Origin of the sequence: Lacimicrobium sp. SS2-24 (assembly GCF_002201535.1) — a bacterium.
Lineage (GTDB): Bacteria > Pseudomonadota > Gammaproteobacteria > Enterobacterales > Alteromonadaceae > Lacimicrobium.
On sequence record NZ_NIWW01000003.1, the window covers coordinates 57,672 to 173,014 of the forward strand.

102 protein-coding genes and 1 other RNA gene (2 of these 103 cut by a window edge) are annotated in these 115,343 nt (G+C 51.3%); 55 read left to right on the top strand and 48 right to left on the bottom strand.

Features of this window, described 5'->3' with window-relative positions; all coding sequences use genetic code 11:
* From CCY32_RS06325 to CCY32_RS06340, 4 genes are all read right to left on the bottom strand, one after another.
* Positions 1–786: the 5' portion of a MotA/TolQ/ExbB proton channel family protein gene (locus tag CCY32_RS06325; protein WP_088329767.1), read on the bottom strand. The gene continues 576 nt to the left of window position 1, outside the view; only the first 786 of its 1,362 coding nucleotides appear in the window; its start codon is at positions 784–786; its stop codon lies off the left edge, out of view.
* Between the two features lie 12 nt (positions 787–798).
* A complete protein-coding gene (locus CCY32_RS06330) occupies positions 799–1,566 on the bottom strand; it encodes a DUF3450 domain-containing protein (protein WP_088330123.1) in 768 nt (255 codons plus the stop codon).
* Positions 1,567–1,767: 201 nt separating this feature from the next.
* The gene (locus tag CCY32_RS06335) at positions 1,768–4,407 is read right to left on the bottom strand and encodes a TonB-dependent receptor (RefSeq protein WP_088329768.1); all 2,640 of its coding nucleotides are present in this window, start codon (positions 4,405–4,407) and stop codon (positions 1,768–1,770) included.
* A gap of 140 nt (positions 4,408–4,547) precedes the next feature.
* A complete protein-coding gene (locus CCY32_RS06340) occupies positions 4,548–7,292 on the bottom strand; it encodes a hypothetical protein (RefSeq protein ID WP_088329769.1) in 2,745 nt (914 codons plus the stop codon).
* A gap of 206 nt (positions 7,293–7,498) precedes the next feature.
* Between CCY32_RS06340 and CCY32_RS06345 the strand changes: the two genes are divergently transcribed.
* Together CCY32_RS06345 and CCY32_RS06350 are read left to right on the top strand one after the other, a co-directional pair.
* Complete coding sequence (locus CCY32_RS06345; RefSeq protein WP_088329770.1) at positions 7,499–9,124, top strand: diacylglycerol kinase family protein; 1,626 nt, start codon at positions 7,499–7,501, stop codon at positions 9,122–9,124.
* Positions 9,125–9,245: 121 nt separating this feature from the next.
* On the top strand, positions 9,246–9,491 hold the full coding sequence (locus CCY32_RS06350) for a YdcH family protein (protein WP_088329771.1): 246 nt from the start codon (positions 9,246–9,248) through the stop codon (positions 9,489–9,491).
* Positions 9,492–9,584: 93 nt separating this feature from the next.
* Here CCY32_RS06350 and CCY32_RS06355 read toward each other — a convergent pair whose 3' ends face one another.
* Positions 9,585–10,001, bottom strand: a complete 417-nt coding sequence (locus CCY32_RS06355; protein WP_088329772.1) for a hypothetical protein — start codon at positions 9,999–10,001, stop codon at positions 9,585–9,587.
* Positions 10,001–10,222: an EF-hand domain-containing protein gene (locus tag CCY32_RS06360; protein ID WP_088330124.1), complete on the bottom strand. Its 222-nt coding sequence runs from the start codon at positions 10,220–10,222 to the stop codon at positions 10,001–10,003. The genes CCY32_RS06355 and CCY32_RS06360 overlap by 1 nt, the downstream gene beginning before the upstream one ends.
* 316 nt (positions 10,223–10,538) lie before the next feature.
* On the opposite strand from CCY32_RS06360, the gene CCY32_RS06365 reads away from it, so the two are divergent.
* From CCY32_RS06365 to CCY32_RS06385, 5 genes are all read left to right on the top strand, one after another.
* On the top strand, positions 10,539–10,901 hold the full coding sequence (locus CCY32_RS06365) for a metalloregulator ArsR/SmtB family transcription factor (RefSeq protein WP_088329773.1): 363 nt from the start codon (positions 10,539–10,541) through the stop codon (positions 10,899–10,901).
* Positions 10,898–11,377, top strand: a complete 480-nt coding sequence (locus CCY32_RS06370) for an arsenate reductase ArsC (protein ID WP_088329774.1) — start codon at positions 10,898–10,900, stop codon at positions 11,375–11,377. The genes CCY32_RS06365 and CCY32_RS06370 overlap by 4 nt, the downstream gene beginning before the upstream one ends.
* Entirely contained in the window at positions 11,377–12,096 is a 720-nt protein-coding gene (gene arsH / locus CCY32_RS06375; protein ID WP_088329775.1) for an arsenical resistance protein ArsH, read from the top strand. The genes CCY32_RS06370 and arsH overlap by 1 nt, the downstream gene beginning before the upstream one ends.
* A gap of 160 nt (positions 12,097–12,256) precedes the next feature.
* Complete coding sequence (gene arsB / locus CCY32_RS06380) at positions 12,257–13,273, top strand: ACR3 family arsenite efflux transporter (RefSeq protein ID WP_088329776.1); 1,017 nt, start codon at positions 12,257–12,259, stop codon at positions 13,271–13,273.
* A gap of 17 nt (positions 13,274–13,290) precedes the next feature.
* Positions 13,291–13,785 carry an arsinothricin resistance N-acetyltransferase ArsN1 family A gene (locus tag CCY32_RS06385; RefSeq protein ID WP_088329777.1) on the top strand — a complete coding sequence of 165 codons (495 nt, stop codon included), beginning with the start codon at positions 13,291–13,293 and terminating at the stop codon, positions 13,783–13,785.
* Positions 13,786–13,868: 83 nt separating this feature from the next.
* Here CCY32_RS06385 and CCY32_RS06390 read toward each other — a convergent pair whose 3' ends face one another.
* The 8 genes from CCY32_RS06390 to CCY32_RS06425 form a co-directional block, all read right to left on the bottom strand.
* The gene (locus CCY32_RS06390) at positions 13,869–14,243 is read right to left on the bottom strand and encodes a hypothetical protein (RefSeq protein ID WP_088329778.1); all 375 of its coding nucleotides are present in this window, start codon (positions 14,241–14,243) and stop codon (positions 13,869–13,871) included.
* 50 nt (positions 14,244–14,293) lie between these two features.
* Positions 14,294–17,401 (bottom strand): efflux RND transporter permease subunit, encoded by a 3,108-nt coding sequence (locus tag CCY32_RS06395; protein ID WP_088329779.1) that lies wholly within the window; start codon positions 17,399–17,401, stop codon positions 14,294–14,296.
* Between the two features lie 8 nt (positions 17,402–17,409).
* Positions 17,410–18,525 (bottom strand): efflux RND transporter periplasmic adaptor subunit, encoded by a 1,116-nt coding sequence (locus tag CCY32_RS06400; RefSeq protein WP_088329780.1) that lies wholly within the window; start codon positions 18,523–18,525, stop codon positions 17,410–17,412.
* On the bottom strand, positions 18,522–19,079 hold the full coding sequence (locus CCY32_RS06405; protein ID WP_141096185.1) for a hypothetical protein: 558 nt from the start codon (positions 19,077–19,079) through the stop codon (positions 18,522–18,524). The genes CCY32_RS06400 and CCY32_RS06405 overlap by 4 nt, the downstream gene beginning before the upstream one ends.
* Before the next feature lie 191 nt (positions 19,080–19,270).
* Positions 19,271–19,630 (bottom strand): hypothetical protein, encoded by a 360-nt coding sequence (locus tag CCY32_RS06410; RefSeq protein WP_088329782.1) that lies wholly within the window; start codon positions 19,628–19,630, stop codon positions 19,271–19,273.
* A gap of 286 nt (positions 19,631–19,916) precedes the next feature.
* The gene (locus tag CCY32_RS06415) at positions 19,917–21,542 is read right to left on the bottom strand and encodes a methyl-accepting chemotaxis protein (RefSeq protein WP_088329783.1); all 1,626 of its coding nucleotides are present in this window, start codon (positions 21,540–21,542) and stop codon (positions 19,917–19,919) included.
* 162 nt (positions 21,543–21,704) lie between these two features.
* On the bottom strand, positions 21,705–22,568 hold the full coding sequence (locus CCY32_RS06420; RefSeq protein ID WP_088329784.1) for a universal stress protein: 864 nt from the start codon (positions 22,566–22,568) through the stop codon (positions 21,705–21,707).
* On the bottom strand, positions 22,568–24,061 hold the full coding sequence (locus CCY32_RS06425) for a SulP family inorganic anion transporter (protein ID WP_088329785.1): 1,494 nt from the start codon (positions 24,059–24,061) through the stop codon (positions 22,568–22,570). The genes CCY32_RS06420 and CCY32_RS06425 overlap by 1 nt, the downstream gene beginning before the upstream one ends.
* A gap of 305 nt (positions 24,062–24,366) precedes the next feature.
* On the opposite strand from CCY32_RS06425, the gene CCY32_RS06430 reads away from it, so the two are divergent.
* The 6 genes from CCY32_RS06430 (at position 24,367) to nhaD (ending at position 30,405) form a co-directional block, all read left to right on the top strand.
* Entirely contained in the window at positions 24,367–25,569 is a 1,203-nt protein-coding gene (locus CCY32_RS06430) for an MFS transporter (protein WP_088329786.1), read from the top strand.
* A gap of 115 nt (positions 25,570–25,684) precedes the next feature.
* Positions 25,685–26,803 carry an S-(hydroxymethyl)glutathione dehydrogenase/class III alcohol dehydrogenase gene (locus CCY32_RS06435; protein WP_088329787.1) on the top strand — a complete coding sequence of 373 codons (1,119 nt, stop codon included), beginning with the start codon at positions 25,685–25,687 and terminating at the stop codon, positions 26,801–26,803.
* 122 nt (positions 26,804–26,925) lie between these two features.
* Positions 26,926–27,777: an S-formylglutathione hydrolase gene (gene fghA, locus CCY32_RS06440; protein WP_088329788.1), complete on the top strand. Its 852-nt coding sequence runs from the start codon at positions 26,926–26,928 to the stop codon at positions 27,775–27,777.
* A 2-nt stretch (positions 27,778–27,779) separates the two neighbouring features.
* Complete coding sequence (locus CCY32_RS06445; protein ID WP_088329789.1) at positions 27,780–28,391, top strand: YigZ family protein; 612 nt, start codon at positions 27,780–27,782, stop codon at positions 28,389–28,391.
* Between the two features lie 64 nt (positions 28,392–28,455).
* Entirely contained in the window at positions 28,456–28,698 is a 243-nt protein-coding gene (locus CCY32_RS06450) for a hypothetical protein (RefSeq protein WP_088329790.1), read from the top strand.
* 273 nt (positions 28,699–28,971) lie between these two features.
* Positions 28,972–30,405, top strand: coding sequence for a sodium:proton antiporter NhaD (gene nhaD / locus CCY32_RS06455; RefSeq protein ID WP_210401694.1), 1,434 nt, complete (start codon positions 28,972–28,974; stop codon positions 30,403–30,405).
* 77 nt (positions 30,406–30,482) lie between these two features.
* On the opposite strand, the gene CCY32_RS06460 is transcribed toward nhaD, so the two are convergent.
* The 5 genes from CCY32_RS06460 to CCY32_RS06480 all read right to left on the bottom strand — a co-directional run bounded on the left by CCY32_RS06460 (position 30,483) and on the right by CCY32_RS06480 (position 35,987).
* Positions 30,483–31,667, bottom strand: coding sequence for a hypothetical protein (locus CCY32_RS06460; RefSeq protein ID WP_246840546.1), 1,185 nt, complete (start codon positions 31,665–31,667; stop codon positions 30,483–30,485).
* A 25-nt stretch (positions 31,668–31,692) separates the two neighbouring features.
* Positions 31,693–32,493: an outer membrane lipoprotein-sorting protein gene (locus tag CCY32_RS06465; protein WP_210401695.1), complete on the bottom strand. Its 801-nt coding sequence runs from the start codon at positions 32,491–32,493 to the stop codon at positions 31,693–31,695.
* Positions 32,490–34,790 (bottom strand): MMPL family transporter, encoded by a 2,301-nt coding sequence (locus CCY32_RS06470; protein ID WP_088329792.1) that lies wholly within the window; start codon positions 34,788–34,790, stop codon positions 32,490–32,492. The genes CCY32_RS06465 and CCY32_RS06470 overlap by 4 nt, the downstream gene beginning before the upstream one ends.
* Complete coding sequence (locus tag CCY32_RS06475) at positions 34,787–35,527, bottom strand: TetR/AcrR family transcriptional regulator (protein WP_168171442.1); 741 nt, start codon at positions 35,525–35,527, stop codon at positions 34,787–34,789. The genes CCY32_RS06470 and CCY32_RS06475 overlap by 4 nt, the downstream gene beginning before the upstream one ends.
* 124 nt (positions 35,528–35,651) lie before the next feature.
* Positions 35,652–35,987, bottom strand: coding sequence for a multidrug efflux SMR transporter (locus CCY32_RS06480; RefSeq protein WP_088329794.1), 336 nt, complete (start codon positions 35,985–35,987; stop codon positions 35,652–35,654).
* A 101-nt stretch (positions 35,988–36,088) separates the two neighbouring features.
* Between CCY32_RS06480 and CCY32_RS06485 the strand changes: the two genes are divergently transcribed.
* From CCY32_RS06485 to CCY32_RS06520, 8 genes are all read left to right on the top strand, one after another.
* Positions 36,089–36,670, top strand: coding sequence for a thymidine kinase (locus CCY32_RS06485; RefSeq protein ID WP_088329795.1), 582 nt, complete (start codon positions 36,089–36,091; stop codon positions 36,668–36,670).
* Positions 36,671–36,745: 75 nt separating this feature from the next.
* Positions 36,746–37,129: a hypothetical protein gene (locus tag CCY32_RS06490; RefSeq protein WP_088329796.1), complete on the top strand. Its 384-nt coding sequence runs from the start codon at positions 36,746–36,748 to the stop codon at positions 37,127–37,129.
* 86 nt (positions 37,130–37,215) lie between these two features.
* Positions 37,216–38,709, top strand: coding sequence for a dGTPase (gene dgt / locus CCY32_RS06495; RefSeq protein WP_088329797.1), 1,494 nt, complete (start codon positions 37,216–37,218; stop codon positions 38,707–38,709).
* 243 nt (positions 38,710–38,952) lie between these two features.
* Positions 38,953–39,780: a class I SAM-dependent methyltransferase gene (locus tag CCY32_RS06500; protein ID WP_088329798.1), complete on the top strand. Its 828-nt coding sequence runs from the start codon at positions 38,953–38,955 to the stop codon at positions 39,778–39,780.
* 509 nt (positions 39,781–40,289) lie between these two features.
* On the top strand, positions 40,290–41,564 hold the full coding sequence (locus CCY32_RS06505; RefSeq protein ID WP_088329799.1) for an efflux RND transporter periplasmic adaptor subunit: 1,275 nt from the start codon (positions 40,290–40,292) through the stop codon (positions 41,562–41,564).
* Positions 41,565–41,574: 10 nt separating this feature from the next.
* Positions 41,575–42,285, top strand: coding sequence for an ABC transporter ATP-binding protein (locus CCY32_RS06510; RefSeq protein WP_088329800.1), 711 nt, complete (start codon positions 41,575–41,577; stop codon positions 42,283–42,285).
* A 2-nt stretch (positions 42,286–42,287) separates the two neighbouring features.
* Entirely contained in the window at positions 42,288–43,601 is a 1,314-nt protein-coding gene (locus CCY32_RS06515) for an ABC transporter permease (RefSeq protein WP_088329801.1), read from the top strand.
* An 8-nt stretch (positions 43,602–43,609) separates the two neighbouring features.
* Complete coding sequence (locus CCY32_RS06520; protein ID WP_088329802.1) at positions 43,610–44,827, top strand: FtsX-like permease family protein; 1,218 nt, start codon at positions 43,610–43,612, stop codon at positions 44,825–44,827.
* A gap of 87 nt (positions 44,828–44,914) precedes the next feature.
* On the opposite strand, the gene CCY32_RS06525 is transcribed toward CCY32_RS06520, so the two are convergent.
* The 3 genes from CCY32_RS06525 to CCY32_RS06535 are packed head-to-tail and all read right to left on the bottom strand — an operon-like array spanning position 44,915 to position 50,432.
* Positions 44,915–46,159 (bottom strand): hypothetical protein, encoded by a 1,245-nt coding sequence (locus CCY32_RS06525; protein ID WP_088329803.1) that lies wholly within the window; start codon positions 46,157–46,159, stop codon positions 44,915–44,917.
* The gene (locus CCY32_RS06530) at positions 46,156–46,779 is read right to left on the bottom strand and encodes a hypothetical protein (RefSeq protein WP_088329804.1); all 624 of its coding nucleotides are present in this window, start codon (positions 46,777–46,779) and stop codon (positions 46,156–46,158) included. The genes CCY32_RS06525 and CCY32_RS06530 overlap by 4 nt, the downstream gene beginning before the upstream one ends.
* A complete protein-coding gene (locus CCY32_RS06535) occupies positions 46,776–50,432 on the bottom strand; it encodes an ATP-binding protein (protein WP_088329805.1) in 3,657 nt (1,218 codons plus the stop codon). The genes CCY32_RS06530 and CCY32_RS06535 overlap by 4 nt, the downstream gene beginning before the upstream one ends.
* 233 nt (positions 50,433–50,665) lie before the next feature.
* Between CCY32_RS06535 and CCY32_RS06540 the strand changes: the two genes are divergently transcribed.
* Complete coding sequence (locus CCY32_RS06540) at positions 50,666–51,511, top strand: HDOD domain-containing protein (RefSeq protein ID WP_246840547.1); 846 nt, start codon at positions 50,666–50,668, stop codon at positions 51,509–51,511.
* Here the strand turns inward: CCY32_RS06540 and CCY32_RS06545 are convergent.
* On the bottom strand, positions 51,494–52,285 hold the full coding sequence (locus tag CCY32_RS06545; protein ID WP_168171443.1) for an ABC transporter substrate-binding protein: 792 nt from the start codon (positions 52,283–52,285) through the stop codon (positions 51,494–51,496). The two genes, CCY32_RS06540 and CCY32_RS06545, sit on opposite strands and share 18 nt — an antisense overlap.
* A gap of 313 nt (positions 52,286–52,598) precedes the next feature.
* On the opposite strand from CCY32_RS06545, the gene cyoE reads away from it, so the two are divergent.
* The 3 genes from cyoE (at position 52,599) to CCY32_RS06560 (ending at position 55,211) form a co-directional block, all read left to right on the top strand.
* Positions 52,599–53,525, top strand: a complete 927-nt coding sequence (cyoE, locus tag CCY32_RS06550) for a heme o synthase (protein WP_246840548.1) — start codon at positions 52,599–52,601, stop codon at positions 53,523–53,525.
* A gap of 179 nt (positions 53,526–53,704) precedes the next feature.
* A complete protein-coding gene (locus CCY32_RS06555; RefSeq protein WP_088329808.1) occupies positions 53,705–54,262 on the top strand; it encodes an NAD/FAD-utilizing enzyme in 558 nt (185 codons plus the stop codon).
* Between the two features lie 322 nt (positions 54,263–54,584).
* Positions 54,585–55,211 carry an EF-hand domain-containing protein gene (locus tag CCY32_RS06560; RefSeq protein WP_088329809.1) on the top strand — a complete coding sequence of 209 codons (627 nt, stop codon included), beginning with the start codon at positions 54,585–54,587 and terminating at the stop codon, positions 55,209–55,211.
* A 61-nt stretch (positions 55,212–55,272) separates the two neighbouring features.
* Here CCY32_RS06560 and acnA read toward each other — a convergent pair whose 3' ends face one another.
* Complete coding sequence (gene acnA, locus CCY32_RS06565) at positions 55,273–57,993, bottom strand: aconitate hydratase AcnA (RefSeq protein WP_088329810.1); 2,721 nt, start codon at positions 57,991–57,993, stop codon at positions 55,273–55,275.
* Positions 57,994–58,172: 179 nt separating this feature from the next.
* Here acnA and CCY32_RS06570 point away from each other — a divergent pair, with 179 nt between their 5' ends.
* The gene (locus CCY32_RS06570) at positions 58,173–59,534 is read left to right on the top strand and encodes a class II fumarate hydratase (RefSeq protein ID WP_088329811.1); all 1,362 of its coding nucleotides are present in this window, start codon (positions 58,173–58,175) and stop codon (positions 59,532–59,534) included.
* A gap of 27 nt (positions 59,535–59,561) precedes the next feature.
* Here the strand turns inward: CCY32_RS06570 and CCY32_RS06575 are convergent, their stop codons facing one another.
* The 4 genes from CCY32_RS06575 to phoB are packed head-to-tail and all read right to left on the bottom strand — an operon-like array spanning position 59,562 to position 63,315.
* Positions 59,562–60,371, bottom strand: a complete 810-nt coding sequence (locus CCY32_RS06575; RefSeq protein WP_088329812.1) for a 2OG-Fe(II) oxygenase — start codon at positions 60,369–60,371, stop codon at positions 59,562–59,564.
* 3 nt (positions 60,372–60,374) lie between these two features.
* On the bottom strand, positions 60,375–61,310 hold the full coding sequence (locus CCY32_RS06580) for a phosphate ABC transporter substrate-binding protein (protein WP_088329813.1): 936 nt from the start codon (positions 61,308–61,310) through the stop codon (positions 60,375–60,377).
* A complete protein-coding gene (gene phoR, locus CCY32_RS06585; protein ID WP_088329814.1) occupies positions 61,297–62,616 on the bottom strand; it encodes a phosphate regulon sensor histidine kinase PhoR in 1,320 nt (439 codons plus the stop codon). Before phoR ends, CCY32_RS06580 begins: the two co-directional genes overlap by 14 nt.
* Positions 62,617–62,625: 9 nt before the next feature.
* The gene (gene phoB, locus CCY32_RS06590; RefSeq protein WP_088329815.1) at positions 62,626–63,315 is read right to left on the bottom strand and encodes a phosphate regulon transcriptional regulator PhoB; all 690 of its coding nucleotides are present in this window, start codon (positions 63,313–63,315) and stop codon (positions 62,626–62,628) included.
* A gap of 438 nt (positions 63,316–63,753) precedes the next feature.
* On the opposite strand from phoB, the gene CCY32_RS06595 reads away from it, so the two are divergent.
* Both CCY32_RS06595 and rdgC read left to right on the top strand, forming a co-directional pair.
* The gene (locus CCY32_RS06595) at positions 63,754–65,487 is read left to right on the top strand and encodes a HAMP domain-containing sensor histidine kinase (RefSeq protein WP_088329816.1); all 1,734 of its coding nucleotides are present in this window, start codon (positions 63,754–63,756) and stop codon (positions 65,485–65,487) included.
* Between the two features lie 102 nt (positions 65,488–65,589).
* Complete coding sequence (gene rdgC, locus CCY32_RS06600) at positions 65,590–66,492, top strand: recombination-associated protein RdgC (protein WP_088329817.1); 903 nt, start codon at positions 65,590–65,592, stop codon at positions 66,490–66,492.
* 87 nt (positions 66,493–66,579) lie between these two features.
* On the opposite strand, the gene CCY32_RS06605 is transcribed toward rdgC, so the two are convergent.
* Positions 66,580–67,416, bottom strand: coding sequence for an HDOD domain-containing protein (locus CCY32_RS06605; protein WP_088329818.1), 837 nt, complete (start codon positions 67,414–67,416; stop codon positions 66,580–66,582).
* Between the two features lie 290 nt (positions 67,417–67,706).
* On the opposite strand from CCY32_RS06605, the gene CCY32_RS06610 reads away from it, so the two are divergent.
* Positions 67,707–69,383: a Zn-dependent hydrolase gene (locus tag CCY32_RS06610; RefSeq protein WP_088329819.1), complete on the top strand. Its 1,677-nt coding sequence runs from the start codon at positions 67,707–67,709 to the stop codon at positions 69,381–69,383.
* A 67-nt stretch (positions 69,384–69,450) separates the two neighbouring features.
* Here the strand turns inward: CCY32_RS06610 and CCY32_RS06615 are convergent, their stop codons facing one another.
* The 4 genes from CCY32_RS06615 to folB are packed head-to-tail and all read right to left on the bottom strand — an operon-like array spanning position 69,451 to position 71,521.
* Positions 69,451–69,816: a histidine triad nucleotide-binding protein gene (locus CCY32_RS06615; RefSeq protein WP_088329820.1), complete on the bottom strand. Its 366-nt coding sequence runs from the start codon at positions 69,814–69,816 to the stop codon at positions 69,451–69,453.
* Positions 69,817–69,876: 60 nt separating this feature from the next.
* Positions 69,877–70,677, bottom strand: coding sequence for an undecaprenyl-diphosphate phosphatase (locus CCY32_RS06620; protein ID WP_088329821.1), 801 nt, complete (start codon positions 70,675–70,677; stop codon positions 69,877–69,879).
* Positions 70,674–71,168, bottom strand: coding sequence for a 2-amino-4-hydroxy-6-hydroxymethyldihydropteridine diphosphokinase (gene folK, locus CCY32_RS06625; RefSeq protein WP_088329822.1), 495 nt, complete (start codon positions 71,166–71,168; stop codon positions 70,674–70,676). The genes CCY32_RS06620 and folK overlap by 4 nt, the downstream gene beginning before the upstream one ends.
* Entirely contained in the window at positions 71,168–71,521 is a 354-nt protein-coding gene (gene folB, locus CCY32_RS06630; protein ID WP_088329823.1) for a dihydroneopterin aldolase, read from the bottom strand. Before folB ends, folK begins: the two co-directional genes overlap by 1 nt.
* Positions 71,522–71,729: 208 nt before the next feature.
* On the opposite strand from folB, the gene plsY reads away from it, so the two are divergent.
* Entirely contained in the window at positions 71,730–72,332 is a 603-nt protein-coding gene (gene plsY, locus CCY32_RS06635; RefSeq protein ID WP_088329824.1) for a glycerol-3-phosphate 1-O-acyltransferase PlsY, read from the top strand.
* A 241-nt stretch (positions 72,333–72,573) separates the two neighbouring features.
* Here the strand turns inward: plsY and tsaD are convergent, their stop codons facing one another.
* Positions 72,574–73,587 carry a tRNA (adenosine(37)-N6)-threonylcarbamoyltransferase complex transferase subunit TsaD gene (tsaD, locus tag CCY32_RS06640; protein WP_088329825.1) on the bottom strand — a complete coding sequence of 338 codons (1,014 nt, stop codon included), beginning with the start codon at positions 73,585–73,587 and terminating at the stop codon, positions 72,574–72,576.
* A gap of 189 nt (positions 73,588–73,776) precedes the next feature.
* On the opposite strand from tsaD, the gene rpsU reads away from it, so the two are divergent.
* The 11 genes from rpsU to CCY32_RS06695 all read left to right on the top strand — a co-directional run bounded on the left by rpsU (position 73,777) and on the right by CCY32_RS06695 (position 86,460).
* Complete coding sequence (gene rpsU / locus CCY32_RS06645) at positions 73,777–73,992, top strand: 30S ribosomal protein S21 (protein ID WP_062481949.1); 216 nt, start codon at positions 73,777–73,779, stop codon at positions 73,990–73,992.
* Positions 73,993–74,115: 123 nt separating this feature from the next.
* Positions 74,116–74,559 (top strand): GatB/YqeY domain-containing protein, encoded by a 444-nt coding sequence (locus CCY32_RS06650; protein WP_088329826.1) that lies wholly within the window; start codon positions 74,116–74,118, stop codon positions 74,557–74,559.
* A 93-nt stretch (positions 74,560–74,652) separates the two neighbouring features.
* A complete protein-coding gene (gene dnaG / locus CCY32_RS06655; protein WP_088329827.1) occupies positions 74,653–76,419 on the top strand; it encodes a DNA primase in 1,767 nt (588 codons plus the stop codon).
* 141 nt (positions 76,420–76,560) lie between these two features.
* A complete protein-coding gene (rpoD, locus tag CCY32_RS06660; protein WP_088329828.1) occupies positions 76,561–78,390 on the top strand; it encodes an RNA polymerase sigma factor RpoD in 1,830 nt (609 codons plus the stop codon).
* Between the two features lie 57 nt (positions 78,391–78,447).
* A complete protein-coding gene (locus CCY32_RS06665) occupies positions 78,448–79,077 on the top strand; it encodes a 5-formyltetrahydrofolate cyclo-ligase (protein WP_088329829.1) in 630 nt (209 codons plus the stop codon).
* Entirely contained in the window at positions 79,064–79,720 is a 657-nt protein-coding gene (rpiA, locus tag CCY32_RS06670; RefSeq protein ID WP_088329830.1) for a ribose-5-phosphate isomerase RpiA, read from the top strand. The genes CCY32_RS06665 and rpiA overlap by 14 nt, the downstream gene beginning before the upstream one ends.
* A 179-nt stretch (positions 79,721–79,899) precedes the next feature.
* On the top strand, positions 79,900–81,129 hold the full coding sequence (gene serA / locus CCY32_RS06675; protein WP_088329831.1) for a phosphoglycerate dehydrogenase: 1,230 nt from the start codon (positions 79,900–79,902) through the stop codon (positions 81,127–81,129).
* Between the two features lie 83 nt (positions 81,130–81,212).
* On the top strand, positions 81,213–81,857 hold the full coding sequence (locus CCY32_RS06680; RefSeq protein WP_246840549.1) for a methylamine utilization protein: 645 nt from the start codon (positions 81,213–81,215) through the stop codon (positions 81,855–81,857).
* 84 nt (positions 81,858–81,941) lie between these two features.
* Complete coding sequence (locus CCY32_RS06685) at positions 81,942–84,275, top strand: EAL domain-containing protein (RefSeq protein WP_246840550.1); 2,334 nt, start codon at positions 81,942–81,944, stop codon at positions 84,273–84,275.
* Positions 84,272–85,474: a hypothetical protein gene (locus tag CCY32_RS06690; protein WP_088329832.1), complete on the top strand. Its 1,203-nt coding sequence runs from the start codon at positions 84,272–84,274 to the stop codon at positions 85,472–85,474. The genes CCY32_RS06685 and CCY32_RS06690 overlap by 4 nt, the downstream gene beginning before the upstream one ends.
* A 125-nt stretch (positions 85,475–85,599) precedes the next feature.
* On the top strand, positions 85,600–86,460 hold the full coding sequence (locus CCY32_RS06695) for a hypothetical protein (RefSeq protein WP_088329833.1): 861 nt from the start codon (positions 85,600–85,602) through the stop codon (positions 86,458–86,460).
* Here CCY32_RS06695 and CCY32_RS06700 read toward each other — a convergent pair.
* The 12 genes from CCY32_RS06700 to CCY32_RS06755 form a co-directional block, all read right to left on the bottom strand.
* On the bottom strand, positions 86,411–86,932 hold the full coding sequence (locus CCY32_RS06700) for a YgjV family protein (RefSeq protein ID WP_088329834.1): 522 nt from the start codon (positions 86,930–86,932) through the stop codon (positions 86,411–86,413). The two genes, CCY32_RS06695 and CCY32_RS06700, sit on opposite strands and share 50 nt — an antisense overlap.
* A 9-nt stretch (positions 86,933–86,941) precedes the next feature.
* The gene (locus CCY32_RS06705; protein ID WP_088329835.1) at positions 86,942–87,319 is read right to left on the bottom strand and encodes a hypothetical protein; all 378 of its coding nucleotides are present in this window, start codon (positions 87,317–87,319) and stop codon (positions 86,942–86,944) included.
* A 116-nt stretch (positions 87,320–87,435) separates the two neighbouring features.
* Positions 87,436–88,167, bottom strand: a complete 732-nt coding sequence (locus CCY32_RS06710; protein WP_141096186.1) for a methyltransferase — start codon at positions 88,165–88,167, stop codon at positions 87,436–87,438.
* Positions 88,160–88,801, bottom strand: coding sequence for an NAD-dependent epimerase/dehydratase family protein (locus CCY32_RS06715; protein ID WP_088329837.1), 642 nt, complete (start codon positions 88,799–88,801; stop codon positions 88,160–88,162). Before CCY32_RS06715 ends, CCY32_RS06710 begins: the two co-directional genes overlap by 8 nt.
* Positions 88,791–90,323, bottom strand: a complete 1,533-nt coding sequence (locus tag CCY32_RS06720) for a bifunctional diguanylate cyclase/phosphodiesterase (protein ID WP_088329838.1) — start codon at positions 90,321–90,323, stop codon at positions 88,791–88,793. Before CCY32_RS06720 ends, CCY32_RS06715 begins: the two co-directional genes overlap by 11 nt.
* 164 nt (positions 90,324–90,487) lie before the next feature.
* Positions 90,488–93,373: an EAL domain-containing protein gene (locus CCY32_RS06725; RefSeq protein ID WP_088329839.1), complete on the bottom strand. Its 2,886-nt coding sequence runs from the start codon at positions 93,371–93,373 to the stop codon at positions 90,488–90,490.
* 121 nt (positions 93,374–93,494) lie between these two features.
* Positions 93,495–94,391: an aldo/keto reductase gene (locus tag CCY32_RS06730; protein WP_088329840.1), complete on the bottom strand. Its 897-nt coding sequence runs from the start codon at positions 94,389–94,391 to the stop codon at positions 93,495–93,497.
* A gap of 14 nt (positions 94,392–94,405) precedes the next feature.
* The gene (locus CCY32_RS06735) at positions 94,406–95,731 is read right to left on the bottom strand and encodes a Na+/H+ antiporter NhaC family protein (protein ID WP_088330130.1); all 1,326 of its coding nucleotides are present in this window, start codon (positions 95,729–95,731) and stop codon (positions 94,406–94,408) included.
* Positions 95,732–95,947: 216 nt separating this feature from the next.
* The gene (locus tag CCY32_RS06740) at positions 95,948–97,123 is read right to left on the bottom strand and encodes an FAD-dependent monooxygenase (protein ID WP_088329841.1); all 1,176 of its coding nucleotides are present in this window, start codon (positions 97,121–97,123) and stop codon (positions 95,948–95,950) included.
* Positions 97,110–98,306 carry a 2-octaprenyl-6-methoxyphenyl hydroxylase gene (gene ubiH / locus CCY32_RS06745; RefSeq protein WP_088329842.1) on the bottom strand — a complete coding sequence of 399 codons (1,197 nt, stop codon included), beginning with the start codon at positions 98,304–98,306 and terminating at the stop codon, positions 97,110–97,112. Before ubiH ends, CCY32_RS06740 begins: the two co-directional genes overlap by 14 nt.
* 5 nt (positions 98,307–98,311) lie before the next feature.
* The gene (gene pepP / locus CCY32_RS06750; protein WP_246840551.1) at positions 98,312–99,628 is read right to left on the bottom strand and encodes a Xaa-Pro aminopeptidase; all 1,317 of its coding nucleotides are present in this window, start codon (positions 99,626–99,628) and stop codon (positions 98,312–98,314) included.
* Between the two features lies 1 nt (position 99,629).
* On the bottom strand, positions 99,630–100,199 hold the full coding sequence (locus CCY32_RS06755; protein ID WP_088329843.1) for a UPF0149 family protein: 570 nt from the start codon (positions 100,197–100,199) through the stop codon (positions 99,630–99,632).
* 287 nt (positions 100,200–100,486) lie between these two features.
* Here CCY32_RS06755 and ssrS point away from each other — a divergent pair.
* Positions 100,487–100,670: non-coding RNA, 6S RNA (ssrS, locus tag CCY32_RS06765), on the top strand.
* A gap of 49 nt (positions 100,671–100,719) precedes the next feature.
* Here the strand turns inward: ssrS and CCY32_RS06770 are convergent.
* Positions 100,720–101,835 carry a helix-turn-helix domain-containing protein gene (locus CCY32_RS06770; protein WP_088329845.1) on the bottom strand — a complete coding sequence of 372 codons (1,116 nt, stop codon included), beginning with the start codon at positions 101,833–101,835 and terminating at the stop codon, positions 100,720–100,722.
* Between the two features lie 49 nt (positions 101,836–101,884).
* Positions 101,885–103,384, bottom strand: coding sequence for a CYTH domain-containing protein (locus CCY32_RS06775; RefSeq protein ID WP_088329846.1), 1,500 nt, complete (start codon positions 103,382–103,384; stop codon positions 101,885–101,887).
* Between the two features lie 181 nt (positions 103,385–103,565).
* Between CCY32_RS06775 and CCY32_RS06780 the strand changes: the two genes are divergently transcribed.
* The 13 genes from CCY32_RS06780 to rpoS form a co-directional block, all read left to right on the top strand.
* Positions 103,566–104,174, top strand: a complete 609-nt coding sequence (locus tag CCY32_RS06780; RefSeq protein ID WP_168171444.1) for a TIGR04211 family SH3 domain-containing protein — start codon at positions 103,566–103,568, stop codon at positions 104,172–104,174.
* A gap of 319 nt (positions 104,175–104,493) precedes the next feature.
* On the top strand, positions 104,494–107,658 hold the full coding sequence (gene putA / locus CCY32_RS06785; RefSeq protein ID WP_088329848.1) for a bifunctional proline dehydrogenase/L-glutamate gamma-semialdehyde dehydrogenase PutA: 3,165 nt from the start codon (positions 104,494–104,496) through the stop codon (positions 107,656–107,658).
* Positions 107,659–107,810: 152 nt separating this feature from the next.
* The gene (locus CCY32_RS06790; protein ID WP_088329849.1) at positions 107,811–108,788 is read left to right on the top strand and encodes a calcium/sodium antiporter; all 978 of its coding nucleotides are present in this window, start codon (positions 107,811–107,813) and stop codon (positions 108,786–108,788) included.
* Between the two features lie 10 nt (positions 108,789–108,798).
* Positions 108,799–109,752 (top strand): magnesium/cobalt transporter CorA, encoded by a 954-nt coding sequence (gene corA, locus CCY32_RS06795; protein ID WP_088329850.1) that lies wholly within the window; start codon positions 108,799–108,801, stop codon positions 109,750–109,752.
* Positions 109,753–109,848: 96 nt separating this feature from the next.
* Positions 109,849–110,133, top strand: coding sequence for a cell division protein FtsB (gene ftsB, locus CCY32_RS06800; RefSeq protein ID WP_088329851.1), 285 nt, complete (start codon positions 109,849–109,851; stop codon positions 110,131–110,133).
* Between the two features lies 1 nt (position 110,134).
* The gene (gene ispD / locus CCY32_RS06805) at positions 110,135–110,842 is read left to right on the top strand and encodes a 2-C-methyl-D-erythritol 4-phosphate cytidylyltransferase (protein ID WP_088329852.1); all 708 of its coding nucleotides are present in this window, start codon (positions 110,135–110,137) and stop codon (positions 110,840–110,842) included.
* Positions 110,839–111,321: a 2-C-methyl-D-erythritol 2,4-cyclodiphosphate synthase gene (gene ispF, locus CCY32_RS06810; protein WP_088329853.1), complete on the top strand. Its 483-nt coding sequence runs from the start codon at positions 110,839–110,841 to the stop codon at positions 111,319–111,321. Before ispD ends, ispF begins: the two co-directional genes overlap by 4 nt.
* A gap of 6 nt (positions 111,322–111,327) precedes the next feature.
* Positions 111,328–112,380: a tRNA pseudouridine(13) synthase TruD gene (locus CCY32_RS06815; protein ID WP_088330132.1), complete on the top strand. Its 1,053-nt coding sequence runs from the start codon at positions 111,328–111,330 to the stop codon at positions 112,378–112,380.
* Positions 112,358–113,104, top strand: a complete 747-nt coding sequence (surE, locus tag CCY32_RS06820) for a 5'/3'-nucleotidase SurE (protein WP_088329854.1) — start codon at positions 112,358–112,360, stop codon at positions 113,102–113,104. Before CCY32_RS06815 ends, surE begins: the two co-directional genes overlap by 23 nt.
* A 26-nt stretch (positions 113,105–113,130) precedes the next feature.
* Positions 113,131–113,781: a protein-L-isoaspartate(D-aspartate) O-methyltransferase gene (locus tag CCY32_RS06825; protein ID WP_088329855.1), complete on the top strand. Its 651-nt coding sequence runs from the start codon at positions 113,131–113,133 to the stop codon at positions 113,779–113,781.
* A complete protein-coding gene (locus CCY32_RS06830; protein ID WP_088329856.1) occupies positions 113,778–114,356 on the top strand; it encodes a YqaA family protein in 579 nt (192 codons plus the stop codon). The genes CCY32_RS06825 and CCY32_RS06830 overlap by 4 nt, the downstream gene beginning before the upstream one ends.
* A gap of 83 nt (positions 114,357–114,439) precedes the next feature.
* Positions 114,440–115,171: a peptidoglycan DD-metalloendopeptidase family protein gene (locus CCY32_RS06835; RefSeq protein WP_348638937.1), complete on the top strand. Its 732-nt coding sequence runs from the start codon at positions 114,440–114,442 to the stop codon at positions 115,169–115,171.
* A 66-nt stretch (positions 115,172–115,237) separates the two neighbouring features.
* Positions 115,238–115,343: the 5' portion of an RNA polymerase sigma factor RpoS gene (gene rpoS / locus CCY32_RS06840; RefSeq protein WP_088329858.1), read on the top strand. It continues 869 nt past the right edge of the window; only the first 106 of its 975 coding nucleotides appear in the window; it begins with the start codon at positions 115,238–115,240; the stop codon falls past the right edge of the window.

Consider the following 115,343-nt stretch of genomic DNA (forward strand, 5'->3'; position numbering starts at 1 on the left):
CAGGAGTCCCAGAATGGAACCACCCGTGGGATCCAGACCAAACTGCACCAACTCACCGTTTGACTCCTGCAACGCCTGCGCACTGTCGCCATAACGACCCGCCGGTTGGCGAACCAGTTCAGCCACTGTGCCGGTGCTGGGATTCATGTCCAGATATTTGCCATCAGATACCAGTGCAAAGGACCCGACACGCACAATTTCTTTGTTAACTTTTTCACCGCCGGCTTCAACCACATCGGTCATGAACTTGGTCACTTTGCCGGATTCGGTCATTTCCCGCTGAACCTCAAACCAGACCCTTTCGATCTCATCGATTGACGCCAGTTTGGAACTCTTGCCCATTGACTGGGCCAGCTCATCAAGGAAGGCGGCGCGGCCAGGAATCTGGGCAGAAATCACTGAGTTCTGGAACTTCCCACGGGTATCGCCTGCAACCTGCTGAAGCACGCCAAACAGCTCCTTGAGTGAGCCGAGACGCTGGGTCAACGCTTCATCCATATCGGCCAGCTTGTATTCGTTCTCCTGAAACTGGCGCTCCAGTTCCTCACTGGTCTGCAATGCCTGGTCACGGCGCTGGGCCGCTTCTTCTAGCATACGATCCTGCTCAGACACCTTGGCGGCAAATTCCTGCTCACGACGCTGATTATCTTTGTTCTGAACGATTTGCCCTTGTTCAAGTTGCTTGAGCAACTGATCCAGATCCAGGGCTTTGTCTGTGTCCTGGGCGAAGACGCCAGTCGCAACGAAAGAGGCGACCAACGTAAAAGTCTTTAATATGGATTTCATTAATCTTCTCTCTTAGTCAGTCAGAGCCACAGGCATCATTAACAAATCAGGCGCCAGTTGTTTTTTCGCCATACGCAGGCCTTTGGTCACCTGCGTGCGATATTCTGAGGGTAACGCCTCCCACTGACGGGTTTGTTTATTCCATACCCCCTGCTTGCTGGCATCGCGGGTTTGATAAACCAGTGCCGTGCGACCAATACGCAGGAAGTCCACATCCCGCTCCTGACCGTCAACCGTATGGATTCCGCTGTATGCTTCAATGGTGCGGCCGTAATCCATTTCCACCTGGTAGGCTTCCATTACGCGGCGAAACTTTTCAGACGGCGCAACATCGGCACGATCCATCAGGTTGCGCAGATCCGCCAAACGGTTAGCACGTTCTTCTGGCAAAAATGGCATATCCAGTTCAATAAACTGACCCAGTCCCTCGATCATGCGCATCATCAAAGGCGTTATCTGACGCTCAATCACACTGACTTCGTCGATTGAGGCATTCAGGTCAGCCATTTCCTGTTCCTGATTGGCGATCTGTTTGCGCAATTGACGGTTGTAGACATTGAGGCCCTCAATTTCTTTATTGAGCACCTTAAATTGTTGCAACTTGCTGTCTATCTGGTCCGTCATCTTGTTGATTTTTTGCTGTGACTGAGCCGCCGATTCATTAATCTTTGCCGCTTCTTCAACCACAGGTTCAAGATATTCGTCCTCTTGTGCCAACACCGGGTTAGCAAACAGATAAAGGGCGCATAGCGCCACTGGAAGTCGTGTCAAAAGCCTCATACTGTCCCCAAAGTCAAAAATGATCAGCGCAATACTGATCTTGGAATTCGCGCACAGCATAGGGGTTATCTGTGACAGTTTTATTACGCTTTGATGACGGGCGGATTAAAGGTCAGGCGACAGGAAGGGTTCACAGGCTGGCGTCATGCAGCCAGCCTGTAAACAGGGGGGCACAGAGCCCCCGGCATTGACGATGAGGTCTTAGAACTCTCTTTTATAAGACAGGCTAAATTCAATTCCCCGGGATTCTGAACGAATGAGATTGTCAGAAAAGGTAATCTCCTTTTTCTCGTCCAACAGGTTTTTGACTTTAAAGCTTACCGTCGAGTTAAAGTCCGGGTAATAGGTATAAACCACATCCAATGAGTGGAACGGCTGTTCGTAGGAATCATCCCGGCCTTCGATACCCGGAATAATGATGCGCTCACCGAACACGTTATATACCAAAGAGCCGGAGTGCAGACCATTGGGTGAATCAAAACCCAGTTGCAGGTTGAGCACGTACTCTGAATGCCCGGTCAAACGACGCTGGGTATTGGTGATCGCTGCGGACACGCCGGTCTGGTCAACGATCGCCTGGGTATCCAGCTGAATCTCTGAATCACTCAGGGTCAGGTTACCCGCGGTATAAAAGCTGCGTCCCCAGTCACCGAGAAAATCCAGTCCTTTGAGGAATTCCAGTTCCACACCATACACCTCACCGGTTTCAGCGTTAGCGATGCGTACCAGCGGCGGACCATCCTGCGCCGGTGACTGAACTGTCTCAATGGGGTTTTCCATGTCTTTGTAGAACAATGCCACCGACAGGTTGTCACCATTATCCATATACCATTCCCAACGCAGGTCATAATTGGTAATGTCGGTGGTTTCCAGTCCGGGGGTGCCCCCCACCGGGAACAGCGTTAGCGGATCCAGGTAAGTGGTCGGTGCCAGTTCACGCAAATCAGGACGCACCACGGTTTCACCATAGCTGAAACGTAGCTGCATCTCGTCATCCATAATGTAGGTCAGAGCCAGTGCCGGGTACAGATTGTCTTCCTGAAAGGCAAGGCTGGCGAGATCTTCTGCCGTGGCACCGGTCGGTAAATCAATGGTGCCATCGGCCGGATCAAGAGGTACTACCGCCTGCCGGAAGTCTTCCCAGCGCAATCCACCGCTGACCCGCCATTTATTGTTGTAGAACAGGTCGGCTTCAAAATAGTAGGCATCCACCTTTTGCGCCGACACATAATCATCACCGGCGATGGTCGTATCACGCAGGATGTTGGCTCTGAGCGGTGCATTGAGGATCACCTCATCGTTGAGAATATCGGCAAAGCGATAACCACTGAGCAGACTTGAATCGAGCAATGCACGGGCGTTGACATCGAAACGTCGGTTAGAGGCATCACGGGTCTTCTCAACAAAATCGGCACCGGCTTTAAGGGTAATATCCCATTTCTCCAGCATAATTGGCAGGTTCAGGTTCCAGCCGAAGTTTTCTACCTTGTCATCCAGATCCTGGAAGCTGTATCGAGACGCCGTAGTGGCATTCGTCAGCATGCTTTCGTTAACACGATCAAACACATCGTCTTCATTGGTGTCGGAGAGGATAAAACGGGTCTGAACGTTACCTGGTGCATAGCGACTTGAACGGGAATCAGAATATTTCCAGTCAAAGCCCAGGAAGTTCCAGTCAACAAAGGTGTGCATTCCCTTGATCTGATTGGCCACCATGCGGCGCTCTTCGTAGGTCACATCATATTCGCGAATGCGCTGATCCGAACCGAAATTGATGTTGTTGTTATTACCCAGTTTTTCGCGTAGTTCATCGTTGGTGTCATTCAGAATCACCGTTGTCAGATCAACACGATGGTTGCGATTATAATCGAGTCCCAGCGCCAGCATACCTGACCATTTCACATTGTGCTGCGTGGCTTCCACATCATCCCAGCCACGTACCAGGGTGGCCGTACCGTCCTGGTTCTGGCGATAATCTTCACCTAAAAACTGTTCGCTGACTTGCCACTCATTGTCATAACCAACGGTGCCCAGGAAGCCAACGCGAAAATCATCAATGTCGGTGCTGTCACCAAAAGCAATGTTGAAACCATAATCCGGATCAACCGACTTCAGCTCAGGATCGTAGTCGCGGTTCAGATCCAGTGCCAGCTGACGGTTAGCTGCCTCACTGACATCATTCAGAGAGGTTCTGCTATCCCACAGCGCCTGGATTGAGGCCGGGGCTGCGCGGGTGCCATCATCTTTTCCTTTCCAGCTGCTGCCACCATCGTACTGCCAGGCATCATCAAAGTTGTCTGTATTGCCACCGACACTGATGCTGGCATTGAAAACCGTGTCCGTTGGAATACTCTTGAGGCGGATATCCACACTGCCACCGCCGAAGGCCGCAGGCATGGAAGGCGAAAAGGATTTTTGTACTGACAGACTCTCAATGATATCGGCCGGAAACAAATCCAGTGGAATAACGGTACGGGTCGGATCAGGACTTGGCACCGACGCGCCATTGAGCAGGGTGCTGGAATAGCGCTCACCTAAGCCACGTACGTAGATGAACTTACCATCCACCAGTGTCAGGCCGGTAATACGGCGCAAGGCACCCGCCGCATCGCTATCACCCGTGCGGGCAATCTGCTCTGCTCCCATAATGTCTGCCACAAAAGCCTGATCTTTACGCTCTTGCATCACCGCAGTGGCGCTGCCCTTAAGGCGTGTGCCCGTGGCCACCACCTCTTCAATCATTTGATCTTCTTCACTTTGAGCCAGCACAGGTTGACTGGTCAGGGCAGCCAATATTGCCGTACTCAGGCTGGCTAAAGGAAATCGTATCCCACGCTTCATATGTATAACCTCTTGTGCATTTGGACTTAAGGCGGCCCGCAGCCGCCTTCATTCACATGACTTAACTTGTAGGTCGGAATGCAATCCGACAAAGATGCCAGCAATGGCACTAAGGCCGGGCGCACGCCCGACCTGCAGAGTTACAGACCTACAGTCCAGCCCGCCGTCCAGTCATTGCCTTCTTCTACCGCACCGATAAAGTCAACATTATCGAAGAAGGTGTCACCACTGAAATCTTCCGTGGAGCTGTCAATAATGGTGTAGATACCATTGAGCACGGCAGCACGGTCAGCCGCTACCTGATTGCCATCCTGAGCAAGGAACCAGTCTTCAAGGTTGACGTCACTTTCACCAAACTTGAAGTTTTCTTCGTTTTCACAGGCCATGGTGCTGTGTGTCATAACCGTACCGTCATTCAGGTTTGCCTGTGTTACCGGCTCCGATTCAAACTCCAGACATTCACCCATACCGGCAGGACCCGTCACGATGATGTTGTGCAACTTCGGCATTGCACCTTCGCGGAAGTAGATACCTTCTGAAGCGTTGGTACCGGCGAAGTTATTCCCAATGATGGTCATATTGGCAATGGTCGGGCTGGTTGTGGGTTCAATACCCGGATTAGAACCGTCGTTATCACACTCAATACCGCGGTTGGCATCAGAGTCATCGTCAGCGTGCTTCACCAGCACGTACTGCATTTTACCGTTCCAGCCATTGTCGCAATCGACGCTGTCGTCCTGAATGCCAGTCAGCGCCACATACTTGAAGTTAACGCTACCACCAAACATCTCGATACCATCGTCGGCATTCTTATGCACCTGCAGATACTCAACCGTTGTACCTGAGCCAACACCACCGAAAGTGATACCATTGAGTTCATTATCCGGTGCAATTTCGAAACCGGCATGCATCACACGCACATAGCGCAAGGTACCTGAATTGTCCGCGCTGTCAGTGCCACCGAATACGGCACCCGCTTCAATCCCCTCTACCTGCAAGGCACAATCTGAACCATCGTCAGGACACTTGTTAGACGGGGCATTGCCCAGAATCACAAAACCACCCCACTGGCCGGCAAAGGTTGCTTCGCCCAGCACATCTTCACGCGACGTCAACGTGATGGGTTCTTCTGCGGTGCCTTCGGCCATGATTTGTGAACCGCGGCTAACTACGAGTACATCGGCACCTTCGCGGCCAAACAGGGTCACACCAGGCTCAATCGTCAATGTTGCGGAGTCCACGTTGTCGCCACCCACAAACACCTGACCACTTAAGGCATACAGATTGCCGGCGGTGAGGGTCATATCTGAGGTGATGCGGCCAGAAAGCTGGCAGGTGGTCGTCGAACCATCAATTGAGGTGATGGCTTCAGTACCACTTGGACATCCAGCCACGGGCGCATCAGTTTCTCCAGCGCGGGCCACTTCACCGCCACCGAAGCCAAATGCCCAGCCCTGTCGCCAGTCGTCTTCGCCCACGGCACCGATAAAGTCAACCGACTCGAAGAAGCTGCCATCCACTGTATTGGCTACATCCTGACCCGCTCCGAGCAGCGGTGAACCCGCCATGGGTTTGCCGTCACTATCCAGCATCACGGAGGTGCTGATGAAGTTACCGTCCTGATCCAGGAACCACTGTTCAATATCCACATCCGTGGCACCAAACTTGAAGTTTTCATCGTTGGTACAGGCCATGGCAGAGTTTTGCATGGTGATGTTGCCATTGCCCAGATTCGCCTGAGTGACCGGCTCGCCTTCAACCTCAAGACACTCACCCATTTCTGAAGGCCCAGTGATGACCATGTTATAGATGTTCATGCCCACACCTTCGCGCAGGTACACCCCTTCAGAGGCATTGGTCCCGGCAAAGTTGTTACCAATGATGGTCATATTGGCAATGGTTGGCTTGGTCATGGGCTCTATACCAGGGTTAGAGCCGTCATTGTCACACTCGATACCGCGGTTGGCATCGCCGCCGTTCTTGTCGTGGGCGACATAAACAAACTGCATACGACCGCGCCAGCCGTTATCACAGTCCACACTGTCATCCTGAATACCGGTAAGAACAACGTTTTTAAAATCAACGGTGCCACCAAACATCTCGATGCCGTCATCGGCATTAGAATCTATTTGCAGATACTCAACGGTCGTGCCACGACCAACACCACCAAAGGTAATGCCGTTGAGTTCGTTATCCGGCGCAATCTCGAAACCCGCATTTTTGACCACCACGTAACGCAGCGTACCGGAGTTATCATCTTCATCGGTTCCGCCAAACACAGCGCCGGCCTCAATCCCTTCTACCTGCAAAGCACAGTCAGAACCATCCGATGGGCATTTGTTAGATGGTGCGTTACCCAGGATCACGAATCCGCCCCACTGACCCGCACGCGTCTCCTCACCGGTCACATCCTGCAAAGAGGTCATGATAATGGGTGCATCAGCGGTACCGTCGGCTTCGACTTGCGATCCTCGGCTTACCACCAGGACATCGGCGCCGGTACGACCAAATACCACTGTACCTGGCTCAATGGTCAGAGTAGCGGAATCGGTATTGTCACCGCCCACAAACACCTGCCCATCCAGCGCATACATGACGCGCTCAGAATCAGAAGAAGCCACCAGCGTGGTATCTTCAGTAATACGGCCACTCAACACCTGTACGGTGACATTCTCATCCAAAGCATCTGAAGCCGCCTGAGACAAGGTCGCGCTGAATTCTCCAGGCAGGTCAGTGGGCTCTGGCGCAGGTGCCGGGCTTGGCGCTGGTGCCGGAGCCGGAGCGGGTGTTTCAGTATTGGTATTAATATTAATGTCACCACCGCAGCCGGCCAGGGCTACCGCCATGGCAACAGCAGATGCTTTAAATAACGTGTTGAGTTGCATTGCGCTCTCCAAATCGGATTTTTAGTTACTGGATTTCTACACGGCGGCTAGGTTAACCAAGGTGGGTGACAGTTTTGTTACAGCATTGCGGTGTCACTAAAGTTTCATATAAACAAAAGTTTGCTTTATAAAGTGGCCTTGCGCAGACTGGTATCTGGGAGTTACCCCTGAACCTTTCCAACTAAGATAAGGAGTCAGCAGCAACCATGACCATTGGCAGCTTATATCTTTTCGGTGCCCTGCTGTTTGCCGCGGGCGCCTGGTATTCTCCGCAGTTTTATATGCAGTTGCCGTTGTACTGGACCAGCTTGTCGTTGTTTGCCGTAAGCCTGGCTTATTACAGCAGCAGTCCAAAGCTGTTCAGGAAAAAGGAAGACGGGCGCATTCCTTATTACATTCGTTGGATGTTTGTGCCTTTTTTGCTCGGTGCACAGGTCTACAATGCCTGGGCCCGCAGGCGGGATAAGGTTCCGGCGATTCAGCAGATTGAAGAAAATCTCTATCTGGCCTGTCGCTTATTTCCCTCCGACGTGGAATACCTGAAAAAGCAGAATATCCGCGCGGTTCTGGACGTTACCGCCGAATTTGATGGCCTCGACTGGACCTTGCTGGGTGAAGACATCGACTATCTGAACATACCGGTACTCGATCACCGCTCTCCCACCCTGGCTCAACTGCAAAAAGCCCTTAACTGGATTGACAATCAACAACAGAGCGAGCGCAACGTGCTCGTGCACTGTGCCATGGGACGAGGACGCTCGGTGTTGGTAGTGGCAGCTCACTTGTTGGCACATAATCAAAGCGGCTCCGTTAAGGCCGTACTTAAACAGATCAAGTCCATTAGGCAGACGGCCAACCTGAATCGCCATCAGTTCAGCAGACTCATGAAACTACACAAAGCCGGTCAACTGCAACAGCAACACCGTGCCTGGATTGTCGCCAATCCTGTCGCCGGAGGGGGCAAGTGGAAAACCTACCAGCGTGAACTTATTAATCGCCTCAGTCAGCATTACCAGTTAACCATTAAAACCACCACAAAAGAGGTCGGGGCAAAAGCCTTAGCCGAACAAGCCGTAGCAGAAAAACCGGAACTGGTGGTGGCCTGTGGTGGCGATGGCACTGTGACCGAGGTGGCGTCAGCTCTGGTGAATACCGATATTGCCCTGGGAATTATTCCTATGGGCACCGCCAATGCTCTGTCCCAGGCGTTATGCGGCGGATTAAGTAAGATACTGCCGATGGATATTGCCTGCCGGGCCATTACTGAAGGCAGGACGATCAAAATGGACAGTGCAAAGTGCAATGGCAAACTGATGTTACTGCTGGCCGGCGTTGGCTTCGAGGAAGAGATGATCTCTGCCGCCGACCGCGACAAGAAAAACGATTCAGGGCAAATGGCTTATCTGCGTGGATTGTGGCAAGCCATAGACCAGAACAAGGTGTATACGCTGGATGTACAATTTGATGATCAGCCAACCCAGCGCATCCAGACCCAGTCACTGGTGGTGGCGAATGCCGCGCCGCTGACAACACTGCTGGCTCAGGGAGAGGGTCAACCCGATGTCACCGATGGCAATCTGGATGTGACCTGGCTGGTGAATCAGGATGGCGTTGAGTCACACTGGGTAAGCCTCGCGGAACTGGCGTTTTCCGGCCTTTTTGAAGATAACCCCGCCGGCCAGATCAAGCATCAGCAGGCCAAAAGGGTGAGGATTAGTGGGGATAAACTGGAAAAGTACGTTATCGACGGCGAGGTCTTTTCAGATTTGCCTCTGGATATCCGCATTCATCCGGCCTCGTTGCATGTTCGCGTGCCCGATATTTCATCATAAATCATGGAACCTGTGCGCTGACATCTTGTCCCAGAAACTGAGTGCGGGGAAGGAAAAATCGCTGCACTGAGACTACGCTTAATGACTGTCTATACCATTGCGTAACAAACGGAGGAAAACGATGCCACTCGAAAAACATCCACTTCAAAACGAATTTCCGCAACACCAATCACGTATTCAACAGCTTCACGCCAATGACAGCAATTTTGCAAGATTGTCCGACAAGTACCATCAACTGGATAAAGAAATTTTTGAGATTGAACAACAAAATCTTATCAATGATGAAGACCATCTCGAGCAATTAAAGCTAAAACGCCTGCAACTCAAAGATCAGCTCTACCATATGCTGGATCAACACTCCGCCTGAATAGCCTAACCGGCGTGACGCCCCTGAGTGAAACACCCGTTAAATCACTCAATAAAAAACAGGCTGACCACTGGTCAGCCTGTTTTTTTTCACTTAGCCTGAGGCCTTTGCATCCTGCATCAACACCACCGTGGTCACATGCGCGATGCGACAGTCAGTGGGTGTCGGCGGCTCACTGCGATCACTGACCAACTGAATCACCGATGGACGAACGCCCAGGGCCACCAACTGACCCTTGACCGCATGCGCTCTTTCTTCCAGCAGTTCATCAGACTCTCTGGCCAGCTTACCTGCCTGGCTGTAAAGCAGAACCCGCAAGGTCTGCGGACGCTTGATCAGCTTGGCTTGCTGCATCAGCTTGCGCAGTTCGCGGAAGGTGATGCGACTCGAGTACGGCGGAAAGTGCAATAGCAGTTCGCTCAGCTGCCGCCGTTCAATACGAATACTCTGCAACGTGGCTCTGCTTTGCGGGGCAGACACTGAGTCACAGCGAAGCTCCAATACTGACATTATTGATTCAGATAGGCGGCAAACTCGGTTCTGGAAAGCTGGCCATCGCCATTGCTGTCATATTTTTCAAAGGCAGCGGACAAGGCGGTTTCAGTCGCTACTTCCGCGGGGCTCAGTGCACCATTGCCGTCCTTATCTAAGGCGTCAAATATCTTGTTCCCATCAGCCAGCGCCAGAGCGGCAGGAAATAACAGGGTAATCAGGGTTATGGCTTTCATCATGTTCTCCTTAATGACGTGAGTTGCACACAAACAACCTTGTGTCTGCGCTTCCCTGCGACGTTATCAATAACAATGCCAAAATTATTATTCCCTTTATTTTCAATGCTTTACTTTTGTTTATCCGGATTTTAACCATGCCACCAGGACTTTCCTGTCGCCCCACCCCGACACTCTCGCCGACCATATTTAAAACGTATTTAAAATCATATAGTTAACCTGTTGTCAGACGCAGACAGTCGGGGGGGGGACTCGATTTACTTTGACATATGCTTTTTCATATATATGATATTTCGCATGTAACTAATCGGGTCATTTTATGAGTCCACTGCAGTTGTTTAAATGTCTGGCCGAAGACACCCGGCTGAAAATATTGTTACTGCTCTCAGAGCATGGCGAGCTGTGTGTGTGTGAATTGACCTGTGTGCTGGAACTGAGTCAGCCCAAAGTGTCCCGTCACCTGGCTGAGTTGCGCAAATGCGCGCTGCTGGCCGATGAACGCCGGGGCAAGTGGGTCTATTATCGTCTCAATGACACACTGGCCGACTGGGCAAGAGAGCTGCTTGCGCTGACCGCCGCCAGGAACCCAGACCTGTTAGCACCCCTTTATCAAAACCTGCAACGGATGCACGACAAGCCACAGTCCCTGTGCTCACAACCTGCTTCGGAGGAATCATCATGAGCGCCCTTAAAGTGCTGTATATATGCACCCATAACCGATGCCGTAGCATTTTATCTGAAGCGATAACCAACCACCTCAGTAAGGGCCGTATTCAGGCAAAAAGTGCCGGCAGTCAGCCCTGTGGCGAGGTGCACCCTCTTTCACTGCATTATTTGCAGGAACAGGGCATTAGCGTCGAGGGACTGCAATCTCAGTCCTGGAATGATTTTGAAGACTTTGCCCCGGACCTGGTGGTAACAGTGTGTGACTCAGCAGCCGGGGAAACCTGCCCGCTATGGTTTGGCAATACACTGAAAATGCACTGGGGGCTGGCCGACCCGTCCAAACTGAATGGCTCGGAACAGGAAAAAGCCGAAGCCTTCAGACACACCATCAAGGAGATTGCGCAGCGTGTTGAGCAGATGCTCAGTCTCGATCTTGAACATATGAATTCACTTCAGCTGCAAGCTGCACTGCAACAATTAGGAGCCCGTTAATGACGATACTGGATACCAGTCTGCCCAATATTGTTGAGGAGCAATTCAGACGCCCTGCGCCGCAGGACATGACCGCGAGCGTGTCGACCCACAAACCCAAAATACTGTTGCTATACGGGTCACTGCGAGAGCGCTCATACAGCCGACTGGTGATCGAAGAATGCGCTCGCCTGCTGGATGTAATGGGCGCCGAAACCCGTATCTTTGATCCATCCGGTCTGCCTCTGCCCGATGATGAACCCGATACCCACCCTAAAGTTCAGGAGCTACGGGAACTGGCTATCTGGTCAGAGGGCCAGGTCTGGTGCTCTCCTGAACGTCATGGTTCGATGACAGGTATCATGAAAGCACAGATTGACTGGATCCCACTCTCAGCCGGTGCAGTGCGACCGACTCAGGGCAAAACCCTGGCAGTTATGCAGGTATGCGGTGGATCTCAATCTTTCAATGCCGTGAACCAGCTTCGCGTTCTTGGCCGCTGGATGCGCATGATCACCATCCCAAACCAGTCTTCGGTAGCGAAAGCCTTTCTGGAATTTGAAGAGGACGGGCGCATGAAACCCTCGGGCTATTACAATCGTATCGTCGATGTCATGGAAGAACTGATGAAGTTCACCCTATTAACCCGTGATAATGCAGGGTATCTGACTGACCGCTATTCTGAGCGGGTGGAAAGTGCCGAACAACTGATGCAGCGGGTTAACCAGCGCTCGTCGTGATGAGTAAGGGGGTAGGTGTTAGGGGTGAAGAGAGCTACATCTTTCTCGTCCTCTCATTCCGTGATGTTAGTCAGAATTTATAATGATTCCCCTACGGATTTGGCTAAGCTGCTGAAACAGATAGCTGAAAACTTAAAACGATCAACAAGGTAAAACGAAAATGGGACTATTTGAACGCTATCTTTCGCTGTGGGTGGCTCTGTGTATTGCCGCCGGTGTGGTTTTGGGAAACCTGATCCCTGGTGTCTTTGCGCAGATTGCCGCGCTGGAATATGCCCATGTCAATCTGGTGGTGGCGGTGCTTATCTGGCTGATGATCTACCCCATTATGATTCAGGTGGATTTCAGTGCCATTAAAGACGTCGGCAAAAAGCCCAAGGGGCTGGTGCTCACACTGATCATCAACTGGCTGATTAAACCTTTTACCATGGCGCTGTTGGGCTGGTTGTTCTTTAAAGGCCTGTTTGCTGACTTTGTCGATCCCCAGTCAGCCTCTGAATATATCGCCGGCATGATCCTGTTGGGCGTTGCCCCCTGTACTGCCATGGTCTTTATCTGGAGCCAACTCACCAAAGGCGATGCCAATTACACCCTGGTACAGGTCTCCGTCAATGATGTCATTATGATCTTTGCCTTTGCCCCAATCAGTGCCTTCTTGCTGGGGATCAGCGACATTCAGGTGCCCTGGGAGACCTTGCTGCTGTCCGTGGTGCTGTATGTGGTCTTGCCGTTGGTGGCGGGTGCCATCACCCGCAAAAAACTGGACCGTGGTGAGGATCACAGTCGTATTGATCGTTTCGTTAACCGTTTGAAACCCTGGTCCATTATTGGTCTGCTCGCTACAGTGGTTTTACTGTTCGGCTTTCAGGCCGAAACCATTATCAGCAAACCTTTGATTATTGTGCTGATTGCCATCCCACTGCTTGTTCAGACCTATGGTATTTTTGCCATTGCCTATTTCGCGGCGAAAAAGTTAAAACTCCCTCATAATGTGGCCGCGCCCGCTTGCATGATTGGCACGTCTAACTTTTTTGAACTGGCCGTGGCCGTTGCCATTTCCCTGTTTGGCTTACATTCCGGTGCCGCTTTGGCCACGGTGGTGGGCGTATTGGTGGAAGTGCCGGTTATGCTCTCGCTGGTGTGGTTCGCCAACCGCACCCGTCACTGGTTTGCATAGTCAGATAAGGTTTTATTGTGCAGATTCGCTACGCAAAAAAGTCGGATATCCCGGCGATTCGCGACATCTACAACGCCGGTATCGCCTCAGGCACCGGCACCTTTGAAACGCGCCCCAGAAAAAATAAAGAGATTTCAGCCTGGCTCAAGGTTGATAACCTCTATCCCTTGCTGGTGGCAGAACACAACGCTCAGGTGCTCGGTTTTGCCCGCTTGTTTGAGTACCGGCCCCGCCCATGCTATGCGGGCATAGCAGAGTTTTCCATTTATTTAGACGACACCGCCCAAGGCAAGGGAACAGGAACTCAGCTGCTAAGCGAGTTGCTATCAACTGCAACCATCTGGGGTTTTCATAAAGTGGTTTCGCGTATCTTTACCTTTAATCACGCCAGTCGTGCGCTGTGCAAAAAACTCGGTTTTCGTGAAGTGGGCATATACGAGAAACACGGTCAGATTGATGGCAAGTGGCTGGATGTGGTGATTGTTGAGTACCTTACGGGCATCAACTCATAACCCCTTTCCAGTTAACCATCTGCGCGCTTTTCCCCCGCCTGAGAGTACTTTGCGACTTACCGCTTCAGGCGGGTGGTGAACGCTTAAAAAGTATATCGGACGGTAACCGGATGGTGATCACCAGACTTCACCTTCACCAGCACCTTGGCACCATCGGGAATGTTAATATCGGCGCACATCTTATTCTCGCCGGCGGGGTGTAACACCGCATCCGCTTTGCTGCCTTTATCCAGAACCATAATGGTTCCGCTCATCACTTTAGTCTGATATGGCTCACCATGATCGCTGATGTAGAGGGCCACAGCCTGTTTCTCTCTGACCAGCTCAAATACCAGCTCGTGCTCGAGCTGAACCACGCCACCATGTTGAGGCTCAGGGCTACCATGGCCCAGCGCCGGAGGGATTAACAGTAACGACGCAGCGCATAATAAGCCTGAAACTAACGACAAATTCTTCATTTTTTCTCCAGTCTATGTGGGCACACTTGTACAGGGCGTTGCCATTGGCCCTAAACCATGTCTTGTTCCTTACGCCTTTGCCAGTTGCGGGTCGGGCGTTCCCCGAACAATCGATACAATAGTGGGGTCAGCATAATATCCAGTAAAGTTGAACTCAGCAGACCGGCAAAAATGACAATAGCCACCGGGTGCAAAATTTCCTTCCCGGGCTCATCTGCTGCGGCCAGAATAGGAATCAGTGCAAAAGCCGTGACCATCGATGTCATCATCACAGGAGAAAGACGCTCCTGAGCACCGCGCACAATCAGATGTGTGTTGAATTGCTCGCCTTCAAAGCGAATCAGGTTCAGATAATGACTGATCTTGAGTATGCCATTTCTCGACGCTATTCCCGTCAAAGTGATGAAGCCTACCACCGATGCCACCGATAAGGGCGTTCCGGTCAGCCACATTGCGGCCACAGCCCCCACCAAAGCCATGGGCAGGCTGCACATGATAATGCTGGCAAAAACAACAGATTGGTAGCGCAGATACAACACCAGATAGATCATTAGAAAGGAAATCAGTGACAGGATGACGAGCAACCGCATCGCCTGCTCCTGAGCAAGAAACTGTCCTTCGATGCTGATAAAGCTCTCAGCCGGCAACTGCACCTCATTCACTTGCTGCCTGACCTGCTCCAATAACTGCTCAACATCGACGTTTTCACTGTTGGCAAATAACACCAGTCGACGACGCCCGTTTTCACGCAGAATTTGATTGGGCCCATCAGTCAGCTCAATATCAGCGATGGCAGAAACCGGAATGGCTCCGGCAGGAGAGTCAATTAAGGTTGATGCCAGGGCCTCGGGGGTGCGATTGGCATCATTTAAACGCAATACCAGTGCGTGACGTTTAATTCCGTCGATCACATCTTCGATATGCTCCCCCTCTGTCAGCATCGACAGTCGCCTTAATGCTTCTCCCGGTGTCAGTCCGTATTGACTGAGCTGATTGTGGCGCAAGCGCACACTTATCTGTGGAATCAGAACCTGCTGCTCGACGTTAATATCAACCAGGCCAGGAATGCCCGCGATCCTGTCTCTTAGCTCCTGTGCACTGGCGCGCAGCGCATCCAAATTCTCACCAAAGATCTTAATCACGAGCTGCGCACGCACACCGGATAGAAGATGATCCAGCCGATGTGAAATCGGTTGGCCAATGGTCACCTGTGCTGGCAACACACTGAGCTTTTCACGGATCTCTTGCATGATGGTTTCTCGGGAGCGCTCTGACTCCTCCAGGTCTACATCAATCTCGGATGCATGCACGCCCTGCGCATGCTCATCCAGTTCCGCGCGACCCGTTCGTCGCCCCACGCCAGTGACTTCGGGTACACTTAACAACAAAGACTCTGCCAACTGTCCCATCCGGTTTGATTCCTCAAGGGACGTGCCCGGCTTGTACAGCACGCCTAATACCAGTGAACCCTCATTGAAAGAAGGCAGGAAGGCTTTGGGGAAAAACGCCACCGAAGAAGCACTTATCAATGCGATGATTGCGGCACTGCCAAGCAGTGGCCGGGCTCTGGGCAGCGCCCATTGCAGCCATGCTGCCTGCCACTTTTTCAACAGGCTCACCGCTTTGCTGTCACCCTTATGCAGCGTTTTCATACCGGGCAAAAGGTAGTAACAGAGTACCGGTGTCACTGTCATCGAGACGACCAGTGAGGCCAGAATTGCCACAATGTAAGCCACACCCAGAGGCGTGAACAGGCGCCCTTCAATTCCCGGTAACGCAAACAGAGGTAAAAACACCAGCACCACAATGGTGGTGGCATAAACGATCCCCGAACGCACCTCCACACTGGCATGCCAGACCACGTCAAAAACTGAGCGGGGCTTGGCGGCTTTTGCATTTTGCTTGAGTCGGCGCAAAATGTTTTCCACATCCACAACGGAATCGTCAACCAGTTCGCCAATGGCAATGGCCAGTCCCCCCAAGGTCATCACATTAATCGACTGCCCCAACCATTTGAAGATCAGTACCGTCATCGTCAGCGAGAGCGGAATGGCTAACAGTGAGATGAGTGTTGTTCTGCCAGACAAGAGGAAGGCAAATAGCACAATCACGACCAGAATCGCACCATCCCGAAGGGCCTGAGTCACGTTATTCACCGATGCGGTAATAAAGTCCGCCTGGCGAAAAAGTACTTGTGGTTGCGCTATGCCTGGCGGCAGTCCCCCTTCGAGTTCGGCAAGGGCAGATTCGATGTCCTCTGTCAGGGCTACCGTATCCGTGCCGGGTTGCTTCTGGACATTGATAACGACCGCCGGCTGGCCATTAAAACCGCCATCGCCGCGCTTTTCTGCGGCCGAATAGCTCACCCCTGCTACCTGCTCCAGTCGAATTGCAAAGCCATCGCGCCAGTCAATGGCCAGCTGTCTGAGATCATTAAGATCCAGGGTTCTGCCCTGATGACGAATCAGGTATTCGCGCTGATTCAAATCAATAAATCCGCCGCCTCTGTTACCGGCAAAATCGCGCAGGGCCTCTCTGATCTGGGGCAAGGTAATGCCCAATGCCCGCATCCTGACACTATTGGGAGCCACACGGTATTGTCTGACTTCTCCGCCAATCGGAATAACCTGTGAGACGCCGGGGATCGATAGTAGTCTGGGGCGCAATACGAAGTCGGCATATTCCCTGGCCTGCATAGGATCACCGGAGGCCTCATCGGCAAGGGGCAGAGCGATAAGCATAATTTCACCCATAATCGATGACACTGGCCCCATAACCGGAGACAAGTCCCCCGGCAATTGCTCTGCTGCCAGACCGAGGCGCTCGGAGACCAGTTGGCGATTGCGGTAAATATCTGTATCCCAGGCAAACTCAACATAGATGATCGATAGTCCAACACCAGAGGTTGAGCGAATACGGGTGACACCGCTGACACCGTTTAGCATGTTCTCCAGAGGATAGGTAACCAGCTGCTCTACCTCTTCGGGGGCCATGCCTCCTGCCTCAGTCAGTATGGTGATCACGGGTTTGTTCAGATCGGGAAACACATCTACCGATAAAGAACGTCCCTGCCAGAATCCGTACAATACGACGACCATGGCAACCACCAGGACTAATATGCGGTTCTTCAGACTGGTTTTGACCAATGCATTGAACATAAGCGCTCCTAGCGAACCTGGTTAAGTAAAGACGTCCCGTCTACCACCACCCGGTTATCGATACCGAGGCCTCGGGTTATCACCACTTTGGCATCGCCAATAGACTGATACTCAACCACCTGAGGCATAAAACGCCGTGCTGATACCTTTATCCATACCACATCCAGGTTATTCGCATTTCTGACCACGGCTTCGGCAGGCAATACAATGCCTTCCAGTTCCTCGCTACTCTCTGCGAGCACTGTTACCGGCAGATCTATTGGCAAGGGCGACGCAGTTGTTTCACCGGTGGTGGCTAATTCAAAATGCAGTTGTAACATTCCGGCTGTCAGCTTTGGAGAATTGCCAATAAAATCGAGGCGACTGCCAGGGAAGCCTTCTAGGGTTGCTGTTTTAAACCTTTCTGGTAGCCGGGTATTGTCACTTAACGCATAGATCATGCGCTGCTGTGGCTGAACAATTTCAAACAGGGTGGTTCCTGCCTCCACCCACATGCCATTACTTACCTGATGATTGATCAGTATCCCTGATATCGGTGCGGTCAGCGGCTGCGGTTTTTCCAGTCCCTGCGACAGCTGTATTTCTCTGTCTACCAGACTCCTAAGCTGAGTCTGTAACTGTTCAAGCGTCTGTCTGGAGGCCAGTTCCCCCAACTCTTCAAGCCTTGCCACATCGCGACGGGTTTGCTCTATCTGGTTACGAAGGCTAAGCAGTTCGCCGGTCTGGCTGGCCAGCTCATAGGCACTGTCCTGATAGCTGATCATGGCAAGTACCTCACCGGCCGAAACCTCAGTACCACTTAATGGGATGCCCGCTTTAGGTGCCTTTACTCGTCCGTCTGTACCAGGCTGAACCAGTGAGTGATATCGCGGATTGGCCCTGACTACTGCGGGCAATCTGATACGTTTATTCACAACAGAGTCAGTAACCAGTTGAGTGCGAATACCCAGTTTAGCCTGGTCCGGCATGGGTATGAGTACAGAACCGTCTGCTTGTCTGCCCATGGCAGAAACCTTTGCGCTGCCATCATCAGTGATATGCTGACCATCAGGACCATGCGCCCCGGGTGCTGCAGCAACCGCCCCCATATATGCCGAAAAAATCAAAGCGAGTAAGGATCTCATTGCCGGCTCCCCCTGCGCTTTCCCATCAAAAAACCACCCAGGAATGTGATGGCAACCAACAGCACTAACCAGATGAACCGGGAATAGTCATGGTCGTGCTCCTCATTGTGGTTATGCTGTGCATCATCAGCAGCATGGGGCTGTGGTGTCATCAGGGTGGCACTGAGCAGGTCCCCCGTCTGCGCAGTTAAAATGGTCAGGATCAGTGTGTGCTCGCCGGGCTGATGCAATGTCTTTAATAGTGTCTCATCATCAATCCGATAAGCCTGAGTGTCAGCATCATAGGTGGCCATTAAGGCGCGCCCCTGGCTCTCTACTTCGATACTCGCCCCGGCAACAGCAACATTGGTCGCATAGTCATGCAAATAGATTAGCAAGTGCTCACTTCTTAACTGCCCCCCAACCTCAAAAGTTTCGGTGAGCGCCTCAAAGGACGGATGAATTTCGCCACTAGGGCCTGTCTCAGCCTGTATATGTTGGCCATCGGGCCCATGGGCTCCTGGCGCCGCACTTACCGACACCGCAAAAATCAGCAACACACTTGCTATTAGCACAAGGCGACTTAGCAATATGATGAACGGAGGCTTGCTCCCCCCGACTAAAGAAAGTTTTGATAGAACCACTTTGATAACCTGAAAAACATTTTAAAAAAACATCGGACGCCGTGGCAAAAAGTGTCCACAGCCAGGCACGGTTTGTATAAAACCGTACTGAAAAAAATCAGGATAAGGCAAAAATGCCTGAGTCAGGCGCGAGGTGGAGGAAAAAGATGTCGGAGGAAGGGAGACTCCCACAAGACCTTATCGGCCATGACCCGTGCACTTGCACAAGGCGCTTCAAAGAAGGTCGGCAACATCATTAAAATGCCGGTCACACTGGAGTCATGCTGCGGATTACTGTGCTCGTAAGCTTCATCAGAGTAACTGATGGAAACACTTTCCGTCTCTGACGTTTCATGTGTGTGAGACTGCCCGAGATGATGCAACCACTGATGGATCTGGTCACTAACGTGCTCATGAGACTGACTGTCAGGCAGCAGTGCCACCGACTGTAAGCCCATTAAACACACCAGCAGAAGCGCAAACCCTTTGTGTAACATCAGCATATCTTGTTGGTTACCTGAAGCAGAGCCTAACACTGTGCCTCAGGCGTAGCAAAAAATAGTCTCACTGCCCCTGATGATTAACACAACAACAGTAACCTGTTTTCATAAACTCATCTCACTGATATTCACTTCTCATCAGGCCGGTCAGGCCCTGTATAAGAAAATCGGCTTTCATGATTTGTAGGGATGCATGAGAAGCATCGCAAGATTGACGGCACGTGGCTGGATATCGTGATTGTAGAATATCTCACCGACCGCCAGGATGACGGTCGGCAGAAAAGCAATATTACACTCTGAACGTCGCGACCTGGCGGTGCAGCTTTTCGGCCAGCTCTGCCAGCTCACTGCTTGCCTCGGCGTTTTGCTGAGAACTCTCTGTCACCATACTGATACTGCTGCTGAATTCATTAATATTGGCACTGATCTCATTGGCCACAGTGGTCTGCTCTTCTGTTGCGGTAGAGACCTGCACATTCATATCGGAAATTTCCGAGATGGCGCTCATGATGTCTTCCAGCACGGCGGAAGACTCAGAGGCATGGCCGACACTATCTTCGGCTCTTTGCTGCGCGGTTCCCATACTTTCTACCGCTTCTTTAGCCGCCACCTGAAGCTTGCTGATCATGTCGCTGATGGATTCAGTGGCTTTTTGCGTGTTGTGTGCCAGCTGTCTGACCTCATCAGCGACCACCGCAAAGCCACGACCCGAGTCACCGGCTCTGGCCGCTTCAATGGCTGCATTGAGCGCCAGTAGATTGGTTTGCTCGGCCACATTCTGAATCATCTGTACCACCTGATTAATCTCGTTAGCCTGATTATGCAGTTGCTGGATCACCCCGCTGCTGTTATCAACGACTTCAGATAAGGCATTAATAGACTGGATATTTTGTTTTACCTTGTTCTGGCCAAGTTGTGCTTGTTCATCGGCGCTGTTGGCTTTTTGTGACGTGATCAGTGCATTTTGCGCCACTTCCTGTATTGCCGCGCTCATCTGAGTCACCGCAGTGGCTATCTGTGTGGTCTGATGCTCCTGCTCTGTCGCCGTCGTCGCCACCTGGCTACTGATATTGTGCATTTGTTCTGCTGCCGCCGAGAGCGTGGTGGAGGCCTGGGCGACGTCTGTTACTAGGGTATGCAAACGCTCCACCATTTTATTGAAGCCGCTGGCCGTCTCAGCAATTTCATCTTTTCCTGTGACCCTGGCGCGCATGGTCAGATTAGCTGTATCACCAATATCAATAATGGTATTGCGCAAACTGGACAGAGGGCCCTGAATAGAGCGATAGATCCAGATAGCGACCCAGGTCATCAACCCCAATACCACCAAAATCATGACAATGAAAAAGGTACGGGTAGACTGATATTCCTCTTCTGATTGCTGCAGAAATTTGGCGGCTTCAGATTGCTGAAGGTTTATGAGTTTATGATAACTGCTGCTCAGAGGGTCAAATACCTCATACAGTTCCCTGACAAATTGCTGATGTTCCATACTCATCAGGGCGTTAGCAGCGAGCATTTGCCGGTAGCGCTGGATCTGCCCTTTCACCGGTTTAAGATGACGCTCAGCCTCATCCACCAGACGTTCTTCTTCACTTGTCAGTTTGGTGGTCAGGTAGGCTCTCCATTCCTGGTCAGCGGTTTGTTCTGCCTGTTGCATGCGTCGTTTCAGATCATCGGCACCGATAATACCCGCGCGGTACTTGTGCAGAATATCCACAATTTCTACCGCATAGTTATCCGATACCACTTTAATCTGCCGCAACGGCACGACCCGATCATGATAAAGACTGCCGATTCCCTGATTTAGTGTACTGAGAACCGATAACGCGAAGAGTGCAGCAATAACTAGAAAAGCAATCGGAAGCGCAGCCAGAATGGCCAGTCTAAGACGTACAGACAGTTGATTTAACATGATTTTTTCTCTGCTCAGGGGAAGGTCCCTGAACAAAGCATAATCCAACTTTGCAACAATTCGACTTAAAATGTTAATTATTTGATCATTATCTACGCCGGAGCATACCCGCCCAAAAAAATGCCGGGAAACCCCGGCACATCTATCTCATCCTTGCGCAGCCTAGCGCAATAGCAACAGCGGGATCTTCGAGTGATTAAGCATTTTCAGGGTAAAGCTGCCCAGCAGCATTTCCCTCAAGCGGCCATGCCCGAAGGAGCCCATGACGATCATCTGAATGTCATGCTCCTGCTGATAATTCAGCAACTGCTTTTCCGCATCCCCATGCAGTTTCGCGGTGACCACATCCAGACCCGCCTTATTCAGACGAGCCTCTGCATCAGCCAGTAATTTGTCCGCCTTGGTATCATCTTTAGTGACATGAACCAGGTGACATTGCATGCCCTCATACAAGGGACTGGTGACCAGATAATTCAGTGCTTTTTCCGCCGCTTCGCTGCCGTCATAGGCCAGCATAATATGCTGAGGCTCAGCAAAATCCTGATTCACAATGAGAATGGGTTTGTGCAGCGCACGAAGAATACTTTCGATATGAAAACCCAATCCCTCATCAGACTGATGTTCTTCACCACGCACCCCCAGCACCAGTACGCGGATGTATTCTTCCATCTCCACCAATGTCTCTGTCAGGCTGCCATGGCGCTGACACAACTGCGCGTTATCAATGCCGGCGGCTTTGACTCTGTCATTGGCCGCTTCGAGCATATGCTTCCCCTGTTCGAGCAGGATTTTACTGCGCTTGGCTTCCAGTTCGGTGAGTTCTTCGAGTAGGTGCTCCCGGCTGCCGAGCCCAATACTACCGGTTAAATCGGCTGCTGCGGGCGGCTCACGATGCTCCAGGTTATGCAATAGTTTGAGTGGCACGTCCACCCGTTTGGCAATCCAGGCGGCATAGTCGGCGACAGCAGCGCTGATGGGTGAACCGTCAATCCCTGCCAGGACCAGCGCTTTGTTACTCTGGCTCATTAGTGCCCTCCCAATACTTTTTCAATTTCTTCTGGCTTATCGTGTACACCGAAACGATCAAGAATGGTTTCACTGGCTTCATTCAGCCCCACCAACTCAACCTCAGCGCCTTCGCGACGGAACTTGATCACCACTTTGTCCAGGGCCTCTACGGCTGACACATCCCAGAAATGAGCGCGATCAAGGTCAATAATGACCTTTTCCACCACCTCTTTAAAGTCAAAACTGGTGGCAAACTTATCCGCAGAATTAAAAAACACCTGACCGATCACTTTATAGGTGCGGGTACTGGTGGCTTCATCCAGTGATGAGCTCACATACATAAAGTGGCTGACTTTATTGGCAAAAAACACTGACGCAAACAACACACCCACCAACACACCATATGCCAGATTATGGGTGGCGACCGTCACAATCACCGTGGCCAGCATACCAATATTGTACGAAAGAGGATGGGACTTGAGGTTACGGATGGAATCCCAGCTAAAGGTACCGATCGAGACCATGATCATTACCGCCACCAGCGCGGCCATGGGGATAACTTTGATCCAGTCTGAAATAAATACCACCATGATTAGCAGAAAGGTTCCCGCAACCAGCGTTGACAAGCGGCCACGGCCACCGGATTTGACGTTAATGATAGACTGACCAATCATGGCGCAGCCTGCCATCCCTCCGAGTAAGCCCGCACCGACATTAGCGATCCCCTGACCTTTACACTCACGATTTTTATCACTGTCTGTATCGGTCAGATCGTCCACAATGGTGGCGGTCATCAGCGACTCGAGTAAGCCCACTACGGCAAGCGCAGCAGAATAAGGAAAGATAATCGCCAGGGTTTCAAAATTCAGTGGTACGTCAGGCCACAGGAATACCGGTAAGGTATCCGGTAACTCACCCATATCACCGACAGTACGAATATCCAGTCCCATGACCACGGCAACAATGGTCATACTGACAATACAGACCAGTGGCGAAGGCAGTACCTTGCCGATTACGGGAACATAGGGAAACAGATAGATAATCCCAAGGCCCGCTGCCGTCATCGCATACACATGCCAGGTTACGTTTGTCAGTTCAGGCAACTGCGCCATAAAAATCAGAATTGCCAACGCGTTGACAAAGCCCGTCACCACCGAGCGCGACACAAAGGACATCAGACTACCGAGCTTCAGATAACCGGCTAAGATCTGCAGCACACCAGTCAGTAAGGTTGCAGCCAGCAGGTACTCCAATCCGTGCTCCTTAACCAATGTCACCATCAGCAAGGCCATGGCACCGGTGGCAGCGCTGATCATGCCCGGACGCCCTCCCACAAACGCAATGACCACAGCAATACAAAAGGACGCGTACAAGCCCACTTTGGGGTCCACCCCGGCAATGATGGAAAAGGCGATGGCCTCCGGAATAAGAGCCAGGGCAACAACAATACCGGCAAGCAGGTCACCGCGGATGTTGCCCAGCCAGTCCTGTTTGGTAGAGTGCAATAACATAGTCAATCCTGATGTTTTGAAAAAATGGATGGTCATGCTGACCGCTTAAAGCATAGCCTGTATCTGCTGGCAGGATGCCACCATGGTCAGCAGCAGGGTCATGATAGGAGGTTGCAGAGCGGCCTGACCGTCTTACTGTAGCCGACTTCAGCGAGCGCGGGATGATACGCAAGGCTGAGTAAAAATTCAACAAAGATGACCGGGTAAGACAAAAATCCCTATACTTTACAAATAATTAACAGCGCTAAACTGAAATGATAGGTTAAAATCAGAGCAGCAAATACGCTATCGCATCACGGAGAATCATGACAGCCTACTGGCAATTTATACGGCGGCACTGGCCACTCCTGGGATTTGGCTTCTTCACCATATTCTGGGGTAATCTGGGGCAGTCTTTCTTTATCAGTTTTTATGGTGCCAGCATCCAACAGACGCTGGATATCAGTGCCGGTGACTATGGCCTGATCTATGCGCTGGCCACCCTCACATCAGGTCTCATGCTGATGGCACTGGGCGGAAAAGTCGACAGGTATCCACTGAAAACCTTCAGCAGCGCCGTCGCGTTGGGGCTGATGTTCGCCTGTACCGTGATGTGGTTTGCCGATAGTGTTATTTGGCTGTGGCTGGGTTTCTTTTTGCTGCGCCTGTGTGGTCAGGGATTACTCCCGCATATCGGTCAGACCACCATGGCACGCAGTTTTGACAAAGACAGAGGCAAAGCCATCAGCTTATCTGCCTGTGGTGTGCCCTTGGGTGAGGCGCTGTTACCTATGCTGGCCGTGGCATTGATCGCCGGGGCGGGCTGGCAACAAAGCTGGCTATGGCTGGGTCTGAGTATTCCCCTGCTCTACATTCCCTTTAGCCGCTATTTACTCAACAAGGCAGCATTATCGCCGCCAGACGTGCAGATGAATCAGTCGGGTGGAACCCATTACAGCCGTCGTCATGTCCTTAAGGATGTGCGTTTCTGGCTGGTATTACCGGCGATGCTGGCAGGGCCTTTCCTGGTGACAGCCATTTTTATTCAACAGAATTATGTGCTCGAACAACGGGGCTGGACCACCGCATTGCTGGCCACCAGCTTTTTGATTTACGGGGTGTTGCACTGGGCTGGCTCCATCTGGTCAGGAATATTAGTGGATCGTTTCCGGGCAAGGAATCTGGTGCCCTTTATTTCGCTGCCCATGCTGGTTGCCATGTTGTTGCTGACCTTTGCGCATGGCAGTTGGTTGGCCCCGATTTTCATGGCTATTCTGGGACTGTCTATCGGGGTCACCGGACCGGTATTTAACGCATTGTGGGCCGAAGTTTACGGAACCACTCACCTTGGCGCCATTCGTGCACTCGCCACCTCATTGATGATCCTGTCTACCGCCAGTTCACCCTGGTTATTTGGCCTGCTCATCGACAGTCAGGTCACTGCCACAACCTTGTTTGGCGGATGCAGTCTGGGCGTTGCCTTTGCCATGCTGGGTACGCTGCTGGCGTATGGAAAAAAGCAAGGGTAGTCACAGGACTTACGAATAGAAGACAGCTTGCATAGATTTGGGACAGAGTATGATCCAAATTGCTGGTGAGTTGTTAGACTAACAGTCAATTTCAAACATCACGCCGGAGCCCGTTATGCAAAATATCAAGACCCGCGCAGCCGTTGCCTGGGAAGCAGGCAAGCCATTGTCCATTGAAGAAGTCGAGCTGATGCCCCCGCAAAAAGGGGAAGTATTGGTACGTATCGTTGCCACCGGCGTCTGCCACACCGATGCTTACACCCTCAGCGGCGATGATCCTGAAGGCATCTTCCCGGCCATATTAGGTCATGAAGGCGCCGGCATTGTGGAAGCTGTAGGCGACGGCGTAAAGGATATTCAGGTAGGGGATCATGTGATCCCCTTGTACACACCCGAATGCGGGGAGTGTAAATTCTGCAAATCGGGTAAAACCAATCTGTGTCAGGCCATTCGCACCACTCAGGGCCAGGGTCTGATGCCCGATGGTACTACTCGATTCAGTAAAGACGGCCAACCTATTTACCACTACATGGGCACCTCCACCTTTGCCGAACATACCGTGGTGCCGGAAATCGCCCTGGCAAAAATTCCCAAAGATGCCCCGCTTGAAAAAGTCTGTTTGCTCGGTTGTGGTGTCACCACAGGCATGGGGGCGGTAACCAACGCGGCCAAAGTACAAAAAGGCGATACCGTTGCGGTGTTCGGGCTCGGCGGAATTGGCTTATCTGTGGTGATTGGTGCACGTATGGCAGGAGCCGGTCGCATTATCGCCATCGATATTAATGAAGACAAATTCGACATCGCCCGCCAGTTGGGCGCCACAGATACGGTTAATCCCAAGGATTTTGATAAATCCATTCAGGAGGTCATCGTTGAGATGACCGAAGGTGGCGTGGACTTTTCCTTTGAATGTATTGGTAATGTCAATGTGATGCGCTCAGCGCTCGAGTGTTGCCACAAAGGCTGGGGCGAATCGGTCATCATCGGTGTGGCCGGTGCTGGCCAGGAAATCTCTACCCGCCCCTTCCAGCTGGTGACGGGACGGGTATGGCGTGGCACAGCCTTCGGTGGTGTCAAAGGCCGCAGTCAGTTGCCTGACTATGTGCAGCGTTACATGAACGGTGAATTTGAGCTGGATACCTTCATTACTCACACCATGGGGCTTGAGGACATCAACAAGGCCTTTGACCTGATGCATGAAGGTAAGTCAATTCGCAGTGTCATTCATTATTGATGAGTGAGGTGAGAGGAGTGAGAGGGACCTGGATTGCCGCCAACGACATGCGGCAATGTCGGTATTTTTCATCCCCGAATGCTGTTGTCAGGCATCCAGTGACTTTTTAATCAGGTAATTTTATGACACAACTAACTGAAGTTTCGGCCATTCGGTGCTTCGATGGCTGGCAAAAGCGTTTTGAGCACCACTCCAAGGTGCTCGACTGCAAGATGCACTTTTCGGTGTTTTTGCCCCCTCAGGCCTATCAGGATACGCCACTGCCGGTATTCTACTGGCTCTCAGGGCTTACTTGCAGCGATGAAAACTTCTCTGCCAAGTCCGGGGCGCAGCGTGTTGCCGCTGAGCTCGGCATCATACTGGTGATTCCCGACACCAGCCCCCGCGGTGACGGTGTGCCGGATGCCGAAGATGGTGCCTATGATTTGGGATTGGGTGCCGGGTTTTATGTCAATGCCACACAAGCCCCCTGGCAGGGACATTATCAGATGTATGACTATATTGCTGACGAGCTGCCGTCACTGATTACATCGCTCTTTCATGTCGGTCGCTGGGCCATTAGTGGTCACTCTATGGGCGGCCATGGGGCGTTGATGATGGCTCTGCGCAACCCCTCTCGTTATACCTCGGTGTCGGCCTTCGCACCGATTGTTAACCCCATGGCCTGCCCCTGGGGACAAAAAGCGTTCACTGCATATCTGGGTGAGGACAAGACAGCGTGGCAGGCCTATGACGCATGCTATTTATTGCAACAGCAAGACACAAGCAGCCTTCCACCACTTAAAATCGATCAGGGGCTGGCCGATAACTTCCTGGACAAGGAAAAGCTCACTCGTCCGTTTGAAGCCGTTTGCACTGAAATGAAAGTGAACGCAGATATTGGCTATCACGCAGGCTATGACCACAGTTATTACTTTATTGCCAGCTTTATCGAACAGCATCTTCGCTTTCACGCCCGCTATCTGAAGGGCTGACGGTGTCCTCACCCCCTTATTCAGTGCCTGTTGATGAGGCAGAATTTGCGCTTGAGATTAAACGCAGCCGTTTTATCTGTTACGCAGCGCGTGCCAACGGCCGCGGGGAGGCCGAGGATTTCATCCGCACGATTCGCAGTCGCCATCCACAGGCCCGGCATGTTTGCTGGGCCTATATTGCCGGAGCTCCGGATACCACTATCATGTCCATGAGTGACGATGGAGAACCCAGTGGCACTGCGGGAATGCCCATGCTTAAAGTACTGCAGTATTCCGGTTTGGGCGAAGTGGTGGTGGCTGTGGTGCGTTATTTTGGCGGCACGAAACTGGGTACCGGCGGCTTGCAACGGGCCTATTCTGATGCGGTATCAGGCGCTTTAGAGATATTGGCGACACGCCCCTTTGTGGCACGAAAATCATTGCAGCTTACCTTTGACTATGCGCTGGAGTCTCAGATTCGCCATGTACTCAGCCAATATGATGTCGAGGCCAGCACTCCCCATTATCAACAGCAAGTCAGTTTGCAACTGGCCGTGGCTGAGCAAGACCATGACGCCCTATGCCGTGAGCTGACGGATATCTGTGCCGGAGATATTGTAATAGCCCCTCTGTGAGAAACCCGTGAAAGCGTCCGCAGACAAAGATACAATTTCCTTTTAATCAAACAAGGATAGGCTTATGAGACTATTGTGCTGCGCTGTATGTATTTTGCTTTTTGGCTGCGCCTCTCAGGAACAACTCGCTGAATATGAACAAGGCATGCGCGATGATGTGCATTGCCCCGGTGAAGCTGAACAGAGCTACCGCGCCACGCTGTACAGCTCCGAAGATAAGGAGAAGATGGGTAAGATCCAGGTCTCCACACATTGTCAGCCGGTAGAAACCAGTACGGAATTTGAACGGGAAAACAGGCGACAATAAGCGAAATAGTTTGCATGGTGCTGACATCAACATAACAACGACGCCTTTGGAGGCAGGTTCAAATAAGAAGTGGTAGATTTGACTATCAGACTAAAGTCCTGATTGCTTCACCTACCGTGATTGCATATACTTCGCCGCCATTAAGGCGCGGTCTCTTACCCCAATAAAAAGAATGAGACACTCCCCAAGCGCCCATCAACGACAGTCATAGATTTTTGAGCAGGCGCAATGCCTGCTCAACACTGTTTTTTTAACTACTTGGGACACCTGAAAATGAACGCTCAAAAGAGCTTGCTACTCTTGCTTTTGCTGGCCTTATTCAGCCCGGCCACCCTCGCCGCCAATGGTGCACTTGATATCACCCTGACCACCACCAGTCTGGCGTGTATCGTGATTTTCGCACTGGCCTATGTGCTGGTTATGCTGGAAGAAAAAATCCATCTGCGAAAATCCAAACCCGTATTGGTGGCCGCCGGTATTATCTGGACACTGATCGCCTGGCAATACACCGCAGCGGGGATGCCGGAGCAAAGTACGGATGCCTTCCGTCACGCACTGCTCGAATTCGCCGAACTGATGCTGTTCCTGCTGGTGGCGATGACCTATATCAATGCACTGGAAGAGCGGCGTCTGTTTGATGGCCTGCGCGCCTGGATGGTCAAAAAGGGTTTCAGTTACAAGCAGTTGTTCTGGATCAGTGGCATTCTCGCGTTCTGCATTTCTCCCATTGCCGACAACCTGACTACTGCCTTACTGCTGTGTGCCGTAGTCATGAAAGTGGCCGATGGGGATAAAAAATTTATTGCCATGAGCTGTGTCAACATCGTGGTCGCAGCCAATGCCGGCGGTGCCTTCAGCCCATTCGGTGATATCACCACGCTGATGGTATGGCAGGCCAATGTGGTGGAATTTACTGAATTCTTCGCGCTGTTCTTACCGGCTCTTATCAGTTATCTGGTGCCAGCCTTAGCTATGTCCCTGCTGATCGAAGATCGTAAACCCGCTAACATCAGCGAAGAAGTGGAACTTAAACGCGGTGCCTTGCGTATTCTGACCCTGTTTTTATTGACCATTGCCACCGCGGTAGTACTCAAAACCACCCTGCACCTGCCGCCCGTTCTGGGCATGATGATGGGCCTGGGGTATCTGCAGTTTTTTGGCTACTTCCTGCGTGTTACGCTGCCTGGCTCTCTGGCCCGCAAGCGGGCTATGGCAGAACGTGCCGGCGATCAGGAAAAGCTGGCGAGACTGGGCTCAGTGGTTCCGTTTGATGTATTCAGCCGGGTCGCGCGCGCCGAATGGGATACGCTGTTGTTCTTCTACGGCGTGGTCATGTGCGTGGGAGGACTGGGTTTTATCGGCTACCTGTCGATTTTGTCTGACTTTCTTTACCAGGGCTGGAATCCGACTGTTGCGAATATTGTGCTTGGATTGTTCTCAGCGGTGGTCGACAACATTCCGGTAATGTATGCGGTGCTCACCATGATGCCGGAAATGTCTCATGGTCAGTGGCTGTTAATCACCCTCACTGCCGGTATCGGCGGCAGCTTGTTGTCTATCGGCTCAGCGGCAGGCGTCGCACTCATGGGACAAGCTCGGGGCTACTATACCTTTGCCAGTCACCTCAAGTGGGCCCCCATTATTCTGGTGGGTTACGCTGCAGGCGTGGTTGTCCATTTGTACCTCAACACCCGCTTTTTTGCCTGATCCAAAAACTAAAAAAGCCCGGTCTTCACCGGGCTTTTTACTGATAACTGAAGGCTGATAGCTGACCACTTGAGGTTTTAGAAATAATACTCCAGGCTAAACTGGATATAATCGTCACGTCTTAGCAGGTATGTCGGCTCAGTCTGTGTATCGGAACTGAAAAACCACCCGTCGAGTCGCCACTTCCAGTTGTTATTAATGCGACTGGAGGCCTCCACATAGCCTGAACGACTGCTGCTGTCATCCAAATCTTGAATGTAGGCAATCAGCACTTCAGTACCGTCGATATCATTAAAAACAATTCGACTCCCCAGCATCAGGTCATTCTGGCCTAAACTCGTGGCCTGTTCCCCGCGTTCGTCATACTGGTATTCCATCAGCCAGCCAATATCATAATGGCTGTTAAGCACACCCACCGAGGTGTGTTCAAATCCGGCAGTCAGGGCATAAAAGTCCTCCTGACTGGTTTTACGATGAATGGCTTCGAGTTTATACAGGGTGCCCCCGACAATGGCGAGCATATCCAGCCCGGTCTGCTGCATCTGCTCATAGTAAGGTCTGAGGCTCAGCCCCTCCTCAGTAGTTTGAGGGATAAAACCGGGTTCACGATTAGTGCCATCAAAATACGACAGACCAATTTCAACATCGCCGAAATACTGAAAATATCGCACCGCCCAGTCGAGATTTTTCTCCTCATCCTCTGATTCATACAACGGGTTATCGGTATCCACCACCAGAGGACTGCGGAAGCGTCCCTCCACACCGGTAAAGGTCCGTTCCCGAAAATAGGGTAAAGCGAAGGCACTGAGGGTGCCCCAGTCTTTAATCAAAGAAAACTGCACCATGGGCTGACCCAGTTTGTCTTCTCCGTCAATGGCCTCGACAAAGTCGGTCTGGTTTATCACATCCACCAGATGCTGTGACTCGGTTTGTCCCCAGAATACTTTACTGATCCCGGCTCGCATCTCCCATTCATCACCAATCTGCATCCATACCAGCTCACGCAGATCCCAGTGGGTACGCTCATCATCGCGGCTGTCGTAACGGACAAAAGGTTTGATATTGATACTGCCGGTGCCCTGATTCCAGCTGTAATACAACTCAGGTTCAATGAACACGGAGATATCACTGTTGTGTTGCTGCTCATACAGCGCATCCTGAAAATAAAAGCGCTGCTCAATGGCCGCTTTCAGGTAAGTCTGGGTATCCGCCAGCGTGCTCAGACTGGTGAGCAGAGACAGGGCTAGAAATGATTTTTTCACGCTGCTTAAATCCTCTTTTAAAATCTTAGCGTGCACGCTTTAGCATGGCCTGATTAAAGTCGCCTTCGTCGAGCCCGGTACGGAATGTCAGTTCATGGGTGATCAGATCCGTACTCTTGCCATTCTGGTTGTTTACCATTGACAGTTTCATCGGCCGCCAGTACTTGTCCAGGTATTGCTGATAATCATGCATGGTCAGGGTTTTAAGCAGGCTGCCTTTGCGGTCATAGTACTCAACCTTGTGCGCACGATAGTGCTCTTTATCGATCCATACCACCATCTTGGTATAACCGGAATGCTCATAGGCCGGAGTTTGTTCCACAACAAAAGCATCCATCCCATTAATCTTCTCATCTCGCAGGTATTTATACGCATACTTTGCGACTTCAAAGGAACTGAGATCCTCAAAAGCAAACTCACTGCCCATAAAAGGGCCGGATTTATTGCGTGAGGAAATACGCTTAACCCGTTTCAGTGCGGGCAGATACATCCATTGATCATCCGGCTCAATGGCATGGGAGTAATTCAAGAAGGCAGTGCCTTTGACATCGGCGGGCTGATCGAAAATGGTCAGTCCCTTGTCGCCGTCATCCTGCATTTCTAACGACTTCATGCGCATTTTGCGTTCGATCTGTTGGCCACTGGCCGTGCGCAGGATCATGCTGGCATCTGCCTGCGAGTCTCCCCAGCCACGGTCCCGGGCTTTACGCTCCTCGGCTATTTCCAGTCCTTTTTGCTCCGAGCTTTGTACTTGTGCCGGTGTGGCCAGCAGTACGGCCGTGATTATCAGCACGGCTACATGGCTGATGGATACTTTACTCATCATTCCCTCACTCCTTCGTTTGATTGTTGCTTATCAAATACCATTAAAAACGCGGGCAGGAACAAAAAGTCCACCGCTAACGCCATCAAAATAATGATGCCGGTCAGTAATCCCATATCGGCATTCAGTGCAAAAGATGAAAGCGACAGTACACTGAAGCCGATTACCAGCACCAGAGTGGTTACCCACAGAGCCCGTCCGACACTGGCAAAGGCATATCGCACACCTTCCTCGGCCGTTTTGCCTTCGCCCCGGGCAAGACGATATTTGCTCAGGAAATGCACCGTATCATCAACAATGATCCCCAGTGCCATACTCAATACCACGGACAGACCCAGATTAATATTGCCCGACAACAGTCCCCAGATGCCAAAGCCTATTCCCGCAGGTAATAAGTTAGGTATCAGACTGATGACACCCATTCTCCAGGAGCGCAGGGCAAACACCAGCAACCCGGAGATCAACACCAGCGCCAGTAAGGTGCCCTTAAGCATGCTATCCATATTGAGTTCGCCAATATGGGCAAACATCAATGCCGGACTGGCTGCGGTCACCGTCAGTGCTGGTGCCCGCTCAGCCATCCATTGAGTGGCACGCTGTTCAAAAGCGGTAAATTCCTTACTGCCCAGGTTTTCCATGGTTGCCATGATTCGGGTCGCCGATTTATCCAGGTTGACCTGATTATTCAGATCCAGTCCGTAAGGCAGAGACATCTCATACAATAGCAGATACTGGGCGGCCAGTTGCTGACTGTCAGGTAAACGATAGTATTGCTGGTCGTCGCCGTGCATATTTTTATTCAGGCGCTTAAAGGTATCTGCAATCGTGTTGACATGGTCCACTTCAGGCTGCTCGCGAAGCCACTGGCTAAAGTCCTCTACCGCCTGCAATACCTGTGGATCATTGAGTGCCGACGGCTCCCCAGTGAAAAGCGCAAAGTCTACCGTGGACATGCCGCTAAGATGCTGCTCCTGGAAATCCGCAGACTGGCGAAATGCGGTACTGTGATCAAAGTACTCCACCGCGACATCATTGACCCTGTTGTGAAAACTGGCCGCCACTGCTATTGCGGCAATCACGAAAGTCACCGGCAACAAACGGCGGTGATGACGGATGACCCACTCTCCGAACACCTCAATTCCTCTGCCTTTATGCTCTTGCTGGCGAGTGACTCGCATCGGCAGCACCATCAGCAGCGCCGGCAATAAGGTCACTGAGAAAACAAAAGCGAGCATCACCCCTAGTGCAGAAACATTACCTAAATCGGCCAGAATCGGCACATTGGAAAAATTCATGGTCAGAAAACCAATGGCCGTGGTAGCACTGGTAATAAAAATCGGCATCAGATTGATGTCCATCGAGTAGTGCAACGCCTCGGCTTTATTTTTGCCCTGGCGCAGCGCAAACAGCATGGATGAAATGACGTGCACACAATCGGCCACGGCCAGTGTCATGATCAGCGTGGGAGCATTGACCGTAGCCGTGGATAAAAAGATCCCAGACCATCCCGTCAGTCCCATCGTTGCAACGATGGTCGTTACGATCACCAATAGAGTGGCCAGTGTGCCGGTAAACGAGCGCAACAAGAACCACAGCACGGCAAGAATTGCCAGTAGCATCAGTGGCACCAGGGTCTCGGCGTCTTTTTGCGCTTCAACGGCAAACGCTTCATTCATGTAAACGATACCGGTGTGATAAAACTGATGGCCGGGATACTGCTGCTGATATGACTCACTCAGGGCCCTGACCCAATCCGCCACTTCTTTCACTGCCGCTGTTTTGTCCTTTTCCGGCATATTCACGGTGATATTGATGACACTTGCTTTGCCATCAGGGGCGATGATTTTGTTGACCAGGTTTGGCTCCTGCAATGACACCTGCTCAATCTTATCGATGGCGTCGCTGTCCAGGTTGTCAGGATCGAGGATCAGGTCTTCTACGATCAGATCGTCCCCTTCGGCCCAGGTGTGCTGAAAGTTCGCCAGTGAGTCAACCCGCGTAGAATAAGGGGTCTGCCAGGCTTCATCGGTCAGTTCGTAGATTAACCTAAGGGTTTGCGGGTTAAATACACTGCCCTGCGGAGGCGAGATGATAATGGTGGCACTTTCGTTTTTACTGAACTCCTCCTGCATTTTTTCAAAATCGAGCAGCTGGGGATTGTCAGGCTGAAAATAGACCTTGTAGTCACCACGAAAATAGAGATTTTTAGCGCCAATGCCAGCGCCGGCGATAAACAATATGCCCACCAGCAAGACCCACCAGGGTCGATGCAGAATATTCCTGAGCCACAATGATTTCATTCTCCATTCCTTTTTATCAATGCCACTTCTTCGGCAAATATTTCATCTGCAACACGTTGCCAGCTCTGAGCATAGTCATGTTCATGGCTTAGCGGCGAAAATTTCATTCCGTCAAGCAACAGGTTGGTATTCAGTAACAGGGTTTGATCAGCACTCAATGGTTTTAGCATGTGTGCTTCACTGGCAGCGTTGAACAGCGCGTTGGTACCAAACATCAGTGCCCAGATGGCAAAGGTGAATTCCCCGGCGCTGTGTCCGCGGCCATCGGTCAGTTCGCCGTTGAGCACGGCCTGCTCAAACACCGCATCAGCGACTGCAGAGAGTGCTTGTTCAAGCTCCTGTTGTTGCTCAAGTCGCACCGGGCTGGCTTTTTCCAGTACCGCTGGTGTTTTCGCGCTGAGCACGCAATAAAACTGGGTCGGATTAAGCAGCGCATGCAACCGATAGGCAAAACATAATGCCAGCAGCTTCTCACGACTGTTGCCGTTGAATTGCAGTGCCCGCTCAAATAATTGCAGTTCTACCTGCATGCTGCGGGTGCAGATGGCACAGAGCAAATCTTCTTTGCTGCTAAAATGGTTGTAGACCGTCCCTTTTGAATAGTCGCAGGCCGCTACCAGCTTATCCATCGTCAGCGCCGCAAACCCCAACGTATCCATCAGTTCTTCCGCAAGATACAGCAGTTCCTGCTCACGCTCTTCAAACGCGAGTTGGCGCTTCTTTTTGTACCCCTGCAAGATGCAGCTGCTCTCTTTTTTACGGTTACAGGAAAACTTTAAATTCATAATTTGACGATTCGTCACTTATTGACGGATCGTCATAATAGTTAAAAATAACAGCAATGCAAGAATGATTTTGAGATTACAATGGCGATACGGTATGTGAAAACAGTTTCATCACCGCCACACCGGCAATAATCAGGCTAATGCCAATGATGGCTGGCCAGTCGAGTTTTTGTCCGAAAACCAGCCAGCCGGCCAGGGAAATCAGCACAATACCAACCCCTGACCAAATGGCGTAAACGATACCGACGGGAATGACCTTCAGCGTTAACGACAAACAATAAAAAGACACAGCAAAACCCACAATTACAACGACTGAAGGCACCAGGCGGGTAAAACCGTCGCTGGCTTTGAGCGATGACGTTGCAATGACCTCAGTCAGGATCGCAATCGTCAGCAGTAACCATTTGTTCATCTTAAACTCCTTATACAGGGGGCCGGATAATACAGGCTTCTCATCTCGGCTTATGAACGGCACAATAGACGCCTTTTAGTGCGCCACTCTCCGGAATCAGTATGGCCCAATTGTACTTCTATTACTCAGCCATGAATGCGGGTAAATCCACGTCGTTGCTGCAATCAGCCTATAACTACCGCGAACAGGGTATGCATGCGGTGCTGTTTACCGCCGCTCTGGATAACCGCTTTGGGCAGGGCAAGGTCGCTTCACGCATTGGGCTGGAGTCTGAGGCATTGCTGTATGATCAGCAGACCCATCTGCTGCAGCAAATTCATGGTCTGCATAAAAAGCAGGCCATTGATTGCGTCTTCGTCGACGAAGCCCAGTTTCTGACTAAAAAACAGGTACGACAGCTGACCTTTGTGGTGGACCAGTTGGACATACCGGTACTCGCCTATGGTCTGCGTACGGACTTTGCGGGTGAGACCTTCGAAGGCAGCCATTATCTGCTTGCCTGGGCCGATAAACTGGTGGAACTGAAAACCGTCTGTCACTGCGGCCGTAAGGCCAACTTTGTGGTACGCATGGACGAATTCGGGCAAGCCGTGAAACAAGGCGCGCAGGTGGATGTGGGCGGCAATGATAAATACGTTTCGGTGTGCCGCAATCACTTCCGCCAGCTTATCTGGGAAGACTAACGATGGCATCGGTGTAGTTGAATGCCAGCCAATGTGGCTTTAAGATAGGTGAAATATTCATCGCGGCGCCCATATATGGACCAGTCAGTCTATCGAGAGTTTTTGCAACAACTGCCTATCCCCTCGTTATTGGGTGAACCGGCAGAGGATAGCGTGAATCACAAGGTGGTCTTTGTAAATCAGGCGTTTACCGATGAGTTCGGTTTTACCCTATCGCAAATACCTGACAAAGATCATTGGTGGCAACTGGCGTATCCGGATCCCACTTACCGGGCTGTGGTGGCCAGTCAATGGGAACTGGAGTGGGAGCTGGCCAAAGAAAAATCCCTCGAACAAATCAGTATGGAAGCCTGCGTGACCAACAACGCTGGTGAGGAATTTCGCTATCGGGTCGTCAGTTCTGTTAACCACAGTGCTGAGCAGGATACCTATCAGGTTTTCTTTGTTCGCCTTGAGTAGCCATCTCAGTCACCCGGCCTGCCCTTGTCGCTGGCTTCATATCCGCCACCTAACTCATCACCATGCCCATATCAGGAACAGATACCATGTCGATTAATTTTCGCCAGCGAATCAGCCTGGCCAGACCTTATGGCGGAGGCCCCTTTGACGATGTGCGCAAGCTGGAACGGGCACTGGAAAGTGATCGCGGTCGCATTATCAATTCCGCGGCTATCCGTCGCCTGCAACAAAAGACCCAGGTTTTTCCCTTGGAGCGCAACGCTGCGGTGCGCAGCCGCCTGACCCATTCTCTGGAAGTACAACAAACAGGGCGTTTTATCGTTCGCACCCTGTTTGACAAGTTGGCAGACAAGGCCTCAGAGGTCGGGCTGGATGGCCTGGAAAGAGCCATCGAATCGCTGGTAGAAATGGCCTGCCTGATGCACGATATTGGTAACCCGCCCTTTGGTCACTTTGGTGAGGCCGCCATTACCAAATGGTTTCACCAGCATGTCGCCAGCTTACCCTTTTTTAGCGCACCTGAGGCCTCTTCACAGCCACTGGCAGAAAAGCTAATGAGAGATCTGAGTCAGTTCGAGGGCAATGCCCAGGCCATTCGTTTAATCCATTCATTGCTCGGGCTGAACCTTACCTATGTGCAAAGCGCCTGCATTGTTAAGTACACCCGGCCGGCCCATCAGCCCAAACCTGCTAAGGGCACCCCGCTGGACTACCTGCAGAAAAAGCCAGGATACTACCTCACCGAAGCCGATTTTGTGCAGTCGCTTTACCAGCAGTTGGGAATGGAGACAGGCAGGCGCTTTCCACTGACTTACCTGATGGAAGCGGCCGATGATATTTCCTATTGCCTGGCGGATATTGAGGATGGTGTTGAAAAGGGGCTGCTAAGCTACCAGCGTCTGGCTGACCTACTCATCACCACGTTTGACGACAACAGCGGCAAAGCTGACATTCCCTATTTTGCCACTGAGGGCAAATCGCCAAAAAGTTTCCGCCAGGTGATGGATTATGTGCTCAAGCGTGCCAATAACGAACCCATCAACAAGGCCCATGAGTTTTTTGTCTGGCTGAGGGTAAACCTGATTCACCCTCTGGTTCATCATGCTGCCGACGCCTTCATTGAGAACATGCAAGACATCTATGAGGGCCGTCTCAACCGTGCCTTACTGGAAGATGATTCACTCTGCCACCATCTTATCGACACCTTCAAGCAGGTCGCCGTCAAATATATTTTCAGTGTAGAAGAGGTGCAAACGCTGGAGTTGCAGGGTTACAGAATCATTTCCGAGCTGCTCAATCAGTATCGCCCCCTGCTGGAGCTCAGCGCCGAGGATTTCAATCAGGTTATCAGCGGCGGCCATCGCGACCTGCTGATTGAATCGAGGCTGGCAAAACGTTTACCCAACAAACATGTCAGTGCCTATCGCCACGCGCTAAGCACAATGCCACAGACAGAAGCAGACAAGCAGATACTCTGGGAGGGTTATTACCGGTGTCGCCTGTTACAGGATATGGTTTCGGGGATGACCGATCAGTTCGCGCTGGACGAGTACCGCATGTTACTGGCCCTTGCAACCTGATGGCAGATGTAGTTTATCCCGCGCCTTCCCCGGTTGGACGAAAAACCTCACCTGAGACGGTCAGCGTGATAATAATAGGATCCAATTACTTGGTGCACTCGTAAAGCTATGCGAGTAAAAGAAAAAGGCGGACTGTTCTTCAACCCCTGCAGTACAAGAGAAGACAACCGACAACCATCGTGCTGGCAAGGGTTAAATCCCCCTGCGAAAAACAACAACACAAACAGTTCAAAGGAGAACACTATGCAGAAACTGAAAGCCCTTTGCGGCTTAGGTGCCACTATCCTGATCAGCGTATCACCACTGACACAGGCCAACGAACTTCAGCAAGCGGTCATGAGTGAACACCGTACTCCAATCTATCAGGCCCGTGATGAATATCGTAATCCTCAGCAGACCCTGCGCTTTTTTGACGTTCAACCTGATATGACAGTGGTGGAAATTTCACCCGGTGGTGGCTGGTACACAGAAATCCTCGCTCCTTATTTAAAAGACAACGGCAAACTCATCGCTGCCCACTTCGATCCGAATTCGGACGTGGATTACTATCAGCGTTCATACAAAAACTTTATGCAAAAAATCGCAGACAATCAGGACGTGTATGGCAAGGTTGAAGTCAGTGTCTTTCAACCGCCGGAAAAACTGGATTTCGCCCCGCCAGGCAGTGCTGACAGAGTGCTGACTTTTCGCAATGTGCATAACTGGTATATGCGCGGACAGGGTGAAGAGAACCTCAACAAGGTTTTTAGCGCTTTCTATGACGCACTCAAACCCGGCGGCGTTCTCGGCGTCGTTGAACACAGATTGCCTGCAGACCGTCCCGCTGAAGACATGGAAAAAAGCGGATATATGCATGAAAAAGTGGTCATTAATGCCGCCTTGCATGCAGGGTTCAAGCTAGCAGGCTCTTCCGACATCAATGCTAATAGCCGCGATACGGCCAATCATCCTAAAGGCGTGTGGACGCTACCACCGCGTCTGGCGCTTGAGGATGAAAAACGTGCGCATTATCTGGCTATCGGTGAAAGTGACCGCATGACACTGAAATTTGTTAAACCAGCAGAAAAGTAAGTCTCTGTTAACACCTATCGCGGCCGCCCACTGGGCGGCCTTTTTTATTTCTTAACCAAAGAGGGTTGATTCGACACGCCCCCACAGATGGTCCCCTTTTATAGCGTGCTCAGACTCTTGCTGACTATCGACGCTGCTCTGAGACTTATCTGCGCACTTACCACCGAGTTCCCCAACGCATTGCCAAAGGCATCGTACCTATACCGATATTCTTTAGTTAACATAAGATTATTTAAAATCAATAGGTTATAAGTCCATTTATGTTTCGTGCATTATCGGAAAGCATTGTTAGATGATGCATCATAAGCCAATGTACTGCCCGACTCCATAACCGGTGATTCCGCCTCGCGGGGCTTGCGATCAAAAACATAACTCGCTTCAAACACGCTACCAGACTAGCCTTTTTCTGTCCCCTGATTGCTCGTAAATGTAAGTAAATGTGATCGATCTAAACCTTTTCTGTCTTTGCTGCGACTTAACCCCTAATCCGAGTTAACGTTGAGAAAAAGATGAAAATTGCTGACACCAGTGGGCAGGATGAAGTTCTGAGCACCCCTTCCAAACGCCCGCTGCATCTATGGATTGGACTGGGCAGTATCGCCCTGATCGCCCTGTTATTGTTGATCATCCCGAAAGTACAAAGTTATAGCAGCACGGATATCAGCATCCCTGCCAAACGTTTACGGCTGGCTACGGTAAGCCGGGGCGATCTGACCCGGGATCTGTCTGTACAGGGGCGCATTGTTGCGGCCGTCAGCCCTACCCTTTACAGCCCCTCAGAGGGCACTGTCAGCCTTAGTATTGATGCAGGCGATGAAGTAAAACAAGGCCAGGTACTGGCGCAGATAGACAGTCCGGAGCTGAGCAATCAACTCAAACAGCAGGAATCCAGTCTTGCCAGCCAGAAAATTGATTTAGATCGCCAGCGCATCGAAGCCAAGAAACAACAACTGACCAACCAGAAAACGGTCGACATGGCGAAGGTGGCGCTGACCGCCGCCGACCGTGAGAAACGCCGTGCCGATAAAGCCTACAGCACCAACAGCATCAGCCAGCTTGATTATGAGAAAGCCCAGGACGACCTCGAAAATGCCCGCCTGATTTACCAGCATGCCCTTCAGGAGGCCGAACTGGACAAAGAACGCCTGAACTTTGAACTTCGCACGCAGGAGCTGTTGCTGGCACGCCAGTCTCTGCTGGTAGAGGACCTTCAACGTCAGGTGAGTGAACTCACTGTTCGCTCTCCCGTGGACGGTATCGTCGGCAACCTGGCGGTGGCAGAAAAAAATCAGGTCAGCCGCTATCAACCTTTGCTGAGTGTGGTGGATCTAAGCCAGTTTGAACTGGAAGTGGCCATTCCTGAGAGTTACGCCGACGATCTGAGTATCGGTATGGAAGCTCAGGTAACCCTCAATAACCAGACCCACATTGCCACGCTGGTGACCATCTCACCGGAGATTGAAAACAATCAGGTAACCGGCAGAGTGCGTTTTGCCGGTGAAATGCCTCAGGGGCTTCGCCAGAACCAGCGACTTACCACCCGTCTTTTGATGGAGCAAAAAGAAGATGTGTTGCTGGTGCAACGGGGGCAATTTCTGGAAACCGGCAGTGGCCGAATTGCCTATCGGGTAGACGGAGACATTGCCAGCAAAAAAAGCATACAAACCGGCGCCCGCAGCCTCAATGCGGTGGAGATCCTCAGCGGTCTTGAGCCCGGCGATACCATCATCATCTCAGGTACCGATCAGTTCCGCGGTGCTGACACCGTGTTGATCACTCAATAAGGAATGTCCAATGTTAAAAATGCAACGAATCAGTAAAGTCTTCCGCACCGATTTGGTGGCCACCCACGCGCTGCGAGATTTCAGCCTGGAGGTGGCAGAAGGCGAGTTTATTTCCGTGACCGGCCCTTCCGGCTCGGGCAAAACTACCTTTTTAAATATCGCCGGATTGCTGGAAAGCTTCGATCAGGGCCAGTATTTTCTCGACAATGAGGACATCAGTAACCTCTCGGATAACGCCCGCAGCCGCTTACGCAATGAGAAGATTGGGTTTATTTTTCAAAGCTTTAACCTGATCCCGGATCTTAATTTGTTTGATAATGTGGATGTCCCCCTGCGCTATCGCAAATTGCCATCGGCAGAACGCAAACGGCGCATCGAAAAAAGCCTGGAGACCGTGGGCCTGGCCAGTCGTTACAAACACCTGCCCTCTCAGTTATCGGGCGGACAACAACAACGGGTCGCCATTGCCAGAGCGCTTGCCGGTGAGCCTCGCTTCTTATTAGCCGACGAACCCACAGGTAACCTCGACTCGGCTATGGCGGCCAGTGTTCTGGAACTGCTCAAAGACATCAATAACGCAGGGACCACCATTATCATGGTGACCCATGATCCGGTGCTTGCCGAACAAACGGACCGACAAATTTATGTCCGCGATGGTCAGATTAGCAATATTGCCAGTACGGCGCAGATAGCCACACCCCGACTTGCCAGTGGAGCCTGATCATGATCTCTTACTACCTGAAACTGGGTCTGCTGAGCCTGAAACGCAATCCCATGCTCAGCGCCCTGATGATCCTGGCCATAGGGCTGGGTGTTGGCGCCTGTATGACAGTGATTACCGTCAACTATCTGATGTCAGCGGATCCTATCCCACATAAAAGTGAACAGCTTTTTTATGTACAACTGGATAGCTGGGACCCTCACGCTACCCGCGATGAGCGCAATCTTCCACCGGATCAACTGACCTGGACCGACGCCACCAACCTGATGGCTGCGGGCAAAGCGAAACGTCAATCCGCCATGGCCAGCTCCGGTGCCGTGGTGGAGCCACAAGGCGCAGAGGCCAAACCCTTTAACGCCTCGATTCGTCTTGCCTATACCGACTTTTTCCCCATGTTTGATGTGCCCTTTCTATATGGCAGTCCATGGAGCGCCGAAGATGATCGTAATGAACGCCAGGTGGTAGTGCTGAGCAAAGCCATGAATGACAAAATCTTCGGTGGCATCAATTCTGTTGGCGAAAGCCTGCGTATTGCCGGCACCCTGTTTACCGTGGTTGGCGTGCTGGATAGCTGGCAGCCCGTACCAAGGTTTTATGATCTCACCACCGGGGCCTTTAATACCACCGAAGACCTGTTTATGCCCCTGAGCCTGAAGATGCCACTGGAACTGGACTCCAGTGGCAATGTGAACTGCTGGAAGGAGCCCGAACAACCGGGATTTAAAGGCTTCCTGTTATCAGAGTGTGTGAATTTTCAAATGTGGGTAGAGCTGGACAATGAGCAGGCCAAAGCCGACTATCTGGCGTTTTTGGACAATTATGCCAACGCGCAAAAAGAACTGGGGCGCTTTCCCCGGCCTCTGAATAACCGCTTGTCCGATGTGATGACCTGGCTGGAAATAGAGGAAGTGGTGGCCGATGATGCCCGCATCATGCTGTGGCTGAGCTTTATGTTTCTGGCCGTTTGTCTGCTCAATACCATCGCCCTGCTGCTGGCAAAATTCAGCGCAAAGGCACCCGAGATTGGTCTGCGACGGGCCATTGGTGCGTCGCGCCGGGACATTTTTGTTCAACATCTGCTGGAAGCCGGCAGTATCGGCATCTTAGGTGGCGTGCTCGGTTTAGGCTTAGCGCTGCTGGGACTGCAGGGCATCGGTGCGCTGTACGGCGAATTTGCCGAAAACCTCACCAGTCTGGATGTACCGCTGGTCTTACTGGCTCTGGCACTGGCACTTCTGGCCAGCATTCTGGCAGGCCTCTATCCCACCTGGCGTGCCTGTCAGGTGAATCCCTCACAACAACTTAAGAGCCAGTAGGAGGCCCTATGCGAGATCTTGGCCCTATTTTACGCGCCATGTTGCGCAACAAAACCGGTGCACTGCTGATCGCCATTCAGATTGCGGTCACCATGACCATCATTGTCAATGCCGTATTTATTATTCAGCAACGGATTGAACTGATGGCCCGGGCGTCCGGCGTAGACGAAGCCAACACCTTTTATCTGTCTTCGGTAGGGTTTGCCGATGATTTTAATGCTAAAACCACGGTGCTGGAGGATCTGGCAGCGTTGCGGTCTTTGCCCGGTGTGGTGGATGCCATTCAGACCAATGCCGTACCCATGAGCGGAAGCGGCTGGTCAATGGGTTTGCAAACCGAACCGGGTGAAGAGTTTGATGGCACCGGCGTGGCCGTGTATATGATTGATGACCATGGCCTTAACACACTGGATCTGGAACTGGTGGCAGGCCGAAACTTCACCCCGCAGGACATTCTGTGGCGTGAGCCGGCGGCCAGAAACTGGCCTGATATTGTTATTGTTACTCAGGCGGTGGCAGAAGCCTTGTTTCCGGATACGCCCGTAGCCGATGTGGTGGGTAAGACCGTTTACATTAACGATGACGAATCCATTAATATTGTTGGCATAGTGGACAAATTACAGGCCCCCTGGGTGGGATGGGGTGCGGTGGAACGCGCCATGCTGTCTCCGGAGCGCACGCTGTTCAACTCGGCGCAATATCTGATCCGCACGCAACCTGGTCAGCGCGATATCCTCATGCCGCAGATCGAAGAGATGCTCGCCAGCAGCAACAAAGGACGAATCATCAACAACCTGAATACCATTGAGGATACCCGTGAGCGCAGCTATCGCCGTCACAGTGCCATGATCACTATCCTTATCACGGTGATGGTCACTCTGACTCTGGTTACTGCAGCCGGTATCGTCGGTTTGTCGAGCTTTACGGTGAATAAACGGCGCAAGCAAATTGGAACCCGCCGGGCTTTGGGGGCGACAAGAGGAGATATACTGCGCTACTTTATGCTCGAAAACCTGCTTATCAGTTCAGTGGGTATCACCCTGGGTCTGATACTGACGATCGGCCTGAATATGGTGCTGGTGAACCGCTTCGAAATGGAGCGACTGGATTGGTTCTACCTGCCATTGGGAATGGCTGCACTGTGGCTACTCGGCCAGCTTGCGGTACTTGGCCCAGCCAGCCGCGCCGCGGCAATTCCTCCAGCCGTGGCCACGCGAACGGTATAAGCTGTATAGGAGTTCAGAGTGGGGGCAAAGCGCCCCACTCTTGAATGTTTTATTGCCTCGCTGCGCTTTACTCAATTTCAGGCACGTTTAGCCTGTGGCCTGAAACTCACCGAAAAAACGCAGCCCTAGGTGCACATCTTCGATAATCTGAACCTGATTAAAACGGCTGGCCGGGCGGGTGACTTTTTCCAGCTTAAAGCTCTTTTTCGCGCCGCTGGCCATGCCTTCATATTCGGCAATCACCTGAAAAAGCCAGATTTCCGGATCCCACTCCAGCTCGTTGCGCTGCAAATACTCCAGCGCACTGATGGCATTGCCACTGTCGATGACGGCAATAAAACAGTTCTCCACATCTTCCACCAGCTTTTTCTGTATGGTCTGTGTCACCTGCTGCGTGACCACCGCAAAGGGTTCAGCGATTTCCGTTTGCACCGGTTGTTGTTCCGGTCTGGGGATAGCACGGGCCAGTTGTGACAAGGTATCCCGATCGCCGGCGCGATCCAGGGCAATAGCGGCACAAGCCGACAGGCCTCTGGCCTGATTGACCACCGCAGGCACTTTGGTGCGATTGGGGTAATCGCCAATCTGGAAACCCGGGTGCTGGCGCAAAAAAGCGCTCATCCGGCTCACCAGCAACGCCCGTTCCTGCTGCTGACGGAAGCGCGCCATCAGCAGTACCAGACGCTTCTGCACTTCCAATAAGGATCCTGAATGCTCTGAGATGCGAGCCTGCAACTGACTGACCAAGAGCTTTCGCAGACTGCCATCACTGCCAGCCAGTGCAATCAGCTCATCGAAATCCAACAGGCCAAAACCATCCAGCAACCGACGCAGTTGCTTTTGTGCCAGCTCAATTTCACGAATTTTGTCATCCAGACTGGCGACAAAGCCAAATTCCGTGTTCAGCCGGTGCCACAGACTTTCTATGGCATCGCCAAACTGGCCACTCATGTCATGCACGCGCTCGGTCAGAAGCTGCATATGGTGCTCTGCGGCGGCGTAATCCCCCTTGGCTCTGGCGGCCTGCAATGACTGAACTCGGGTATGGATCTGATCCAGATGTTCGGCCACATCCGCATTGATCTGACGCTTGCGCTCATCCTGAGTGAGGCTGGCTATCAGCTCGCCCATTACCGGGCGCAGACTCAACGGCGCCTGTTCGTCGGGCCGCCACAGAATGCGCGCATCGATGAGTTTATTCAGCGCATTTTCCGACAGTGCCGTTTCATCAATATGTCCCTTCAGATAGCCTTGCATCAATGCGTCAGCGTGCTTACCAATCAGGGCCAGACGTTCACGGCCCAACTGAAAAAGGCTGCCTGGCTGACTCAAAACATGTCTCCCTGTTGGGCGTGGCCTTCTTCCAGCGGCAGGTTTTCTTCGTCTTTGATAAAGCGCACCAGCTCAATCAGGTGCTCAATCTTGCCGGTAACAATGTAAAATTGCCGATCACGATGTGGCTGATGCAGATAACCCAGCTCACGGATGCGTTTGAACACCTGCTTGATCTGCATATCCAGTTGCTCACTGGTGGACTTAAACACTTTATCCGCGGCCAGCAGGGCAAGACGCTGGCGCAATGACTGGTTATCCTCCACCTTCATGGAAAATTCCTGCAACTTGATGGTATCGCCGACTGTCAGCGCACCATCCCGGCCCAATGCCTCCTGTACCAGCTGCATCCATTCAAGCATCGGCAGCAGTGACTGAATGGTCTGATTAAACTGCTGACTGAGTTGCTGCCGCGCTGGCTCTGACAAATCATGGTACGCGAGGAAAAACACACTGCCATCTTCACTGTGGGTAATGCGCCGGTTCAACGGGCGTAAGAAATGATTAAGATCCTCTCGCAACGATTCGCTTTGCAGTTTATGAAAGCTGTGCTCGTCACTGACTGCACAAATAAACGCCCCTTCCAGCAAACGTTCTAACAGGGGTCCGTGCTCAATCATAGCGCTTCCTCCATCTTGCTGCCCGCCTTCAGACGCTCGGCAATACGGCTGAGTCTGGGTTCAATTTTCTGCAATTCCTGACGTTGTTTATCTATCAGATAGCGGTGCTTAAACAGTAGCAACACTTCGGATTCAGGGTTAGGAAAGGCACCGAGAATATCGATGTGATTGGCCTCACAGGCCTCAAACAACTTTTCGACATTGTGATAGGCCAGGGTGCCGATTTCATCAATTGGCCAGTGAATACGGATCGCTGCCTGGTTGCGCAGAAGACGCGTAAAGGCCAGCAAAAATTTGCACAAAATCAGATAGGCCATACCATGACTGGACGACTCCAGCAGCTGCCTGTCGTTCTTAATGACCAGGTCCGAACCCCCCTCATTGAGGTGTAATTCCAGCCTGAGCAGGGATTCGATATTGTAACTGGCGTCATTAGGCAACACTTCCACCACATCAGCCAGACTTTCAAGATAATCCGATTGAGGCATATCATCGCCTGAATCGCGCCAGTTCTGATACGCCTGAGCAAAACGTTTCAGTGGCTGCCAGAAGTTCAGTTCGTCGACGGTAGAGAGAATCTTCACCTCAGAACGGGCAATACCATCCAGACTCAGATCATCGGCCACCTCCTCGGTGAGACGACGGCTCTGACTGGCGATTTTACGGTTGATATCGCTGAACACGGTAAAGAAACGATTGAGATCGCCGCCAATGGTTTCCCCCTGTTCGATGATCTGACGAGCACGAGAGTCGAGAATGCTTAACAGGCGCTCCAGAATAGGCAGTTTCTCGCGGCTATCCTGATGCTCATCCAGTGCAGCAAAGCTTTGTTCCATGACATCCAGAAAATCCTTACCGGCATCCTTGCCCAGTACCGCCTCAAATTCATTTAGCAATTCCTTAAACTGACGCTCTATGCGACTGCGGCTTTCCAGGCCTTCGTTAGCGCGTGCGATACGCTCCTGTTGATCGCCCAGACTGCCGGTGGGCGGGTCAGCGGCAAAATCAAATTGCAGGGACGAGAGCTGGCGAATCAGCGGTTCAATCTCAGTTAACAGGCCAGAACACTGATGAAGCTGCTGCTCCGTGCTGTGCTGTTGTTGCAACAGCGCCGCTCTGTCACTCTGGTATTGCTGTTTAAGGTTGTCTCGCTGCTGTTGCAGGCTCTGCAATGACGCCTTCAGCTGAGTTTCCTGCTCCAAAAGCTCGGGCCGGCGTTCACTCCAGTCGATACGCATAAACTCGTTGTATTCACGTAATTCATCCCGACGGGAACTGACACGGTGGATCCGCGCCTTAAGCTCATCGATATCCTGTTTCAGTTTTTGTAGTTGCGCGGGATCAATGTCCTTACTCGCCAGTTCCTGATTAAAGCGCTCTTCCAGCTGCTTGATTTGAGCACGGTTCTGCTCACGACGCTTATCGACCTGACTTTCCAGCTCCTGAGCCTGCTCATCGAGTACTGACAGTTCTTCCTGCCAGCCGCTGCGAAACTCCAGCAGCTGATCCTCAAAATCCTGGCGTAATTGCTCCAGTGCGTCATCCCGCTGCTGGCGCTTGTCATCATATTGCTGCTGCAACTTATCCAGACTCAGCTGTGCCTGTTTGCGCCGTTCATCAAGCAGGGTTTTATGTTGTTGTAACAGGCGCTGGCGGGCATCACTGGCGTAATGCACTTCCTGCTCAGCCTGCCCGAAAGCCTGTTGTGCCTTGCTCAGTTGTTCTCGCAATTGCTCTGCATGCTGATGACAGTGCTGCAGTCGGGCTTCGTCCTGCTGTTGCCGCTCACGAGCCTGCTCCAGTTGTTTTTGTGCCTGCTCAAAACGGTGTTGCAGGGCGACTTCGTCTTCGGCGTATTCCGGTGGGTCAATTTGACTCAGATCCAGGCTGATGCCTAACACGCCATGCGCTGGCTCACACACTTCAGGGGAAAGGTCCTTGCGCTCCAGCAAGGGCGCGTGGATCACTTTGCCTATCTTCTGCTCCCAACCTGGCTGATGATCCCGTAAAAAAGCCCGTAAACTCCCTTGTTCCGGACTCAGTTGCTGCTCGAGTTGTTGCAGCTTTTCTGCCGCCTGACGGCACAGACGACGGCTGTCGTGAAGTTGATTGTCCGCCTCCTGGGTTTGCTCCCTGGCTTGTTGATACTGACGCTCGCAGGCACTGCGCTGCTCTGCACTTTGCTGCCAGTTGCGCTGCGCCAGTTCAAGGCGTTTTTCTGCCAGTTGCTGATTCTCCTGCTCTGCATCACTGAGCATGGGCTGTTGCACCTGCATCTGCTGAGCAACAATCTCCTGTTGCAACGCCGACAAGGTGTGCTCAAATTCATGGCGTTGCTGCTCTCTGCGCGTCTCATACTGGTGACGTAACTTGCCTTCTTTGTCCTGATGGGCCTGACGCGCTTTATTCTTATCGTCCTCTATTTCTCTGATGCGGCTCTGATTCTTGTGGCGCACTCTTTCCAGTGATTCGAACAGCTTATTCTTCTGCTGTTCAAGCTGCGCCTGCATATCCTTGTGCTGGTCGATGAGCAGCTGATGATGCTCCTGCTGTTGTTCCAGTTCTTCTCGCCACAGCGGCAGCACTTGTGTGTCTTTTTGCAACTGATCCATATCTGAATCCAGATAGCCGTCGTAGCGCGCCTGAATATAATCCAGTTGTTTAGCACTGGCTTTTCGTTCAGCATCGGTTTCACTGATGGAACTGTTCAGTGTCGATTCCTGCTGTTCGAACTGCTCTTTACATGTCGCCAGCTGACGTTTGAGGCGCTGAAGGGCTTCACCGTTGTCGGCCTTATCGCGTTTGAGTCTGGTGTAATCTTCATCCAGCTCAGGTTTTAATTGCTGTAACTGCGCTTCTACCTGATTCAGCTTATCGGCCTGCGCCCGAATCCGGGCAAAGGCTTTGTGCAAGTCTGTCAGACGCATGGTCTGGCGCATTTGCGTGATCCATTCCCGTGCCTTGGTGTTTCTCACTGTGGTACTTGGCTGCACCAGGCCGTCTTCTTCAAAAATCGCCGCCAGCATAGTGCGCAAGGTGTCCATTTTGCCCTCTTTGGCATGCACGGCACTGACCAGTTTTTCCATGTGGCGAATGCGGTGACTCGGACTCACCAGACTATAGCGGGCCGCCAGCTGACGCAGACGGGTATTATCCCGTCCACTGGCTCTGCCAATAGCGGCATCATTCTGAATAACGCTGCGATATTCACTGGTGGAATGCAATTTACTCGAATAGTCCACTCCCAATTGCTTCAGCTGCCTCAACCACTGCTCCGGCAGCATAGGCTGGACCTGCTTGTCATCCACTTCCACCAGCACCTGCTCAGGGTCAAACGGGGCTTCAACAAAGCGATACTGAACCGAGTCGGCGTCTTTGCGTGTCAGTACCGCCTGACACACCTGGCCATCTTCACGCTGATACTCGTAAATCAGATAACTGTTATTGGCGGGCAGGTAGAACTCACTAAACTTTTTGCGGGTACGGGGCACCACCTTTCCCGGCAATTCACCGTAAAAAACCGGTACCAGTCGTTGCAAGGTGGTTTTACCTGATGCGTTGGTGCCGCACACATTGGTATGACCATCCAGTTTCAGCTCCACCACGCCGGGCAGATGGGAGTGAATGAGTACAATGCGCAGTAATCCTGACATAGACATCCTGTTTATTGTTATGCTTCTGTGCCAATGGGGCTTATTTTACTGACTATCCATCCTCTTTGGTACGTCTGTTCATGCTTAATTGGCGGTTTTTATAAGTTTGCCAGGCGGATTCTGTGAGAGGATCATCATTGGTTACAAAACAAAGGCATAAAACAGAAACTCGTGTACAAAAGCGCGAATCTTCTTCTATGCTGAAAGGAACTCGGAACAGGTACAGAATGACAATGCAAGTGACAGATTATGCCATGGCCATCACCAACTCCTTTGCCCTGCCGGACGCCTGCACGCGGATCAAGGAGTTGCTGGATGATGGCCAGTCCTCTGCGGAAGACATCGCCAATATCGTTGCCCTTGATCCGTCCCTGAGTTCAAAGCTGTTACAGTTGGCCAACAGTGCCTTGTATAATTTCCCCTCTGAGATCAGCACCATCAGCCGCGCGGTGAACGTCATAGGCGGCAAATCCTTATATAACCTGGTGGTTACCGAAACCGCCAGTAGCGCGTTCAAGGCGTTTGAAAACAATGCCATCGACCTGGAGCGGTTTTGGCAGCAGAGTGTCTATGCGGGTCTGATTGCCAGACAACTGGCCCATGAAGTCGGTATGCGCGATGTCGAGCGCTTTTTCCTGCTAGGGTTGTTACACAATTTCGGTGAACTGGCGGTGGCTCACCGAGCACCCGATTCCGCCGCAGAATGTCAGGCCTTTGCTGAAACCCAACTACCCTGGGAGCAACAAAAGCGGGTGTTGGGTTTTACTTACGCCGACTGCAGTGCCGAAATCCTGATGCTGTGGAACCTGCCGTCCAACCTGTTTACCCCCATCGCCAATCAGCACAACAAAAATTTAGCGTTGAAACAGACCGACACCGGCTTGCTCTACGTCGCTGTAAGGTTAGCCCTGGTGATTGTTCATAAAGACAGGTTTGCCGCAGAGAGGCTCGTCAGTGAGGATATCCAGAAAAGTCTCGGTATCACCGAAGTGGAAATTAAGCAGGCAATTAAATTCGCACGCATCGAAGCCTATAAGATTCTGGTGCTGATGAACCCCGATCTATTTCTCATTCCCTGAATTAACCGGTTTATAATAGCGCTCGACGAGCGTCTGATACTTGCCGCTTTGATGCAGCTGCTGAAGTGTCTCACGCATTCCCTCAACAATAGAGGCAGGGATGTCACGATTCAGAGCAAGGTAATTCCCGCCAACATTATGAAGCGCGATGACCGGCTCCACATCACCAACGGCTGAGCCCGTGCGCTCAATCCACACGGGCATGACGATCTCTGAGCCGACAATCAGATCTATTTTGCCTTTAACAAATAATTCCATGGCATCAAATTTTGATGCGAAACCCACCAGATTCTGGTCATAGCTAAAGCCTCTGTCTATAAGATGCCGCTCATAGACATCGCCTCTGCCTATAGCAATGGTATAAGCCTTGGCATCCTCCAAGCTGCTAATACGAATGTCAGGGCGGGAGGCCAGTCGATAGAGATAACTCTGGGCAGATTTAAGTGGCCCTACCCAATGAAAATGCTGTTCCCGTTCAGGTGTACGGGATACCGAAACCAAACCACCAAGGCTGTCCTTTGAGGCCAGGGCATAAGCTCTTAACCAGGGGTATAACTCAAAATCACAATGCAAGCCGCTGCGCAGACACAGTTGCTCAACAATCTTGACATTAACCCCGACAACGCGCCCATCCTGAGCATAATTGTAGGGCGGGAAATGCTCTGTATAGATGGTCAGCCTGCCTGGCACAGCACTCACAGGCAGGGCCCAAAACAGTAACAACAAAACCGCACTCGCAGCACCACTCAGAATTGACGGATACTTCAGTTTCAAGGCTTTCACTCCTGTACATCAAACCCGCCGCGCCACCGACTGAGTCATTTTTTCTGGTTGCCAGCCAGCGTTGAATTTGAGTGGTTATCCGCGGCCTAGATAAAACCTGTCTCAGCCCCTGACATCTTTGCACTCCCTGAGGAGTTACAGCATCTATGCTATCGCCTGTACCTGCATTTTATTTTTTATCTAAAGCTTGTTAAGCCGCGCAAACTAACACATTTATACGGGCTTTAAACCCCATTTAGACCATAGTCATACTGCAAAAGATAGCAAACAGAATTCTTCACAGCTGCCTATACTGTTAGCAACCATGACCTTTATCAGTGTGTCTATGTACCAGAGCCAGGGTATCCACGAAGATAACGCGACAGATGTTGTCGAGCTTTGCAGACTGTACCTACAGCTGGGCAAAGTCCGCTTGTCGATGATGGTGACCTTTACCGCCTTGGTAGGTTATTTACTTAACCCACAAAGCCAGCTGATAGCCTCTGATATCTTGCTGCTACTCACAGGTACATTACTACTGGCAATGGGAGCTAATGGATTAAATCAGTGGTGGGAACGCTCGCGGGATGCCCGCATGCTCAGAACCCGCCACCGTCCATTGCCCACTGGCAAGCTTAGCGCGCTCCATGCCCTGGCGGTATGCCTGATTTGGACGATCACCGGCATGGCACTGCTATTACAGCTCAACCTGCTCACGGCAATGCTGGCGGCCTTTGTCTGGTTTAGTTATTTGTTTTTGTATACGCCCTTAAAAACGCGCTCTGCTTTGGCAGTCCTGGCAGGCGCTATTACCGGCGCGCTGCCGCCCATGATGGGATGGACCGCAGCATCAGCGCAACTGGGCATTCAGGCATGGGCTCTGGGCTGCATCCTGTATATCTGGCAAATCCCCCACTTTATGGCCCTTGCAGCACTTTATCAGCAGGATTATGAACGCGGAGGCTACCGGATGCTTCCCGACGATCCGGCAAACGATCAGGCTACACGCAGCATCATTCTGGTCTTTGTCATTGCCCTCTTGGTCATCAGTCTGTTAGCGCCAGTATTGGGATTAGGAGGGGTAGTCTTTTTCTTCAGCGCATTAATCGGCGGCAGTGGGCTGTTGATGCAGGCTGTTCGGATGCAACGGCAATTCAGCAGACCCCGGGCCCGTAGTCTTTTTATCGCGACGATTGTATATCTGCCACTGATCATGATCGCCCTGCTGGCTGATTTGTTAATAAAAGGTTAATCCGATCACTCATCCGGCGCGTACAGGGTAAGTGATTGCAAGTGTTTACTATAGCCATATCGCATTTATTTCAGCGAAGCTTTACAGAAAATACCGATTTATTTGATAGCGACTATACTTGCAAGTGTTAACCTTTACTTAACATCACTACTGTCGGTTGGCAGGTGAAGGAGCCGGATATGTTACGTCACTATTACATCAGCGATGACTTAGATGACCTCGAAGCCATTGAAAACGAACTGGAAAGCAAAGGGTTCAGCAAACCACAGATTCATGTGCTGAGTGAAAAAGATGCGGAAGTCGAAAAACACCATCTACATGCCATCGAGGCGGTGCTGAAGCAGGATGTGGTGCATTCCACTGAGATTGGCGCCGTGTTTGGTGCAATCGGTGCTGCGATTATACTGGGTGTGGCCTATTTTATGGGCTGGACAGAGAGCGCTGCAGGGTGGCTGCCCTTCGTCTTTCTGGCGGTTGTGGTGCTGGGTTTTTGTACCTGGGAAGGCGGTTTGATTGGTATTCAGGTACCCAATTACCAATTCAAGCGCTTTCAGAAACTCCTCAAACAAGGCAAACACGTACTGTTTGTTGATCTGGATGCCGACCAGGAGGCCGTGGTCAATGAGGTGGTCAAACACCACCCCAGATTAAAGCACGCTGGTACCGGAGAGGCGACACCTTCCTGGGTGGTAAAGGGTCAGGACAAATTCCAGCGCTTTATGAAAACCATGCCATGACTAAATACGCGTCCTACAGCTAAAAAAACGCCCAGCCCAGACTGGGCGTTTTTTTGCGCATTTATCACCGCTCGCAGACCGCAAACTCAGGCCGGTTCTTAAACATCGAATTGCTTATCCGCGGGACGAGCCGCGTGAATGTCAGGCTAATGTAAAGCCTTGTAAAGTAATGTAAAACAAGTCGATTTCACCTCTGTATAGCCGATGATGTTATTACCGGCGTGCGTTGTCGCCAACCCGCAGGGAATGATTTAGCCGGACATAACTTTCTGGCCCGTCTCTGCATTTTACACATCCGAACCAAGTGAACAGAGGAAAAGAAATGGAAATTAACACGAATGGGATCAGAGCATTGCCCCACCCTGCTCAAAAACCTGACGCACAAGAAATCAGTACCAGGCTGTTGGGTAATCTGGATAGCAATGGAGACAAACAGTTGTCAATGGCAGAGATCAAGGAAAGCGATCAGAACATTAAAGGCCTGGAAAAAGCGGACAGTGACAAAAATGGTATGCTTTCAGCTGATGAACTGCTCAATAAAGTACAGGGACTGTTAGATAAACTGGAAGACGGCAAACCTAAGCCTCCTCCTGCCCATCATCAGGGTCCACCTTCATCAGAGCAAAGAAGTGCCCATATTATGGACAAAGCGGATTTAAATGCCGATGGCAGTATTGATCTGGCCGAGTTGAAGGAGATGGGCAAAAAAGGGGCCGCACTGGTGGGGGCTGACAGTGACGGCGATGGCAGTATCAGTGCCGATGAGCTCAACACCCGGGTAACCGATAACCTCAAAGCCAATCAACCGCCTGCAGCGGAAACCCATAAAGGGGATGGTCTGGAAATGAGTAAAGCCGACTTAATCCAGCGCCTCAAAGACAACGGCAGTGAAGATGCCAAACAGCTTCTGGGCGTGCTCAAAGGAACCGGATTCAATGGTTACGCCTGACCTTTGAGGTCAAAAAAAGGGCAACGCATGTTGCCCTTTTATATGCGGCTACCAATATCGCTTAGCCATCCTGCTGCGCTAGTTTACGCAATACATAGTGCAAAATGCCTCCATGCTGGTAATACTGATATTCATTGGGCGTATCAATACGCACTTTGGCCTTAAAGGTGACCTCTTGCCCATTGCTGCGGGTTGCCGTTACGGTCACCTGTTTGCTGTCTTTATTCACTGCCGGCACGCTGAAATGCTCACTGCCATCCAGTTCAAGTGCGTCCGCACTCTGACCATCAACAAACTCCAGAGGCAATATGCCCATACCAACCAGATTAGACCGATGAATACGCTCATAGCTTTGCGCAATCACCAGTTTAACCCCCAGCAGAGCCGGCCCTTTAGCTGCCCAGTCTCGGGAAGATCCGGTTCCATACTCTTTGCCCGCCAATACCACTAAGGGTGTGCCCTGCTCTTTGTATTTCATCGCCGCAGCATAAATTGACATAGGTTTGTCGTCAGGGAAATAGTGTGTGGCACTGCCTTCTGTACCCGGTGCCAACAAGTTCTGCAGTCGGACATTGGCAAAGGTACCTCGCATCATTACTTCGTGGTTACCACGACGAGAGCCATAAGAGTTAAAGTCCTTTGGTTGCACGCCCTGCTCTTGCAGGTATTCCCCTGCCGGACTGTCAGGTTTAATGGCTCCTGCCGGAGAAATATGGTCAGTGGTAATACTGTCGCCCACTTTCACCAGACAACGGGCGTCTTTGATCGCTGGCACCTCGTCAGGCTCGGCTTTTAGACCATCAAAAAACGGCGGCTTGCGCACATAGCTTGAATCTGGCCACTGGTAACGGTCTGACTCGTCCACATCCAGATTGCGCCAGCTACTGTCGCCTTTAAAGACATCGGCGTAACGATCGGTAAAGTCCTTAGCCTGGATATTGGCATGGATGCTCTGCTGAATTTCTTCGCTGCTTGGCCAGATATCCTTGAGGTAAATATCATTGCCTTTGGCATCCTGTCCAAGAGGATCATGATAAAAATCAATATTCATGGTTCCGGCCAACGCATACGCCACCACAAGAGGAGGTGAGGCCAGATAATTGGTACGTACGTCCTGATGAATACGTCCCTCGAAATTGCGGTTACCCGAAAGCACAGAGGACACCAACAGGTTTGCTTCTTTTATCGCCGCACCGATGGGCTCAGGTAAGGGTCCAGCATTACCAATACAGGTCGTACAACCATAGCCCACCAGATAGAAACCCAGCGCTTCCAGGTCGTCCATCAGCCCCGCTTGGTTGAGGTAGCCTGTAACAACCTGAGAGCCGGGTGCAAGACTGGTTTTGACCCAGGGCTTGGTCTTCAGGCCCAGCTCCCTCGCATTTCTTGCCAGCAAGCCTGCCGCCATCAGCACAGCCGGGTTAGAGGTATTTGTGCAGCTGGTAATGGCGGCAATCACCACATCACCGTGGGTCAATGTAAAGGTTTCGTCACGGTAAGTCACATCAACTTTGCCCGCTTCACTGGCGTCCTGATTGCCTACGGCGGTACTACCGCCCTCATCTTCAAATTTCGCGATCAGTTGCTGTTGTTTTTCCTGATGTTCGGTGACCAGTTTGGCGAACTCGCGCTGTGTATCGGTCAGATTAATTCGGTCCTGGGGTCTCTTGGGCCCGGCGATGGAGGGGACTATGGTGGATAAATCCAGTTCCAGTAAGTCCGAATATTCTGCTTCAGGCGTGGTGTCGTCGTGCCACATGCCCATCTTCTGCATGTAGGTGCGAACCAGTTCAATCTGCTCATCACTGCGACCTGTCAGTCGCATATAATTCAGCGTTTCTTCATCCACGGGGAAGATCCCACAGGTCGCACCATATTCTGGCGCCATGTTGGCTATCGTCGCCCGATCGGCAAGACTGAGCTGACTCAGTCCAGGGCCGAAAAACTCCACAAACTTGCCGACCACACCCAGTTTGCGCAGCTGTTCAGTAACCGTCAGAACCAAATCCGTGGCGGTGATGCCTTCTGGCATCGCCCCTGTCAGTTTTACCCCCACAACCTGAGGAATAAGCATACTGATAGGTTGGCCCAGCATCGCCGCTTCCGCTTCAATACCACCAACACCCCAGCCGAGGATACCCAGACCATTGATCATGGTGGTATGAGAGTCGGTCCCGACCAAAGTATCGGGATACAGCACCCCATCCCGTTCAAAGGTGACTCTGGCCAGATACTCCAGGTTTACCTGATGCACGATACCCGTGCCCGGAGGTACCACCCGAAAATTGTCGAAGGCCTGTTGCCCCCAGCGCAAAAACTGATAGCGCTCCTTATTGCGCTGCATTTCTATTTCCGTGTTTTTGGTGAAAGAGTCGGCGGCGCCGTACTCGTCCACCATCACGGAGTGGTCAATCACCAGCTCTACCGGTGACAGCGGGTTGATCTTATCCGCTTGTTTGCCCAGATCCTGCATCGCATCGCGCATGGCGGCAAGGTCTACAATGGCGGGGACACCGGTAAAATCCTGCAACAACACCCGGGCAGGAACGAAGGCAATTTCTTTATCCGGTTCCGCTTTAGGTTGCCAGTTAACTAATGCTTCAATGTCCTCATCGGTGACAAATTCCTGATCACCATGGCGCAGCATGTTTTCCAGCAAAATTTTCAGGCTGTAGGGCAGCCGGTTGGGCCTGAACTTTTCTGACAGCGCGTTAAAAGGGAAATACTGGTAGCGTTGTCCCTGATGCTCAAGCTGCTCCGATTTTGCATAAACTGATGACATGTTGTCTCCTTGGTCCATAGTGAACAGATATGCTCAGTATAGCGAACTAGACTAAGGGGGCACGAAACCTGTCCAACTCGCATACGTCACAGTTATAGAAGAAGTTAGGATTAATTACGAGATTTCAAGCTTTTAGCCCAATTAATTGAAAGCATACGCAAAAACGAGAAGGAGTCGTTATGCAGGATTATCGGATTGAAAAAGACAGCCTGGGTGAGGTAAAAGTCCCCACCAACGCCCTTTATCAGGCCCAGACCCAACGCGCCCTGGACAACTTCAGTATCAGTGGGCGCACGCTGCCCACAGTGTTTTACCGGGCGCTGGCACAAATTAAGCTTGCTGCTGCTGTGGCTAATCAGCACCAAGGTAAACTGACATCCGCTCAGGCAGAAGCGATTCGTCAGGCTGCCATGAAAATCATTGCCGGGGAACATGCCGATCAGTTCAGGGTGGACGTCTTTCAGACCGGCTCAGGCACCAGCACCAATATGAATATGAATGAGGTGATTGCCACCCTCGCAGGACGCTACGGCGAAGACAGCATTCATGCCAATGACCATGTTAATTGCAGTCAGAGCAGCAACGATACCATCCCCTCAGCTCTGCAGCTTAGCGCCGCACAGAGTCTTAAGCAGGAACTACTACCAGCAATGCAGCACTTACTCAAAGATCTTGAAGAGAAAATGCATGAAGTTAAAGGTGTGGTAAAAACAGGCCGGACTCATCTGATGGACGCCCTGCCGTTGACTCTGACCCAGGAGTTAGGCTGCTGGCACTACCAAATCCATGAAAACCTCACGGCACTGGAAGAGGGTTTGGAAGAGCTGTGTGCATTACCCATTGGCGGCACGGCCATTGGCACAGGGCTGAATTGCCCCGATGGGTTTGACCGACAAGTGTGTAAACACCTTCGCGACGCCACTGGTCTGCCGGTAACCCCGAGCAGCAACAAGTTTTCGCGCATTGCCAGCCAGGATGTTTCAGTGCGTCTCAGTGGTCGCCTGAATGCCCTTGCCGTTACCCTGATGAAGATCGCTAATGACCTGCGCTGGATGAATTCGGGTCCTCTCTCGGGTCTGGCTGAAATTCACCTGCAAGCCATTCAGCCAGGGTCATCGATCATGCCGGGCAAGGTCAATCCTGTGCTGCCTGAAGCAGTCGCCATGGTATGTGCCAAAGTCATGGGGCTACATCAGAGCATCAGCATTGCCGGGCAATCGGGAAACTTTCAGCTGAACGTCATGTTGCCGTTAATTGCTGACGCCTTGCTGGAAAGCCTGAGACTGCTGAGTCGGGGCCTGTTAGCTGTGGCACAGAGCATCCGTCATCTCAAAGTCAATACGGAGCAGTTGCAACAGGCACTGGCAAAAAATCCCATTCTGGTGACCGCCCTGAACGAAAAAATTGGTTATGAAAAAGCGGCACAGATAGCCAAACTGGCGTATGAGCAAAAACGCCCGATTATCGAGATTGCTCAGGAACAAACTGAACTCAGTAAAGAGGAACTCAGGGACCTGCTCAATCCTGAAAAAATGACCTGATGGCCCGGATACCCGAATGAATCTGTTTCAGGGCCTGTAGGGCCGGTCACGGTACCACTTGGTAATCACGTACTTGCTGCCGCTTAAAATCGGTCGGGCATGGTGCAGCGTGTCGGGGTTAACGCCGCCGTCGCTCATCAGATTATTCCAAATAAGCGCCATGCCCGAAACCGGCCGAAACGCGGTATGTAAACGAACAAACTCCGTCTCACCGCCCTCACAATTGTGGTTCAGGTATACCATAAAGGTCCAGCTACGCTGTCCGCGGCGACCACCATGACGGGCGTACTCATCTGAACCGGGTTCGAAATAGTCGGTATGGGCTTTGAACTCTTCTCCCTCTTGATAACGCTGCGCCTGAATCGGCTCACCCCACGCCGAATCCAGGCCCATAGCGTCTGCGATGCGCTGATTCAGGGCTTCAACAAGAGGATCGTCACGCCGTTCCAGATCGGCACTTTTTGAGGTGCGAAAGGCCTTGTCAGCGGAAGGCGAGGCAAGCTCCGATGGACGGACCTTTTCGTCGGTTAGGCGCACCAGTGTGGCGCACTCTGCTTCACTAAGAAACCCCGGCCACCGATAAAGCTGAACTTTATCCGATGGCTCACGCACGGGGCCCTTATCACGCTGGGTCAATTCAATCTGACTCAGTTGCTGATAAAATCGTCCGTCCCATTGCCAGCTAAAATCCTGACTCAGATTGTTGCCCAGAAGACCCCGGCAAGCCTCGAAGGGAAAACCTTTATCAAGCATGATGCTGGCAATCTTATCGCCACTCACACCCTTCATCAGGTTTTGTATCACCCAGTTTTTCCAGGTTTGAGGGATGGTGTGCATGGCTTAATGAATCATTCTCAGTTGTTGACCTTTGAGCCGCTGTGGTATCGGGATAAAGCCATCCCGGCTGACTAAGTCCTGTCCCTGAGAAGAGAGTACAAAGCGCAGAAACTCACGAACCAACAATGGCAGAGGCTGGTCAGGCTGCTTATTGATGACAATATAGAGAAAACGCGAGAGCGGATATTCACCACTGGCGATGTTTTCCATGCTCGGAGCCACATAGTCCCGCCCTTCGCGGGCGACGGGCAGAGCCCTGACGCCGGCGGTTTTATAGCCAAATCCCGCATAACCCAAGGCCCCATCTGAATAAGCAACAGACTGCACCACTGAGGCCGAGCCCGGCTGCTCATTAACGGTTTTCAGAAAGTCGCCCTGACACAAGGCTTTTTCTTTGAACAAACCATAGGTACCGGAAACCGAGTTACGACTGAACAATTTAATGCGCTTGTCCCGCCACTCACCATCCAGCCCAAGCTGATGCCAATAACGTAAAGGCTGGGGACCACCACAGTAACGGGTGGCAGAGAATATAGCGTCAACCTGCTGCAAATTCAGGCCCGGCACGGGATTATGCAGATCGACAAACAGGGCAATGGCATCCACAGCCACAATCAAGACCGTCGGCTGGTAGCCATGGGTTTTGCTGAAGTAAGCAATCTCACTCTCTTTGAGTTGCCGGCTCATCGGCCCCACATTGGCGGTACCTTCGGTGAGCGCAGCCGGTGCAGTGGATGAGCCCGAAGCCTGAATCTGAAAGGTTACATGAGGATAAATACGCTTAAATTCTTCAGCCCAGAAGGTCATCAGGTTACCCAGGGTATCTGAACCCACCGAGGTAATATTGCCAGCCACGCCCGGTTGTTTGGAATAGTCCTCAGCCACAGCGTCAGGCAGGCACAGCAGACACAGAATGCCGAGCAAATTAAGCAGTCGCATTGCTATCCACCACCGTCAATTCTGTGGAAAAATGAAACGAAAATCGACTGCCCTTACCCACTTCACTGGCAATCTCCAGTTTTGAGTTATGGTGAGTCAGCACATGTTTTACTATGGCCAGCCCCAGACCCGAGCCACCGGTTTTTCGTGAACGGGCCTTATCGACCCGATAGAAACGCTCAGTTAATCGGCTCAGATGCTTCTCTGCAATACCATCGCCATCATCCTCAACGTAAAACTCCGCTTCTTTACCCAATAAATGCCAGCCAACACGGATATGGCCTTTTGCGGGGGTATAATGAATAGCATTAAAAATCAGATTAGAAAAAGCACTGCGCAACTCTGTTTCAATACCAAAAACACGCAGTCTGCTGTCCACATCAAATTGTATCTGATGCTTTTTATCTTTATTCAGCGCGCCGGCTTCACTCTCTATGGCGCGCAACATCTGTGGCACATCCACCACTTTCTCATAGACCCGCTCTGCACTAGCCTCGATACGCGAGAGTATCAACAACTGCTCGATCAGGTTTTGCATGCGCCGGCTCTGTGAGGTCATTTCAGAAAACGCCTTTTGCATAAAGGCGGGAGGATACTGGGCGTCGTCGCTATTAAACATCTCCAGATACCCGTTGAGTACCGTAAGCGGCGTGCGCAACTCATGAGAGACATTGGCAACAAAGTCTTTGCGCATCTCCTCGAGCTGCGTCACCCTGGTCACGTCCCTGGCCACCAGCAACAGATGTTTATCGCCATAGGGCATAATCCGGTATTCGAGAATTTTCTCAATGTTGGTGGGAGAAGTAATCTCGATCGGATGGTTAAATTTTCCCTGATGGAAAAACTCAATAAATTGGGGATGGCGGATCAGGTTGTCGATGCGTCGGCCTGCATCGTCAGGCCAGCTCAATCCCAGCTCGATACGCGCCAGACGATTGCACCAGGAAATACAGGCGTTTGCGTCTACCACCACCGCTGCATCGGGGAGAGCTTCGGCGCCTTCGCGAAAACGTTTCACCAGATTACCCAGTTCTTTACGTTTGTTGCGGTTACGCCGCTGAAGATAATAAATACCTTCGTAAATATGCTCCCAAACGCCGCCGGTTTTGGGCGGTGTCATTTTTTTACTGTGCCATAACCAGCGATTCAGCCGATACAGATTCCAATAATGAGCAAGGAGCAACAGCACCGCACCGATGGCAACAGACGCCATCAATGCATCGAAATAGAAACCCAGGACGCAGACCAGCGCAAAATACCCTGCCAGCCTGCCAAGCGTTTTAATCCATGAGAAGGGATAATACATTCAATTCCGTCAGATTTTAGTGGAAAACCGGTAACCGGCCCCACGTACCGTCTGAATCATGTCATCGTGTTGATGGCGGGATATCGCCTTACGCAATCTTCTGATGTGAACGTCGACAGTGCGATCTTCCACATACACATTGGTTCCCCACACATTGTCCAACAGCTGCTCTCGACTATAAACACGCTCGCTGTGCGTCATAAAAAAGTGCAGCAGCTTAAATTCGGTCGGCCCCATGTCCAGCGGCTCATCATTGGCTGTCACGCGGTGTGAAACCGGATCCAGCATCAGCCCATTGTATTCAATGGGTTCATCACCGGATGTGGGCGTAACACGTCGAATCACCGCTTTAATCCGGGCCACCAGCTCTTTGGGAGAAAACGGCTTGGTCACATAATCATCGGCGCCCGCTTCCAGTCCTCTTACCTTGTCATCTTCTTCACCGCGTGCGGTCAGCATGATAATTGGAATTTCGCGGGTATGTTCGTGCTGCTTGAGCTTTTTCGCCAACTGCACACCACTTCCCCCGGGCAACATCCAGTCGAGCAGGATCAAGTCGGGATAGGGTTCCTTAACCATATCCTGAGCGATATCGTAGTCTTGCGCTTCCATCACCTCAAAACCTGACTGCTCAAGTACAAACTTGATCATTTCGCGAATGGGTGTCTCATCTTCCACCACTAATATTCGTTTCGACATACGGATTACCTTTCTCATAGAAACGCCCGCATTATTGGTTGAATCTGTGACACTTTTATTAAACTCGTTACTGAAATATCAAAAAACCTAAGGACTTACCTTGCTCTCGCGCTGGCCTTTATTGAACAACTCAGGCGCTTCCATCACCACCTGGGGCACCTTGTCTGGTTTATCTCAACAGGATAAGCGCGACATCCGCAGAGATGTTCGCTTCTTCAATGCAAAAAGGCCGGGGAAGTTACTCTGTCCTGTACCGCGCTGTTGAACCGATCCGTCCCCTTGCCTTCTGGCAAATTCCAGTAGCCATTAAGCTATTGTCAAACATCATAATTTCAGTGGCTGCTAAATACCAGTAAGTCAGCATACTAATCTTGTTTAATAGCAGGTTTGCGCATATTCTTGACATATTGCAGGGTTCTGGGATCGGGGACAGTATTCATGTCAAAGGTTAAAACAGGGTTGTCAAAGAAGCTTTTGACGCGCGTGCTCTCTGTTTATTTCGTACTGACCCTGATTGTGACCGTAGGGCAGATTTTTACCGAATACCTGAATGCCAAAAGTCACATAGAAAGTGAACTGCAAACCCTCAAGAACACCTTCAGTACCAGCCTGACGCGAGCTATCTGGGAGCTCAATACCCTGCAAGCTAAATCTATCGCCGAGGGCTTAATGGAATTGCCCATCGTGGATGGAGTGCAGATACGCGACGAAAATGCCAATTATATCTCTGACATCGGCCGTACCAGCAGCCAGCCCATGGAGCCGGTCACCACGGGAGTCATGCGCGATCACCCCGGCGGCACGTTTGGATATAGCTTTCCTTTGATTTTTGAATTTTCCGGACGTACCTCCCAGGTCGGGGATGTAACCCTGTATTCAAGCTTTGAAATCATTTTCGGTCGCATTGAAGTGGGTATCTTCTTCCTCATTGGGAATGCGTTCATTAAAACTGCGTTCTTAATTTTTCTTTTTCTGAATGCGTTCAGACGCATGCTCACCGAACCCTTATCTGAGCTGACAGAACAGATCAGTCATTTTGATACCAGCCGCCTGGAACAATCCAAGCTGCATGTGCGCCTGGAGGAAGAGAATGAGCTCAAGGTGCTGCAGGACGCCTATAACCACCTTATTGATGACCTCATCCACTTTCAGGACAGATTGAATCAGACGCAGCAGGAACTGCGCGACGCTAACCAGAAACTGGACGAGCAGAATATCTCTTTGGAACAGGAAGTAGCACGAAAGACGGCCTCACTGAGTAAAATTATGCTTGATTTGGAACAACAGAAAGATGAGCTGTTGCAAAACCAGAAAGAGCTGCGCCAGGAAAATGAAAGTCGCCGGAAAATCGAAGAGGAGCTGCGTAAACGCAATGATGAACTGGCTGAGTCAATGCAGACCCTGCAAATGGCCAAAGATCAGCTCGTGGAATCAGAGCGCATGGCGTCCCTTGGTGGTTTGGTTGCGGGTATTGCCCATGATGTGAACACTCCGCTGGGAGTCGGTGTCACCGCCGCCAGCTTCCTTGAAGAGCGCCTCAAGGGTTTACAGCAGGCCTTTGATGACAAGTCACTGACCTCAAAAACCATGGCCAGCTTTCTCAACGAAGGGCAACAAACGGCAACCCTGTTGCTCAACAACCTTAACCGCGCTTCTGAGCTGATTGCCAGCTTTAAGCAGGTAGCCGTGGATCAAACCAGTGAAGCGGAACGTGACGTGGATCTGAAAGAGTATATTCAGGAAATCATCCAGTCTCTGGCCCCTAATTTCAAAAAGACCCGTCATAAGATTGATCTGGAATGTCCTGAGGGGCTTGAGGTGCGCTGTGCACCCGGCGTCATCGCGCAAATCATCACCAATATGATCATGAACTCCCTCATTCACGGCTTTGAGAACAAAAACGCCGGCACCATAAAAATAAAGGTCAGCGAACAGGACGGCGAAATCAACATTGACTACCAGGATGATGGCAAAGGTCTGCCGCCGCAATTGCTGAATAAACTCTTCGAGGCCTTCTTTACCACACGTCGCGGTCGCGGCGGCAGCGGATTAGGTACTCATATCATGTATAACCTGGTGACACAGACCCTTAAGGGTCAGATTCAGGCAAGTTCAGAAGAAGGTAAAGGACTGCGTTACCAGATTCAGTTCCCCGCCCGTCGCGAAGATTAATCGCGTCTTTCGCACCTTAGCAAATTTGCATTTGGGCAGGTGCCATATCACCCGCCTCATGGTACCCTTCGCGCCCTGTTTGCTTATCCAAGATATCCAACTATGTGGTTTAAGAATTTAAAAGTATATTCCCTGACTCAGCCTCTGACCCTGACGGCAGAAGAGCTGGAGCAACAGCTGGCCCAGAGCAGTTTTCGTCCTTGTGGTAATCAGGACACTGCCAGTCTCGGCTGGGCGCCGCCCTTTAAACAAGGCTCCACTCTGGTTCACTCTGGAGATGGTAAATGGCTTATTAGCCTTAAAAAACAGGAAAGAATACTGCCTGCAGCAGTGGTCAACGCAGAACTGGAAGAGCGCGTAGAAAAGATTGAACAGGAAACCGGTAGTCCCGTTGGCAAAAAAGCCAAGCAGGATCTTAAACAAGAGATTGTTCATCAACTGCTGCCTAAGTCTTTTACCCGCGACAGCTACACCTTTGGTTTTATCAGCATCAAGGACAATCTGGTTATCATTGATGCGGCTAATGATGGTAAGGCAGAAGCCTTTCTCGCCCACCTGCGCAAGTCTATCGGTTCATTGCCCGTGGTGCCTCTGGCCAGGCGCAGTATCAGTGCAGATCTGACTGACTGGCTGAAAAACGATACACAACCCGCAGGCATCCTCTTGCTGGAAGAAGCCGAACTGAAATCTCCGGATGAGGACGGCGCCGTTATTAAGTGTAAAAATCAGCCTCTTGATGCTGAAGAAATTCAGCTTCATTTACAGTCTGGTAAGTTGGTGCAAAAACTGGCCATTGAGTGGGATGAAACCCTTAATGCCTTATTGCAGGAAGATTTCAGCATCAAGAGACTGAAGTTCTCTGATGTCGTCAAAGAACAGAACGAAGATATCCCCAAGGATCAACAACTGGCTCGTATGGATGCCGATTTTTGCCTGATGAGTGCAGAGGCGATACGTTGTGTTAAAGCCCTCGATGGCCTGTTATCCCTCTCTGAGCAGGATTAACCCTGCTCTTTGCCAGGCATGTCGATGCGCCTTTGCAGATGAAGGCTTGCTGTGGCAATGATGTCCTTGTTTGCGACAACTGTTCGCTTAATCGAAAATACTGCGGGCGCTGACTTGCGCCTCTTTGAATTCCTCTGACTCCAGTAGATTCAGGTCGTCAATCAGTCCTTTGCGTTGACTCAGATTGAGTACTGCATCTTTCTTATTGTCCTGATGACCACTGATGACCACAGCCAGACGGACAAAATCCAGGTAGGAGATGTCCGCAGTCTGATACTCGAGATTACGCCAGTTCTCCGTCAGCTCAACCAGCTCATCATTAAAACTCCAGGCCCGTAAAATCACCCCACCGATACGCCCGGAAAGCTTTTCTACCGCCACATTAAGAAAGGTCGGATTGGCGAAGACATCATCGTGCCGCTCTGCTTCAGTGAAAATGGGTAATACACCAATATTATGAACCAGTGCCGCAAGGGTCATACTGTCCATATTGAATTTCGTCTTATTGTGGGTTTGCTTAAATAGTTGCAATAACGCGATAGCACTGGCCACCACATCAACCGTTGATTCCCATACCCGGTTAATCTGTTCTTTGACGATGTCATTTTTAGAAACAAACAACTGTTCCATCGCCAGTGCGGTAGCGGTATTTTTTATTTGTCGCAAGCCAATCCTGGTCACAGCCTGATTGAGGCTTTCCACTTTCACCGAGCGGCTCATGTAAGCACTGTTAGCAATGCGCATCATGCGAGCACTGAGCGCCGGGTCCTGCCCCAGCACTTCGGCCATTTTTTGCAGACTGACATCCGGATCATCCGCAGCCCGTCTCACCTTCAGAGCGATGGCCGGTAAGGTAGGCAAAACCAGGGTGTCGTTATTGATCTTTTCTACCAGAATGGTCAGTAACGCATTTTCAGTGGACATATTGGGCCTTCACAAATGGAAAATGATTATTCAGCACAAACACAATGTGCTGCGACTATACAGGATATCCCTAAACCGTACACCAGGCATGAGCATAGCAAATTATCAAGGCTACGCATTTTCACAACCAACCTGTTATTATGCCCATCGATACCTATTTGTCCCTGCATAGGGCTGTTGCCATGTCGGTGTGCCTGCCTCAGGCCTCATCCTGACAAAACATGCCGGAACGGGATCAATCCGCCGAAAGCGGCAAAAGAAGCTAACAATCAAAAGATCAAAGGCTGATTATGAAATTTATACACCATACTATCGCGTCATTGTTTGTTCTCTCATTGTTGTCAGGCTGCTCCAAGCCAGACACTTCTGCCACCAGTACTTCTGACAAAGCGATTGCAGCCAGTCAGTCAACGCTGCTGGTAGACCCCGCCAGACTGGAGATTTACCACCCGGTGAGTCTCACCGCCGATCTCTCTTCACTGACAGACAACCAGCGAGAGATGCTCAGCGTACTGATAGATGCGTCCAAAATCATGGACGACCTGTTCTGGCAGCAAGCCTTTGGCGGCGATAAAGAGACCTTCCTGCAATCGGTTCAGGATCAGAACATTCGTCGCTTCGCCGATATTAATTATGGCCCCTGGGACAGATTGAATGGCGACAGCGCCTTTATCAGCGGCTTCGAGGAAAAGCCCGCCGGAGCCCAGTTTTACCCGGCTGATATGAGCAAAGAGGAATTTGAATCCAGCGACATGCAAGACAAAAAAGGGCTGTATTCGATGGTTGTTCGCAACGACAGTGGCGAACTCACCAGTGTGCCCTACTCACAATACTTTAACAGCGAACTCACACAAGCCGCCGCACTGTTACGTAAAGCCGCGGATCTGGCTGAACATCAGCCCTTTGCCGAATATCTGAAGCTGCGCGCAGAAGCCCTGTTATCAGATAACTATCAGCCTTCCGATATGGCCTGGATGGATATGAAGTCCAATCCCATTGAGCTGGTCTACGGTCCTATCGAAACCTATGAAGATCAGTTATTCGGTTATCGCGCCGCATTCGAGTCCTATGTCTTGATCAAAGATCTGGCCTGGAGTGAACGTCTCGCCCGCTATGCCGGATTTTTACCCGAGCTGCAACAGGGGCTGCCCGTTGCCGAGGCCTACAAACAGGAAATGCCCGGTGCCAATGCTGACCTGAACGCCTATGACGTGATTTATTATGCAGGCCACTCTAACGCGGGGAGCAAGACCATTGCCATCAACCTGCCCAATGATGAAGAGGTACAGCTTCAAAAAGGTACACGTCGCTTACAGCTCAAAAACGCCATGCGCGCCAAGTTTGATCACATTCTCATGCCAATCGCAGACGTCTTGATCGTTCCTGAACAGCGCAAACACATTACCTTCGACGCCTTTTTTGCCAACACCATGTTCCATGAGGTGGCTCACGGTCTGGGCATTAAGAACACCATTAATGATCAAGGGACCGTTCGCCAGGCGTTAAAAGAGCATGCCTCAGCGCTGGAAGAGGGCAAAGCCGACGTGCTGGGTCTGTACATGGTCAGCCAGTTGCTGGAAAAAGGTGAAATTACCGAAGGCACGCTGGAAGATTACTATGTCACCTTTATGGCCGGCATTTTCCGTTCAGTGCGCTTTGGAGCCTCCAGCGCGCACGGTAAAGCGAACATGGTGCGCTTCAACTTTTTTAATGAATTTGGCGCCTTCAGTCGCGATGAGCAGGGCCTTTACAGCGTTAACATGGACAAGATGCAGGACGCGGTGGATGCACTCTCTGAGTTGATTCTGACATTACAGGGCAATGGCGATTATCAGGGCGTTGATGAGCTGGTAAAAGACAAAGGCCTTATCAAGCCACAGCTAGCCGAAGATTTGGCGAAGCTGACTCAGGCAGAAATTCCGGTCGATATCACCTTTAAGCAAGGAAAGTCCGTTCTCGGTTTGTAAGTTTCGTGAGTCGCCACCTCAGCACGGCTGAGGTGGCTAACGCCGAAACACCGCTGTGCTAGCCATGTTACTCGGTTTTTAATGTTTCCTGATAGGGCGGCCAGCCCATAGGTTTACCGGCAAGAACATGCAGGTGCAGATGGTACACCGTCTGTCCGCCATAGGGATTACAGTTCATAACGGCCCGATAACCCTCTTCAGCAAAACCCATATCTTTTGCCAGTTTGGCCGCCACCAGATACAAATGCCCCACCACTGCCTTATCTTCTTCCTCAATATCATTAATGGTGGCGATAGGTTTTTTTGGAATGACCAGAAAATGAACCGGTGCCTGAGGATTAATATCTGCAAAGGCCAGTGCGTCTTCATCCTCGTACAGAATATCAGCGGGGATTTCCCGGTTAATTATTTTACTGAACAACGTATCACTCATTTTCGGCTCCCTTGATTGCGTCATAAAGTTGTCTGCATCACACTACAACGGCGTATGCGATCAGAGCAACACAAATCCCAGCAGTACCGTACCAAGCACCAACCGGTAAATCACAAATGGCAACATACCCAGTCGCCCAATCCAGCTAAGAAACAGACTGATACAAATATAGGCGCTGAAAAAAGAAAAGAGGACACCATAAAACATCGCCTGCCAGTCGACAGCGGTTTGCGCTTCAAGCAAATCCAGCGTAACCAGCAAGCCCGCCCCAAGAATAGTAGGAATGGACAGTAAAAAGGAAAAACGCGCAGCACTCTCTCTGTCCAGTCCGGCCATCAGTCCGGCTGTCATCGTAATACCCGAGCGGGAGGTGCCAGGAATAATTGCAAGGGCCTGTGCCAGGCCCACAAATAAGGCGCTTTTCCAGGTCAGCTGGTAAATCGTTTTGTTCTGTCTGGCCTTCACGTCCGCATACCAGAGCAAAAGACCGAACACCAGAGTAGTGATGGCAATGACCAACGCCGAGCGGGCATAGGTTTCAATCAGCCCTTTGGCCAGAAACCCTGCTATCACCGCAGGAATGGTGGCCATAATAACCCACCATGCCAGTCGGCTGTTGTCAGTCTGCTGACCACTGATTAGGGAACCTGTCCAGGCAACAATCATATTGCCAATATCCCTGCGAAAGTAGATCACCACCGCCAGCAGACTGCCCAAATGTACGGCCACATCGAAGGCCAGCCCCTGGTTTTTCCAACCCAGTAGCGCCGAGGGTAATATCAGGTGGGCCGAACTGGATATGGGAAGAAACTCCGTGATCCCTTGTATCAGCGCCAGGATAATAATTTCAATTAAGCTCATTCGGGTGTCCAGCTAAAAGGTATGGTCCATAGTTTCTGCTTGCTCTTGTCAAACTCATGCCACAGCTGAGCATAGGTTTTCTGTTCCAGCGGGTGTTGCAGATCTCCGGCCACTTCAGCAAGTGGCCATAGCACGAAGGCATTATAGAGTATCTCCCCTCTTGGCAACTGCACCGTATCATCCGTGACCAGATCATCATAAAGCAGCAGATCGAGATCCAGCGTTCTGGGTGCAAACTTCTTGTCGCCACGAACCCGGCCATTATCATTCTCGATATCCTTTAGCCGCTTTGCCACCTCGGGCATGGTCAGCGTCGTCTGTGCGCCAATCACCATATTGTAAAAAGGCTTCCCGTCAAAGCCCACGGCTTCACTTTCGAAAAGACTGGAGAGGTGCAGAGCACCAAAATTGCGATGCAGGGCGTGCAGTCCTGCCCGGGTATGCAGTTCTCTGTCCACATTACTGCCGAGGCTGATATATATCTGTGCCATCAGGGCGCACACCGGGTTAACTCAATGGCGACATTATCTGCATTAGCCAGAATATCCGGTTTGCTCAGTTTCAAAGTTGCCTTATGCAGGGTGAAATTCTCAAATAAGGCGTTGAGCATGGCATTGGCAAGGGCTTCAAGCAGGAAATACTGGCTCTGCTGCGCCACCTTTTCGAGGATTTCGGCAACCCTGGCATAATCAATGGTATCCACAACATTATCCGATCTCGCCGCCGCACTGAGGTCTAACTCCAGGGTCAAATCCACGCGCAACGGCCTTGGAGCAGTGCGTTCCCAATCATACACACCAATCAAAGACTCAAGCCGCAGCCCTTCTATTACAATTTTATCCATGGATCCTCGATTCAGACATCAGGCCTGTTATTTGTACTAAGCCCGGGGCGTTTTCAGGTATGCTGACCATGTCAGCCCCTCATATGCCTTTGGGTTATCAGGTTAGGGACGCGGCAAATTCTAAGCTATGCAACAATAAAGGGAAACCGCCTGTTCACCTTTTTGGTTTGAGGCAGAATCATCACCGGTATTCATGGAATAGTTAATAATGACAGCACTGACGCTATTAATGATGGCTGTGGCCTACTTAGCCGGCTCAATATCCAGTGCGGTGTTGGTCAGCCGACTCTTTGGTCTGCCAGACCCACGCACGCAAGGCTCCGGTAATCCTGGTGCCACCAATGTTTACCGTCTCGGCGGGCGGATAGCCGCCTTTCTTACTCTGTTGTTGGATGTTCTTAAAGGCACAATACCAGTTTGGGTCGGTTATTTTCTGGGCATTGATGCCATTTTTCTGGGTCTGGTAGCCATCTCCGCCTGCCTCGGCCACATCTTCCCGCTCTACTTTGGTTTTAAAGGTGGAAAAGGCGTATCTACCGCATTAGGGGCGATGCTGCCCATTGGCCTGGACCTGTCCGGCTTGCTGATTATCACCTGGGTAGTTACGGTTTTCATCAGCGGCTATTCCTCCCTTGCCGCCCTGATTACTGTCACCTTAGCTCCCCTGTATACCTGGTTTATCAAACCGCAGTATACACTGGCGGTCGCCATGCTATCGATACTGATTATTTTGCGTCATCGCAGCAATATCATCCGCCTCGTCCGTGGCAAGGAAAGTCGCATTTGGGATAAAGGCAAGGCCAACGAATGAAGAAGAAAAGTAATCAGCCCTCAGTTATCAGTGGTCAGCAAAAGCATCATCAGCACGCCAGAGTCAGTTTTGGTTTCTGCTGAAGACTGATAGCTCTTTTACTTTACGCCTTAGCGCCTCTGCGGTGAAAATCTCTTTTGCGTGTGCCTTTACTGCGCACAGTCATGCCCGAGTGCTTTTTTCGGGCATCCAGTGACCTTGATAAGCCATAAAAGTAGGTAATTATCTATGCGGATTAGTATTAAACTGCAGGCAGGGATTCCAGTGGCCAGCGTGGTTTAGCGCGGGCATCCAGGTCCTCATACTGCCCTGCTAACAAACGTTGCATTCCTGCATAGGCAATCATGGCACCGTTATCAGTACAAAACTCGGCACGTGGATAGAACACTTTGCCATTGAGTTTGCCCATCATTGTTTCCAGCTTCAGGCGCAAGGCCTGATTAGCACTGACCCCCCCGGCGATCACCAGCCTGTTAAGCCCCGTTTGCTCCAGTGCCCGTCGGCATTTAATCGCCAGCGTATCCACGACTGCGGTTTCAAATGCCAGTGCAATGTCTGCCTTAGTCTGACTGTCCGTACCTTCACTACGGATGGTGTTTGCGGCAAAGGTTTTAAGACCGCTGAAACTAAAATCCAGCCCGGGTCTGTCTGTCATGGGCCGCGGGAAACGAAACCGCTCAGGCGTCCCTTTTTGTGCCAGTTTAGCCAGCAAAGGCCCGCCAGGATAATCCAGCCCCAGCAGCTTAGCGGTCTTGTCAAACGCTTCACCTGCGGCATCATCCACTGACTCTCCGAGCATCTCATAACGACCGATACCTTCCACTCTCACCATCATCGTATGACCGCCGGATACCAGTAAAGCCACAAAAGGAAATGCCGGTGCAGGATCATCCAGCATGGGAGCTAACAGATGTCCTTCCATGTGATGCACGCCCACGGCGGGAACCCCCCAGGCATAAGCAAGGCTTCTGCCCACAGAAGACCCAACCAGAAGCGCCCCTACCAGCCCTGGCCCCTGAGTGAAGGCCACGCCATCTATTTGCCCGGGCTGAGTGTTGGCGTCATTCATTGCTTTTTCTATCAGCGGAATCACTTTACGAACATGATCCCGCGAAGCCAGTTCGGGCACGACACCACCATAATCAGCGTGCAGTTTTACCTGACTGTACAACTCGTGCGATAATAGCCCTTGCTGGTTGTCATAGATGGCAATTCCCGTTTCATCGCAGGATGTCTCAATCCCCAGTATTCTCATGTCCGCTGCCTTTGATTAACAATGGCCGGATCTTACCTTTATAGGGAAAAATTCTCTATCTCGGTAACAATTAAAACCCAGCAGGCCTTTACAACGCCCGCGGATATGATTAAAATTCCGCACCATTTTTAACCATGCCGGTTAATTTTCGAGCTGGTAATAAGCATTTATTTTTGAGGTGAGATTTTAATGCCAATTGTTAAAGTTAAAGAAAACGAGCCGTTTGATGTCGCTCTTCGCCGTTTTAAGCGTTCTTGTGAAAAGGCAGGAGTATTGTCAGAGGTTCGCCGTCGTGAATTCTTCGAGAAGCCTACCTGGGAACGCAAGCGCAAAAAAGCCGCTGCTAAAAAGCGTCACCTGAAAAAGCTGGCTCGCGAAAACGCACGTCGCATCAAGCTTTACTAAGATCTCACGAAAAGGGCGCGGTTTCGCGCCTTTTTTCTGTCAGATCGCTTTTCGTTTTCTATCCATACGCTATGCCATTGCTGCCGCACCTGAGTCGCAGCACAAACTTGTGAATCCTGAACAATGAGTCTGATTGATACCCTTAAAGACAACCAGAAGCAGGCCATGCGCGATAAAGATAAACTGCGCCTTGGTACGATCCGGATGGCCCTGGCTGAAATCAAACAACGTGAGATTGATGGCCAGAGCGAGCTCAGCGAAGCAGATGTGATAGCGATTTTGACCAAGATGGTCAAACAACGCAAAGATGCACAGCAACAGTTTGAGCAGGCTAACCGCCAGGACTTGGCGGAAAAAGAAGCCGCAGAAGTCGTCATACTGCAGGACTTTTTGCCTCGTCCACTGACTGCACAAGAGCTGGACACACTGATTGCTGAGGCGATGACCGAAACCGGTGCTGGCGCAATGCAGGACATGGGCAAGGTCATGGCCTGGTTAAAGCCCAAGGTTCAAGGGCGCACGGACATGGGCCAGCTAAGCGGCCTGATTAAATCCCGTCTCAGCTAAGCAACACCGTGCCGTTTATAGCCAGTCTTCACTGGCTATGACATACTCCTTAAAGGTCTTATTCAATGGTATTTCGGTAAAGCGGAGTAATGGATGGCAGGATTGATCCCCCGTGATTTTATCGATGATCTGTTAGCGCGTACTGATATCGTCGAGCTGGTAGACAGCCGCGTCAGGTTGAAAAAGGCGGGCAGAAACTATCAGGCCTGCTGCCCCTTTCACACCGAAAAAACACCGTCTTTCACCGTCAGTCAGGACAAGCAGTTTTATCATTGCTTCGGCTGTGGTGCGCACGGTAACGCCATCTCGTTTCTGATGGAATACGACCGCCTTGAATTTCCCGATGCGATTGAAGAACTGGCTCGCTACCAGGGCGTGGAAGTGCCCAGAGAACAGCAGAGCCCGGGCCAGAGTACGCAACACAACCGCCAACAGAAACAAGACGATTACGAGTTGATGGAGAGCATTTCACGCTTTTTCTGTCATCAGCTCAAACACCATTCCCAGGGCCCCAAAGCCGTTGAATACCTTAAACAGCGGGGTCTTTCCGGTGACATCGTTAAAGCCTTTGGGATCGGATACGCGCCGGATAGCTGGGATAGCGTGCTCAATCAGTTCGGCAAGTCGCCAGAGCGGCAAGAACAATTGCTGGCACTGAGAGTGCTGAATGACAACGAACAGGGAAGGGTCTATGACTTTTTCCGGGATCGCATTATCTTTCCAATCAGGGATCGCCGTGGTCGTGTAGTCGGATTTGGTGGTCGCGTACTGGGAGACGGTACACCTAAATACCTGAACTCGCCGGAAACCCGTATCTATCACAAAGGGAATGAGCTGTACGGATATTATCAGGCCAGACAGGCACATCGACGTCTTGACCGACTGGTCGTGGTCGAAGGTTATATGGATGTGGTGGCGCTGGCACAGTTCGGTGTCGATTATGCCGTTGCCGCTCTTGGCACCGCCACGACCGAAGAGCAGGTGCAACTGTTGTTCCGTGCTGCACCGCAAATCATCTGCTGCTACGACGGCGATCGTGCCGGTCGTGACGCTGCCTGGCGCGCACTGGAAAATGCTCTGGGGCACCTTAAGGACGGTGTGGAAATGCGCTTTCTGTTTCTCCCCGAAGGCGAAGATCCTGACTCCGTGGTACGCCAGCATGGCAAGGAAGCGTTCGAGCAACAGCTTGATGAAGCCGTTCCTTTGTCAAAGTTCTTTTTCGACAACCTGCTGTCGCGACACCATGTGAACAGCACAGAGGGCAAGGCCGCACTCAAGGCAGAAGCCATGCCATTAATTGAGAAAATCGCCGGTGAACATCAGCGAGCCATGCTTGAACAGGAGTTGAGCCGTTTCACCGGTGAGCTGACGCAGCATCAACATCGCACAGATATGCGCCTGGCCAATAACGAGCGTCCGCTGCAAAAGGCTGATTTCAGCGCGCCGGGAAAGAGTAAGCTTTCGCCGGTTCGCATCATGCTGAGATTACTCCTGGAAGAGCCCGCTCTGGCGCAGCAATATCAGGAGGTCAATCCCTCGCTACTGGAAGGTCTCGATGTGCCGGGATTGGCCCTATTGAACCAGGTGTTTGAATATTGCCTCGCTCATCCCCATAAACAGACTATGCAGGTATTAGAAAGTTTCCGTGAACATCCTCAGGCAGTGCATCTGTCGAGACTGTTGGTGCTGGACTATCCTGTAGATGAAGATAACCGGCAAAAGCTATATCGGGATAGCTTTGCCAAACTGCTCGACTGGTATTGCCAGGATCGCATTGAGACGCTTTTGTCGAAGTCGCGACTGGGCAACCTGTCGCAGGAGGAGAAGCAGGAATTAAACAACCTGATGAAAGCAACCTGAAACCGCCTGGATCGGGTTATGCTAAAGGTATATTGACGAATAATCGGGCTAGCGGCCAGTATGGTGATTCTGCTATACTGCCTAATTCTCTGCGCGTCAGTGCAGAGCAAATTTGAACCCTATTTGAGAAGTGGAAGGTATATGGCGTCGAACAAGCAGTCTCAGATTAAACTCCTCATCGCAAAAGGTAAAGAGCAAGGTTATCTGACCTTCTCGGAAGTCAACGACCACCTCCCACAGGATATTGTCGATTCGGATCAGATCGAAGACATTATCCGCATGATTAATGACATGGGAATTCAGGTGTTCGAGGCGGCCCCTGATTCCGATGAGCTCCTGATGCAGGAAACCACTGCCGATGAAGATGCGGCGGAGGCGGCTGCGCAGGCACTGGCAACAGTGGAGAGTGAAATCGGCCGTACAACAGACCCGGTGCGCATGTACATGCGCGAAATGGGCACGGTCGAACTGCTGACCCGTGAAGGTGAGATCGATATCGCCAAGCGTATTGAAGAGGGTATCAACCAGGTTCAGTGCTCCGTGGCCGAGTACCCTGAAGCCATTACCTATCTGCTGGATCAGTGGGATCAATACGAAGCCGAAGAGATTCGCTTAAGTGATATCGTGTTGGGCTTTATCGACCCCAACGAGACGGATGTGGCGCCCACCGCGACCCATGTCGGCTCTGAATTATCCGAAGAAGAGCTCGATGACGAAGATGATGATGAAGACGACGAAGACGATGACGATTCAGATAGCGGTGTAGACCCTGAATTAGCCCGTGAGCGTTTCACCGCCTTAAGAGAGCAGTATTACAAAACCCGTGATGCGATTGCCAGTAAGGGACGGGCTCATAAAGAGGCCAAGGCAGAAATTGCCAACCTGAGCGACATCTTTAAAGAATTCCGTCTGGTACCCAAGCAGTTCGATCGCATGGTGAAAAACATGCGTGGCATGATGGACAGAGTCCGGGTACAGGAACGCATCATCATGAAGCATTGTGTGATGCATGCGAAAATGCCCAAGAAAGACTTTATCCGTGCCTTTGCCGGTAATGAAACAGACAGCGCCTGGCTGGATAAAATCCTCGCATCGAGCAAGCCTTACGTGCCCAAACTGCTTGAATACAAAGAAGAGTTAGAGCGCAGTATCGGCAAGATGAATCAGGTTGAAGATGAGACCGGCCTGAGTATTATCGATATCAAAGACATTAACCGTCGCATGAGTATTGGTGAGGCCAAAGCTCGCCGCGCCAAGAAAGAAATGGTTGAAGCCAACTTGCGTCTGGTTATCTCCATTGCCAAGAAGTATACCAACCGCGGTCTGCAGTTTCTCGACCTGATTCAGGAAGGTAATATTGGCCTGATGAAAGCGGTAGACAAGTTCGAATATCGCCGTGGCTACAAGTTCTCTACCTATGCAACCTGGTGGATCAGACAGGCTATCACCCGCTCGATTGCGGACCAGGCCCGTACCATCCGTATTCCTGTGCATATGATCGAAACCATCAACAAGCTCAATCGTATTTCTCGTCAGATGTTGCAGGAAATGGGGCGTGAACCACTGCCTGAAGAGTTAGCGGAACGCATGTTGATGCCGGAAGACAAGATCCGCAAGGTGCTGAAGATCGCCAAAGAGCCCATCTCAATGGAAACGCCCATTGGTGATGATGAAGATTCACATCTGGGTGACTTCATCGAAGACAGTACCATTATCCAACCGTTGGATTCAGCTACCTCCGGTAATCTGAAAAATGCTACGCAGGAAGTGCTGGCCGGCCTCACCGCCCGCGAAGCCAAAGTACTGCGCATGCGTTTCGGCATTGATATGAATACCGACCATACTCTGGAAGAAGTGGGCAAACAGTTTGATGTAACCCGTGAACGTATTCGTCAGATTGAAGCTAAGGCCTTACGTAAACTGCGTCATCCAAGCCGCTCAGAGCAACTGCGCAGTTTCCTTGATGAGTAATGGTTAACACCTTCTGAGGCGCCTTTTGGCGCCTTTATTTTGTGAATCTACACTGTCATGCAAGAGAACACCCCAGGTGCACTGCGACAGCGATATCGGCAGCGCCGACGTGAACTGACAACGCAGCAACAGCAACAGGCCAGTCGCGCCATTCTGACGCAATGCCTTACACAAACAGAGTTTATCGACGCACAATATGTCGCCTGCTATCTGGCCGAAGACGGTGAGCTCGATCCTATTGAGATTATTCATTATGCCTGGGAGCAAGGTAAACATGTTTGCCTGCCGGTGCTGCATCCCTTTGCCAGAGGCCATTTGCTGTTTGTCAGCTATACGCCTGATAGCCCAATGCATGCCAACCGCTTCAATATTCCCGAGCCCAGACTAGAGTGTTCGCTGATTGTGCCACTGCACAAGCTGGATATAATTTTTGCGCCGCTGGTCGCTTTTGATGGTCATGGCAACCGACTTGGCATGGGCGGTGGCTTTTATGATCGCACACTGGCCCCCCTTTATCGCGACCACCAGCCACTTACTACCACTATGGTTGGTCTGGCCCATGACTGCCAGCAGACAGACTTACTGAGGGTGCAACCCTGGGATCTGCCCATGCATAGGATCATCACCCCCTCTTCTATTCACATTCCTGAACAATCATCAGCAAGGAACACACATGGATCAAAATAAACTTAAGCAAGCAGCGGCAACGGCAGCATTGGATTTTGTGCGTCCCGACAGCATTGTGGGTGTCGGCACTGGATCGACCGTGGCGTTTTTCATTGACGGGCTGGCCCAACGCAAAGATACCCTGCGAGGCGCGGTATCGAGTTCAGAAGACTCCACCCAAAAGCTTCAGGCGGCCGGTATCGAAGTGTTCGACCTGAATACCGTTAGTGAGCTTGATCTGTATGTGGACGGGGCCGACGAAATCACGCCTCAACAGCATATGATTAAAGGCGGTGGTGGTGCCCTGACCCGGGAAAAAATCATTGCCGCAGTCGCCAGTCAGTTCGTATGCATTGTCGATCAATCCAAACAAGTGGATACTCTGGGCACCTTCCCTTTGCCAGTGGAGGTGATTCCGATGGCCCGCGCCTACGTGGCTCGGGAATTAGAAAAACTTGGCGGCAAGCCCGTATGGCGTGAAGGCGTTGTCACGGATAACGGCAATATCATTCTGGATGTTCACAACCTGATGATTAAGAACCCGGTGGCACTGGAAACACAACTTAACCAAATCACCGGGGTCGTCACCAACGGACTGTTTGCCTGTCGCGGTGCCGACATCGTGGTGGTGGGCACCGCGCAAGGCCCGCAAATCCACAAATAACGCCATCGGTTATCGGCAGAATGGCGCAACAAAAAAAGAGAACGTCAACGTCGCCGGTCTTTTTATCACCAGGCCGAAATAATGCTTTTCCCCTTGGGGTAAATCTGATAATTTAGACGTCCAGACGCCCATATAGCAATATGGGTAACGTACCAGTACATCGTCATACGGAAACATTCATGAGCAAAGTGTCACTGCCAAAAGACAAAATCCGCATACTGCTGCTTGAAGGTGTGCACCAAAGCGCCCTGGAAACACTCAAAGCCAACGGATACACCAACATTGAGTACCTGAAAACGTCATTGCCCGAACCAGAGCTGATCGAGAAGATCCGAGATGTCCATTTCGTGGGCGTGCGTTCCCGTACCCAAATCACGGCCAATGTTGTAGAAGCGGCACAGAAACTGGTCGCCATTGGATGTTTTTGCATTGGCACCAATCAGGTGGATCTGAGTGCCACGCGTTTGCGCGGAATTCCGGTATTTAACGCTCCTTTCTCCAATACCCGTTCCGTAGCCGAACTGGTGTTGGGCGAGATATTACTGCTGTTACGAGGTATACCGCAGAAAAATGCCAAAGCCCATCGCGGCGAATGGGACAAGAGTGCGTCAGGCTCCTACGAAGCCCGCGGCAAAACCTTGGGCATCATAGGGTACGGCCATATTGGTACGCAGCTTGGTATACTTGCTGAGCACCTCGGAATGCAGGTGCAGTTTTACGATATTGAAGACAAACTGGTACTGGGCAATGCCAGACAGATTAAGAGTCTGAACCAACTGCTCAAAACCTCTGATGTGATTACCCTGCACGTACCTGAAACTCCGCAAACTACCAATATGATCGGGCATGCAGAACTGGATACCATGAAGCATGGTGCAATTTTAATCAACGCCTCACGTGGTACCGTGGTTGACATCGACGCGCTCGCTGAAAACCTCGCCAGCAACAAACTCTCTGGCGCGGCAATCGATGTGTTTCCGGTCGAGCCCAAGTCCAATGACGAAGAGTTTGTCTCACCACTGCGTGAATTTGACAACGTCCTGCTTACCCCTCACGTGGGCGGCAGTACACAGGAAGCACAGGAAAACATTGGTATCGAAGTGGCGGGTAAACTGGCGAAATACAGCGACAACGGCTCCACCCTGTCGGCAGTTAACTTCCCTGAGGTGTCGTTGCCTGAACAATATGGCCGTTCACGGTTACTGCACATACATCGCAATATTCCCGGTGTGCTGACACAGATTAACCAGGCCTTTGCACAAATGAACATCAATATCGCCGCACAGTACCTACAGACCTCACCCGAGATAGGCTATGTGGTCATTGATGTGGACTCCGAGGATGCCGATGAGGCATTCCAGAGACTGCTGAGCATCGATGGCACCATCAAAACCCGCATCTTGCACTGAGCATTAAAGGGGCGTGTTGCCCCTTTACCGACTTAACAATACCGGTATAGTAGAAAGACCATCACTTAGGTACCGGAAATATCATGTTGAAACGCTGCCTGTGTATTCTGAGCTGTTTGTTGTCTCTGCCTGCGCTGGCCACTGAGTTGGCAGTCACAGTGCTTACAGAGGACGGCAAACCCATGCCAGGAGCGGTGATATACCTGACTTCTGAACAGGCCCTCCCCGGGGTAGAAGAAGGCGCGGTAGCAACCATGGATCAGGTCAATAAGCAGTTCGCTCCTCATATTCTGGTGGTGCAGAAAGGCACACAGGTAAGCTTTCCCAATTCTGATTCTATTCAGCACCATGTCTACTCTTTTTCTGCAGCAAAGACGTTTCAGTTACAACTCTACAAAGACAATAACCCGGCGCCCTTACCTTTTGACGCCGAAGGCAAAGTGGAGCTGGGCTGCAATGTGCATGACTGGATGCTGGGATACATTTATGTGGTGGATACCCCGTATTTTGGTCAGACCAATAAAAAAGGGCAGTTGAGTCTTAACATTGCAGATGGCGATTACAGGTTACATATTCGTCACCCACGCATTGAAGAAGCTTCAGCAAACCTGGATCGTAATCTGAGCATCCATGCCGATGAGCAGGTAGCGATTCAGCTCAAGCAACCGCTGCTGCCGGGCCTGAATGAATTTGAAGACGATACCGATGAGTTTATTGGTTATGAATAACAGCACCGCCCGCCGCACCAGGCAGCATGAAAGCTATCAAGGCGCTCCTGGAGCAAGGTTTTGATGGGTATCAGGCTGTCTGGCTTGGCTAGCCGTTCCCTGCGCGCCAGAATGCTAATGGTGTTTCTGCTACTTCTGGCGGTGATCGTTATCGTGACGCTGGTAACGGTACAAAAGGCGACTTATCGGCACAGTACCGGCCAGGTGCAGGACCATGCCAGAACCTCCGCCATCGTGGTGAAAGATAAAATTCAGAACCGCTCCAGGCAACTGGAATCGGCTCTGGCAACCCTGGCCAAAGACTTCAACACCAAACAACTGATTGCTGGCGGCAAACAGGACCCCGAGTCGCTGCTGATTGCGCTGCGCAATCATCAGCGCCGTATCAACGCTGACCTCAGTTGGGTCACTGATGCCGACGGTGAGTTATTAACGATGACTCAGGATCTGCCCGCTTCGCAGCTGACAAGACAATTAACCGAGACCTCGCCTATCATGTGGCGCTTTATCGATGGCCGTTATTATTTGCTACAAGGGGTCGCCGTCAGATTTGTCGAATCATCCCCTCGGGTCAATGCCTGGCTGTTTGCTGCAGTGGAAGGCAGCCGCCTTATCACTCCCGAACTGGTGACCCTGACAGATATGCAAATCAGTCTGTTTTCTCCCGCACCGGAACATCAGTTGATTGCTTCAAGCTTTTCGCCGGCGCAAGCGAGCCAGCTTGAGAGTAAAACACTGAACTGGACGCCGGGCCTGCATCAGGTGTCTCTGAGCCCAGCAGAGCAGAGTTCGGAATTTATTTATGCCACATCGGATATAGGGAGCAGTACCCAGGGCCCGCTTAAACTTGTGCTCGCCACCATTGCCGATAAAGCCTACCTGTCTTACAACAGTCTCATCGGACAGCTGATATTAATTCTCGCCATCGCTGGCCTGCTTGCTCTGGGAGCAGCGGTGATCATCTCCAACGGAATTAGTCGTCCATTAACCCGTCTGGTGGGCGTAACCAACAAGATCCGCAAAGGCCATTATGTGGACGACGTGCCCAAGTCCACCACATTAGAAATCGCTTCACTGTCTACCGCCATTGATGAAATGCAGCAGGGGATCAAGCAACGTGAACTGGAAATTCAGCAATTAGCTTACTTCGATTCCTTAACCGGCCTCCCTAATCGGAATCAGTTCAATCAGCAACTTCAGCGCTTAGTGGATGACAGACACGATCCCGTCGTTGTCATGATGATGGATGTGGACAGGTTCAAAGACATCAACGATACGCTGGGTCACAACATAGGTGACCAACTACTGAATAAAATCGCCTCCAGACTTTCCCATATTGAACTCGACAACCTTTTCGTCGCCAGACTGGGAGGCGACGAGTTTGGCCTGATTTGGTTTGGCGACACCTCACATACGCCGAAGAGTCTGGCCAATCAGGTAGTGGACGCCTTTCGTACCCCCTTTGACATTGAAAAGCTGCGTCTGGATCTGGACTTAAGTATCGGTGTTGCAGTGTATCCACAGCACGGAGACTCACCGGCCAACCTGATTCAGTGTGCCGACATTGCCATGTACAGCTGCAAGGGCCACCATCGCGCCTTTGCCATCTACCGGCCAGAGCTGAACAAGTATTCAGTACAACGCCTGAGCCTGATGTCTGAGTTGCGCTCGGCACTGTCTGAGGGACAATTGCAACTTTACTATCAGCCGAAAGTTCTGCTGGACGATGGCAACGTCAGCGGCGCGGAATGCCTGATACGCTGGATCCATCCCGTGCATGGTTTTATTCCTCCCGATCAGTTCATTCCTCTGGCTGAGCAAACCGGTGCGATCAGAGACGTGACCCATTGGGCGCTGAACGAAGCGATGGCCCAACAACAAAAGTGGTCGCAGGCAGGACTTGAGCTGAATGTAGCCGTTAATATCTCGCCATTGGATCTGGTCGATATGACGCTTCCTGAACTGGTCAGTCATCTGTTTTCCCAGTACCCGGACAACCTCGGTGGATTAACGCTGGAGGTCACAGAAAGCGCAGTAATGGGCGACCCGGATACAGCTATTAAGGCGCTGGAAAAACTCAAAACCATGGGTGTGATTCTCTCCATTGATGACTTTGGCACGGGCTACTCTTCAATGGCTCAGCTGAAAAAAATGCCGGTGGACGAGCTTAAAATCGACAAAGCATTCGTTCTGGATCTGGCCACCAATGCTGAAGATCAGGTGATGGTCAATACACTCCTGAGTCTTGCCCACCATCTGGACCTGAAAACCGTGGCGGAGGGTGTCGAAGACGAAGCCAGCCTGACATTTCTGAAACAGGCAGGGTGTCACAAGGCCCAGGGGTTTTATATGAGCAAGCCTTTACCGGCAGCCGCATTTGATGACTGGATCAGACAAGCACAGGACAGGCCTGTATGAATAAAACGCTACTGGCAGCCATTTTGTGCCTGTTTACATTCATCGGACATGGGGCTGAGATCTCGGGGGTCATCCAGCTAAGTGCACTCAAAGCGGACCCCCAGCATAACTGGCAGCAACAGGGTACCGGAATCTTACGACAGAACCAGTCAGGCCTGAACCTGCAACAAGCCTTGCTCGACGTCAGTCAGTCCCTGATTGGCGGACTGGAAATCGAAGCCGTTTTCAACCTGCATGAAGATGGTGAGAAACATCTTGGGCTGACCCAGGCCAGTCTGCGCTATAAACCGCTGAGTCCCAGTCCCTATAAATTTCGCGCCAGAGCTGGGTTCTTTTATCCTGAAATGTCGTTTGAAAACCCCGGCACAGGCTGGTTGTCTCCTTACACCTATACCCAAAGTGCCATCAATAGCTGGCTGGGTGAAGAATTGAGGCTCGCCGGACTTGAACTGGGGATATACAGCCCCGGCAGACAGCGTCGCAGCCCATGGTCCTGGGAGCTTTACGCCGGTGCTTTCAGAGGCAATGACCCCTTGGGTACACTGCTCAGTTGGCGGGGCTGGGCGATGCATGATCGTCAGTCTTTGCATCACGACCGCGTACTCTTTGCGGCGTTGCCTGCAGTGACCGACAGAATCATCCATCCGGCCTGGGTTGAACCCTTTCATGAAATCGATGGCCGTACCGGTTTTTATATCGGTGGGCATCTGGAGTACTACAATAAAAGCCGGTTCAGATATTATTACTACGACAACAATGCGGATCCACTGGCATTTAACAGCCAGAGACTCTATGCCTGGCACACTAAGTTTCACTCTGTTGCCTTTTCTCAGCAAATTGGTGAACATATCCGCCTATTGGGGCAATGGATGACTGGCAGCACAGAGATGGGCGTACGCTGGGTCTATGCTGATCTTAATGCCTGGTACCTGATGCTCAGCCATCGCATTGAGCGACATCGTTTCAGCCTTCGTTATGACCACTTCAGCATATCTGAAGATGACATCTGGCCCTGGGATTATAATGACAGTCATGGAGAGGGCCTGACGCTGAACTGGCGTTATCAGTTTGATCAACACTGGCAGGTTGGTATCGAGCAGCACATCAATAACAGTTCGGCAACGAATCGCATGACGGTGGGAGAACCCATTAACAGTGATCAGCAGCAAACATTGGCGGTACTGGAATTCAGATGGTAGTTCAGCAAATGCACTTAAGGAGTAAAACTGCTACGTTACCCTTTTTTGTCCTCATCGTGACAATGCTCCTTCATTCCACAACAGTTCGCAGTGAACAAAGTAAGAGCATCTACACAATCTGCCAGATGTCTCCGTCCCAATGTCTTGAACAGTTACCCGCTGTACTCAGCAGCACGGAGCCAAACAGCCATCTGTTTTTCAGGTATGAGCTTTACAGACTGGATGCCCTGCTTAACTTGGGACGGTTCGAGCAACTACAACAAGCTTTGTCCCCCTGGTTGGACAACACCACGGTTCCCATGCGTTTTCGCCTTGCAGTACTGACTTACCAAGCCAAAGTTTTTCATGTTGCGAAAAAGCCTCAGCTCGCCTCACGCTGGCTAAACAAGGCACTCACACTCATGCAGCAGTTTAGCGAACATAGCAGCAGTCCTATGGCCATGATTGAGATTGCCAATCTGCAACTATATCTGAATGATATTGAGGCAGCCTATCAGACCTTACGCACCATAGAGCAAAAGCATCTTCGTCATGCTTCACCACGTTTTAAGCAGGAGTTATATGCCAATCTGGCCCAGGCATTGAGAAAACAAGGGGACCTTACACAACACCTTGATTATCGACAACGCTCATTGCGCGCCGCCGAGGCAGTAAGCAACTTACAGCAAATTGGTGTGAGCTGGCATAACGTGGCGCGTGCCCACCAAATATTAGAACAGTTCAACCACGCAGAGAGCGCCTTTATCAAAGCCGCTGACTTCGCGAAACGTGCCGGCGATGAGGCCACTCTGATGCAGTGCCTGCTGTACCGGGCGGAAATCGCACATCATAACCAACAACTTAAAAAGGCAGAGCAGCTGCTGTCGTTAATTGATGAGCGCCCATTGACACCCAGTCGCAGAGCCGTACTCAGGCAACTCAGCCAGGCATTAGGTCTCACACGGGAGTCTGGTGCTTTCGATGCACGCGATCCTGATACAATTTAATCGCGATACTGAGCAGGTTGCTGATATTAAATAAACTGCCAAATACACTGCCCACAATCACAGCGTAAGCCAGCCCCAGCCCCTCAGCCAGAATAAACCATTTTCGAATACTGTGGGTACGCTGCAACAATATTGAACCCAGGGTGAAAATAATAGCGGATATATAAGCCAGGATTATCTCTGCACCATGGTTCAACCACCACCATTCATACGCAAAGAACAGCATGTGTAATACAACGAAGAAGATGACTAACAGCATCGAACGATGACGCAGCGCGATAAGATTGCGTAACGCCGCAAGACCACAACCAATACCTGCTGCCATGGCACCCAGCAAAAAGAAGTGAGTACTTAAACTCAATAGCCCTAAAGCGGAGATGAGCCTATAGCGATTAACCTGATTCTGACGATAACCCACAAAATGGATAAGCAGCGCGAGTGCACCAAAGCTCTCAGCCAGGTTAAATTCCAATCTCCCTCCTTAGCAAAAGGCTTTGACGATCTGATTAACGGCAGCATGCTCTCCACCCAATTGCAGATTATCTCGGACCAAGTCAGCGGGGTAGCCGAACAAGCCGAACTTATTGCCCTTACTATGGCTGATGATCACCACATACTCAGGGGGAGTATTGAGATCCGCCATAAAAGGGTCGAGTACCGGGATCTCATAGGGTTCAATGCATATGAGCCCCATCCTGCGGCCATGGCGCGATAGGAAACGGCTGAATACCGGAGCTTGTAGAACCGCATAAACGGCAAATCTGGGTATCTGGACACAGCGGCCGCGCCACTCAAACTCAAGCAACTGTAATCGGTCCACCAGTGCAGCAATGTTTTCAGGCAAACGGGTTGTTGGCATGATCACGTCCCCCGGTTCAGTAAAAGCAGTGAAACTACCAGCTTATTTCATGGGCCTGTTATGACTATAGCAGCTAAACCGTACTGATATAAACGGCTTCTATTTCTGCATAGGGCTCAGAAATTCACATAGAAGCCCCGGCACAACTTCTGAAAGGCCTGGGTGTAGTGGCCCGCTTGCTGCTGAATCACCAAAGACTCTTGCCTGAACTGTGACGGCCTGGACAATGACCACTCCAACATCACTCTGCTCACTGATTTGTCAGGTTGCGAGCGCACATCCATGCGCCGTGTCAGATGCAATCCGGCATTGCCAGCCTCCCATAGCACCTGCTCCACCACCTGTTGCGGCAACACGCAGCAAAAACGTCCCTCCTTGCCAAGCAGGCCAGATACCACCTGTATCAGGGCAGCATGACTCAATGTTGCGGTCAGACGGGCTGACTGCCTGCTCTGCGCTATTTCATGATGATGGGGATAGTAAGGCGGATTACTGATAATAAGGTCATATTGTCCGCTGTTGGCATGGTCCTGCAACGCCAGGCAGTCAAAATGCAGCTTGTCCGCCCAGGGACTGTTCTTTGCATTATCTTTAGCTTGAGCAATCGCCTGCGCATCCACATCAATACCAAAAATCCGACTGTCGCAACCTGATTGCTGCGCCATCATCAATGCCAGCAGTCCGCTGCCCGTGCCCACATCCAGAATTCGCACCGCTGCACCGGGCTCAGCCCAGCTTCCGAGCATGATGCTATCGGTACCCACTTTCATTGCGCAGCGATCGTGTGCGACAAAGAACTGCTTAAACTGGAAGCCCTCTGTTCGCTGTCTCTTAGCAGAATTACTCAAACGCCTGCAGCTCCATCATTCGTTTTGCCACCTCAGACGCAGAAACCGGACGATATTTGCGCCAGGGCCCCATCAATACGGGAGAAATCCACTTCATTATTACCGTGCTTATGCGCTCCACGGGTCGCGACATTTTGCGCTCACCAATTAATAAAGAGGGACGCACGGCAGAGGCGCCTTTAAGCCCGGGGAGACGGAATATGGCATTTTCCAGTTCCCCTTTAGTACGCAAATAGAAATTCAGACTGTTGGCATTGGCGCCGACCGAGGATATCCACACTAGGCTCCGTACCTGCTGACTTCGCGCCAGTTGTGCGGCGATATGGATATACTCAAAATCCACCTTACGAAAAGCCGCCCGGCTGCCCGCTGCCTTGAGCGTGGTGCCCAGACAAATGTAGAGGTGATCTACCCGAAAATAGCCCTCGTAGGCTTGCAGGTTTGCAAAGTCAATCACAACAGGGCGGTGCTTCGCATTTCTGCTCGGCATCGGTCTTCGCACCAGACAGGTGACCTGGTTGTAGCGCGGATCCTGAATGAGCCTGTCAGTTAATGCTTGACCGACCAGGCCGCTGGCTCCGAGAACGAGTGCACTATAGCCGGATGGCGTTAGAGTGACGGGGTCAGGTTTCATGATGAGACAGGTTAACAGCCGAAGTCGACCACTGGCTACGCACAAACTCTTTAAGATGATCAATGTTCATCGGCCTGGCTGTCAGATACCCCTGCACTTCATGACATCCGCAGAAGCGTATTTGCTCAAGTTGCGCCTGAGTTTCAACACCTTCGGCGACCACACTGATATCCAGACTGTGGGCCATGGTCGTCACCGCCTCAACGATGGCCCGAACTCTAGGCTGGTCCAGCAGATCATGAATAAAGTCTTTATCTATTTTGATTTCATCGATGGGCAGGTTCTTCAACATCGCCAAAGAGGAATAGCCGGTGCCAAAATCATCGATAGAAAATTTCAGCCCCTGTTCGCGCAAACGGGTCAGCAACCTCACACTGGCCGCCAAGTCAGACAATGCAGCAGTCTCGGTGATCTCCAGCTGCAGATAAGGATAAAGTTGCGGCGATTGATTGAGCATCCGCATTAATGCCGCCATCAGTTTTTCACTGTTAAACTCCTGCGCCGAAATGTTCACCGATACCCGGTGAATACTCGTGCCCAACAGACCTGCCCCGGATAACTCTTTGTTAGCCTGGCGCACCACAAAAGCCGTAATACCAGAAATCAGATTGTTACGCTCAGCCAGTGGAATGAAGACATCCGGACCGACGAACCCCCGTTGTGGACAGTTCCAGCGAACCAGCACCTCGCAACCGGTTAGCCCGCCGTCATCAACAGAAAACTGCGGTTGATAGACCAGAGACAATTTATCATTGTCGATGGTGTGGCGCAGATCTTTGAGCAATGCTTGTCGTTCACGTTCTGTTTCTGACAACGCCTGATTAAACTGACGAATCATCCCCTGACCGCTGCGCTTTGCTTCTTTGAGGGCACTTTGAGCAGCAAACAGTAACTCTTGTCCATTGCGGGCGTCGCGGGGAAATTTGGCCAGCCCCACGCTGCAGCTCAATGTTAAATCAAACTCCCTGACGACAGCGGAAAATAATTGATTCAGCTCTACCGCATGGCTTTCAATGTCGTCTTGGGGCTCCGTCAGCACTTTGGCCAGTGCAAATTGATCCGTTCCCAGGCGGGCAATCAAATCGTCGGCATGATAGTGGTGCTTCAGGGCCACCGCCAGCTGACGCAACAGCGTGTCTCCACCGGCATAGCCGAGTAGGCGATTGGCCTCTTTAAAACCATCGATATCCAGACACACCAGCATCAGATGTTGCTGATTTTTCTGACAGGCATCCAGTGAATCTTCGAGGTAGCGGGTAAACAAATAGGGGCGCAACAGGCCCGTCAGAGAATCCCGCTGATTCAACTGCTCAATGTAAGTCAGCGCCTTCACCAGCAGAAAAAACAACAGCAATCCGGTCAGACCCACATATAACCAGCCCTTAATGGTTTGCAATGTCGCGGCCAGTTGTGGGTCCGAAACCATGTGTTCCAATGCCATATCAGAAAACAGGATCCAGCCTGCCCCAATCAGCACATAGGCCAGCGCAATCAGTACCGCCGGTCGTATTGCTCTTTTCATGATTTTCCCTTGCTCAGAACAGCACGTATCTAGCTATCCAACGAGGCCCTACGCTAATGCTTTTTGACACAAAGATCCATACACAAGAGACTTGCGCGCAGTCTGCCCGTAAACAAAATACGAAAGACTTAGTGGGGCTACACTGAAATGTGCTGTGCCTGTCTCTACCCGGCAACAGCAGAGCAGGGAGCTTCAGCTGTCAGTACCGTTGTCAGGGGCACCGGTTTGCCTAAAGCAAAGCCCTGACCATAGTCGATACCCAAAGCAGTGAGTGCTCTGCAACTCTCCTTGTCGGAGACAAACTCGGCAATGGTCTGTTTTCCCATACTACTGGCAATCTCATGAATGGCTTTGACTGTGGCGTAATCACTGCGATCCCGACACATATTCCTGACAAAAGAGCCATCAATCTTGACGTAATCCACGGCCATGTTTTTCAGGTAAGTAAATGAGCTCATCCCTGCACCGAAATCATCCAGTGCAAACCGGCACCCCATATCGCGCAAGGTATCGATAAAACGGCTGGCGGAACCGAGGTTAGTGACGGCGGCCGTTTCCGTGATTTCAAAACAGATTTTCTCTGGCGGAATATCTGTATAGCGAAGCTGGTTTACAATGTTATCCAGAAACTCGTCATTGCCCAATGTCATGCCTGAAAGATTAATGGCGCACTTTCCAAGTACATCGAGATGTGCAGGGTGCGCAGCCAGCAAAGCAATGGTGTGTGCAAATACCCACTCATCGATCTTATTCATTAACCCATAGCGTTCGGCAATCGGAATAAAAATACCGGGATTGAGCATTTCGCCCTGTTCGTCCTGCATGCGCAGCAATATTTCGTAATGGCATCCCTCAGGCGCCTGATTAAACGGTACGATAGGCTGGCAATAGAGGACAAAACGGTCATGTTGCAATGCCTCTTGAATCGCATGTACCCATTCCAGCTCATTTTGCTGATAGTTTAGTTGCTGATCACTGGCATCAAATACGTGATATCGATTACGCCCCATATTTTTAGCACTGTAGCAGGCATGATCGGCGGCCTTTATCAACTCAACACTGTTTGCCATCTCGGCACTGATTTCCACCACACCAATGCTGGCGCCGATATGAAATAGCTTTTCGTCCCAGCTGAAGCGGAAGCTGCGAATCGCCTGTAACATCTCAACCAACCTCGGCTTCACGTCTGCCACCGATAACCGGCTGAACACCAGACAAAACTCATCTCCCCCGACCCGGGCCAGCACGTCATGATCGTCAATATGACCGCTGAGTAAATTTGCTACCTGACGCAACAATTCATCGCCCGCCTGGTGACCACAGGAATCATTGACAAGCTTGAACTGATCCATGTCGATATAACACAGGGTCGCCTGTGTTCGGCCCTGTTTGACCTTGCGCAGAATATTGTTGAGCTGACGATCAAAGGCATAACGATTGTATAGACCGGTGAGTTGGTCGTGATTGGCCTGATACTGTACCTGCTGTTGCAACGCCAGGTCGGCAGTGACGTCGCGCCCTATCCCTTCTATGGCAATCAGTTGCCCTTGTTGATCGAACACCGGTGAGTCCCGATATTCAATCTGCCTCACTTCACCATTGGCCGTATAATAATCAACCACATACGGGGCTGGACGCTGGCCATTTGCAAGCTGATGACGAATCTGCTTCTCATTATCCGGGGGCTGCTTTACACATTGACGGTAGTGCCGTCGAAAATATTCGGCACTGTAACCGAGAATATCTTCAACACTGTGACTGACGAAACTGACATTGCCATCGGGATCATGGGAATAAATAAAATGACCGTTCAGCCCCTCCACCAGTCGGCGGAATTTTTCTTCACTGTCTTTCAGTGCCTGTTCACTCCGTCTGCGGGCGGTAATATCCCTGACCGTTACAGCGATGCCATCACCGGCTTTAACAATCTGGATTTTCAGCCATTGGGCTCTTACCAAGTCACTATGCGAAGCCAGGTACTGTTCATAGGCACGCCCGCTGACACACACTCGTTTGCATACTTTCAGCAAGGGATGAGCCTGCAATTCAAGTAATAACTTGCTCAGCAGTCTTCCCTTGAGTACCTGCCCGTCAGTAACAAAGATACTGTGCGCCATATGATTGGCCTCAGCCAGTTTAAAATCACTGATATGGCCATTGCGGTGTACCGCATTAAAGATCAGAATGGCGTCCAGAGAAGCCTCGCTGGCGGCTTTGTATCGCTGTTGTGACTGATTTAACTTCAATGCGCTACGTAACTGGCGCTGAATAAAAATACTGATGATAAGTGACATAAACAATCCGATACCCAGCACCACGTAACCAATGTGCAACGTTCCCCGGTTACTTTGCAGTCTGAGCAGCCATTCACGTCCGGCAAAAGAAAGTGGCTGAGAAATCAATGTTTCACTGGATTTCAGCTCACCATTTACCATCAGTAACTGCTCACCATCGAACAGTTGAAAATTAAAATCCGACCCCACCAGTTCACCGATCATGACCGCTAAGGTCGCTTCAATATCAAAGCTGGCCATAATATAACCATGCTCCAGGTCATAGGGATTAATAGGACGAAGGATAAGAGCGTAATAGCTATCGTCACTGGCGTGATACAGATAACTGGAGAAGACACGGGGTGAAGGGGCCTCCTGGCGAACTTTCGTCAGTGCCGGTAATGCCCGTTGTGTTGGTGCATCGGCCCCCTGATATTTGCTGCTCCAGGCGATATTCAGATTGTCGTCGAGCCAGAGGATGTCATCGAAACCGGGCAAGACGTGACGGGTTGTCTGGGCGCGGGCATGAAACCAGTCGGTTACATTAGGATAGTTTTCAGGCCAGGTAATCATCAAATCTTCCAGTGCCCGTAACCTGTCCGCGGAAAACACTTCGATACTGTTACTGACCTGCTGAGCTACCACCCTTGCCTTGGAGGCCATACGCTGGCGTTCCTGCGTCTCAAGATAAAGGCTTACTAAAACAAACAGTGATACCAGGAAAATAAACAGAATGAGCGGCAGAGCTTTCACTCTTCCCAGGGCGCTGAACAACATAATCACAGCCGATTATCGCTTTTGGGTGACTAATTTACCCCGGATAGATGACAGGAATATGAAATTCCATTATCCGCTGTCGCCCGTTAAGCCCTCCTCGAAAACCCTTCTGTGGTCGGGTTCAGGGGACGGGTATTCCCCGCGCGGCTTCCAGTAATGCAAACCAATGCTGTCGCTCTAAAGCGATGTCTGTTGCTGCCGCCTGCCGGGCAATCCGTTTTTTGTCGCCACTGCCTAAAATGGGCATTGCCTGACCCGGCAAGGCCAGTACAAACGCCAACAGGATCTGATCTAACTCCGCCTGATAATGGGACGCTATCTGTTTGGCTACCTCGCGTAATGCCTTGTACTGAAAGTCGTGAAAGACGCCGCCGCCTCCCAGACAAGACCAGGCCATCGGTCTGACCCGCTGTTGCTGCAGATAATCCAGTGTGCCATCAAACAGGTAATCCGTATGAATAAGGCTGATTTCAAGCTGATTGGTCACCAAGGGGTAGTCCAGCCGCGACTGGAGCAAGGCGAACTGACTCGCGGTAAAATTCGACACACCAAAGTGACGTACTTTTCCACTGGTACGTAACGCCTCAAAGGCACGGGCCACGTCATCTGCATCCATCAGTGGATCGGGTCGGTGCAATAACAACACGTCAATATACTCTGTGCTGAGCTCTCTCAAAGAGCGCTCTGCCGCTTCAATAATATACCCGGCACTGCTGTTGTAATGCTTTTCACTCACCTGTGGCTGGCGTTCACAGGGAAAAAGAATGCCACATTTGGTCACCACCTCAATTCGCTCACGCAATTGCGGGGCCTGTTTGAGCATGCTTCCAAACAGGCCCTCTTCGGTAAAGCCACCATAGACATCGGCATGATCGGTGGTGGTGATCCCTTGCTCCAGTCCCTGCTCAACAAAGGCCTGCAACTCAGAGGAGGTCATCTGCCATTCATGCAGACGCCAGTACCCCTGAATACAGCGGGAGAAACTTAATTCGTCTTTTACCAGTTCAACACGTTGCATACGCTTTCCTGTTGTTAAGAATGCAGTGTCTGGGGTCTAACCAGACGCCAGCCCACAAACGCCATGGCGACAAGGGCCAGTACATAGCAATAAAATACATAGGGTATCAGTGCCACAGGGGAAATCCCAAAACTGGCGCCTAACAGCAGCGCCTGGGCGCCATAAGGGATTAGCCCCTGCACGATACAGGAGAAAATATCCAGTAAACTGGCACTGCGCTGAGGAGGAATATTGCCGTGCTCGGCAAGTTGCCGTGCCGCTTCACCGCTAACAATAATCGAAACCGTATTATTCGCCACGCACAGATTGGTCAGGCTACTGAGCAAAGCGATGGCAAAACTATGGCTGGCGGTATCGTCAGGAGATAACTTACGGGCCAGCGTCGTGATGCGACTGACCAAATATTCCAGCCCCCCCTGAAGACGCATCAGTTCTGACAAGCCACCAATTAACAGCGAAAGGATAAAGATCTCCTGCATCTGTCCAAAGCCGCTGTAAATGTCCTGCCCCAGTCCACTGATATCATAGTCAGCCTGCCACATTCCCATACCTGCACTGACAATAATGCCAGTGGTGAGCACCGCAAAGACATTGAGTCCTGCCACAGCCAGGCCGAGAATCAGCAGGTAAGGTAAGGCCAGCCAGGCATTGCCCTCGGTCAGCGGTAACGTCTGTATTATGGGCGTGAAGAAGCCGGTGATCACAAGCGTGATAATTGCGGCAGGCAAAGCCAGGCGGAGGTTTTCTACAAACTTTTCACGCATCTGGCACCCCTGGGTACGGGTTGCCGCAATGGTGGTATCAGATATGATTGACAGGTTATCACCGAAAATGGCGCCACTCATTAACACCCCAGCCATCAGGGCCGGTTCGATTCCCGTGGCGTCAGCCATGCCCAGTCCAATGGGTGCCATGGCTGCCAGCGTCCCCATTGACGTGCCCATTGCAGTGGACACAAAGGCCCCAAGAATAAACAACCCCGGTAACAGCAACTGTGCCGGTATAACGCTCAGCCCCAGTGCCACCGTAGCGTCGACCCCGCCTGTAATGCTGGCCACCGACGAGAATGCCCCCGCCATCAGATAAATCAGGCACATGGTAATGATATTAGGGTGACCCACACCGCGCACAAACCCTTCGATGGTCTGATTCAGCGACTCCCGTGACAGCCATACCGCCAGCAAAATAGCCGGTAATACCGCCACCGGCGCGGGCAACTGATAAAACGCATAATCGACGTCCTGGCTCTGGTAATAGAAACCCGCTCCCAGAAAGAGCGCCAAAAAAATCAGCAGAGGCAATAAGGCATATTTGCCCCGGGAAAGGCTAGGATTTGACACATGATCACCAAAAAGACGTTTAGACGTCCAAAATACTACCTGTAGCACCGTGACGGAACAAGTAATCTTTTCCACAGCATAGCGTCTGACGAAGGCAAAATTGCGGTAAGGACGTTCAGATAGTCTGCCTTTTGGGGAATACTCGGTGCAGCCTTTGTCAGTGTGCGGTACTGATACAAAGCATGCGGCACAAGCGGCGATGCTTCACCAATCGGATCACAACCCTGCCGCTTCGCGCATCATCTTGTCTTTCACAAGGGGCATGCTGTCAACGGCGCTCAGCCCCACACCCCGCAACAACTTTTTCACGGGGTGATGACCGGCAAACAGGCTTCTGAACCCCTGCATCGCCGCAATCATTCGCACCGCTTCGGCCTTGCGACTGCGTTCATAGGTACGCAGTGCCCTATGATGACTCAGATCTTCTCCATTCTCAGCAAGGCTGAGCAACACCTCTGCCAGCATTTTACTGTCCTTCAACCCCAGGTTGGCCCCCTGCCCGGCCAGCGGATGAATACTATGGGCGGCATCGCCAGCCAGCACAACGCGATGCTTCAGCCACTGCCTGGCATAACGCATGACCAGCGGAAAAGCCATTCTGTCACTCTCCAGCTGGCAATGTCCCAATCTGGCGTCAAATGCCCGGTACAAGGAGCGGGTGAAGTGTTCCGCGTTTTGTTGCATCAGTGCCTGTGCACAGGGCGTGTCCTGAGACCAGACAATAGAGCACAGGTGTGGATCCGCCATCGGCAAAAATGCCAGTGGGCCCTGTGGTGTAAAGACCTGTCTGGCACATTGCTGATGAGGCAACTCGGTGCGCACATTGGCAACGATGGCAGTTTGCTGATAATCAGCAAAACTCAGCGCCATGGCTGCCCGTTTTCTGATTGGTGAATGAATACCGTCTGTTCCCACCACCAATTGCGCCTCAAACCGCTGCTGGTTGGCCAGCGTGACACCGGCCCGCCTGTCATCGGTGTAAAGCTCAACAATGGGCGAGCCCACTTCCAGTTGAACATTTGGGGCTTCCAGCAATCTTTCCCACAAGGTGTTGATCAGCAATTGGTTCTCAATAATATGACCGAGGTGAGTGTGGTTGAGGCTATGACGATCAAAGTTAATTCTGGCGAAACTGTCCTGCTCCCACACTTGCATATGGGTGTAGGGTTGAATCCGCTGTTCATCCAGCTTTTGCCAAATCCCCAGCTGCCGCAGGAACCCCTCGCTGGCCTGGTTAATTGCGCTGACCCGCGTCTGCGGTGTGGAGGTCAGTGACATAAAAGGCAGCTTTTCGTCTATCACAATCAGCTTTAATGGACTGTCAGCCAGGGCGGTGGCCAGTGTCAGCCCGGCCATTCCACCACCTACGATGATCAGGTCAGCACGCTGCATCCTGCCCTCCATATCCCATAGCGGCGTTGGCAAAACGCTGGCGCAGAGGTGAAAAGGCCTCAAGCAACCCCAGCCCCAAATTGCGCCCACCTACCAGCGGCCAGTAGTCATTACTGAATAGCCTGACCAGCGCATCAGTACTATGAATGACCCGGTGTTGGTCCTGCCTGCGCCATTTTTGATAATGCTGCAACACCTTGATGTCTCCCACGTCACCGCGCGCGCGCCACTGCGCTAAAAGCAGCCCGCTAAGACACTCAGCGTCACGCAGACCCAGATTAAACCCTTGTCCGGCTATGGGATGAAGGGTATGAGCGGCATTGCCAATCACCACCGTGCGATGTCGGATCGCGTTATTGAGTGTGCACAGTTCAAGGGGGTAACTACTGCGCCGACTGAGTTCACAAAACCGTCCCGCTGAGTAGCCAAAGTGCTGCTGCAATTGGGCTAAGAAATGCTGCTTTGAGCAATCCATCAAGATCTGTGTGCGTGATGTTGTGACACTCCAGACCAAACCAAAGCCTTTTTCCTGATTGGGTAGCAGTGCCAGTGGCCCTTGCCGGGTGAAACGTTCATAGGCCACATTCTGATGAGGCCTGTCCACCTTCACATTCGCCACCACGGCCGACTGCGCATAATCTTCTACCCTGGCATGAAGTCCCAAAAGCGCAGCAGTGGCCGATTTGCCTCCCTCTGCCACCACCAGTAATGACCCATTGAGTTCACTGCCGGAATCTAGCGCCAAAGTCATACCGTCCTGGCGAGTCTTGACCGCGCTGATACTGTCCGGGCAAAACCAGTCGACCTTACCTGCCACGGCCTGATACAACATGGCCCCGAGCTCCTGTTGCGATATCACATAACCCAGTGCGTCGACCCGTTGCTGGTGATGGTCTAGCAGGCACTGTCCTATATGTCCCTGATCCGTGACTTTAATGCGTTTTATGGCTGTGCTGTGCTGCAATAAAGGCTCAGTCAGGCCAAGCTGCTGCAGGTATGCCGCTGATTGATGAGACAAGGCAATCGAGCGGGCATCAAAACCAGGATGGCGCAGCCCGCTGGCCTGCTGGTCATAGGCTTTCGCCTCAACAACCGCCACTTTCATGCCATTGCCTGACAATGCCAGCGCCAGCAGGCAACCCACCGCGCCGCCACCGGCGATCATCACATCATATTTGGCCACGACGGTTAACGGCTCCCTGCCATCAATGCTTCAATGGCCTGGATCTCCTTCGGCGCGGCGGCGGTCAGATTTTCATGTCCATCCACAGTAACCAAAAGGTTATCTTCAATACGAATACCCGTTGCCCTCCATTTTGGGTCGACATCGGCATCAGCAGGAATGTATATGCCCGGCTCTACCGTCAGTACCATACCCGGCTCCAATGGCCTGTCTTCACCTTCCACTTTGTAATCACCCACATCATGCACATCCAGTCCCAGCCAGTGACCCAGGCCATGCATAAAATATTGTCGGTAGGTTTTTTCTGCCAGATTACCTTCCAGGCTACCGCTGAGTATTCCCAAATCCAGCAAGCCGCGGGTAATCACGACCACAGCCGCTTCTGTGGCTCTGACCAGGGTACTGCCGGGTTTAATTTCTTCAAAAGCGGCCAGTTGGGCATCCAGTACCAGTTGATACAACTGGGCCTGAGCCTCACTAAAGCGACCGTTGACAGGAAATGTACGGGTAATGTCTGCTGCATAGCCCATCAACTCTGCACCGGCGTCAATCAGAATCAGATCCCCGTCTTTGAGAGGGCTCTGGTTTTCGGTGTAATGCAAAATACAGCCATTATCTCCGCTGCCCACTATGGTGCCATAAGCCGGGTGCCTGGCTCCCTGCAAAGCAAATTCGTGGTGTAGTTCGGCCTCCAGCTGATATTCGTAACGCCCGGGGCGGGCAAAACACATGGCTCTTTTGTGCGCATCCGTGGAAATGTCCGCGGCACGGCGCATCAGACTCACTTCGGCAGAAGACTTTATCAACCGCATTTCATGCAGATGTTCACGGATATCAATCAGGGTACCCGGTGGACGCTGTCCCTTTTTACCGGCCTGACGCTGTTGTTCAAGGCAGGCGAACACCAGCGCATCGATATGCTCGTAGCTGCCCTGGGCGAAATACAGTTGCCGGCATCCGGCCAGATACTCAGGTAGCTGTTCTGGTAATTGTTGCAGAGGAAAACTGTGATCAACGCCAACTTGCTCTTTCGCCTTTGCAGGCCCGGTTCTTCGGCCATGCCATATCTCAGCGGCAGGATCCTTTGCCAGACAGAACAATACAGAGGTCGTTTTTCCCTGACGTTTTAACAACAACAGCACGGCATCTGGCTCATGAAAACCGGTCAGGTAATAAAAGTCACTGTCCTGTCGAAAGGGATAATGGGTATCCCGGCTGCGGGTGACTTCGCGAGCCGCCGGGATCAGGCACAGAGAATCATCTTGCAGGTACTCAGCCAGTCTTTGTCGCCGGCTCTGGTATTCACAGCGCTCTATCATCATATCAGTGTAAGGTCTTTGAGGGTGTCGCTGCGCGACTGGCAGAACGCCCCTGTTCGTTAAAGCACAACATGGCCGATACACGCACATATTCCATGACTTCAAAGAGTGCCTGTTCTGAATCTTCGCCCTCCGACATTTTTTCATCCATCCGGCTGATCTCCGAAAAGTCTTCCAATGCCTCTTTGACGTCCTCAGAGCAGCCCGTCAGGTCATTCTGGTGCAGGCCAAAACCAAGCAGGAAGCCCTGCACCCATTTAACCAGCGCCATACCACGGTCATTAATCGGTGCGGCATCATCAGGCAGGCAAAGAATCAGGGTGAAGTCCGCCGCCATGAGTTGCTCTTTAGTTTGCTGATGTAACTGGCTCACTTGTTGTTTAATCTCATCAGGCAGTTTCTCACCCTGATTGATAAAGTCCGCCAGTGCCTCCAGCCATTCGTCACTTTGCACTGACATACCGCCAGCCAGCATCCCCGTGAGGATACCCTGAATCTCTGCTGCATCACTGCTGATAGCAGCCTGTTGCAGTGCACTACTAAGTTGTTCAAATAATTTACTGATGTCGGCCAAAACGCGGTTACTCGTAAGCAGGGAATGCGCCTATGGTACCCCCATCGCCAGCCAACCTCAAAGGCTTATGCGAGGGACAAATCACAAGCGAGAAAAACATCACCGACAGATTGCACTGGTTTTCACATCCCGGACATGCGTATAATGATCTCAGCGCTTTGAGATACTCAGAAGCTGCAGACAAAAACCACAATAAGGCCATTCGGCCTGCAGGCTGACTGACACAGTCACTATCTCACTACGATACAATACCAGTCACTGGCTTTACCGGTGTCTGACAGAGTCAATGTCTCCTGGGATGTACGCCAGTTCAGTAATGTCCCTGGCCGATGCTAATCTCCAAGGGGGTTGAATTACATTGCTATTGCGCAAGCTCGGCATGTACCGAGAAGCCTGAGGCGATGATGAAGCCCCCGCCCTGAACTTTTCGGTTCTAGGGCTCAATCTGAGCAGCGGCATTTTGGGAGACACCCTTTTTCTTAACGGCCCCTGTTGAGGACCTGAGGATGGGGGATGCGGTTCAGAGCCGGTCTTGCTCCTGCTTATGCCCATCCTTTGCCATTTTATGCACGTATTTGACGAACAAGTCACTCAAAAAGCGTTCAGAATCAAAACCCAGACGCTTCGCCACATCTGACACCCTGACATTGCTGCGCATCAATATCCTCTTGGCGTATTCGAGCCGATAGTGATAAACAAAGGCGCGGAAGTTGCGTTTTAACAGACTCCTGGATGCCACTGCCAGCACTGTAGGATCAACATCGGCAAGCCGGGCAAAGTCTTTTAATCTCAGTCCAATACGTTTGTAGGCTTTATGCTTGAGCATGGCTTGCTCTGCCCGGGTCAGCGCTTCGCGCAATGTCGATTCGTCATAATCAGGCGCGTGCAATTTGTTATAGTCCAGTGGTGAAGGGGCATAGCGGCGCTTTTCCATCAGTACCAGGGTAAGTACCACAAACAACAGGTAGTAACACCCCTGCAACACTATCAGCCAGTGTTGCAATGGCAGTAAGTCCAGTGCCACCAACAGGGTAATCACCGCGCCACAAAACGCCAGCGTCACCAGACTGGCGAAGGCTTTAAAGCCCGCCGAAAAGCGGTACAGGTGGGTATCGACCACTTGATCACTCAGTCCCATGGTATATTCGCGGATGCGACTCTCCACGTTGAATGCCTGCCATAACATGGCCAGCTGACACAACAGCATATAGCCGTACAACACACCATGTTGGGTTACCTCGCCAATTGCCCCCTGTTCCAGTAACGCCGATTTGTAGTCTGCAGAAAACCACCAGAAAGGAATGGATGCCAGCACGGCCACCGCACCTGGCACCAGTAACATGTTTACGGCAATCTTCTTCATATCAAGCACTAAGCGGGTAATAGCCAGGCACAGCAACGAGGTAATCAGCGCCGGTAAAGGGTAAAACAGCATCACTAAAAAGTGCCAGCCTGGTCCCAGTTCAAAGGCCCTTAACGCGTTTTCCGTAAGCATTAAGGGGCACAGCATCACTGCAATCAACAACTCCCGGCGATGAGGAAGGCCATCGAATCGCGCCCATATCAGCATCACGGGAATGAACCCGATTGCCAGTGCAATGAGTATCGCGGTCTGATAAAAGGTCATGTTGGCCATGGGCCGGTCCTGCTCTGCTGCGCCACTGCTTGCTAAGAGTTAAGTCCCATCAGGAGGGTTCTTTGAGTTGCGCCTGTTGCCGGCTTTGCTCCATTATCTGCACCAGACGCTGACTTTTCTCCTCTCCCCAGGCGCGCAATTTGTCTTTATTTTCCACATCGGCTTGCTCCAGCTCTGCCATCAGCAAACTCAATAACTTGAGCTCCTCGATACCATCAAGAATATCCAGCCAGGGCGCCCGATACTGTTCTCTGCGTTCCTCACCAAAAATATCGGCCAGAAACAGGCTGTTGAACAATGCCTGATCCAGGCTCGACTCCGCTGACAGATAATGCTGCGGATTAAAGGCCTTGTCTCTGGGCATACTTTGACTGATCTGAAACCAGCTTTGTGCCAGCCAGCCTTTGGCGTGCTCCAACACCGGTGTCTGCCAGGCCCGGTCACAATCACGCCATGGCTGTCGGATAGGCAGAGCGGTAAGCGCCAATTGTAAACTGGCGTTCTCTTTCGTGCAGATAAGCTCACCAGGCTGATACTGTCGCAACATGCCCTCATACCGCCCCTGCAGATAACTGAGAAAATCCTGGTGCTTCATCAGACGTTTACGAAAAGCCCCTTTACGTGAGCGCAAGGCCTTGATTTCAAGCAACGCATCTACCCAGTACCAATCATCCAACCATTTCATCAATCGTTGCTGCAATTCCATCAGCTCTGGGCATTGCAGCATCGGCAGGTACAGATTCAGCGCCTGGGAGACCAGATGTATGCCGGTGCGTATTCCCTTCAGCGCTTTAGGTTTTTGGGTTTCCAGATAACACAGCTCATGCCATTGCCAATAGTCGAGTCCCATTTCAAGGGCCCGACAGAAGGCCTCTTCCACACTGGTGTCCTGGTCAAGATCAACAAAGCCGGGTAATGGCCGGGACTGCAATTCCTGTCCGCCCGCCAACAGATAACCTCTGGCCGCTTTGCTCATCACCCCGGCACGAAGGGGCAGAACATCAATCAGCTTATCTGCCACGTCAAAAAGTGTCCCAACAGGACCGGATTTAAGCTCTATTTCAATTTCATTGATGTCAGTCTGATGTCCCTGTGCACTAATGCTGCCCCTGTCATAGACCAGCTCCAGCACACTCTCCTCATTCAGCGTCAGATGATAGATGTGACGTTGAAAATGAGTGGTAAATATCACTTCAAGGTGCTGCTGCAAACTGCCTACATTGACATCCTCAGACCAGATTTGAGGGTCAAATAAACTCAGATCCGGTTGTGGCTGGTCAATATCCACATTGTATTCTGGTCGCTGCTGCAGACTGCCTTGACGGGTCCCTGCCGTTTTTATGGTTTGCTCGTACTGACCGTTCTGACCGCGCACCCTCAGGCCCATCTCCATAGCGCGAAAGGACTTTTCTTCCGTGTCATAGTACTGGTTAAACAACGACACCTCAGAGGGATCACAGTGCCCTCCAAGTTTGGGCAACACCTGGTTTTCAATTGTGGCGATCACATCAGCGTCTCCACAGACCAGCAGTTTTAATTCAGTTTCCATTTCTTATCTGGCTCTTCTGACAGGTCCCAAACATTACCCCTAAGCTCTGCTCTTGGCAATTCCTCAGCATAGACAGAAGATTCGGTACCTGGCGGTCACGGGTATCACTTGCCTTTCCTTGCTGCTCACCATACCATCTTAAAAAAACGCATCGAGACCCATTTCACCCATGACAATATTCTTGCGACAGCTGATCAGATTGATGTGCCTGCTACCCGGATTACTTTTCATTTCCAGTACGGTGCTGGCTCAGGACGCCGAACGCAGCAGCGAGCAGACTGTGTATATTTCTGATGACCTTTATACCTTCATCCATGCAGGTCCGGGGCGCAATTACCGCATCCTTGGCTCTGTGGTTGCCGGCACACCGGTAACGTTGCTGCAACGCAATGATGAAGAGGGCTTTGTTGAAATCGTTGATGATAAACAACGCACCGGGTGGGTCGACAACCGATTTATCAGTGACACACCCTCTGTCAGAGAGTCCGTTCCCCAACTGGAGGAATCGCTGCAGCAAGCTCAGGCAGACCTCGCGCAGACGCAACAGCAAAATGATCTGTTGAATCAGCAAATTCTTGACCTGAGCTCGCGCAACGAGCAACTGCAGGCAAAACTGCAGGAAGTTCAGCAGCAACATGGTGAGTTGCAGCAACAGTTAGCCAGTATCGATAACAAGATTCAGATTGAGTGGCTCACCCGCGGCGGTATCATCGCACTGGGCGGACTGATACTGGGCGTAATCCTGATGCTGATCCCAAGAAAGCGCCGTCGCAACGATAACTGGATGTGATACTGACTCGTGTGCGGCCTATCTTTGTAAAGATGGGTTAACACTTAACCTGTACTTCTCTGTAGCCCGGTCTTTACCGGGCTTTTTTTATCCCCATGTTTAAATTCAGCTGTCGGTAACTCGGGTTTGTTGTCATTTGATGTTCTTGTCGCGGCAAGGTTTACAGGTGATGGCGAGCTTGCGTTGAGTGCGGTAGAAAAGGAATTATATTTTGGATACAGTCATTAAAGGAGAGCGTAGTCCAATTAATTAGGAGGTGTTGGCGTACTTTACCAACATTTGATGTATCAGGGTTCAGCCCGCAACAATAGGATTGATCATGTTTAAAGCCAGCGAATTACTAAGCGAAGATTATCAACTTCCTTCTCTTGAAAAGTTGCAGAGCATTATCACTGATAATTACATGGTCAATGAGGATGCCTACCTTAAAGAATTGATCAGCCTTGTCCCTCAGGATCAGCCAACCCAGGATGAAATTGAGCAGCAAGCCGCTCGTCTGGTAGAAGAAGTGCGCGAAGAGACGTCCAGCGGTGACAGTATTGATGCGTTTTTACAGGAATATAGCCTGGACACCCATGAGGGCGTCATTCTGATGTGCCTTGCCGAAGCGTTACTGCGCATTCCTGATGCAGAGACCGCTGACGCATTGATTAAAGACAAGCTTTCCGGAGCAGACTGGCGCAGCCACCTCGAAAAGAGTGATTCTTTACTGGTCAACGCGTCCACCTGGGGGTTAATGCTGACCGGCAAACTGTTTCATCTGGATAACAGAGGTGATGCCGATAGCGACAAAGTTTTAGATAAAATGATTTCGCGCCTCGGTGAACCGGTTGTGCGCAAGGCAATGTATACTGCGATGGGTATAATGGGCCGCCAATTCGTGCAGGGAAAAGATATCCATGAAGCACTGAAGTTCAGCCGCAAACAACGGGATGAGGGCTATACGCACTCCTATGACATGCTCGGTGAAGCCGCCATCACGCGCAAAGATGCCAATAGATATTTCGATGCCTACGCCGATGCGATCAGATCTATTGGCGAGGAGGAGTTCGACACTAAGCATCCGGCCCCGCCCACCATATCCATAAAACTCTCTGCCCTGCACCCTCGCTATGAAGCATCCGAGGAGGAGCGGTGCATGACAGAGTTGGCCGAGTCTTTAGGCAAACTGGTAGAACTGGCCCGCAGTAAAAACGTTGGAGTCAGCATCGATGCTGAAGAGGCAGATCGCCTTGAGTTGTCACTGAAGATCTTTGAAAAAGTCTATCGCAGCCCGGCTGCCAAAGGCTGGGGCAACCTGGGAATGGTTGTGCAAGCTTATGCAAAAGGAGCGTTACCGGTACTGATGTGGATTTCACAGCTCGCCAAAGAACAGGGCGACCTCATTCCAGTGCGTCTGGTGAAAGGGGCTTACTGGGATACAGAGATTAAGCTTTGCCAACAAATGGGCACAGACGGCTATCCGGTATTTACCCGCAAAGCCGGTACAGACGTCAGCTATCTGGCCTGCGCGCGCTTTTTGCTCAGTGAAAGTACCCTGGGTGCCATTTATCCACAGTTTGCCACACACAATGCCCATACTGTTGTCGCGATCAGGCATATGGCTGATGGCCGGGACTTTGAATTTCAGCGACTGCATGGAATGGGTGAAGAACTCTATAATTGTATTCTGGATAAAACATCTAATATCAATGTGCGCATTTATGCGCCAGTGGGGGCGCATAAAGATCTGCTCCCCTATCTGGTCAGGCGCCTGCTGGAAAATGGAGCTAACAGCTCCTTTGTACATAAACTCCTGGACCCGGATACACCCGTGGAATCGCTGGTGAATGATCCGCTGGATTATCTGAAGCATTTGCCAACACTGTCTAATGATCAGATTCCGTTACCTGGTAATATTTACATAGACCGGGACAACTCCAAAGGTCTCAATCTCAATATTGGCTCTCAATACCAGCCATTCATGCAGAAAGTCACGGCCTTCAACGATCACCAGTGGCATGCAGGCCCGGTGGTGAATGGTGAAACACTGACTACCGGAGAAGTTCACCAGGTGGTATCACCACAGAATCTTTCTCATCAGGTAGGTCATATTTACCTGGCTGATGAACAAGGCACAGAGCAAGCTATTGCCACAGCACACAGCGCATTTCCAAACTGGAGCCGCACTTCGGTAGAGATGCGTGCCAGTGCACTGGAAGAATTCGCCGACCTGATGGAGCAACACAAACATGAGCTGATTGCGTTGTGTACACTCGAAGCCGGTAAGCTGTTGCAGGATGGTATCGATGAAGTGCGTGAAGCCATTGATTTCTGCCGCTATTACGCAAAAGAAGCAAGAAAGTTATATGCCTATCCAGGACCTCTTATGGGGCCTACCGGCGAGCGTAATGAACTGTTTGTCCAGGGCCGGGGAGTATTCGCCTGTATCAGCCCCTGGAATTTCCCGCTGGCTATCTTTACCGGTCAGATTGCAGCTGCTCTGGTAACGGGTAACACTGTCGTGGCCAAACCGGCGGAACAAACCAGCCTGGTCGCTTATCGCGCCGTACAACTGATGCTCGAAGCCGGCATCCCGGCCGATGTGATTCAATTATTACCTGGCACCGGTGCCGAAGTGGGCGGCAAGCTATCCAGTGATGAACGCATTTGCGGTATCTGTTTTACTGGCAGCACGGCCACGGCGAAAGCAATCAATCGCACCCTTGCCGAGCGCGAGGGTGCGATTGCCACGCTGATCGCAGAAACCGGTGGTCAGAATGCCATGATCGTCGACAGTACAGCACTGCCTGAGCAGGTGGTTAAAGACGTGATCCACTCCGCCTTCACCAGTGCCGGACAACGTTGTAGTGCTTTGCGTGTATTGTATCTGCAGGAGGATAATTCTGAACGGGTGCTGGAGTTACTTGATGGGGCGATGCAGGAATTAAGTGTCGGCGACCCGATTCACTATAGAACGGATGTCGGACCGGTTATTGATGAAAAAGCTCAGCAGGACCTGAACGAACATGTCAGAACTATGAGTGAAAAAGCAAAAGTACTGGGCAAAGCACCGATGCCAAAAGACACCGAAAGGGGTAGCTTTGTACAGCCAATAGCCTTTGAAATCAGCAATATAAACGACCTTGAAAAGGAGCACTTCGGCCCGATTCTGCATGTGGTGAAATACAAAGCTCAGGATCTGAATAAAGTGATTAATGACATCAACAGCACCGGCTATGGCCTGACTTTAGGCATTCACAGTCGCAACGAGTCAATGGCGGCTTATATTGCCGATATGGCCAACGTCGGAAATGTATATATCAACCGAGACCAGATTGGTGCGGTAGTGGGCGTACAACCCTTTGGTGGACAAGGCAAATCAGGAACCGGTCCCAAAGCGGGCGGGCCACACTATTTGTACCGCTTTATCACAGAAAAAACCCGCACCAATAACATTACCGCCATTGGTGGTAATGCCAGCCTGTTAAGTCTTGGGGACTGATCCACAACGCCATGGCACGGACTCGTGCCATGGCATGTGCTGATTTCTCCAGCAAAAAACCGGTAAATGGTAAAGATGTATTTACCTGATAGCCAAGTTAGGATAAAAAGACGCCGGTTCCCTCCAGCTGTTGAATTAAATAAGGATTGCCTATGTTGTTGCCTTCACTTGCTATTATCTTTGGCCTGATACTTTTAGTGTACAGTGCAGATAAGTTTGTAGAAGGCGCTTCGGCGACCGCAAAGCATGCTGGTATGCCCTCTTTACTGATCGGCATCGTTATCATCGGGTTTGGTACCTCTGCCCCGGAAATGGTGGTCTCTGCAATGGCCGCGGTTGACGGTAATCCGAGCCTGGCGCTCGGTAATGCCTATGGTTCAAACATTACCAACATTGCGCTCATTCTCGGTGTCACCGCGCTGATTTCGCCGATTGCCGTGCAGTCGCAGATCATCCGTAAGGAGTTGCCGTTACTGTTGGGGGTAACCTTGCTGGCCGGCTGGCAACTCTATGATGGCTTTTTATCAACACTCGATGCCGTGATTCTGCTGTTAGTGCTTTTTGCGCTAATGGGCTGGTCAGTGAAGCAAGGCTTGTCGCAGCGACAGGATATCCTCTCCAGCGAAGTGGACAGTGAACTGGCTATTCATCCCATGCCACTGAAAACCGCGCTGTTCTGGTTAGTCACAGGACTGATCTTGCTCGTAATCAGTTCCCGCATACTGGTGTGGGGTGCGGTTAGCATCGCACAAACCCTGGGCGTCAGCGACCTCATCATCGGTCTGACCATTGTTGCCATTGGCACCTCGCTGCCAGAGTTAGCGTCCTCTGTGATGGCCGCTAAAAAGGGGGAGCACGATTTAGCGCTGGGTAATATCCTCGGCTCCAACCTATTCAATACTCTGGCGGTAGTGGGTATTGCTGCGGGTATCCATCCTTTGCAGGTAGAAGCCGATGTGCTTTATCGCGACTGGATGCTGATGCTTGCTCTGACCCTAGGCTTACTGATTATGGGCATTGGGCTAAAAGGACAAGGACGCATCAGCCGCATCGAAGGTTTGTTGCTACTGGTGGTTTATTTCAGCTATACCGGTTATCTGGGCTATAGCGTCATCTTCCCACAACTCTGATGGGGGCGGTATGTTAAAACTTTTCAGATTTGAAAATGGGGTTATTGGTGAAATCGCCACCGATGACGAGCCACTCAATCAGGCGCTGAATCAGGCGCATTGGGTCGATGCGCAGGAACCGGAAGAGCTGGAGCGCCAGGGGTTACAAAACCTGATGCGACTAGACCTGCCGGTCTCTGATGAAATGGAAGAAATTGAAGCCTCAGCCCGCTACTTTGTGGATCAGGCCGGTATCCATGTGCATTCAATGTTTCTGACTCAGAGCGAAGGCCGCCATACGACCAGTTCCGTGGCCTGTATCCTTCAGCCTAACCGCCTCATCACGATCCGCGATACCGAGCTGGCAGACTTCCGTTTACTGCGCATGCGGGCCCGGCGCGGGCAGGTAGAAAGCCATTCTCCTGCAGAGTTGTTGGTGACTTTACTGGAGCAGAAAGTCGAAAACCTCGCCGATAACCTTGAAGACATCCACCGTAATCTGGAGAACACCAGTTATCTGGTTTTGGAAGAAGAGAACTCGGATTTGGAGGAAGCCATTGCCCAGTTGGCAAAATCTGAAGACAGCAATGGAAAAATACGCCTCTGTCTGATGGACACGCAGCGCGCGATTTCCTTTTTGTTGCGTCATTTACGCAGCTATCCGGAGTTGCAGGAATCCTGCAGGGAAATCATGCGCGACATTGATACACTGATGTCTCACACCACCTTTTTATTCGATAAAATCAACTTTTTGATGGACTCCACACAGGGCTTTATCAACATTGAGCAGAACCAGATTATCAAGATCTTCTCCATTGCCGCGGTGGTATTTCTGCCACCGACCCTGGTTGCCAGCATGTATGGCATGAACTTTGTCAATATGCCGGAATTACAATGGATGCTTGGGTATCCCTGGGCATTGGGCCTGATGCTGGTTTCCGGGATCACGCCTTACCTGTTGTTCAAATACAAAGGGTGGCTGTAATCGGCGGCTTCAGCGTTATCCGCTCAATAAAAACATTGCGACAATTCCTGCAGTCGGCATAATTGCAAAGATTGAGTCGATAAGAGGTGGTGGCAGATGAAATGGATAAGCCTGGTGTTACTGACACTGCTCTGCCTGCTACAGTATCGCCTATGGTTTGGTAAGAACAGTATTCCTGATTATTGGAAAATGAAACAGGAAATCCAACAGATGCAGGAGCAAAATGCCAATCTGGCACAGCGCAATAATCTGCTCAAAGCCGACATCGAAGATCTCAAAATTGGCCTGGATGCCATTGAAGAGCGTGCCCGCAATGAGTTGGGCATGATTAAAGAAGGTGAAACCTTCTATCGGATTCTGCCTCCAGAGCAACACCCCTGATATGCCAGCCCAAGCCGTCTCCTATACTGCCGTTGTCCCGGGTGCAGGTATTGGTACACGCATGCGTTCATCCGTGCCGAAACAGTATCTGAAACTGGCCGGAAAGACCATTCTCGAACACTGTCTGGAAAACCTGATTACCCATCCGCGCATTGATCGAATCGTTCTCTGTCTGCAGCCACAGGATCCCTGGTTTAAGCAACTCGAACTTACCGATAAAAAATGGCTGACCACGGTAGAAGGCGGCGCACAAAGAGCTGATTCAGTCCTCAATGGTCTGGCTGAGGTAACAGACTCACAGTGGGTGCTGGTACACGATGCCGCGCGCCCCTGTCTACCTCACAAAGACCTCGATATGCTATTAACATTGGCGGACAAAGAGCATGGGGGCATATTGGCCATGCCGGTAAGAGACACCATGAAACGTGCAAACGAGCAGGGCTTAGTGACCCACACTGAGGACCGAAATCACCTCTGGCATGCACTGACCCCCCAGTTTTTTCGTTGCGCAGAGTTAAAGTCGGCACTGACTCAGGCTTTAGCAAAAGGCGTTCAGATTACCGATGAGGCTTCAGCCATTGAATGGGCCGGTGGCCAGGTTCAACTGGTACCCGGTAACCCCTGTAATATAAAAATCACACACCCTGAAGACCTGGCTCTGGCAGAATTCTACTTACAGCACATGACACAACAAAGGGAACAACGATGAATATTCGTATCGGCCATGGCTTTGATGTACATAGATTTGGCGGCACCGGCCCTGTGATCATTGGCGGCGTTGCCATCGACTATGTACAGGGACTGCTGGCGCATTCAGATGGCGACGTGGCGTTACATGCCATCTGCGATGCCTTGCTGGGTGCATTGGCACTGGGCGACATTGGCCGTCACTTTCCTGATACTGATGCAGAGTATGCCGACGCCGACAGCCGGGTTCTGCTGCGCCACGTGTTTTCGCTGGTCAAAGAAAGAGGCTATCAGCTGGGTAATCTGGATATGACACTGATTGCCGAATCACCCAAAATGTCTCCCCACATTGATGCGATGCGTGAAAATATTGCCGCAGATCTTAACGCTCATATCAGTCAGATAAATGCTAAAGCCACCACCACCGAGAAGCTTGGCTTTACCGGGCGTAAAGAAGGTATCGGCTGCCACGCCGTGGTGCTGCTGGAAAAGGTTGAATAAGTGAATCTGGATACTCATCATTGGGCCTACCTGTATGGGCCTCCAAAAAGCCGTGGCATCCTCAAGCAGGAACCGCAGGATTTTATTGTCAAAGAACACCTGGGTTTTGAACCCTGTGGTGAAGGCGAGCACATTTTTGTTTGGCTGCGAAAAACGGGGCTTAACACCGCTTTTGTTGCCGAACAGCTTGCCCGTTTTGTGGGAGTACATCCTCGCGCTGTGACCTTTTCCGGACGCAAGGATAAACATGCCGTCACCGAGCAATGGTTTGGTGTGCACCTTCCGGGCAAACATGAGCCGGTCTGGCGCGATTTCGATCTACCCGGCGCTACGATTCTTGCCAGCAACAGGCACAACAAGAAATTACGTACAGGAACCCACAAAGGTAATCGGTTTGAATTGTGTCTCAGAGACATACAGGCCGACCCATCCCTGGAAGCCCGCCTGGAAAAAGTCAAACTAGGTGTTCCTAACTATTTTGGCGAGCAGCGCTTTGGCATTGCTCAGGGGAATTTGCATCTGGGCATGCGGATGCTGGAAGGAGAGACCATTCGCAACCGCCAGAAGCGCTCCATGGCTATTTCGGCACTGCGCGCCTGGTTGTTCAACCAGACGCTGAGTGAGAGGATTGAGGGAGGCCACTTTGCTAACATGCTGCCAGGCGATATCATGATACTGGCTGGCAGCAACAGCTTTTTTTGTGCACAACAGGTAGAAGAGGCGCTGCTCTGCAGACTCACCCAGGGCGATATTCAGTTATCGGCGCCTCTTTGGGGTGAAGGACAACCAGAAAGCCAGGGCGATGCGCTGCGCTTTGAACAGGAGGTGGCTGACCGTTATGCCACCTTGAGCGCAGGGTTGGCCGGTCTGGGACTCAGGCAGGAAAGGCGGCCATTAAAGTTGTTGCCTGAAGATCTTAGCTGGCAATTGAGCGATGACCAGCTCAAATTATCCTTTAGTTTGCCTCCGGGAGGCTTTGCCACTGCCGTAGTCAGAGAACTGATGATGACAGTCGAACCAACAAAAGGGACGCAACATGCGCATATTACTGAGCAATGATGATGGCGTACACGCAGAAGGGCTCGCTAGCCTCTATCTTGCGCTGTCAGAACAGCACGACGTCACGGTTATTGCACCGGATCGGAACTGTAGCGGCGCCAGCAACGCCTTGTCATTGCAACAGCCCTTGCGTATCCAGAAAATGAAAAGCGGCTTTTATGCGGTCAATGGCACCCCCTCAGATTGTGTGCACCTTGGCATAAACAGCTTCTTAGACGAAGATCCTGAATTAGTCGTCTCGGGCATCAATCATGGTGCCAACCTCGGCGATGATGTGATTTATTCCGGCACCGTAGCGGCGGCAACGGAGGGGCGCTATATGGGCCTGCCGGCCATCGCTGTCTCCCTGTGCAATTATCAGGGTGGGCATTTTGAGACTGCCGCAAAAGTGGTCTGTGAACTGATTCAGCGCATGGCAACTCACCCCTTACCGGCCGATCAGATCCTCAATGTCAACGTGCCGGATCTGACTTACGAACAGCTCAAAGGCATGCAGGTCACCCGACAGGGCAGACGCCATCGGGCCGAGTCCATGGTGCGGGACCAGGATCCCTGGGGCCGTGAAATTTACTGGTATGGCAAAGTAGGACAAGAACAGGATGCCGGGCCAGGTACGGATTTTAACGCGATTGCCAATGGCTATTGCTCTGTCACTCCCCTGAGTGTCGATATGACCGCTTACCAGAGTCTGGATGACATGCAGAGCTGGATTGAAAAACCTTAAAAGAAACCGATAAGAAAAATAACATAATGAGTCATACACAACGTTCACACTCGCGAAAAGGCGAGACGTTAGCCCGCTTGTTACATCAGGAGGGCATTACCAATCAGCAGGTGTTGCAAGCCATCGCGGCGACACCACGGGACGTGTTTTTACCCGATGCGCTGAAACACAAGGCCTATCAGAATACCGCCTTGCCCATCGGCCAGGGACAAACCATCTCTCAGCCCTATATTGTCGCCAGAATGACAGAGCTGTTACTGGAGGCCCCTAATCAGGCTAAGAGCATTCTGGAGATAGGTACAGGTTCCGGTTATCAAACCGCCATTCTCGCGCAACTGTTTGGCAAAGTGTTCAGCGTGGAGCGCATCAAAGCCTTGCAGTATCAGGCCAAGCGCCGTATGCAATCCCTTGATTTACATAATATTTCAATGAAGCACGGTGATGGCTGGGAAGGCTGGGCCAGCAAAGGCCCATTTGATGCCATTATTGTTACTGCAGCCGCCAGCCACATGCCGAGTAAATTGCTTGAACAACTCGCCGATGGCGGCAGGCTGATTATTCCTGTTGGCGACAGCAATCAGCTTTTATACGCCATCACCCGCAACGGTGATGATTTTGAACAAACTCAGGTAGAAGCAGTACGCTTTGTGCCGCTGATCCCCGGAAACATTGTGTGAAAATTTTTGAGTACTGCTATGACAGCGCCATGCGATGGGCACGGCACCGCCATGCGCCGCGATATCTGAGCGCCATGACCTTCGCCGAATCGGTGTTTTTTCCTATTCCGCCCGATGTGATGCTCGCGCCTATGGCGCTGGCTAAACCGGAAAAAGCATGGTTCTATGCCCTGATAACCACGCTGTCTTCAGTGGCAGGCGGCATAGCCGGCTATCTATTAGGATGGTTGGCCTATGATTCATTACTGCAGCCTTTGATTGAACAAATGGGGTATGCGGATAAGGTGGAACGTGCCATTGCCTGGTTCGAACTCTACGGTGTGTGGGTCGTGTTTTTAGCCGGTTTTTCGCCTATTCCCTATAAGGTCTTTACGCTCAGTGCCGGTTTTCTGCAAATGGCCTTCTTACCCTTTGTCCTCGCTTCCACCGTCGGCCGGGCCATGCGCTTTTATCTGGTTGCCGCGTTAATGAGATGGGGCGGTGCGCCGATGGAGGCCAAACTTCGCCAGTATGTCGAAGCAATTGGCTGGGCCATGGTGGTAATGGTCGTTGTGCTGTATTTTGTGTTGAGGTAGCCATGTTTCGCCGGGCTGCTTTTCTGTCTGTCCTGATCATGCTTGTAAGCGGCTGTGGTTCACGCACAACCCCGGCACCGGTTATGGAGTTAAGCCAGCCCAAATCCTTCAGTCAGTTTCAACAAGATGGGCAGACTGATGAGTATAGAGTGCAACGTGGTGACACGCTCTTTTCCATTGCATGGTACTCAGGAAATGATTACCGGGATTTGGCCCGTATCAATAACCTGCAAGCCCCTTATAGAATCTACCCTGGACAGCAATTACGCCTCACAGAAGCAGAAAAAATCCCGTCTAAACCGATACAACAGACAACTGGTCAGACCTCAAAAATAAATACAAATCAGACAGTTGACCCTCCGAAAAAGCAGGCGTATGGTAAATCTAAAGCTGCTCAAAAGAGCAGCAGTTCCTCCGCCAGGAATGTGTTTCCTGAGCGCGTTGAACAGTGGCTTTGGCCCGCAGAAGGAAAGCTGGTCGGGCGATTTTCACTGAAGGAACATGGTAATAAAGGAATAGACATTGCTAACGCGCGTGGTACGTCCATTTTGGCGTCAGCGGCGGGTAAAGTGGTTTACACTGGCAATGCATTAAGAGGGTTTGGCAATCTGGTGATCATTAAACACACCGATGCCTATCTTACGGCTTACGCCCACAATCAGGATATTCTCGTCAAAGAGCAAGACTGGATTAAGGCGGGCCAACAAATTGCGACAATGGGAGATAGTGGTACGTCGCGGGTTATGCTTCATTTTGAAGTGCGCTATAAGGGCAAATCCGTCGATCCACTGAGGTTTCTTCCTGACAGAAAATAACAATAAATAAGAATAAAAACGAAAGGAGAGCGATAAACCAACCTACAACTTGCTGGAGATACTGTCATGGGTCAAAAGAAACTGAAAGATGCAGACCTGACTGAAGAAATTGAAGACGTTATCGAATCTGATATAGAAGATGCCGATAACGATGTCGACCCAATGGAAGAAA

What these genes read in the sequence shown, in the direction of transcription:
- arsH (WP_088329775.1), top strand. Translation starts at nt 11,377, where the DNA reads ATGACGATACTGGATACCAGTCTGCCCAATATTGTTGAGGAGCAATTC.
- CCY32_RS06705 (WP_088329835.1), bottom strand. Translation starts at nt 87,319, where the DNA reads ATGCCAACAACCCGTTTGCCTGAAAACATTGCTGCACTGGTGGACCGA.
- ispF (WP_088329853.1), top strand. Translation starts at nt 110,839, where the DNA reads ATGAATATTCGTATCGGCCATGGCTTTGATGTACATAGATTTGGCGGC.
- serA (WP_088329831.1), top strand. Translation starts at nt 79,900, where the DNA reads ATGAGCAAAGTGTCACTGCCAAAAGACAAAATCCGCATACTGCTGCTT.
- CCY32_RS06480 (WP_088329794.1), bottom strand. Translation starts at nt 35,987, where the DNA reads ATGAACAAATGGTTACTGCTGACGATTGCGATCCTGACTGAGGTCATT.
- CCY32_RS06535 (WP_088329805.1), bottom strand. Translation starts at nt 50,432, where the DNA reads ATGTCAGGATTACTGCGCATTGTACTCATTCACTCCCATCTGCCCGGC.
- CCY32_RS06715 (WP_088329837.1), bottom strand. Translation starts at nt 88,801, where the DNA reads ATGAAACCTGACCCCGTCACTCTAACGCCATCCGGCTATAGTGCACTC.
- CCY32_RS06400 (WP_088329780.1), bottom strand. Translation starts at nt 18,525, where the DNA reads ATGAGATCCTTACTCGCTTTGATTTTTTCGGCATATATGGGGGCGGTT.
- CCY32_RS06470 (WP_088329792.1), bottom strand. Translation starts at nt 34,790, where the DNA reads ATGAAATCATTGTGGCTCAGGAATATTCTGCATCGACCCTGGTGGGTC.
- CCY32_RS06370 (WP_088329774.1), top strand. Translation starts at nt 10,898, where the DNA reads ATGAGCGCCCTTAAAGTGCTGTATATATGCACCCATAACCGATGCCGT.
- acnA (WP_088329810.1), bottom strand. Translation starts at nt 57,993, where the DNA reads ATGTCATCAGTTTATGCAAAATCGGAGCAGCTTGAGCATCAGGGACAA.
- CCY32_RS06430 (WP_088329786.1), top strand. Translation starts at nt 24,367, where the DNA reads ATGACAGCCTACTGGCAATTTATACGGCGGCACTGGCCACTCCTGGGA.
- CCY32_RS06340 (WP_088329769.1), bottom strand. Translation starts at nt 7,292, where the DNA reads ATGCAACTCAACACGTTATTTAAAGCATCTGCTGTTGCCATGGCGGTA.
- CCY32_RS06500 (WP_088329798.1), top strand. Translation starts at nt 38,953, where the DNA reads ATGCAGAAACTGAAAGCCCTTTGCGGCTTAGGTGCCACTATCCTGATC.
- CCY32_RS06540 (WP_246840547.1), top strand. Translation starts at nt 50,666, where the DNA reads ATGCAAGTGACAGATTATGCCATGGCCATCACCAACTCCTTTGCCCTG.
- CCY32_RS06520 (WP_088329802.1), top strand. Translation starts at nt 43,610, where the DNA reads ATGCGAGATCTTGGCCCTATTTTACGCGCCATGTTGCGCAACAAAACC.
- CCY32_RS06420 (WP_088329784.1), bottom strand. Translation starts at nt 22,568, where the DNA reads ATGAGCCAGAGTAACAAAGCGCTGGTCCTGGCAGGGATTGACGGTTCA.
- ispD (WP_088329852.1), top strand. Translation starts at nt 110,135, where the DNA reads ATGCCAGCCCAAGCCGTCTCCTATACTGCCGTTGTCCCGGGTGCAGGT.
- CCY32_RS06825 (WP_088329855.1), top strand. Translation starts at nt 113,131, where the DNA reads ATGAGTCATACACAACGTTCACACTCGCGAAAAGGCGAGACGTTAGCC.
- ftsB (WP_088329851.1), top strand. Translation starts at nt 109,849, where the DNA reads ATGAAATGGATAAGCCTGGTGTTACTGACACTGCTCTGCCTGCTACAG.
- CCY32_RS06695 (WP_088329833.1), top strand. Translation starts at nt 85,600, where the DNA reads ATGTCTCCGTCCCAATGTCTTGAACAGTTACCCGCTGTACTCAGCAGC.
- plsY (WP_088329824.1), top strand. Translation starts at nt 71,730, where the DNA reads ATGACAGCACTGACGCTATTAATGATGGCTGTGGCCTACTTAGCCGGC.
- CCY32_RS06580 (WP_088329813.1), bottom strand. Translation starts at nt 61,310, where the DNA reads ATGCGACTGCTTAATTTGCTCGGCATTCTGTGTCTGCTGTGCCTGCCT.
- dnaG (WP_088329827.1), top strand. Translation starts at nt 74,653, where the DNA reads ATGGCAGGATTGATCCCCCGTGATTTTATCGATGATCTGTTAGCGCGT.
- arsB (WP_088329776.1), top strand. Translation starts at nt 12,257, where the DNA reads ATGGGACTATTTGAACGCTATCTTTCGCTGTGGGTGGCTCTGTGTATT.
- rpiA (WP_088329830.1), top strand. Translation starts at nt 79,064, where the DNA reads ATGGATCAAAATAAACTTAAGCAAGCAGCGGCAACGGCAGCATTGGAT.
- CCY32_RS06570 (WP_088329811.1), top strand. Translation starts at nt 58,173, where the DNA reads ATGCAGGATTATCGGATTGAAAAAGACAGCCTGGGTGAGGTAAAAGTC.
- CCY32_RS06410 (WP_088329782.1), bottom strand. Translation starts at nt 19,630, where the DNA reads ATGCTGATGTTACACAAAGGGTTTGCGCTTCTGCTGGTGTGTTTAATG.
- CCY32_RS06560 (WP_088329809.1), top strand. Translation starts at nt 54,585, where the DNA reads ATGGAAATTAACACGAATGGGATCAGAGCATTGCCCCACCCTGCTCAA.
- CCY32_RS06330 (WP_088330123.1), bottom strand. Translation starts at nt 1,566, where the DNA reads ATGAGGCTTTTGACACGACTTCCAGTGGCGCTATGCGCCCTTTATCTG.
- CCY32_RS06390 (WP_088329778.1), bottom strand. Translation starts at nt 14,243, where the DNA reads ATGAAGAATTTGTCGTTAGTTTCAGGCTTATTATGCGCTGCGTCGTTA.
- pepP (WP_246840551.1), bottom strand. Translation starts at nt 99,628, where the DNA reads ATGATGATAGAGCGCTGTGAATACCAGAGCCGGCGACAAAGACTGGCT.
- CCY32_RS06345 (WP_088329770.1), top strand. Translation starts at nt 7,499, where the DNA reads ATGACCATTGGCAGCTTATATCTTTTCGGTGCCCTGCTGTTTGCCGCG.
- CCY32_RS06605 (WP_088329818.1), bottom strand. Translation starts at nt 67,416, where the DNA reads ATGTCCACTGAAAATGCGTTACTGACCATTCTGGTAGAAAAGATCAAT.
- CCY32_RS06355 (WP_088329772.1), bottom strand. Translation starts at nt 10,001, where the DNA reads ATGTCAGTATTGGAGCTTCGCTGTGACTCAGTGTCTGCCCCGCAAAGC.
- CCY32_RS06620 (WP_088329821.1), bottom strand. Translation starts at nt 70,677, where the DNA reads ATGAGCTTAATTGAAATTATTATCCTGGCGCTGATACAAGGGATCACG.
- CCY32_RS06650 (WP_088329826.1), top strand. Translation starts at nt 74,116, where the DNA reads ATGAGTCTGATTGATACCCTTAAAGACAACCAGAAGCAGGCCATGCGC.
- CCY32_RS06465 (WP_210401695.1), bottom strand. Translation starts at nt 32,493, where the DNA reads ATGATGAGTAAAGTATCCATCAGCCATGTAGCCGTGCTGATAATCACG.
- CCY32_RS06770 (WP_088329845.1), bottom strand. Translation starts at nt 101,835, where the DNA reads ATGGCCAACATGACCTTTTATCAGACCGCGATACTCATTGCACTGGCA.
- corA (WP_088329850.1), top strand. Translation starts at nt 108,799, where the DNA reads ATGTTAAAACTTTTCAGATTTGAAAATGGGGTTATTGGTGAAATCGCC.
- CCY32_RS06555 (WP_088329808.1), top strand. Translation starts at nt 53,705, where the DNA reads ATGTTACGTCACTATTACATCAGCGATGACTTAGATGACCTCGAAGCC.
- cyoE (WP_246840548.1), top strand. Translation starts at nt 52,599, where the DNA reads ATGACCTTTATCAGTGTGTCTATGTACCAGAGCCAGGGTATCCACGAA.
- CCY32_RS06835 (WP_348638937.1), top strand. Translation starts at nt 114,440, where the DNA reads ATGGAGTTAAGCCAGCCCAAATCCTTCAGTCAGTTTCAACAAGATGGG.
- CCY32_RS06350 (WP_088329771.1), top strand. Translation starts at nt 9,246, where the DNA reads ATGCCACTCGAAAAACATCCACTTCAAAACGAATTTCCGCAACACCAA.
- CCY32_RS06365 (WP_088329773.1), top strand. Translation starts at nt 10,539, where the DNA reads ATGAGTCCACTGCAGTTGTTTAAATGTCTGGCCGAAGACACCCGGCTG.
- nhaD (WP_210401694.1), top strand. Translation starts at nt 28,972, where the DNA reads ATGAACGCTCAAAAGAGCTTGCTACTCTTGCTTTTGCTGGCCTTATTC.
- tsaD (WP_088329825.1), bottom strand. Translation starts at nt 73,587, where the DNA reads ATGAGAATACTGGGGATTGAGACATCCTGCGATGAAACGGGAATTGCC.
- CCY32_RS06725 (WP_088329839.1), bottom strand. Translation starts at nt 93,373, where the DNA reads ATGTTGTTCAGCGCCCTGGGAAGAGTGAAAGCTCTGCCGCTCATTCTG.
- CCY32_RS06690 (WP_088329832.1), top strand. Translation starts at nt 84,272, where the DNA reads ATGAATAAAACGCTACTGGCAGCCATTTTGTGCCTGTTTACATTCATC.
- CCY32_RS06595 (WP_088329816.1), top strand. Translation starts at nt 63,754, where the DNA reads ATGTCAAAGGTTAAAACAGGGTTGTCAAAGAAGCTTTTGACGCGCGTG.
- CCY32_RS06720 (WP_088329838.1), bottom strand. Translation starts at nt 90,323, where the DNA reads ATGAAAAGAGCAATACGACCGGCGGTACTGATTGCGCTGGCCTATGTG.
- CCY32_RS06485 (WP_088329795.1), top strand. Translation starts at nt 36,089, where the DNA reads ATGGCCCAATTGTACTTCTATTACTCAGCCATGAATGCGGGTAAATCC.
- CCY32_RS06680 (WP_246840549.1), top strand. Translation starts at nt 81,213, where the DNA reads ATGTTGAAACGCTGCCTGTGTATTCTGAGCTGTTTGTTGTCTCTGCCT.
- CCY32_RS06435 (WP_088329787.1), top strand. Translation starts at nt 25,685, where the DNA reads ATGCAAAATATCAAGACCCGCGCAGCCGTTGCCTGGGAAGCAGGCAAG.
- CCY32_RS06575 (WP_088329812.1), bottom strand. Translation starts at nt 60,371, where the DNA reads ATGCACACCATCCCTCAAACCTGGAAAAACTGGGTGATACAAAACCTG.
- putA (WP_088329848.1), top strand. Translation starts at nt 104,494, where the DNA reads ATGTTTAAAGCCAGCGAATTACTAAGCGAAGATTATCAACTTCCTTCT.
- rpoD (WP_088329828.1), top strand. Translation starts at nt 76,561, where the DNA reads ATGGCGTCGAACAAGCAGTCTCAGATTAAACTCCTCATCGCAAAAGGT.
- CCY32_RS06610 (WP_088329819.1), top strand. Translation starts at nt 67,707, where the DNA reads ATGAAATTTATACACCATACTATCGCGTCATTGTTTGTTCTCTCATTG.
- folB (WP_088329823.1), bottom strand. Translation starts at nt 71,521, where the DNA reads ATGGATAAAATTGTAATAGAAGGGCTGCGGCTTGAGTCTTTGATTGGT.
- CCY32_RS06490 (WP_088329796.1), top strand. Translation starts at nt 36,746, where the DNA reads ATGGACCAGTCAGTCTATCGAGAGTTTTTGCAACAACTGCCTATCCCC.
- folK (WP_088329822.1), bottom strand. Translation starts at nt 71,168, where the DNA reads ATGGCACAGATATATATCAGCCTCGGCAGTAATGTGGACAGAGAACTG.
- CCY32_RS06360 (WP_088330124.1), bottom strand. Translation starts at nt 10,222, where the DNA reads ATGATGAAAGCCATAACCCTGATTACCCTGTTATTTCCTGCCGCTCTG.
- CCY32_RS06425 (WP_088329785.1), bottom strand. Translation starts at nt 24,061, where the DNA reads ATGTTATTGCACTCTACCAAACAGGACTGGCTGGGCAACATCCGCGGT.
- CCY32_RS06510 (WP_088329800.1), top strand. Translation starts at nt 41,575, where the DNA reads ATGTTAAAAATGCAACGAATCAGTAAAGTCTTCCGCACCGATTTGGTG.
- CCY32_RS06505 (WP_088329799.1), top strand. Translation starts at nt 40,290, where the DNA reads ATGAAAATTGCTGACACCAGTGGGCAGGATGAAGTTCTGAGCACCCCT.
- phoR (WP_088329814.1), bottom strand. Translation starts at nt 62,616, where the DNA reads ATGTATTATCCCTTCTCATGGATTAAAACGCTTGGCAGGCTGGCAGGG.
- CCY32_RS06615 (WP_088329820.1), bottom strand. Translation starts at nt 69,816, where the DNA reads ATGAGTGATACGTTGTTCAGTAAAATAATTAACCGGGAAATCCCCGCT.
- CCY32_RS06395 (WP_088329779.1), bottom strand. Translation starts at nt 17,401, where the DNA reads ATGTTCAATGCATTGGTCAAAACCAGTCTGAAGAACCGCATATTAGTC.
- CCY32_RS06665 (WP_088329829.1), top strand. Translation starts at nt 78,448, where the DNA reads ATGCAAGAGAACACCCCAGGTGCACTGCGACAGCGATATCGGCAGCGC.
- rpsU (WP_062481949.1), top strand. Translation starts at nt 73,777, where the DNA reads ATGCCAATTGTTAAAGTTAAAGAAAACGAGCCGTTTGATGTCGCTCTT.
- CCY32_RS06730 (WP_088329840.1), bottom strand. Translation starts at nt 94,391, where the DNA reads ATGCAACGTGTTGAACTGGTAAAAGACGAATTAAGTTTCTCCCGCTGT.
- CCY32_RS06530 (WP_088329804.1), bottom strand. Translation starts at nt 46,779, where the DNA reads ATGATTGAGCACGGACCCCTGTTAGAACGTTTGCTGGAAGGGGCGTTT.
- CCY32_RS06790 (WP_088329849.1), top strand. Translation starts at nt 107,811, where the DNA reads ATGTTGTTGCCTTCACTTGCTATTATCTTTGGCCTGATACTTTTAGTG.
- rdgC (WP_088329817.1), top strand. Translation starts at nt 65,590, where the DNA reads ATGTGGTTTAAGAATTTAAAAGTATATTCCCTGACTCAGCCTCTGACC.
- phoB (WP_088329815.1), bottom strand. Translation starts at nt 63,315, where the DNA reads ATGTCGAAACGAATATTAGTGGTGGAAGATGAGACACCCATTCGCGAA.
- CCY32_RS06335 (WP_088329768.1), bottom strand. Translation starts at nt 4,407, where the DNA reads ATGAAGCGTGGGATACGATTTCCTTTAGCCAGCCTGAGTACGGCAATA.
- CCY32_RS06515 (WP_088329801.1), top strand. Translation starts at nt 42,288, where the DNA reads ATGATCTCTTACTACCTGAAACTGGGTCTGCTGAGCCTGAAACGCAAT.
- CCY32_RS06775 (WP_088329846.1), bottom strand. Translation starts at nt 103,384, where the DNA reads ATGGAAACTGAATTAAAACTGCTGGTCTGTGGAGACGCTGATGTGATC.
- surE (WP_088329854.1), top strand. Translation starts at nt 112,358, where the DNA reads ATGCGCATATTACTGAGCAATGATGATGGCGTACACGCAGAAGGGCTC.
- dgt (WP_088329797.1), top strand. Translation starts at nt 37,216, where the DNA reads ATGTCGATTAATTTTCGCCAGCGAATCAGCCTGGCCAGACCTTATGGC.
- CCY32_RS06415 (WP_088329783.1), bottom strand. Translation starts at nt 21,542, where the DNA reads ATGTTAAATCAACTGTCTGTACGTCTTAGACTGGCCATTCTGGCTGCG.
- fghA (WP_088329788.1), top strand. Translation starts at nt 26,926, where the DNA reads ATGACACAACTAACTGAAGTTTCGGCCATTCGGTGCTTCGATGGCTGG.
- CCY32_RS06450 (WP_088329790.1), top strand. Translation starts at nt 28,456, where the DNA reads ATGAGACTATTGTGCTGCGCTGTATGTATTTTGCTTTTTGGCTGCGCC.
- CCY32_RS06740 (WP_088329841.1), bottom strand. Translation starts at nt 97,123, where the DNA reads ATGCAGCGTGCTGACCTGATCATCGTAGGTGGTGGAATGGCCGGGCTG.